Source organism: Streptomyces sp. SAI-170 (genome assembly GCF_049739565.1).
In the GTDB taxonomy this organism is placed as follows: domain Bacteria; phylum Actinomycetota; class Actinomycetes; order Streptomycetales; family Streptomycetaceae; genus Streptomyces.
On sequence record NZ_JBMGQD010000001.1, the window covers coordinates 1 to 115343 of the forward strand.

Here is a 115343-nt window from a genome sequence, read left to right on the forward strand (position 1 = left end):
CGGACGGCCAGTACCTGTATCTCCGATACCGGCACGGTGAGGGCTGCGTCGAGTGGCATCCCGGCCCTGACGATGATTCCGACACGCCGGAGTCTTGGAACGAGGGCCGCTCAGGGCTCCTGATCGAATGGGCCGACGGCACCGGCGGCGGTGTCATCACCCTTGAGGACTTCCTCGCGGCAGCGGGCTTGGAGTTGACGCCGGATGCCTCGGTGAGTTGAGGTCATGGCACGCAGTCAAGGTGCGGAGCCAGATGACGAGGGCAGCCGCGGTGACGGGGCCGAGGAACGAAGGATGTCGCCTGCGCGCCGCACCGGCACGTGCTGCAGTTTCAAAGGATGCGCGAGATCGCCGGGTCAGCGCAGGAAGTCCAGCACAGCCTTGCCGAGTCGGGCGTCTCTTCGGTTAGGCGCCGACGGCACAATGGAACTCGGATGGCGGCCGGGGACGAGGGGGCGCACGTGCGGGCGGGAGAGGTGCTGGCGAGCCGATACCGGCTTGAGGAGCTGCTTGGCCGTGGAGGCATGGGGGAGGTCTGGCGCGGGTTCGACACCGAGCTGCAGCGCGCGGTTGCCGTGAAGCTTCTGCTCGGTCTTCCTGCGGACGACCGGATCGTGGCTCGGTTCCGGCGCGAGGCGCTGATCGGCGCGCGACTGCAGCACCCCGGCATCACCGTCGTCCACGACGTCGGCTGGCATGACGACCGCCTCTTCATTGTGATGGAGTTGCTGCAGGGCCGGGACCTTGCGTCACGCATGGCGGAGTCGCCGGAAGGGATCCCGGTAGCGGAGGCGGTCCGCCTGGCCGTACAGGCTGCGGAGGCGCTGGACGCCGCGCACAGCCGCTCAGTGGTGCACCGCGACCTGAAGCCTGCCAACCTCTTCCTCCTCGTCGGCGGCCGGCTGCAGATCTGCGACTTCGGCATCGCGCGCATCATCGACGGGTCGACTGTCCTCACCGCTACCGGCGGAGTGATCGGCACGCCCGCGTACATGGCCCCGGAGCAGTGCCGAGGGGAGCCGGTCACCGCCCACTGCGATCTGTACGCGCTCGGGTGTGTGCTGTACGCCCTGCTCACCGGTACCCCGCCGTTCGGCGCCGACGGGGCGTGGCCGGCGATGATGCTGCGGCATGTGGAGGAGGCTCCGCGAAGCGTGCGCGAGGTCCGTCCGGAGGTGCCACCGGCGCTCGACGCTCTGGTGCTGCGGCTGCTGGCGAAGGACGCGCGGGAGCGGCCGGATTCAGCGGGCGAAGTGGCCCGGCTGCTGCGGTCCTTCGGCGGTCCCGGCGCGCCGGGGCAAGCCGGCACAGGCGCGGACCGTCACGTATCCGTTGGGGATGGTGAGGCCCCTTCTGGGCTGGGCCGGGTCGCTGCCGCGGACGGCAAGCTGACCCTGGAGGTCCGCCAGACGGTCGTGCGCCTGCTCGCCGAGGCCGAGCAGGAGACGCGCGCCGCCAAAGAGCGCGACGAGACCGAACCGCCACGGCCCAGGCCTGCGGAACTGGCCCGGATCGCGGCCTACGTCGACCCCGCCCAGCCCCCGCCCTCGATACGAACACGGGCACGACCCGATACGCCCCCTCACCTACAGAGCGCTTCATCCCATGCAGCCAACAACACCCTCGACAAGTCTCATCGTCGCAGGCCACGAACACCCCCCACTAATTTGACCAAGCCCGGGCCGGCACGACGCGACGCAGGCGGCGCTGCGCACGGCCATGTGGCAGGGCGGCTCCAGCGTGCTGGCGGAGCTGTTCACCTGCCAGCTGATCGCGGGCGCGTGGCTCGGCGCAGTGATCTGGGGATGAGCAGTTTTCGGACTGCCGCACGGAACGGTGTCCTCCGCACCCTGCGGGGGAACAACATGGGCTCCTGGTCACCGTGGGATACGGGGGGTTGCATGGAGACGGGTGATCTCGCCGCCGTCGCGGTGGGGGTCCTGGCGGCCGTGGCGACGGGTACAGCGACCGGAGTGGGGGAACAGACCGGGGCCGCCGTGGTCCAGGTGGTACGCGAGCGGCTCGGGACCTCGGAGCGCGGGCGGACGGCGCTGGCCCGGCTGGAGGCCGGCGAGGCCGCTCCGGGAGCGAGGGCGGAGGCCGCCACGGTCCTCGACGAGGAGCTGCGGGCCGACCCCGGGCTGAGGCACCTGCTGTCGCTCCATCTGAACGCACCGGTCACGCACACGACAGGCAGCGTGGTCATCAACGGGGGCAGGGTACGCAGCAGCCAGATCGCGCTGGGGCCGCTGACGATCAACAAGCCGAACACGCTGGGCGGACTACTCGGCCTGGTGATCGCTCTGCTGGCCGTGGTCGCCCTCGTCGTCTACGGCGGGCTGAACCTGGTCGGCGCCGCTGACTCCTCGGGCGACGACACGAAGCCCGTACGGGCCCGGGCCCTGAGCGTGGCCGAGACTCAGGAGATGATGCCGCGTCCGGACGACCTGCCGGAGGGCTGGGAGACCGGCATGGCTCCGGCCGCGGCGGCGAACGGCAGAGGGACCTGTCACCTGGGCGGCTCGGACTACCTGGCGGCTGCTGAGGAGGAAGGTATACGCCCGGCGGTGGAGTTCCGGGCGTACGCCTGCCCGGACGCCCAGGCGGCGGGCGAGGTATACAAGTGGCTGACGGAGCCCGACGAGGAGCACGAGTCCCCAGTGGTGATGCCGAAGTTCGGCGACGAGAGTACGGCGATCACCTACCTCGACCAGGACGCCGAGGCGCCGGAATACTCCCCGTTGCCGGAGCATGTCGTCGCCAGGGCGCGGGTGGGAACCGTCGCCATCGAGATGGACTACGGGCCCGTCTCCGAGGCGTCCGACCACCTGGACCGCGCGGTGGAGCTGATGCGGATGGCGTGCGACCGCGCGCGCGGGGCGCAGGCAGGCTCCTAGCCCGGCCGGCTTGCGGCATCGGGGGCCCGCAGTCACCGCCGTGACATCTCCGGGTGTCGCACCTGGGGTGTTGCTTCGTGTCTCCATCTCGAAGTATGGCGGACAGCTAGGACGGCACTCCAGGCCTCTGCGTGGGAGCTGTACTGGATGCGGTTGCCGCTGATCGCCGCCTGCACTGGGGTCGACGAGGCGGTTGAACGGGCCCGAGCCCACCCCGAAGGCAACACCTGGTACGCGGCGGAGCCCATTGCCCGCCTCCTCGCTGGTGCCGGGCGCACCGAGGAAGCCGTCACCGTGCTCCAGCAGCACGACCGCAGAAACAGCCATGACCTCGCCGGATACCTCATCGACCTCGGCCGCGTTGAGGAGGCCCTGGCCATCCTGTCGCCCCCCGCCGCCGCTCGTGCCGACGACGCACCTGTGGTCGGACGAGCCACCATTCTGAAGCTCTGACCTGCGGTTGACGACAGCCAGCACCGGTGGGCCACCCGCCTGGGGGGACATACGGGCTTCGAGGTAGGCGGTCCAGTCGGTGGCCGCGCGGCGCCGCCAGTGCTCTACGAATCCGCGCCCGCCCCGAGAAGACCCCTCGCCTCCCACGGTGAAGCACCGACCAGGGAGCTACGGGCAGCTATCACCCGGAGCCGCGGTTCGTACGCGCCCCCGCTGGCGGTCACCACCGGGGAGCTGATGACAGCTGTCCTGCTGAACCTGACTCGGCAATCACAGTGGCGGTGGTGCAGCGACATACCCGATGATCGGCTCCATGGATGTCGTCGTTCAACGAGTACGCACGTCATGGACGAAGGCGTCCCGGGGCGGGGCGGGGGCCGCCGCACGAAATGCAGCCCCCACGGTGTTCCTACTCCCACTTGGCCTGAAGTCCGGCCTGCACGAGGTCGACATGCAGGAGTCCGACGCATTCAGACCGAAGCCCTCTGAGCAGGACCTGTCGGATCCCGGCCTGGTTCTTCGCGAGACCGACGGACTGCTACGAGTCCATCCACCAGAGACATCGATCTTCAGCATGCCACGACGCAACCGCCGCCCTCCGTCGGTCCGACTCGCTCCCGGGCAGTGGCTGCAATGGCAGATCAACTACCGGTTCGTCGGCAGCACGGGCGGGCCGTGGTCATACCGACTCGATACGTACAACATCTCCTACGGCCCCGCCTCGCCCAAGGTCTTCCTGGGCACACCACCGACACGCAGCGTCGACGAGCGCGGCTTTCTACGCTGAACCGTGAGGACGCTGGGGACGTTCACAGAGGTGGTCATCAGAGGAAGGTCCCTCAGGCTCACGACAGTTGAACAGGTGAGCTCACCTGTACCAAGACCATTGACCGCATCACGCAGCGGCATCGCCGGGCCGCCCGGTTCTCCCAGCGGGTCGTCGCTGCGGGCGGGGGCGATCAGGGGAACCGTGCGCACGGCCGGGCGGCCCGGCGGCCGGTTCACACGGTGCGCAGAAAGTCGGACCACCACACCCGCCCGGCGGGGCGGGCTCTTGCGGCGTACAACCATTCCCCGACACGGCCCGTCTGACCACTCGACGAGTCGCAAGACTCCCCGCTCTCGCTGGCCCGCGGGAAAGCTCTACCACCGCGGACCTTGTTCTCACATGAGGAAACACATGCGTATACGTGCCGCTGCGGTCGCCGTGACGACCTGCGCCGCTCTGGCTCTGGGCGCTCTAACCGTCCCCGGGGCGCAGGCTGCCGAAGGACCGACGATCACGAAGGTGGTCGTCAACGGTGGCAAGAACATCGTCGTGGGCCCCAGCGCTGTCAAGAAGTTCACCGCGTCCGTGACCGGCTCGGACCCCTCCGGAGTCATCTCGACCGGCCTTTATCTGTGGTACGGCAGTGGGTCCGCTGCCGAAGCCAAGGGCCAGATCTCCCCTGCGGGCGAGCGCACCTGCACCGCGTCCAGCACCACGACGACCACCTGCACCTACCCCTTCCAGGTCATGGCCAATTCCAGGGGGTACACCAACGAGGTCTCCAACTCCCTCGCGGGCAGCTGGCATGTCTCCGCCTGGGCCTTCTCCAAGAACCGTGTGCAGACCGTGGACGATACCTTCACCACCGTCAAGGTTCAGCGGGCCTCCAGACTCACCGTCAATGCCACGCCCGAGCCGGTGAAGAAGGGCAAGACCATCACGATCACTGGTGCGCTCTCACGCGCGAACTGGAACACCCACACATATGCCGGCTACGCCGGACAAACCATCAAGCTGCAGTACCGCACCAAGTCGAGCCTGACGTACACCACGCTCAGGACCGTCACCACCAGCAGCACCGGCACCCTCCGGGCCGCTGTGACCGCCACGGCAGACGGGTACTACCGGTACTCCTTCGCAGGCAACTCGACCACCCCGGCCGTCAACGCACCCGGAGACTTCGTCGACGTGCAGTAGCACACCCTTCACGCACCAGCGACTGCAGGGCTTGGCCCTGTTCACGAGGAACGGCGCCGGGGCCCGCAAAAAAAGAGGCACCGGCTGACGAACCCGCCGACCACACGATCGGACAATCTCGTGGTGGGCTGACTGTTCGGTGTCCGTGAGCGAGACGGTCGCGGATGTCGGCGATCACCCAACGTGTGCGTGCCACGGAAATTGAGCCAGAGCCCCTAGGGCCTGTTGCGAACGTGGATCTTGACCGTGGATGATCACGCCCTGCGGGGCGTGGTGATCTGACGAACGGGCAGTGGGCCCGGCTGGCGCCGTTGTTGCCGAGGGGCATCAAGCCTGGCCGTCCGCCGGTGTGGTCGCGAAACGGCAGATGATAGACGGCATGCGGTGGCGGACCCGGACTGGTGCCCCTTGGCGGGACGTGCCCGAGCGATACGGGCCCTGGGACCGGGTCTAGGACCTCTTCCGTCGTTGGCAGCGCTATGGCACTTGGGGCCGGATCGTCACCCAGCTGCAGGCCCAGGCGGACGCGAAGGGCTTGATTACCTGGGAGGTGAATGTCGACTCCACCGTTTGCCGGGCTCACCAGCACGCCGCCGGGGCGGTGAAAAGGGGGACCTGCAAAAGGAGCCACCCAGCAGCATTGCCGTTGAGCCAGCTGACCACGGGCTCGGACGTTCCCGGGGCCGGGCTGACCACCAAGTTTCATCTCGCCGTCGAGCAGAGGCAGAAGCCTCTGTCCGTTGTGATCACTGCTGGTCAGCGGGGTGATTCTCCGCAGTTCGAGCCGGTCCTGGAGGCGATCCGGGTGCCCCGGCTGGGGCGCGGACGGCCCCGTAACAGGCCGGACCGGGTGCGGGCCGACAAGGCGTACGACTCCCGCCGCAACCGGGCCTACCTGCGAAGACGCGGAATAAAGGCGACCAGCCCGGTCCCTGCGGACCGGGCTCGCAACCGCCAGAAGCTCGGCTCCCGGGGCGGTAGGCCGCCGAAGTTTGACATGACCGACTACCGCGAGCGCCACGCCGTCGAGTGCGGGATCAATCGGCTCAAGCGCCACCGGGCCGTGGCCACGAGGTACGACAAGCTGGCCGTCCGCTACGAGGCGACCTTGCTCGTCGCAGTCCTCAACGAGTGGCTATGACCAGCGCGTTCCCAGCGGCCCTAACGCGGAGAGATGAAACGCTTGAGCAGTGCTCGTCCCATGACATGACCGTAGTGTTCGGCGACCTGCATGGGTGTTTCCCCGTCGTCGGCTGGTAGCTGAGGATCTGCGCCGTACGCGAGCAGGATGGCTGTTGCTGCCGTGTTCCACGGGTATCCCGTCTGCAGGTGGCCGTCGCCCTCCACGTCGAGCGCATGCGTGAGCAGCGTGTGGCCGAAACACCTTTCGTTCGGATCCGTTCCAGACGCTAGGAGAACGGTGAGCGCCTCGTAGTCACTGGCCTCCACGGCCTTGTGCGCGGGCGTCCAATTCGAGTCGTCAGACGTGTCAGTCATCTGACGAAGACTACGAGTCGGCTGCTTACTCCTGTCGGAGCCCTGGCACTTCCACAACAGGCCCTAGACTTGAGATTTAACGTCGCGAGTCCAGACGCGACACAGGTGAGTGTCCGGCTGGCTGATCAGGCTCGTGCACTGCGGGTGTTGCCACGGACTCCATACAGGTGCGCAGGGCCTCTTCATCCACCTGGCCGTGGTCGAGCAGATGGTGGGCCACGGTCGTGACCTGCGGCCAATACAGCCTGATCAGTGTGTCGGCCCTGGAGTAGACCTCGGCAACGTCAACATGCTCCCAGGACTCGTGCAAGGCTTCCGGCGCCCGGTTCCCAAGTGAATCGGACCGGACGCTCGGCCTTCACCGCCCTCAGGTTCGATTGGTCGCCAAGGCCCCGATCACGTCATTGAGGAAGGCGGTGGTAGGGGTGAGGAGACTTTGTTCACCCAGCCACTGATGTGCCGCACGCACGCCTGACACATGGAACGTCAAGACGTGATTGAGATCTGCGTTGAAGGGGCCGAGTGCCACATGCTCCGTCTCCACGTACATACCGGGCGGGGCTGGTTCCGGGCTCTAGTGGTTGTGCAGAGTGGCGCTGGTGACGGGCAATCCGAGCACCATGCCGACGACAGCGTGTCCGGCTTCGTGATGGGCATCGCGTGTGCGCAGCAGTTCCGCGGTGAGGCCGCCGGTAGCAGTGTCGGGGGTCAGGATTTCGTCGGTGAACGGGTTCGGGTACTGAGTGTGTATGTCCAGCCCGTTGACACTGCCCTCGAACCACATGCCGTGCATCCTCCGTAACTGGACTGTCGACGCGCGCAGTTGATCGTGAAACGTCGGCGGCCCCGCCCAGTATCCCGCATGAACTCGCGACGTTAAATCTCAAGCTAAAGGCTGTTGCAGAACGGGATCAGCGCTCGGTTTCCGCCATGATCTAGTCCGTCACACGAGGCGTTCTGTCCAGCTTCATGGCGACTGGTGACGCTCGTTGATCTCCCGTGCCAGGCGTTGCGCGATCTTGGCAGCCGTTCTGCAACAGCCTTTAGAAGTGAACGAAGCCCAATGCGACACCCGCGGCGGCGACACCGTCGCCGAGATGCTCGACCGTGACTTCGACTTCGCCCTGGATTTGTTGGTCGCGGGCATCGAAGCCATGGCCGAGCGCGGCTGACCCGTACGTCAGTTGGTGAAGTAGAGGTACTTCCAGCTGCCGTACGTCGTGGAGTTGACGGAGTCGCCGGACGTGCCGTTGACATAGACGGACCGGACGCGGGCCTTGACGCCGGCCTCACCGGGGGCGCCGAGGTCGACGGAGGACTTGCCGCTGGTACCGAGGGCGAAGTACTCGGAGGCCAGGTTGTGCCAGCCGCCGTCGTAGTAGGCCTGGAGGTCGAAGCGCTGCATGCGGCCCGGGTAGTACGTCATGGTCGTGGTGAGCAGCGGGTTGGTGCTCTTGCGGAACCAGTAGTACGACGTGGAGCCGATCGTGCCCGTCCTGTAGTGGCGGGACACGGCCGTGGAGACGCGGACCTTGGCGTACGCGGTGACCTTGACGGTGCGCGGCTTGTAGCGGGAGTCGCCCTTGAAGACGGCGTAGACGGTGGTGTCGCGGGCCATGTCGACGACGCCGGAGATGTTGCCGGACAAGTTGACGGTGCCGGACTTGACCAGCCGCTTGGGGCGGTCGGTGCCGAAGGGGTCGGCCCAGATCTCGACGGTGCGGTTCTTGTACGTGGTGCCGAGGTGCGCGGTGAAGCGCACGTCGGCGCCGTACGAGTACAGCTTGCCGTTGTTGTTCAGCGTCAGCGCGGGCGTGGCCCGGGAGACGGACACCTTGTCGTAGGCGCTGGCCGTGGTGTGCTCGGCGTCGCCCGCGTAGGACACCCGGTAGGTAACGGTGCCGCCGGAGTACGGGGTGTCGGAGAAGGCGTAGGTGCCGTCCGCCTTCAGCTTGGCCGCGGGCAGCGTCGCGCCGTCCGGGTGCTCCATGTCGGTGCGGGTCACCTTCAGCAGGGTGCCCGCCGGGAGCTTCACCGTCGCCGTGACCTTGCCGGTGACGGTGAGGGGCTTGGCGCGGGTGGCCGTGGAGGCGGCGTTCACCGTGATGGTGGGGACGCTGAGGGTGGGGCCGGCGAGGGCCTTCAGGGTGTAGGTGCCGTCGGTGCCGGCCAGGGCGAACAGCCGCGAGCCGTCGGGGGCCCATGCCACCTCACCAATGCTGGACGTCCCGGTGTCGAAGCGGCGCACCGGAGTGTTGGCGCCCTGCTTGTACACGTTGACGTGACGGTCGTACGCCTGAGCGATCAGGCCGTTGGACGCGACATCGCCGGACCAGCCGGTCTCTGTGAGCCCCTGGGTCTCCGCAAACGTGCCGTCGGCGTAGGAGAGTTTCCGGTAGCCGTTCCAGAAGAGCCGGGGTCCGCCGGGGATGAGGTCGAGGTCGCCGGTGTACCTGTCGCTGCCGCTCTTGGCGACCACCTGCGGGGCTGCTGCGGAAACGTCGAGCACGTTCAGTGCACCCGCACTGTCGCCTGTGTCCGCGACGGCCAGCAGTCCGGGCGAGGACGCGCCGGCGTCGAGGATCGCCGCGTTGTAGTACGGGGCGACCGCCTCGGGGAGCTGACCGAGAGCCACGGCCGCTGCCGCGTCGGAGGCGGCGGGGTCGATGGAGCCCAGGTTGCCGTGGAAGTAGCCGTTCTCGTCCATCGTCCGGTATGAGAACCACAGCCGCCCGCCCGCGAAGGCCGTCTCACGCGGGTCGCCGGCGCCGATGTCGTAGCGTGTCTTGACCTGCAGCGTTGTCGCGTCGAGGGCCACGATTTCGTGGCTGGTGGGCAGGGCCGCATACAGAGTGAGACCGTCCTCGGAGAGCGCGAGATCGCTGGGGCGGCCGAAGCCGACGTTCATGCCGACCAGCGTGCCGTTGTAGTCAGCGGCCAGGATCCGGCCATTGTCCTGGTCGGCTACGAAGACACGCTTGAGGACGCCGTCCGCGACAAGCCCGACAGGCTGGGTGAGAACGGCGGGCGCGGCCGATGCGGAGCCGGCCGTGGCTACGACGGTCAGGACCGCCGAGCTGAAGAGGACCGCGAGCGCTGTCGCGGTCGAGATGCTGCGCGTACGCACAGTGCTGTGTACCCCCACGAGGAAACCCGGCCGTGTTGACGGCGCCGCGCAACGCCCGGACATGCCCGCGCAAAGGCGGCGGCGTCCGGGGCGCGGCTGCTGGGGGCAGCGTATGGCATGCCTGTGCCAGACGAGAACGCAGTTTCGAGCCGGACCTTGCGAACCGGACGCAGGCTGCTGCGCGCGCATGCGGCAGCCATCGTGTCGAACTCCAGCTGCACCGCAGAGGGGGGCTTGATCGAAACCGTGCACGGAATGGTTCCAAGAGACGCCGGGCCCTCTGGCGAACCGAGCAGCGGTCAGGATCCCCTGGTATCGCTGTCGAGTGCGGCAAGGGCCGTGGTGAGATTGTCTCGGACCGCCACCGTGATCGGGTGGTTTTCGCCCAGCACCCGCACCGCATCTGTGAGCGTCTGCTCGTACAGCGGGATCGCGCGGCCCAGGTCCCCCGCCGACTTGTAGGCAAGGGCGAGGTTGTTGCGGGAGGACAGGGTGTGGGGGTGGTCTTCGCCCAGGACCCGGACCCGGTCGGCCAGCGTCTGCTCGTACAGCGGGATCGCGCGGCTCAGGTCCCCCGCCGACTTGTAGGCAAGGGCGAGGTTGTTGCGGGAGGTCAGGCTGTGGGGGTGGTCTTCGCCCAGCACCCGCACCATATCTGTGAGCGTCTGCTCGTACAGCGGGATCGCGCGGCTCAGGTCCCCCGCCGACTTGTAGGCAAGGGCGAGGTTGTTGCGGGAGGTCAGGCTGTGGGGGTGGTCTTCGCCCAGCACCCGCACCATATCTGTGAGCGTCTGCTCGTACAGCGGGATCGCGCGGCCCAGGTCCCCCGCCGACTCGTAGGCGCCGGCGAGGTTGTTGCGGGAGGTCAGGGTGCGGGGGTGGTCTTCGCCCAGGACCCGGACCCGGTCGGCCAGCGTCTGCTCGTACAGCGGGATCGCGCGGCCCAGGTCCCCCGCCGACTCGTAGGCGCCGGCGAGGTTGTTGCGGGAGGACAGGGTGTCGGGGTGGTCTTCGCCCAGCACCCGCACCATATCTGTGAGCGTCTGCTCGTACAGCGGGATCGCGCGGCCCAGGTCCCCCGCCGACTCGTAGGCGCCGGCGAGGTTGTTGCGGGAGGTCAGGGTGCGGGGGTGGTCTTCGCCCAGGACCCGTACCCGGTCGGCCAGTGTCTGTTCGTACAGCGGGATGGCGCGGCCCAGGTCCCCCGCCGACTGGTAGGCAAGGGCGAGGTTGTTGCGGGAGGTCAGGGTGCGGGGGTGGTCTTCGCCCAGCACCCGGGCGTAGTGGGCGAGTGCGCTGTGGTGGTATGTGGCGGCGCGGCCGGGCTGGCCCTGGTTGTCGAGGAACAGCCCGGCCGCATTGAGGATGCGGGCGGTTGTGGCGGTGCCGTGGACGGTGTGCTCGGTGAGGGCGTCGATGTGGGGGAGGAGGGCGCGCCAGCGGGGCCAGGTGGCGGGGATGTCGTAGGTGGGGGGGAGGGTGGAGGCGAGTGCGGTGGTGGCTTTCTCGTGTGCTGCGTCGATGAGTGCGGGGGTGCGGTGTGGGTCGTCGGGGTCGGGGGTGCGGGCCAGGGCCTGGACGAGCCGGTGGACGGCCAGGGTGCCGGTGGGCGGGTCGGGGGTGACCATGCTGTAGGCGGTCAGGAGGCCGAGTGCGGTGTTCCGGGTGGGCGGTTCGGCGGGGCCGGCGGCGTCGAGCAAGGGGGTGGGGATGTGGTCGGGGGCGTACCAGGCCAGGGTGCGCAGCAGGTCGGCGGCTTGGGGCTGGAGGTTGGTGATGCGGTCGAGGGTGATGTTCCAGATGCGGGCGATGGTTCGTTCGGCGGGGGTGTGGGCTGCGCCGTGCTGGTACATCGCTGCCGGGTAGCGGGTGAGGAGTTCCAGGTAGGTGTGGGGGGTGGTGAGCGGGTTCTGTGCGAGGTAGGCGGCGGCGTGTTCGATGGCGAGGGGGAGGTGGCCGAGTGCGGTGCACAGGTCGGCGGCGCCGTCGAGGTTCCGTCCGGGGCTTGTGGTGGTGGCGATGCGGGTGAGCAGGGCGAGGGATTCGTCTGGTTCGAGGATGTCGAGGCGGACCAGGGTGGCGGCGTCGGTCCAGGCGGTGGCGAGGCGGCTGGTGATCAGGAACCGGCCGCCTCTGGCTCGGGCGATCAGGTGGGCGATGTCGGCGGGATCGTTGACGTTGTCCAGGACGATCAGCCAGCCGGTGTGACTGGCGAGCCACTGCAGACCCCACTCGGCGAGTGCCTCGGTTGTCAGGGCCTGGGCCAGAGCGGGCTGCAGGGCGGTGGCGAGACTAGCGAGCCCCTGCCGGATGGCGGCGGGGCCGTCGGCGGTGATCCACCGGATGGGGGCGTGGCCACGGGCAGCGCGGGTCGCGGCCCACTGGGCGGCCAGAGTGCTCTTGCCGATCCCGCCCAGCCCGTGCACCGCCTGCACCAGGGCCGCGCCAGCGGCCGCGAGGGCGGCGTCGAGGCGGTCGAGTTCGCGGCCACGCCCCACGAACAGGCCCGGCCGGTACGGCAAGTCGTCCAGGCCGGCGGGGGCGTCCACCTCGGCCGGCGGGCGCAGCGCCTCGGCCGGCAGGCGCACGGTGGAGTTGTAGATGCCGGAGACGGCGATCCCCCCGGTGGCGGTGGCGTTCCCGCTGCGGAACACCTCCTGCCAGGTACCCCCAGAGCTGGGCACCGGGGGCTGCCGGTCGCCGGCGGCCGGTGCTGCGCCGTTGCTGCCCTCCCTCGCCTGCACGGACGCGGCGGCGTCCTCGGCCGGGCCGTCCTTGCGCCGCGGCCACCGGACCACGTCGTCCCCCTCTGGATGCTTTGTATCAATGCCGTGGTGCCGGGGCGCTCTAGTCGTGGACGATGCCGCTGACGGCGCTGGAGTCTGTCCCGGTGGCCTCCGCGTCCCCGGTGTGCACCGCGCGCGCCGGGCCCGGACGGGCGCCACCGGTGGTTTTGATGCCGGTGACCGCGCTGCCTCCCTCGCGGGCCACCGCCCGGCCCGTCGCGGCGGCCGTATCACCGGCCGAAGCGGCGACGAACGCCAGCAGTTCGCACAGCTCGTCGGCCACGTGCTCCCGCCCGGCATCGTCGAGTCCCTCCAGCAGCGTCTCGAACCGCCCGGCCCACACGCCTTCCTCTCGCAGCCGCTGCACGGCGAGGCCGGCCGGAGCGTCCGGGGCCAGGGCCCTTGCCGTGCGGTCCAGGCGTTCGAGCTCGGCCTGTGCCCGCGCGGCATCACCACCGCCGAAGATCTCTCCGACGCGGTGGCGCAGCCCGTTCCACGCATCGGTACCCGCAGCCTGAACCACCGCGCCACCACCCGCTGCCGCCAACGCCACCAACGCCTCCACCAGCATGCCCCGCCCCCTCGCGTATCCCCGGGCCGGCCCACTCGCCGTCGTCCCGGAGGCCCGACAACCACACAACGTCCACTCAACAACACGTCCAGCAACCAACAAGAGTTCCCGGTCCCTGACATCTGCGGCCCGCCCGGGGTCCGTAAGGCACCCGACCCCCAGAACAGCGGACCACTCGCCTCTCCGGGCTGGAAGCTGCACGGGCCGGGCGTTCCCGGGAACACACGGTGAGCGCGTTTCAAGGACCGCTTCACCACCACCCCTGACCTGCGCTCAGAAGCCATCCGCTTACCGATCAACGGGCTTGTCTGGTCGAACAAGGGTCCTGGAGGCAGGTGCACCCACGGCTCAGGTCCCTCAGAGTCCAGGTGCAGCACCGCGTTGTTCTCACGAATGCGAGTGTCGAACCGCCGTGCGTCACCTCGCTGGCGTGTGCTCTGCCTGGGGTCGTTCATGCGACGTCGGGCCCGCGGTGAGTTGGCAGGTCTCAGCCTTGCCGTGGCGGAACGGGCAGACGGATCATGCCGTCATGACGCGGCGACTTATGCGGGAAGAGGTCATGTGGACCGGGCAGCTAGGCAAGAAGTCAGCCGAACTGCGCCGGACCGGCGACCGAAGTGTCCTCACCATCGGGCACCGGCAGGCCATCATCCGTTCGGAGGCCCGGATCTGGCATCTCAGCGGCGTTCGCCCTCGGATCATCATCGAGCATGCAGATGAGCCGTCCTTCATCTACCGGTACCGGCTGAGCTGGGTCGGAATCTACGCGCTCTTCCTCGAGGCGTGCTACGACGAGTGGAGTGCCTTGGCCGACGACCCTGGCCTGGACCTTGTAGACCACCTCGGTGGTTACACCGACTGGCGGAACCCCTGGGATCCGATCCCGCCAAAGCCGCGCGCCTATCGCTCGGCGCGGCGGTGGCGTCGCCGGTATGGCAAGCCCGGGAGCAACCGTTCTCACTCATGACCAGGACACGATCCGCCCTCCAGTCAGCCACGGCAAGCACTGTTGCAGCCCTCGGTCAACAGCAGGAACACACGACCGTAGTTCGCATCGAGAGGGTCAGGCCGTGCCACAGTCGTGCCAGAACGAGTGGTCAGCCACGGTCAGTCGGGGCGCAAAAGGGGCAGAGACCTGCTGGCGCCTGGAGCACCGCCGTGGGTTTGCTGACCTGGCGCAACGGGGCAGAGAGCAGCGCCAGGCTTACAAAGCAGATGTCAGCTTTCTCTGAGACGCCATCCGCTTACCGTTCGGCAGGCTTGATCAGTCGAACAGGGTTCCTGTTCGGGTGATCTCTCGGTGGTCGGGGCATAGCGGCAGGGCCTCTTGGTAGCTCGGGGTTGCGATCCCAACCGAGCAGTACCAGGAGGCCCTGTTGTCGCAGTCTGTCGCGCTTGCGTCCGTGGAGTCCAACGGGCCGTCTCCTGCGGGTGACTGTCTCGCGCACAGGTTCGGCAACGCGGCGGACGGGCCCGTCCGCGTGCGGTGTTACGGCTCCGACCTGACGGAGGTGGAGTGGCAGGTCCTCCGGCCGCTGCTGCCGGTCCCCGCGTGGTTTCAGGGACGGGGCGGGCGGCCGGAGGGCTATTGCCACCGCGTGATGCTGGACGCAGTCCGCTATGTCGTCGACAACGGCGTCAAGTGGGTCAACCTGCCCTATGACTTCCCGCCGTACCGGCGGGTGCACGCGTTCGCCCGCCGCCGGCAGGTGACGGGCTTGCTCTCCGAGCTCCACGACCGGCTGCGCGACAAAGTGCGCCAGAAGGAGGGCCGCGACGTGGACCCGACGGCCGCCATCGTGGACTCGCAGTCAGTGCGGGCAGCAGCGAACATCCCGGGCTCCACGACCGGCTGGGACGGCGGCAAAAGGGTGGGCGGCCGCAAACGACACCTGGTGGTGGACTGCCTCGGCCTGGTCCTGGCCGTCGCAGTGAGCGCAGCGAACGTGCAGGACCGGGAGGCCGCAGTGCCTCTGCTCGAGCGGCTGTGCAGGCTCTACTTCTCCGTCCGGCTCGTCTGGGCGGACGGCGCCTATGCGGGGCGCCTGGTCGACTGGGCGGCCGAGAACCTCCACCTCACGCTCGAGATCGTCAAACGCTCTGACGACACCACGGGGTTCGTGGTGCTGCCGCGCAGGTGGGTGGTGGGAAGAACGCTGAGCTGGCTGATGCGCTCGCGTCGCCTGGTGCGCGACTACGAGACGCTGCCCGCGATGCACGAGGCCATGGTGCTGTGGTCGATGACCATGCTCATGAGCGGCCGCCTGGCCGGGCGCCGGCCCGGTGCCTTCAGCCGGCCGACGTCCCGAGCGAGGTGAACACTCCCGGCCGCGTCTGGAGCGCCCAGCCTCGTTCCACCAGGCGCTTCGCCTTCGACCGAAGTCCCTCGACCTTCGCCGGGACCGCCTGAAGCCCCAGGGCCCCAGCCAGCTGCTGGCACCGCATGCCTTCCCGGCCCGCCTGCGACTCCAGTATGGAAATGATCCGCTGGTATTCCGCAGGCAGGGCCGACGCCGTCATCCCCTCGGTCCGTCGCGGCACCACGGCCCCCGCCACCGCGCTCCCCACCGGCTCCACGACCGCACGCGGAGGCTCGGCCAGCACCTCGGCCACCGTCACACGAGCATCCGCAAGACGCTGAAGCGCGCATTCCGCCTCGCCGAGTGCGGCCTGCACCCACTCGGCCTCATCCCGCAACCGCGCGACCTCTTCCCGAACCTTCTTCTCCCGGGCCTCCAGCAGACCGAGTACGGACGGCACCAGCCACCTCCACAAGCGAGACGAACGGACGGAACCACGCCCATCTCTCCCGCCGCCAGCCGGAGTTCATGCCCACCCACCCCGAACCAAACGATCACGTTCGGAAAGCGGAAGGCGTCTCAATCCACACGGCTCTAACCTGCGGGGATGCGATGGTCCCGTCTCACCGAATTGTGTCGGTGCCGGTGCCAGCCTTCGCGCAGCCACCCGCGCACCCTTGTCCTGCCGAAGCCATCTGTCAGCTGACGAGCCGTTGACCTGGCGGTATGCCAGGTGGTCTGAGAAGTCGGCGGCTCCGGATTCTCAGACCACCTGGCTTTCGCGGAAGTCGCGCTCTCGATGAAGGCAGAACCTCCGGCATGTGCCCTGGTGTCCTATCTCTGCCCCACGGTGCAAGGTGGCTGAGGCTGATCATGGTCCCGGGCTACTGAGGTTGAACTCGTGGTGTCGTAGGGGATGACCGACTACAGGATGGTCAGGAGTACAGGATCCAACTCCGCGAGCCCCCGGTCGAGCACGTGTTCAGGCCGACACGGTGGTGGTCATCGGATCCCGCGACCAGACACGTCTTCGTCGCCTTGTTCACCAGCTGCCACCCTGCCCCGCCGCCATCATGCAGCGTCCACAGCGCCGCCTGATCCCCGGCGATACAGTCCCGCATCACCGGCACCCCGTTGCGCGCCACCAGACACAGCCGCGCCCCGGCATTCTGCCGCAGCTCCGTCTCCGTATCCGCGTACGGGGACATCAGCCACGTCTGGTACGCGCCCTCGTTGCACGTCGTCGTGTACGGCCCCCAGTCGGACCGGTAGTCCAGGCACTCACCCACGTCCGCGACGCTCTCGATGTGCACGTACTCCATCGACGTGGCCGTCGCGCTCGCCGGAGCCGTATTCAGCCCCCAGCACAGCACCCCAGCCGCCCCCATGGCGGCGATCTTCTTCAGCATGTGCCCTCCCCGTGTCGACACACGGCAACCTACCCAGGAAAGGGGAAAGGACTACACGGCACGACGGGCCGTGCGCAACGCGACAGTCCCCGCACAACGACGCCCCGCCCTCCACGGCCAGGCGGACGGGGCGTCGTGTGGCGGGGCAACGGCCGACGCCGTGACGCCCACGGCCGCGGGCAGCCCACCTGGCACGTCCCCTCGCCGATCGTGAAGGTCCTCGGACTCACCGTCGGCACCTGTCCGGTCTCGGCCCGGTGCTTGCCGCAGGTTGCGCACAACCCTCCAGACTTGCTGCCCTCGACAATGGCACCGCAGCCGGGGACCGTGCAGCCGTCCCAGCCGAGCATGGGATGCACTGCCGAAAGGGTCAGCGCCAGCGACCGCGGGTCCCGGCCCGCCTCGCGGAGAAAGTCCTGGCTGGTCGCGGCGCCTAGGCGGGACAGCGGCGATTCCGAGCTTTCGGCGTACGCGTGAATGCCGCCGAGCGGCGGTCACCGCAGTCATCGCGTCTCCTCGGCCGTCCGCGGCGAGCCCACGCGGTCCACCGCCTGACGCAACCGCTGCGGCGCGGGGTGCACGTAGACCTGAGTCGAGCTGGTGGAGGCATGACCGAGCAGGTCCTGCAGTTCGTCGACGGTCCCGCCGGCATCAAGTACGTTTCCGGCGAACCCGTGGCGCAGGGCGTGCGCACGAACCGTCTCGGCAAGCCGGCGCGTCGAGAAAGGGCGGCGAACAGGTCGTTGACCGCGTCCGGCTTCATCGTGGCGCCGACCGGCGGCCGGAAGAGGTTCACGAACACGAAGTCGCTGTCGGCGGCTTCGGCGATGCCCGCGCGCTCCAGGACGTACTGATCGTGAGCTGCGTGTGCCGCAGATAGGCATCCGCCACCCGGCACCGGCCGCAGGTCCTCGTCGACCACCGTCCAGTACCGTGCGCCCGAGGCATCCGTACCGGGAATGCTCGCATCCCAACTCCCTTGTCGATCTCGGCTGTCCAAACGACGACAGCCACATGACCGACACGGGTAGAGGACCCGTTGCGCACCGGACCAAACGCCTACCTACCGCAACAGTGGGCCACACCCCCGGGGAAGCCCGTGAAGTGCCGCTGCCCGCGGTACGACGTGTACCGCCGCACCGGGAGCACCAACTCGAACCGAACACGGGACACCGCCTCCAGCACGGACTTCCGCAGCCCGTCGTCTTCACCGTCAGCCCACTCGACATTGACCAGACCCGGATCCATCGCCACCCCCGGCTCCGCGTACCTGCCGAAACGACCGTGACAGGTACCGCGAGAACCGGACCAGGAAAGTGAGATCAAACCCCTCGCACGGGGAAAACGTCGTCGCTCAACGCGCGACGCAGTGAGAATCCGACAGTACGAACGACAAGCGGTGAGAATCCGACAGGCTCACTGCGACAGGACAACCCTGCCTGACCTGCAAACATTGAGTTCGCGCTCAATCCGCCAACTCGGCTGCTCAACCGCCAACTGTCCCGCTCAGTCACAAGAAGTGTGACTGAGCATTTCAGTTTGCCAGTTGAGCACGCCCTCGATCAGTGGTGGGACGGCCTTCCGGATGCGGGGCGGCCTGCGGTCGCCGGTCATACTGGCACCACGCAGGCGTTCGGCCTGTGAATTTGCTGCCACAGGCTGTGACGGCTGGATATGGGGGACCAGACGTGGACGACGAGGAGAAGATTGCGCGAGGAGTGGCCCGGGGCATCGCCCGGCACGAAGCCATACGAGTGGACGCGCAGGGTAGGCAGTTGCTCGGCTGTCTACTGCTGCTCGCGCTTTTCGTCGTCGGCTTCGTCCTGCTCGTCACGTACGACAGCTGAGCGGGATAGACCAGCTACTTGCGCCCAGGTGTGCAAGCTGTGGTTCGGATCCAGCCCGGAACGCTCAACCGGCCAAGGCAGCAGCTCACCCGCACGATGACCTGGACGGGATCACGCTCTTGATCCTGACGCTGAGGTTCCAGGTCAACCGCACATCGCGCGACAGACCGCGGTAGCTGGTGACGGCGAAGCCTGGTCGCAAGAGTCAAGGGCGTGTTCCCGCAATGCGTGCAAGTCCGTCGGCCATTCGGCCCAGCAAGGAGCGCGGAGTGAGGTCCTTCTCAACTTGCAGCAGGTAACTTGCAGCAGATGGGGTGAGGGCTGCCCTCCTGCGGTTTTTCAGGGTGTGCCGGAGCGAGAGAAGTCCGAAGCCTACTGCCCCCGCTCCGGCGATCACTGGGCTGTTGACCCAAAGGCCAGCACCTGTGGAAAGTGCGGCTGCGGGTAGTTCGAACTTGACGCTGGCGGCTGTGAACCCGTGATCAATATTCATTTCTCGCAGGTCCTTGCGGAGCGTATCCAGCACGTGAGTAAATTCACGCTGGACGACACCCTCAATGTACGCCTCGAAGGCGGCAGGCTCATGAACTTCGGATAGAAATTCAGTGAGGTCTCTCCCTGTGGACTCCACTGCATTGGTAAAGGCGTGGAAATCAGCAGCGTACCGTTTGCGCACCTCGACGATCTTACGGACAGGTATATCGCGCAGATTTGCCGGCGTCACGAGTTGCATCGCCAGAGCGCCAATCGTGCTAGTTACATCAGCGCGTGAGTGGCCTGGGTGTGGCTGAAGAAGTGCAGCCGCGATAGTGTCTTCGGTCCACCGCGGCTGGAAAAGATGGGTCATGGTCTGGTCGGTGGCGGGTATCAGGCGGCCCCTGCGGGCCAGAGTATCCGCGAGGGCGCATGTGTATACCCATGCAAGGTTCGGGTGAACGCCCAGCCAGGGCCTCATTTCCTGCCTGTCGATCGCAAGGTGCGTTCTGACAAGTTTACGGCGAAGCATCGTACCCACTTGGCCCATGCAGAGCCCCGTTATCGGCACGGCGGATTCACTCAGAGATCGGTGAGACCGGGGCCCCAGGTCCGGCGTGAAGGGTGTACGTGGCTCACCGATGAAAAGGAGGCCATTACGCTGACGCCAATTCGGAGAAAGCCTAAAACCTCCAACATGTGGTTCAACCCACTCCACCAGATCGGGATCGGTGCCTGCGACCATGTCGTTAAACCAAACACCGTATCGCTCCCTGAGCGAATCCTCGTGGTTCCGTATTGCGCTACGGAACATTGGATCTATTTCTGAGGCTGCGCTCTTGGGGTTGACATCTACGATGAAATCCAGCTCGCCCGCAAGAACCTTTACGGTTTCCGAATCCCGCACCGGATATTCTGTCGGCATCATTCGTGCCATTTTGGGCCAGTAAAGTGCGGCGAGTTTGAGCCACTCATCGGAGCGAAAATGCACGTACGGGTAGTACAAGCCCATGCGTAACACGGCAACCTTCCCCTATCAGCCTTTCGAATATCATGCCATCCGAGGCGTGGATCCTGTAGAGACCGTCGCGCTCCAGCGGCTGGGGGACGTTCGGGACTGAGCTGAGCATCGGAGTTGGCCAGTTGAGCGTTGGCCGGGCAGGGTACCGGCAGGGCCCTCTCGTTGATGTTGGTTTCCGCATTTCCTCGGTGTACGGCTCGCCCGCAGTGTGCTGTCGTCATGGGTGACGTACAGGCCGTTGACGTACCGGCAGTTCCGGTGTGGGCGCATGCCTGCCATCTGGACGATCTTGCGCTGCCGTACGCGCTGCCTGCTCGGGCCGCTGAGTGCCTGGATCTGGGGCCGGGATGGCCGCGTACGTGGACGGTGACGTGGAAGGTCGTGAAATCCGACGTCATCGTCCCGGTTAAGGACCTGTCGGCCGGTCCGGCGGTGGTGTCGGTTCCGGTGCGGCGGTTTGCCTGGCGGACCGGGCAGCGTCACCGGCCTGGGCTCGAGTGCCTGGTGTCGACCGGTCGGCAGCACGGCTTCGAGAGTCTGGCCGAGCGACGTGTTCGGCGAGCCGATCACGGCCGATCTCACCCTGGGCATGGACGCGTTCACGCACTCGCTGGTCGCTTTCCGGCTCACGCCGGGATCGGACGCCTCCATCGAGGTGGCCATGTTGCTGCGGGACGTGATGCTGCCGCTGCCGATGCGCCCGGACTGGACGCCGGACATGGAGTGGCACTACCCCGGCGTCCCAGCCGCGCTGGTCACCGAGTTCGCCGGCCATCCGGTCGCCGGGCGGCCGTTCTTCGCGCCGGAGACGGTGACCAGCGATCACGGCAGCGTCTACAAGAACCACCACCTGGTCCGGGTCGCCCGCACGCTGGGGATGGTGGTGCTGCCGGCGAGGGCGATGCGCCCGCAGGACAAGGCGGCCTGCGAAGCCCCCGCTACATCTCCGACGACCGCGCACGCCTCGCCGTCACGGCCTATAGCTGGACTCAAGTCACCCTCGGCGAAACCCAGTTCGCCCCACGACCGCCCGAAGCCCGAAACAACCCCGAACTCGACGCGACATGGAGCCAGGACCGGTTCACCATCGGGCACTGGCTCCGGCAGAACAAGGTGCCCTTCTACCAGCAGCTGAAGCCGCTGCTCGACGCTTACGCCGAGCAGCTCAGCCACGACATCGACACGGAACACTCAAGCGGCCAACTCTCGCGCTCACTGGCCAACTGAAGCGCTCAGTCACATGTCCTCGCGGAGGAGATCCGCAGAGGGTGGCCTACAAGTCGATCTGAATGTGCTCGATGTCGGTGAACTCCACGCCCAGGCCGTACGCCCGGGAGTTGCTTCCCCGCCCTGGTCGCCCGCACCCTGACCGATCTCACGCCCGACGAACGCCACGTCCTGTGCTCGGTAAGCCTGCTGGATGCCTTCGACGTCCCCCTCGACACCCGGGCCGCGCGGTCGCGAACAGCTCATCTCCGTGGCACTCGGGCACGGCGAGCGCACCGGGCGGCCCCGTGTCTACGCCGCCTCACCCAGCGGCGTCCGGGATCTGACCAGCGGTCGGCGTTTGGCGAAGACCGACGGCGGGACAGGCCATTCGGCACTCGCTGTCGACCCCCGCGGGGCCGGACTCGCCGTCGGAACGGGCATGATGATCAGGCTGCCAGGCGGTTCGGTCTCACGGCAGACGTGGCGCGGAGGCAGAGACAATCCCCTCGCCTTCGCTCCCCAAGGCTCGTTGCTCGCCGTGGCGACAGTCCAGGGGCGGGTCGTCCTCTGGGACGACGCGAGCCGACGCCGCCGCGGCCTGCTCCGGGGTACGGGAGGCGACGAGGGTGGTGGCCACGGCCTGCCCGACTGCTCCGGCGACCACGACACCGACCGCGGCCTCGCACAGTCCGCTCCCGCCGGGTGGCTGGTGAAGGCCAGGGAGTGCTGGACCGTGTTGAGGTGTGGGCAATGTTCCCATCGACGGCCCAGGGGTCACACGCTTCTACGATGGGCCGGTGACCGAGACACTGCCCCCCCGCGGGCATTGACTTCTTCGCCGTTGACCGGCTTGTGCTTGCCGAAGCTGCGGAGCCGCTGCTGTCGCCGCAGGACGCTGAGGCACGCGACCAGGTATGGGACGTGGCGGTCCGGGCCAATCCCGCTCTCTTCGACGGGCCCGTGGTGGCGTGTGGGGGACTGGAGTGGACCGGTCCGCGCAGCCTGCTTTTGTCCTGGGTGCGTGTGACCTACCGGCACTACGCCTTGCGTCGTGTTCCCGGCGCTCTCGCGCTGCCCTCGTTGTTCGTGAACGTCCTCCAGCCGACCGACGACGGCCGTGTGCTGGCAGCGAGGATGTCACCCGCGACGGCCGCCCCGGGCCGCTGGCAGCTGCCAGGAGGGTCTGTGGAGCCTCCCCAGTACGGGGCAGTGCTGGACGAGTTGGCACTGGCCGGGCAGGCCGCGCGGGAGCTCGCCGAGGAGCTTGGGATCGACACGGCCGCCCAGAACCTGAAGCTGTGGGTCGTCACCCGCGGCGAGAACGGCAGTGTCGGCCTGACCTACCTGGCCCCCGCCCTTCCCGAAGCGACGCTGCGCGCAGACTTCACCGCTGCCGCGGCAGCCGAGCGCGTACGGGGCCGCGAACCCGAACTCGACGACATCGCCCTGGTGCGCTCCCCGGACGAACCGGCTGGGCTGGCCGGGCCGCACGCGGACTACCTGGAGCCGATCATCCGCCGCTTCACCGGGTGCCGCTGAGGTCAGGCGCCGACGAGGAAGTCGCGTCCTCGTTCATCGAGCTCGGCCACGCACCGCAGGCCGCGGGCCCTGAATCGGGCGAGGTCGCTGCGCATGCGGGAGACCGCCTTGCGCCTCGCACCGCTGCTGCTGCAGCCCCGGCCAGGCGGGGAACTCCTCACGCCCCATGCGCTGTCCGCGCGTACGCGGTGCCGCCTTCTCGGACTTGGTCAGGCGCCGGTCCCAGTTGCCGTGTGCGGTGTAGCTGTAGGCACTGCAGCCGACCGTTCCCCATCCCCCGAAGCCGTGACGGCCATGGGCCCAACGGCCGTTGACAGAAAGTCATCGGCTGGGCTCTGCCTGAGGGTTGCCCCTGCGCCGCCGGGTGCCCGCAGGGCCGCCCGGCCGCTGGGATATGTTGACGTCCGGCCCGGCGGGGCGCGGGCTCCGGGGGTCCCGGGGTCCACGCCCGCGTCCCGCGGGTCCACAATGCCCCATTTGTCATGCACTCACCATGGGTCGCCGTACGCACTGGAGGTCGGTGTGCATCCGCACCGCAGATCCTGGCTCCTCGGGCTGGTCGTCGCCCTCACCGCCGTTCTCGCCGCGCCCACCCCGGCCGCGGCGGTCACCGTCACGCCCGGGGCGGTCTTCAACGACCCCGCGGGCACGGCCGCCGACCAGAACAGGATCCGCGACCACCTCGTCTCGCTCATCGGCGACGCCCCGGCGGGCAGCTCGGTGCGCATGTCGATGTACACCTTCACCGATGGCCCCGTCCGGGACGCGCTGATCGCGGCCAAGAACCGGGGCGTCTCCGTGCAGGTGATCCTCGACCACTCCTCCTCCGAAACCGTGACCGTGGGCGGAGAGCTGGAGGCCCTGCGCACCGCGCTGGGCACCGACCGGACCCAGCCCTCGTGGCTGCTGGACTGCGGCAGGAACCGCGGCTGCATCGGCACCCGCCCGCTGACCACGTCAGACGGCTCGCCGGACTACCCGATCAACCACAACAAGTTCGTCCTCTTCTCCCACACCGGAGGGGCGGACAACGTGGTGGTGCAGACCTCGTTCAACCTGACGACCCACCAGCGCGAACGCCTGCACAACAACGCGGTGACCCTCGTCGACAAGGGCCTCTACGACATCTACCGGGCCTACTTCGACGACCAGGTCGCCCACGCGGCCGGCGCCGGCCTGAGCCACTACTACAAGACGCCGACCAGCACCACGAACCCGGCGTACAAGGCGTACTTCTTCCCGCGCAAGGAGACGTCCGGCACCACCTACCAGACCGACGCCTCCACCGACACGGTCAAGCTGATCCTCGACAAGGTGAACTGCGCGGCAGGCTCCGAGGTGCGCATCGCGGCCAACCTCTTCTACCGGACCCACATCGCCGACAAGATGGTCTCCATGGTGGACGCTGGCTGCTCGGTGATCCTCGCCCACGACAGCGACCCCAACGGCGGCGGCGACGGTGTGAACTCCATGGGCCAGACCGTCGAGGGCATCCTCTCCGGGCAGCTCACCCAGCGCGTGGAGTGCTGGGAGACCCCGCCCGCCGGGCGCACCGGCAACATCGGTCTGCACTCCAAGTACCTTCTGGTCAACGGCACGTACGACGGTGTCGCCGGCAAGAAGATCGTCTGGACCGGCAGCCACAACTACTCCTACCAGGCGCTGCGGTCGAACGACGAGACGCTGCTGAAGATCGACGACGCCGCTGTCTTCGACCAGTACAAGGCCAACCACGTGCAGCTCATGAGCTACTGCGCGGGCAGCTGACCCGCACCGCCGCCGGCCCGTACGAACGAGGGCGGCAACGGCCGGAAGGCCGGGCCCCATGGGGAACCCGGCCCTCCAGCGCGTGCGGGCGCGGACTACTCGGCCTCGATGGCGTTCAGCATGTTCAGCTACGCCGCGCCGCGCGCCGGCCACATCGCGGCCAGGACACCCACCAGGGCGGCCAGCAGCTGGAAAATCCCAACGCGGTCCCACGGCATGACCATCCCGTACCCCGGGATGGAGTCCTTGAGGGTCTGGCCGATGGCCCAGCCCAGGAAGCTGCCCATCGCGACCCCGACCAGCGCGCCGAAGACCGGCACCGCCGATCGCGGTCCTGACCGCACTGAGAACCATCGTCCGGTCCTGGCCGGTCAGCAGCTGGGCCAGTTGGCCCTCGTCTTCCTACGGTCACGTGACGGCCACCGAGTGGGCGACGCCCGCCGCGCCTGAGGACCCACCCGTGCCGTGCTCGAACTGATCGCCGGGAAGTGGACCATGCTGGTGCTGGTGGAACTCGAGGACGGCCGGCCCATGAGGTTCGCTGAGTTGCGCCGACGGCTGGATGGCGTGACACCGAAGGTACTGACGCAGACCTTGCGTGCGCTGGAGCGCGAGGGTTTGCTGAAGCGCCGCCTGTACCCGACCGTGCCACCAGGCGTGGAGTACCGTCTGACCGAACTGGGTCAAGAGGCGGGCGAGCTGGTGCAAGGTATCACCGACTGGTCGCAGGCGAACATCGCCGCCATCAGGTCCGCACGACAGGAATTCGACGAGCGCACCGCCGCCGGCCTTCCGGGCTCCGATGGGCAGGCGCGCTCAGCGCTGACCGTGGACTGAACTCCGCTCCGCACGCTTGGCCCTGAGCCCGCCACCGGACCAGAGCAGGACGCGACGCACGGGCAGATCCGGCAAGGCACAACAAACTGCAGACCTGCGGAACGTGCGACCGGCCCGGCCCGGAAGGGCAGACGCCCGTGAACAGTTCAGGCACTCGCCGACAAGTGGCCCTCGGACGATCCGTCGGCCACCCCCATCCCGGGCCGTCACGTCCTGGATGCCCTCGGTCGGAGACCCTGTGACGACTGCAGCAGCACGTGTGGGGCCCGGCTCCCGGGCGGGGCCACGCCCTTCTCGGACCTACATCTACGGATCCCTGTATCCCAAGGCCGCAGCCCTGTTGCAGGCCCTGGCGAAGCTGCCGCGCCTGGAACACTCCAACGAACGCTTCGCCTGGCACTCGACCGAGGCGTATCTGATCCTCAACGCTCGCGAACTCGGCTACCCTCCCAAGGCAGCTCTCGCGCTCGTACGTGACGCGGCCTCGCTGGCGCTCGGCGTCGCCCGGACGCCGCCAGCTACGCGACTGGACCATCAACTGAACGTGCCGCGCGGCGCCTGTGTACGCTCCAAAGGGTGCAGGAGGACGGATCAGGACATCCCTAGGGTGCGTGCTGTGACCAGGCAGGATCGAGCGGATGCGGTGGACCGGGAGAGGGCCGGGCGCCTGCTGCCCGATGTGGCCTTAGAGAGCATCTGATCACTGTCTAGGATGCCGTGAGCAGGATGTCTGTTTCGATTCGCCAGGTTGGTATGGATTCTCCCGTCAGTTCGCGGGACATTTTGTTAGCCATCGCCCAGTGGATCATCGTGCGGGACCTTTGGGGCAGAGCTTCGTAGTCCCGCGCCAGCCGGCGGTGCTGCATCGGCCATCCGAAGGTTCGCTCGATCACCCAGCGCTTGGGAAGCGGCTCGAACCCCGTCGCCCGGCTCCGCTGCACGACCTCAACGTCGATGCCGTAGCCGGCACCGTGGTTGAAGATGCTGCTCTGGTATCCGCCATCGGCCCAGACCTTGGTGACGCTGGGATGCTCGGCCGGCAGGTCGTCGAGCAGACGCTTGCCGTCGATGGTGTCGTGGACGTTCGCGGCAGTGACCAGGACGGCCAGGACCAAGCCGAGCGTGTCGGTGATCAGATGCCGTTTGCGTCCTTTGATCTTCTTGCCGTCACCGATGCCCTGGCTGGTCTCGGCCACGTTTGCCGAGGTCTTCACGCTCTGCGCGTCAACCACCGCTGCGGTCGGCTCTATGCTGCGGCCGTGGGCTCGGCGGGCCTTGTCACGTAAGAGGTCGTGGACCTGCTGGGTGGTGCCGTCGGCTTCCCACTTCGCGTAGTAGTCGTAGACGGTCTTGTACGGCGGGAAGTCATCAGGGAGGTACTCCCACGGGATGCCGGTGCGGTTGACGTAGAGGATCGCGTTGACGATCTCTCGCAGGTCGTGCACCCGGGCCGCTGTGCCCGGCCCGGTCCGTCTTGACCGCCAGGCGGTGAAGACCGGCTCGATCAGGGCCCACCGGGCATCGGACACATCGCTGCGGTAAGGACGTGCACGCTCAGGCCCGTCCTAACGACCACCCACACCCGCCATCACAAAATCATCCCGAACTACCAACTACGTAGATCAGATGCTCTTTTACTCGGAGGGCGCTCCTTCCCCGACTCGGTGACATCGGCCGGATACCTACCCCCTCCTCCGGGGGGTGACTGCTGGTATCCGCGTGGTCGCTGTGTTTGGATCTTCGTGACCAGTCGCGGACATGCCACACGAGGTTGGTCTGCGCTGTTATGACCAAACTGGGGGTTACAACTTGAGATCGCGAACGCTGTTATGCGTGGGGGCCGTGACGCTGGGACTGCTGGGCAGTCACCTCGGCATGGCGCAGGCGGCCAGCGGACCGGAGACAGCTGCGGGAACCTCACTGACCAGGGGTATCACCGCTGCTGACACGCCTGCTGACGAACCGTCGCCTGGCTCGGAGCTCACCGAGGACGACCCGGAGACCGCGCCTGCGGCGGAGGACATCGCCCTGGGTGCGCAAAGCACGGTTGAAGAACCAGTGCCAGGACCGGCAACCGCCGAAGACGGAGAGTCTCTCGGACTGACGGCCGGCCACCAGATCGAATGCGACAGGCAGAGGGAGGCTGCTGCCCTGCAGCCCGACGCTCAGTACGCAGCCTGCACCTCGGCGCTGGAGCCAGCAGTTGAACTCGATGCCGCGGAGCGGACCGCTCTGTCGCAGCTTGACGCTCCTGTCGACACCGCTGCGTCTGAGTCGGCCATCCTGGCCGCCGCGGCGGCTGCGGAGCCGTTTGAGTCGCAAGCGGTGCCGGACGGTGCCGCGGAAGAGACAGTCGCAGCGGATTCACCGAGCGACGAATCGGCGGCCGCGGCAGCCAGGCGTTCACCATGGCGAGAGCCGAAGTGGTGCATCGACGCGGGAGTGGACTCAACGTGGTACGTCGAGCGCATGCGCGGCTGCGGCATATTCCGCTCTGACCTCACCGTCGTCGACGTGCGTACAGGCCGAGTCGTCGGTGGCATCAAGTACCTCATCGTCGGCTACTCCTTCACGGCCCGGAACGACAAGAGGTGGGCCTACCAGGTCAGGCTGATGGAGACCAAGCGGTGGGGGTCAGGAGTAAGTGGCACCCGGGCGTACGGGAGCGCCGCCTGCACGGGCAAGTGCAAGGTTGCGAAGAAGGACTTCCCGTCCCAGGCCATCACCGCGAGCGCCGAGCCGTACGGGCAGTTCTTCATGGACACCACCATCAATACAGCGGTCCGCATGCAGCGGGGAACCGGCCGGTCCATCGCGGTCTGGCGGTTCACCAACCCTGCATGGCCCGGGCCCTCGAACGCGACGAAACTGTCCAGCGTCGAAGTCCGCTGTGACACCGCTATGCCAGGAACGACCCGCCAGGTCGGCTGTGTGAACCTCCGCGCCGTGCCGGTGCTCAGCTACAGCCTGAACGGGCCGTGGCCAGAACTGGCTGACCACATCAGGGACGCCCAGGCCACCGGGCTGCCGGGCAAGTACGGTACGACGCACTACCTCACGCGGCTCACGGACCGCGAGAAGAATGAAGAAAACCGGGAAGAGGCGTGCCCGCGAAGCCTGCAGCGCCCGCCCGGCAAGTCATGCGACGAGTATCCCTTCGCCTCAACATGGCAGGGTGCGAAGTACAGCGGTGGTCCATTCAGCCGCCGTATGATCAACGACACCCAGAACACCGAGGGAGGCCGGGCTCTCAAGGGCTTCTACGTCTACAGCCGCGTCCTGGAGGGCGACCGGTTCCTGGTATGGATCAGATAGGCCCAGGCATCGACCCGGAAGAGAAACGCAGTGAACCAGCCAGACCGCGCGCATACAGCGCTGGTATTCGCCCAGTACCACCTCTTCCAGATCACAGACCCGGAAGGGGCGCTGAGCGAAGACGTCGATCCGAACCACAACGGGCTCGTATCCGCCGTCGGCGGCAACATCGAGGTGCTGACGGGGATCCACACCGGCAACGTCGAGGTCACCGTCGAACTGCACGCCCAGCGACCCGATCCGGGGGCCGACTGGGAAGAAATCGCCGAGATCTCCTGCCATTCCCCGTCGGGGGACATGCTGGTGACGCCCCTCATGGACGACCCGGCAGACCTGCCCTCCCTCGCGTTCCAGGGCCCCGGCAGCTACCGGCTGCGTCTCCACGCCACCGGGAGAGACCGGGCGGTCGACGGGACGTCGAAAGACGGAGTCGTGGAGGCCTACCTGATCCAGAGCTGGCCGGCAGCACACCAGGATGCCCTCCTGGTGAAGGCAACCGACGGCTACGGGAGCCAGGTACGAGCCCGGCCGGCCAACGACACCATCGTCATCGACCGCGAGGACTCCCTCGACACCCAGGCCGGCCGGGAACGCGACATCCTGCGCCGCTCCTACCGAGATGACTACTCCTGATCCACGCAGGTCGACGTCACGGCAGCCCCACAGCATCTGACCGATCACCGCAAGCCGGGCCCCTTCCGTTCGGAGGGGGCCCGGCTCGTACTGTCTCCGGCGCCGTCAACACGCCCACACCTACGTACCGCTCCCCCACCCGAACGCGAAGGGCACACGCACAGGTCACCGATTTCCTTCCAGCGAATGAGACACCTCTCCCTCCCGGCATCCGCCGGAGGCTTCGTGCCTTCTGAAGGACCGAAGTGCCGACCTCCGGGTCCTCGGTGCCGCCTGCGTCGATCAGCTCCTGGTTGATCGCGATCTCCGCGTCCAGGTCCGGGATGCTGTTGGTGAGGCGATGGCGGGCGTTGTGCGAGGCAGCCAGGTTGGTCCGCAGGGACGGCAGCAACGGGTGCCCGGGCGGGGCCTCGTCGACCGCCTCGCGGCACACGGCCACCGAGGTGTCGAGGTCGCTACGGCTTTCCGCGCGCTCTCCTCTCTCGCGCAAGGCCGAGCCCAGGTGCCCCAGGGCGTTCAGGCGCAGCGTCCCGTCCCGCGCGGGAGCCTTCGCGGCCTGCCGGAACCGGACCACGGCGCCGTCCAGGTCCGCGGGCTGCTCCAGGCGGTGCGCCCGCAGCTGAAGGGTGCGGCCGAGCAGCAGGGCGACCTCGGCGGTGTCGAGGGAGTCAGCGGGCAGCCCACGCGCGAAGGACTCCAGTAACTGCACCGCCGCGTCGAGGTCTTCGCGTCGGTCGGTCTGCTCGAACCGCGCCGTCAGGTTGGCGACGAGGCTCTCGAGCACATGCACGCGCGCGGGCACAGCGATCTCCTCGGCGTCGACGAGCAGGCGGAGCATCGCGATGGCCCGGTCGAGGTCGGTGAGCCGCCGGGTCCGCTGATGGAGTTCGAGCAGCAGGCCGACAAGCGCGGACATTTCGTCGAAACGCAGGGTGCCGGGGTGGTCGGCCGGGGCGCGGCGGACGAGGTCGTCGTAGGCGTCCACGGCCTCCTGGAGGTCGGTGAGCGAGCCAGTGACCTTGAACCGGCCCTCCAGCGCGGCGGCGAGGTCGAACAGCCGCTCCCGTCGATCCGCCGCGACACCGGCGGCCGTGAGCGCCCGGCGTGCGGCATCGACGGCCTCGTCCAGCTCCGCGGGCTGCGCCGAGCGCTGGAGGCGCAAGCGCTCCGTGTTGCGCCACAGGTGCGCCATCTCCGAAGCGCGGACGTGGCCCGGGGGGACGATCTCCAGCGCGGCACGACAGGCGTCGCGACACGCCTGAAGGTCCGCCTCCGCGTCCGCGTAGGTGAAGCGGACGAAGTGCATGTGCGCCAGTACCTCCAGGCGCGTTGCGCGATCGGGGTGCCCCACGGGGGTACAGGCGACGATGCCCCGGGCCAGGTCGATGAGACAGTCGACCTGGCTCGGCGCGAAGGAGCCGGAGAACGGCAAGAGCGAGTCCACGATCTCGTCGCGCCGCCCCGCGGACGCCTCGCGCAGACTGCGCTGCCACTGCACCATCAGCGCGTGGGGCGGAACGCCCTCAGGGTGGGAGAGAATCTCCACGATCATGGAGGTCGTCGCGCGCAGGGCCCTGCCCGCCAACGACGGCACGAGCGGCTCGGGCACGCCCGGCACTTCGGCGAGATAGCAGGGCAGCAGGAGGTTCTCGGCCCGCTCGGTCTCCTGCGGAGCCATGTGCGGGGGCACGATGCCGCTGCGGTACCAGTGGAACAGCCCCAGCGCGAAGTGGCAGGCGCGGTCGTGGTCGTCCGCGAGCGCCTCAGCGACGCCCTGGGCGTCGTTCCTGGCCTCCGGGCCCAGCAGAATGCCAGGAGTTCCCTCGTCCCGGAACCGCCTGAGGCGTACCTCCATGGAGAACAGCCGGTCGCGTCGCATCACCACTCGCCCCCCGGGTGGTCCAACGAACCCTCTACAGAAGAATATTGACAGGCCGAAGGGGTCCTCGTCTGTGCGGCGCACGGCTCCGGGACTCGGCTGCGAGAGTTCGCCGGAGAGTGTGATTCCGAAGGGCTGCGGCGCTACCCTGCGCGGGAGAAGCGAGGTGCCGGGGATTCCATGTATCGCGCGCTCATCGAAAATCCGATACGCCGCCACCACGGCCCTGCGTCCCCAATGGGGCATGAAACCACGACGCACCCCTGCCAGCACCGCCCCGCCGCACGCGCAGGATTATGTTCCTCGGCATGGGCGGTCCCCGGCATAGCGAGCCCCCTGTTCGACGTGCGGGGGGCCACTGACGATGCCCCGCCCACCGCACGTCGCGGCGGGCACGGAAGAGGCCACAGGTGCGCACGCGCCGGACACGCGGGTGGTGCCGGCAACGGCCGAACTCGAGCCGCCAGTGACCACCCTCGATCCAACGACGGCTTCGGGACCCCTTACCCCACCCGGAGCCCCGTCACATGTGCCCCTCGGCTCGATGCCTCCCCGGCCCGTTCCACAAGGCGTACGCGCGAGCCGAGTTCTGCTCCCCCGCGCCGGACTCGCCCCGTCCTAGGTCGCCCGAGCCCTGGAAAGCGCCGACCACCACCACGGCAGGCGCCCGCAGTTCCTGTTCGTCGACATCAGCGCCACATACGTGCCGCACAGCCCCACCTGGACTCCGGTAAAGGCGCCGCAGTCTCGCAGGCTGCCGCCCTCGCCCAGGGCCGACGCTGGACCCTCCTCGCCGCCGTGCAGACGACCACCGAGACGCAGGAGCGCCGAACCCGGCACCGCACGGGCCGCCGGACCGACGCAACAAACCGGTTGACCGGCCGAACATCGCCTGCGCCGCTGGAGGCGCCGCTCTTCGCAGGCATTGGGGCCTCCGCGAGCCTGCTCCTGGGAGAAAGACCGTGAGAGCACGGGATTCCGGGCGCTCGTGAAGGTTGTGGGGCAGCGGGCCGCCGGTGAGGGCGGCCCGCCCGGCTCTTGGGGTCGGCCGACGGGTCACACCGGGTCGATTACCCAGCGGGACGCCGTGCTGATGGTGGGCTGGAAGACGACCGTGGCCCCCACCGATCCGTTCGCATCCAGGTACTTGCCGCTCCAGTTGTGCCGGATGGACTTCGGGCTGCCGGACGTAGTCGTCCACTTCTGGTACGCGCCGCCGTTGCAGGGGAACGTGTAGACGTCCGCGCCGTTCCCGTCGAGGCAGTGGCCCGACGCCGGGTTCCTGAAGACGCCGCCGCTGATCTGCCACACCTGCTTCGCGCTGCGGTCGCATGTGCCGAGGACCAGGTCGCCCTTGCCGCCCGAGATGTTGACCTGGAGGCAGGAGTTGCTGCTGTTGCCGTTGATCACCTGGTAGTTCACGGCCGCCGCCTGGGCCGAGGCCGCGCCGCCGACCAGCAGCGCCGAACCGCATGCGAGCGCCGCACCCGCGCCGGCGAGTCGGATGAGGCTTGCCTTGAGTTCCATGGTTGATCCCCTCGTCGAGTTCAGGTCGTTGGCGTGCCATCTGCGCCGCCGTCCACGTTGCCGGGTGGCGCCGCTCGGGCGCGTGGTCCCGGAGAAGCCCGGATCCGCTGCGCTTCCCGCTGAACACGCAGCGTCCGCGGGCTCCGGAGTCCGGACGGTTCCGGAGAGCGGAGCGAGGGAAAGCCGCGTACATGAGGGGACCTGGCTCACCACAAAGCTGGTTCGTCAACCGGTTGCAACGGTTGCGCACGTCCGCCGGCTCACCGACCCAGGCGCTGTTGCTGGCCTACGACGAGCACAAGGTCCTCACCCGGTCGTCCCTGTCAGACCTGCTGGCGGGCAAGTTCAGCAGACCGCCATCCTGGGAGCGGGTCGCGGCCTATGTGACCGCATGCGTCCGCGCCGCGCACGCCGGTCGGATCGACCTGTCCTGCGAGGAGGAACTCGCGCGGCTGCGAAGCGACCACGCCACGCTCACCGACCTGCTCGAGACCGCCGGCGGCACGGTCCGCGCGCCGACGGCCCGTCTTCCGGGCACGCGGCACCGCCCGGCGACCTACCGGCTGCCGCCACGCAACACTCACTTCACCGGCCGCGACGCCACCTTGCGCGAGTTACGGCAGCGCCTGGCCTCGGGCGGCGAGGGCGCGACGCAGGTCGTGCACGGGCTGGGCGGCGTCGGCAAGACACAGCTAGCGGTCGAGTACGCCTACCGCTACCGGTCGACCTACCGGTTCGTGGCGTTCGTCGACGCCGAGGACCCCGATCTGGTGCCCTCGCAGTTCGCTTCGCTGGCGCAGGAGCTGGGACTGGCGGAGGTCAACTCCGAACACATCATCCCCCGGGTCTACCGAGAACTGCGGGACCACCGGCCCTGGCTCATCATCTTCGACAACGGCGAAAAGCCCGGCACGCTCCTGAACGCGCTGCCGTCGGGTGAACTGGGCAGCGGCGGCCACCTCATCATCACGACCAGGCTGCGCGGCTGGTCGGGCAGAGCCGGCGTCGTCGACCTGGACGTCTTCTCCAGACGTGAGGCGGTGGAGCTGCTGACCCGGCGGGTGTACGGCATGACCGCAGCGGTGGCGGACCGGATCGCCGAGCACCTGGGGGACCTGCCGCTGGCACTGGAGCAGGCGGCCGGATACATGGACTACCACCACACCGAGCCCGCGGAGTACCTGGCCCTGCTGGCATCGCGGCTGGAGGACATGATCGCGCTGGGCGAACTGACCGACCGGCCCGCGGTGGTGGTCGCGACCCTGTGGCAGCTCAGCGTGCGCAAGCTGCAGAGCCAGCGGCCGCAGGCCATGCGGCTGCTGGAGCTGTGTGCGCTGCTGGCACCGGAGCCCATCCCACTGGACCTGTTCGGTAACGGCAAGGAACCGCTGATCGCGGCGGCTGCCGATCCGGTGGCGTGGGACACGACGGTCGGCGCTCTGGCCGGCCTGGGGCTAGCCCGGCGCGGCGCGTCCTCCCTGGTGCTGCACCGCCTGGTACAGGCCGCCATCCGCGCCGCGATGCCGGACGACATGCGCACCGACGCGCGCACGCGGCTGTGCCGGGCGCTGCTCGCGGCCGTGCCGCACGACATCCACGGTGACCCGCAGGCGCCGTCGCGATGGCGAGAACTGCTCCCGCACGTGCTCGCGGTGACCAAGGACAAGCCGTCGGCCGAGTGCGCCGCCCAGACGGCGACGCTGCTGAGACTGGCGTCCGCCTTCCTCCTCTCGATCGGGGAGCACTCGGTGGCACTGCCCTTGTGCGATCGAGCTCTCGCGATCAACGAAGCGCTCGGACAGCGGGACGCGGAGATCGGCTTCGACCTGATCACCCTGGCGCAGATCCACCGGGACCGCGGCGCTCCGGAGCGGGCGCGTCCGCTAGCGGAACGTGCGCTGTGCCTGCACGAGTCCTGTCTGCCAGCGGACAGCCCCGCCATCGCGACGGACCTAGCCACCCTGGCCCGGATCTGCCACCTCCTCGGTGATCACAAGGCAGCGGTACCCCTGGCCGAGCGGGCACTGGGGATCGACGAGGCGGCATACGGGCCGGACGACCCGTACGTGAGCTTCGACCTGATAGCCCTAGCAAGTGTCCACCTTGACCTGGACGACCACGCCGCGGCCATGCCGCTGATCTCCCGGGCGTTACGGATCCGCGAGACCAGTTACGCGCCGGACCACCTGTACATCGGGTACGCCCTGCTGCTCAAGGCCCGGGCCGTCCACGCGCTGGGCGACCCGACCGCGGCGGCCCTCGCGCGCAGGGGCGCACTGATCCTGAACACCCGACTGGGCACCTCCCACCCCAAGACGCAGGACGCCTTCGCTCTAGCCAAGCGCTTGCTGGGAGGCGGCAGTTGCCGCGACCACGGGGAACCCTCCGCAGCGGCCCAGGCTCACGAGACGGACGCCGCCGCACCGGTCCCGGGCTCGCGTCCGTCACGGGCGCCGTGACGTGAGGTCGTGTCGGCAGCCCGGAAGGCCGAAGGAGGCCGGGTCCGCCTGGGCTGTGCGAACTTCGACGGGGCGGTACTGCCCGTGGCGGCTCTGCAGCGGGCCCTCCTAGAGGGCGTTTACGCAGGTCAGGGCCATTATGCGGCTCTCATCCCTGCCCTCGTCTGGGTGCTTTCATCCCGCACGATGGTGCCGCGCGGGCCGGCATCGGCGGCCTCTGGTTTGCCGCCGTTTGGTGACCAGGTGTCCGGCCAGCCGGTCCCCGGGCTGTCGCCACGCAGATGCATCAGGAGATGCCCGCTCCGGTTGGCGATCAGGGCCAAGTGCCGTAGCCGTACGGCGGTTGGCGTGGCGATCTTGGACAGCGACCTCTCGTAGGGGAAGGGGTGCAAGTTCTCCGAAAGACCACAGCTTCCGGCCCTCCCCCGCAACAGCTGCCCGAGCCTCAAGAGCCCTTGACGCGTCCCAGAGAGCTCAAGCTCTCTGGTTGCCCCGCTGTACAGAACCTGCAACATCGCATCCCCCTCCGGCCCGCCGATCCTACCGATCACCGAGACTGGATCGCCCCGCCAGTACTTCAAACTGAGCTGGGCCCTCCGGCTCCACGGCAGATCTCAAAGGCGGTCTGAGGTCCGTTGCTGCCAGTCAGCGCAAGTAGGTCTGTTGCCATTCGATCGAGGTCATGCTGAGCGCGGCGTCGGCAAGGGATTGTGCGGCTGCGGTCTTGAGCTTTGCGATGCTGCTGTCGATCCAGGGTTGGACATTGGTACAGCCCTGTTCGCGGTATTCGACTGCTTGCAGGAGGCATTCGAGCTTGTCCGCGTCGTGAGCACAGATCACTTCGAGGGAGTCCCCGTGCTCGTACTCTTCCACGATCCGCTGAGCGCCAGCCTTGACCGCCGGGTGCGCGGCGGATACCTGATCGGCGGTGACCTTCTCGTTGCTGGCGGCTTCGAGGTAGCGGCGGCTGATGTGCGGGATGTCGCTGACGCGGGTCTCCTGGGTGTCGTGCCACAGGCCGAGGAGAGCGGTTTTCGCAGGGTCGGCGCCTTCCATCATGGCGAGTACAGAGCCGATAAGGGCGACTCTGAAACTGTGCTCGGCGATGGTCTCGGGGTCCTTGACCCCGGCGATCCACCATCCGGACCGCTTGGCGCGCTTGAGCATCCCCATCTCCAGCAGGAAGCCAGCCGTGCCCTTTGCCTGCTCCTGCTCTCGGTCCGCCATAAGGTGTGTCCTCCGATGTGTCATGTGCGGTTCTCGCGCAAAACGTAATGCACCGAGCTGAGTTCCCGCCGTGCTCGCGGGGAGATTGCGTTGTGGTCGAGCAGTTGGGTGGTGTGTACGGCGAGGCGGTGGGTCAGGTCCTGATCCGCCAGGGGCAGCCACCGGTGGGCTGTCAGGAGAGCGCAGATCGAGTGCACGTAGAGGTCTACGTACGCGGGGGCCTGCTGAAGTCCTGTAGCGAGTCCTCTGAACAGGCCTACGGGCTCCCAGTTATTGGTTCCTTGTGTCATGAAGGCGTCGTTCCGCTGGGGCTCTTGGATCGACCCGAGCCAGTATGCCCAGTAGTTCAGATTCGCTGATTCGGCGGCGTCATCGTCCGCCATCGCCCTGTCGATGAAATCGAGCAGGGGCTGACTGTCACCGAGGCGGACAAGGGCGGCGGCCGTTGACCGGGCGGTCGGCCAGTGCGGCGTCCAGCCGCGTGTGGCGATGAGGTCGCGGCGTGCGTGCAGCGCCTGACCCACCCACGCGATCGCTTCTGGCGCCTGGTCGTAGGAGCACAGGTAGAGCGCCTGCCGGTGCAGGAGCAGTCCGTCTTCTCCCGACCTTAGGGCCCTTTCCGCCGTCTCGCGGAGCTGGGAGAAGAATGCGCTGCGTTCGGCTGCGGGCAGCAGGGGCGCCCTGGCGGCAGGTCCTCGGCGGCCGGTTGTGGCTCTGCGCGCGAGAAGGGGTGGGGCTGTTCCGTCCAGCGCCCAGGCGAGCATGTGAGCCGTATCGCGGGTGTGCACCCAGCCGGCAAGGGGATGGCGTGCGGTGTCCTGCGGGTGGATCGTGGCGGAGATGACGCGGTCTGCGTCCATTGCCGGATCGAAGAGGTGGAGCACCTGGGGATCTGCTCCCAGGGCAAGTAAGCACCGTCGCAGGTTCAGGAAAGTTCCGGCCTTCATGTTGGCCAGGGGCCTTCGCCCGGTCTCCCAGGCCTGCCAAGTCGCGAGGTCCACACCCATCATCTCGGCCATACCAGCCTGCGTGCTGCTCGCGCTCTCGCGGGCGACGCGGAGCACGAACCCAGCAATCGTGCCGGTTGCCGCCCGTACCCGTGCAGGACCTGCTGCGGCCATGCCGCCCCCTGGGCTCTCGTTCATCCAACCCGTACCCACAGTCAGTCCTACTTCATCCACGGTGACCGTAGCTTCTGGTTCGACGCAGCCACAGCCACAAAGGAGGCAAATGCGATGACCACCGCAGTCCTCACCGCCTTACGTCCCTGGGGTGCCAGCCGGCTCGCTCCGTACCCGAGCGTCACCCGCCGCCCTTACCGTTCGGTCGGCCTCGATCCCGACACCCAACTCGGCGTCTACGCCGACCACGCCGGGCGAGTGATCGAGATGGGTAAGCACGGCACGGGGAAGGGCACCGAGACCAGCACCACCACGAACCTGGACTCCGCCCCGGACCAGGGGCACGACCAGGACTCCGAGCAGGACTGACCAGTGGCCGCAGCCGAGAAGAAGGCGGTCCTCGTGGCCACCGAAGCAGACGACGTCACCGCCGACATGGTGATCATTGAGCTGAACCGGCGCAGCGTGCCGGTAGTCCGGTTCAACCCCGCGGACATAGGCGCCGACCTGGCCATATCCGCGCGGTTCGGGACCGGACCTGCCCCCGTGACGGGGCAGGTCCGCACCCCGTCACGCACAGCCGATTTGACGGCGTTCCGCTCGGTGTACTGGCGCCGCCCGGTGTGGCCCGCATTCGACCGCTTCGGTGCGGACGACGCTCGCTTCGCGGCGGCGCAGGTGCGTTACGGGCTCGGCGGCATCCTCTATGCCCTGCACGAGCCGCTGTGGGTCAACCACCCGCTCCGCAATGCTGCTGCGGACTACAAGCCTGCCCAGCTCGCCGTCGCCCAGCGACTCGGGATGGCCGTCCCGCCGACGCTGGTGACGAACGATCCGGCCGAGGCCAGGCATTTCATCGCGGGCCACGATCGAGTGATCTTCAAGACTCTCCGGTGGACGCCCTACCAGCGGGACGGTGTTCCTGTCACGGGGTGGGCCGATCTGGTGACGGCGGGCGAGATCGACGAAGGCGTGCGAGTCGTTCCGCACCTGTTCCAAGCGGTCGTGGACAAAGTGGCCGACGTGCGCGTACTCGTGGTCGGCCGACGGGTTTTCGCCGTGCGGATCGAGTCCGGGATGCTGGACTGGCGCAGGGACTACTCGGCCCTGGCCTACAGCGTGGTGGACCTGCCCCGCCATGTGGAGAAGGGACTTCTGGCATTCCTCGACCACTTCGGACTGGTCTCGGGCAGCTTCGACCTGGCGGTCGACAAGGCGGACGGATTGTGGTGGCTGGAGCTGAACCCAAACGGGCAGTGGGGGTGGCTGGAAGAGGCCACCGGCCTTTCTATGTCCGCCGCATTCGCTCAACTGCTGACGCACGGAGATGCCGCATGACCGACACCATCCCTCAGCGACGGGCCCTTGCCGCCCGCCTGACGCAGCTCGGCGTCCTCGTCAGCCCCCCGTGGCGGGCTGCGGTGGAGGCGGTGCCTCGGGAACTGTTCCTGCACCCCGGCGTGTTCCTACCCATGGAGGGCGGGCAGTGGCGTCCTGTCACAGCCACCAGAACCGACCCAGCCGAGTGGGTGCAGATCGCCTACCGCGTGGAGTCCCTGACCACCCAACTCGACGGGCGCCTCACCGCCGAACAGGCCAGCGGCCCAGTGCAAGGCTCTCCGACCTCCTCGTCCACGACCCCAGTCACTGTCATCGACATGATCGAGAAGCTGGCGGTGGAGGACGGGCAGCACGTGCTGGAGATCGGTACCGGAACTGGCTACTCCACCGCACTGATGTGCCACCGCCTCGGCGAGGACAACGTGACCACGATCGAGGTGGACCCAGACGTTGCGGCACGTGCGGACGCCGCACTGGAGACAGCTGGCTTCTCGACGTGGACCCTCACCGGAGACGGACTCCTCGGGCATCCACCCCGTGCACCGTACGACCGCATCATCGCCACCTGCGCCGTCCGCCGCATCCCCTACACATGGCTGCGCCAGACCAAGTCGGGCGGCATCATCCTCGCTACCGTCGGCGGCACATGGCACTACGGCACCGGGCTCGCCAAAGTCACGGTCTCCGACGACGGCACCGCCGAGGGCCGGATCCTTAGCCGCAGCTCGTTCATGCAGGCACGCTCCCAGGCCGAGGAGCCGATCACCGGTGACTTCTCCGCCCGTACCGCCTACGCCGACAGCGAACGCAAGACCACACTGTCGCCGCTGCTCCTGGAGGACTGGATGCCGGCCTTCCTCGCACAGCTCACCGCACCCGGTGCGCGTTTCACCCGGGCCACCTCACAGGAGGGCGCCCGCCTGCTGTACCTGTTCGACCCGGACCGAGAATCGTTCGCCGCGTTCACCCCGTACAAAGACACCTGGACCGTCCGCCAGGGCGGCCCGCTCGCCCTGTGGGACACGATCGAGCAGACCCTCACCACCTGGCAGGACGCCGGACGCCCCGACATCACCAACGTACGGCTGCACATCACACGAGAGACCCACACCTACTGGATCGACGGCCACCCGGCGCTGCGTTGGGTGCAGCACTTTGCTTGATCCGGCACGGCACGATCACCAGCCGGGCCACTACGCTGCCCAGGCCAGCTCGGTCACCGCGCAACACTGGGAATCCTGATGGACGACGAACCCCTGTCGCTCTGGGCAAAACGCCGCGACGCGAAGATCGGACGCCTGCGCGCCGTGCCGCTCGTCTCCGGCGCCGGCCCTCAAGGCTCGCACCTCCACCCCGACGCGCCCCGCGCCATCCAACGGTGGAATGGCTACGCCTGGGAGCCTTACGGATTCGCCGCAAGCTTCGCCGAGGCCCAACGCCTCCTGTATCCCCGCGCCGAAGAACCGGAGGCCGCCCCGGCAGCACAGCCCCAGCCGCTCCGGGCCGGACGAGGCAGACACCGCAAACCGCCCTCTGGCGAATGACACAACCGACACGGGAAGCCAAGCGTGATCAGACCGCGGTCACGTCGCCACGCAATCAGCGCGGGCGGCCGGGGAAGGAGGCCGCCGGTCATGCTCTGGAACGCAGCCGCGCTGGCGACGGGTGTCTGCTCAGCGTCGCCTTGGTGGAGCCAGCAAGGGCTCGACGACCCCGGAGTCCTGCGCCGTGACGCCGAGCGAGCCAAGAACCTCGGCTTTTACGGCAAAGGCTGCGTCCACCCCCGCCGCACGTCAGTGATCAACGACGTCTTCACACCCACCGCCGAGGAGATCAACCGGGCCCCGCGCCGCCGACGCCACGACGGAGCGGTGACCGCTGTGAATGCGTAGATGCGGAGTACGCCCTTCTTCAAAGCCGCCCGCAAACTCGTCGCGGAAGCGGACCGTACGTCATGAGCGCACATCTGCCCTACGGCAACCGCCAGACCTCGTGGCCGGCATAGACGGTCTACCGAAGGTTCGCCCAGTGGAACCGCGGACCGGGTCTGGGCGAGGCTCCACCGCGTGATCCTCGACGAACTCGGAGTGCGAGGCGAGCTGGACTGGTCGCGGTGCGCGATCGATTCCGTGAGCCTGCGGGCCACAAAGGGGGGCCACTGACGGGACCGAATCCGACCGATCGCGGCAAGTTGGGATCGAAGATCCACCTAATCACGGACAGGAACGGGCTGCCGCTGTCCCTGGGTGTCTCCGGCGCGAACATGCACGACAGCCAGGGCCTGGAGCCTCTCGTGCGCGGCATCCCGCCCGTCCGGTCCCGCCGTGGGCCCCGGCGCCGCCGGCCCAAGAGACTGCACGCCGACAAGGAATGGCGGAGGTGAGCGGGATGATCTCGACATTCTTTCCGGTGCGCGGGGCGTGGACGACTGGTCGAGCGCGCTCTGGGCGTCGACGCCCACGACCCGGTCCTCGCCGTCGGCGGCGCGATTGTTGAACCAGACGAGGATCATGCCGCCGTAGGTGTTGACCATGGCGGCGATCAACTTCAACAAGCCGGAGAGTACTCGCGCCTGAACTCCAGCGTCTGACTCTCGACCTGATCCGGGCGCGCGGTCAGCGCCCGTACCGCTCAATCGTGAAATCCGCCATCGCAGCGGCGACCAGTGGGGTGACCGTCACGACATCATCCCCGCCTTCCCTTTCTCCACCTCCTGGCATCGGTGGTCGCGGTCGAGACGGACAAGACCTGCCCGGACGCCGCCGAGAAGGGCTGCTGCGCACCGGCCGCACACACCACAGCACCCACCTCAACCGCCGTCGACCCCGTAGACGGCTGCGGACGCCGGGCTGCTGCTCGTGAACATCTCGTTGCAGCCTCCCACAAGCACGGTCCGGTCGGCCGATACTGACCCAGCAGCAGAGATGAGGCGGGAGCAGCGGTGGAGTGGACGATCTGGGCTGGCTTCGCGGCTGGCCTGGTGATCTCAACGGTGACCGCGCCAGTCGGCGTCTCGGGCGCGGTCTTCCTCCTCCCCGTCCAACTAAGTGTCCTCGGCGTGCCGAGCCCCGCCGTCACGCCGACGAACCTGCTCTTCAACGTCGTGGCCGGGCCAGGAGCCCTCTGGCGCTACCGCCGCGACGGAGCCCCGCGCGGCAGTCTCGCCCGCCAACTCGTCGCCTGGACACTCCCCGGCGTTCTCGCAGGTGCCGCCATCCGAGTCTTCGCCCTCCCCGGCCCCGTCGTCTTCCGCCTCCTGGTCGCCGCCTTCCTCCTACCACTCGGCATCTGGCTGTGCCCGCGCACCCTGCGCCCGGCCCGCCGATCCGGCCCACAGGTCGGCGAGCCCTCGGCGCCCGCGCTCGCCGCGCTGGCCCTGACCGTCGGCGTGGTGGGCGGGATCTACGGGATCGGCGGCGGCTCGCTGCTCGGCCCCGTCCTCGCCGCCCGCGGCATCCCGATGAACCGTCTCGCACCCGCCACCCTCGCCGCGACCTTCACCACTTCCATCGCCGGAGCCGCCGCCTACGCCGCCCTGGCCACGGTCAGCCCCGGCCCTGTCGCGCCCGACTGGTGGCTGGTCTGACCTGCGGCCTGGGCGGACTCATCGGCGGTTACCTCGGCGCGCGCCTTCAACCGCACCTCCCCGAAACCGCCCTGCGACTACTGCTGGGTGCCCTTGCAGCTGCCCTCGGCACGGTCTATGCCGTCCAAGCCCTCTTCTGAAGGTGGCACAAGGGAATGGGCTTCCGGCCTGACTCCGCCAATGACGCCATCTATCGTGCTCGGTCACACCTGGTTCCAGTTGTGCGCGATAGTTGGCCTTTGAGGACGCTGGTTGGCCCGTGTGCGCGTTAGGTGGCCAGCAGGCCCGACGGGGCGTCCTGGCTGGTAGGCCGCGTAAGCCGCCAAAGGAACCCGTCTACCCTGATCGCATGATTGATGAGGGGGACTTCCGGGTCGGTGACGTGCTGTCCGTTGCCTGCCCCTTCACGGTTACCCGTGTCGTGCAGGGTGTCACGTGGGATCACGTGTCGGTGCGATGGCCGTGGTGGGAAATCGACACCGAGAACGAGTTCGCGCGCTGGAACGGGGTCGTCGCCCTCGGCGTGAACAGCGGTGGGAGCTTCTCGCCTGAGGTGGAGGCCGAGCTCTTTCGAACGGACCCCCCGCCCGAGCATCTGAAGGCGGGAGACGTCTGCCGTGTTGGCGTGCCGCCCACGGTCGTGCACGTGACGGACGTGGAACACCACGACCCCCCGCTGGAGACGGCCTGGCTGCCACATCCCACCCAGACCGTGACCGTGCTGCCCCGAGGTCTGTCCTATCGCGAGTTCCCGGACGAGAGCCATCTTGACGGCTCGGGGTACACCATCCACCCTGGCGATGGGATTCCCTTCACCTTCGAACTGTTGATGCGCCCATACGCATCCCTCCAAGTGGGCGACGAGGTCGCCGATGCCGTCGGCCGGGCATGGCGGTTCGGCGGCCCCTGGGACTGGACCGCCTTCGACGGGGAGCCGGCCGGCGCGGGCCCTGGGTGGCCACTCGTCCTGCTCACCCGAGCAGGAATGCCGTGCTCCGTCGAGGACGCCGAGGCGGTGGCTGCGAGTACGGCGAAAGGATCGCACCAGAAGACGATCCGAGACTGGATGGCACTCACCGAGGCCTCGCCCACACCCTGACCCATTCGGACGCCTGCGGCATCTCTGCCGTGGCTGAGCGAGGACCTGGCCCTACGGGCCAACTATCGTGCACGGTCACAGTGGCTGAGTGGGACGGGTGACTGTGAGAGCGGCTGGGGGGTCCGCAGGCCGCCGTCGTGCGGGGCTGTCGGGACCGGCATGATCAAGTCGCTGGGGATTCGGTGGTGAGAGGTGTTGTTGTTAGGGACTGGGCCTTGTTCGCGGGAGGCGAGTTCGACGTGCGGGCGGTGGTGGCCGGCATCCTGTCCGGCAGCCGGCGCGTGCTGCCCCTCGACGCTGTCCCGTGGGGGAACTTCTCCCACAGGGACCGCGCCCGGCAGGCCGTTCACCTGCTGCGCACCGACGACGGTCGCGCTCCCCGCGCGAGGGACGTGCTGCGGGGCCTGTGTGCCAACGACAATCGGGCTGCCGCCGCCCTCGCCGTACCGTTCCTGATCCCCATCGCCACCGATGCCCACCACCCGCAGCGTGGCGCGGCGCTCGGCGTACTCTAAGATCCGGCACGCGCCAGGTACTTCGGCGTTGCCTCCCGCGAGGAATTCCTTCTTCACCGCACCGAGCCTCGGCGCCACTCCCCCGACTGCGACGACTACGGTTTCGAAGTGAGCGGTTACCCGGCCGGCTGGTCGGTGGCCGCCGCCCGGGCCGCGATCACTGCCGACACATCTGCACTCCTGGCGCTCCTCGACGACAACGAGCGCACCATCCGCATCGACGCCGCCTATGTTCTGGCGACGGCCGCCGACCCCGAGCACAGCGTCCGATCCGCTCTGGCCGGCAGGTTCGCCGCGGAGGGTGACGCCATGGTCCGCGCTGCCCTGCTCCTAGGCGATGTTTCTCGGATCATGTTCTGAGCCAGACCATGAGGGCCGCGAAGGTGACAGTTCCGAGATAGGTGTAGGCGCGTTTCTCGTAGCGTGTGGCCACGGCGCGGAAGCTCTTCAACCGGTTGATGGCGCGCTCGACGGTGTTGCGCTTCTTGTAGAGCTCGCTGTCGAACTCGGTGGGCCGCCCGCCGCGGGAACCTCGGTTCTGCCGATGTCTTTGCTGGTCGAGACGTTCCGGGATGGTGTGTGGGATTCCGCGTCGTCGCAGGTAGCGGCGGTTGCCGCGGGAGGTGTAGGCCTTGTCCGCCAGGACGCGGTCGGGCCGTTTGCGAGGTCGCCCGACCCCGACACGCGGCACGGAGACCTCCTCAAGCACCCGCGCGAGCTGGGGGCCGTCACCGTAGTATCCAGGCGTCAGGACGAAGGCCAGAGGCCTGCACCGTCCGTCGGCGACGAGATGGATTTTGGTGGTGAAGCCGCCCCGGGAACGTCCCAGACACTCGCCGACCTGACCACCTCCTCCAGCCGGACCGTCAGTTTCCGCAACACCGGATCAACCTGGTTCGTCCCTCGCTCGGCCCCCTTTTGAGAGAACGCGGCCGCCGGTGTCTTCCTCGCGCCGGCGGCATGCTGGTGGGCACGAACGGCGGTCGAGTCCACCGACACCTCCCAGTCGATCTGCCCCGCGGCATCCTGGGCAGCCTGGATCCGCGACAGCAGCATCTTCCACGTGCCGTCCGCTGACCAACGGCGATGCCGCTTGTAGACCGTTTCCCAAGGCCCGAACCGCTCCGGCAGATCCCGCCACTGCACCCCCGTCCGCACCCGGTAGAGAACACCGTTGATCACCCGACGGTGATCACTCCACCGGCCCCCACGCGCACCACCAGGAGGTAAGAACGACTTCAGCCGATCCCACTCCGCATTCGTCAGATCACCACGACCCATACAGCCAGCGTGACCCAACTCCCCACTCACGTTAGGAGATCCGAGAAACATCGCCTAGCTCTGCGCAGCCGGCCGCGGTTGTGTATCGAGGTGTTCAGCGGAGCCCCGGCCTTCGAGGTTGTCCCGTAATTGGTGTGGACGGTTGGTGCGTTGGCTGGGCATGGGGTGATCTCTGCGGATGATGCGAAGTGGATCGAGCCGTTCTCCGGGTTGTCCAGGGTGCAGTTCGCGAGACTGGTGACGCTGCGGCCGGTGTGCCACCGGACGTTGAGGGTCCGGGGCCCCGGACACGGCTGGGGCCTGTCCGTGTCCGGGGCCCGTGTCTCAGTCGAGCAGGGTGGTGCCGATTTCGGAGCCGGAGGCGACGCCGTACTGCGTGGGGCCGAAGAGGGTGACGCCGCTGGTGCTGAGGCCGCTGCTGGTTCCGCGCAGTTGCCAGACCGCGCCGCTTCCCTCGTCTTCGTAGGGGGCGGTGACGGCGAGGTCGGCCTTGCCGTCGCGGTTGAAGTCGGCGAGGCGGACCTGGGAGCCGAAGACGTCAGCGTTCTCGGAGGTGCCGGGGACGCCGGGGGTGTCCTGTGTGTAGTGCGCTGCGCCGGTGGTGGTGAGCCCGCCGGATCCGCCCCGCAGGACCACGACGTCACCCGCCCTCACACTCTGGGCGAGGGACTCGTAGGGGATGCCGACGGCGAGGTCGGCGCGGTGGTCGCCGTTGATGTCGCCGATGGCCAATGCCGCGCCGAAGTTGTCTCCGCGCTCGTTGCCGCCGGGGACGCCTGCGGTGTTCTGGTGGTAGATGCGTCGTGCCGGGTCGAGGCCGTTCGCGGTGCCGTAGTGGACGGTGACGTAGCCGGAGGCGCCGCTGGGGTCGGGGCGGCCGTTGGGGTAGAGACGGGGGTCGGACAGGCCGATGGCGAGGTCGTCACGGCCGTCGCCGTTGAGGTCTCCGGCCGCGACGGCGTTCCCGCCGGCGAGGCGGGCCTGTTCGCTGAAGGAGGCAAGGTCGGTCGTGCCGGGCGTCTGGCCGTAGACGATCGTGGCATCGCGCAGGACGACGGCCAGTTCGTCCTTGCCCTCGCCGTTGAAGTCGCCGGCCGTGATGTGCCAGCCGCCGCCGTCTGCGGCGGGAACCTCGTATCCGGATGGTGCCGTGGTACGGGTGAAGGTGCCGGAGTACAGCTTCAGCGACGTCGCCGTGCTGACCGCGACATCGGGGGCGGAGTCCCCGGTGAAGTCACCGACGGCGATGTCGGCCCCGAACATCCGGGATGGGTAAGACGGCCCCGACGGCAGGAGGAGACCGCTGCGCAGGGGCGACGGACCGCCCCACAGCACCGTCACGGCACCGCTCAGCGACGCCCCGGGAACGCCTTCCCCCTCGCTGCCGACCAGCAGGTCCGCGTACCCGTCACGGTTCACGTCCCCACTCGCGAGGCTGCTGGCGAAGTGGTCATCGGCCTCGGCCGCGCCAGGCACACCGGTGGAGTTCTGCGAGACGGTGACGTGCTGGGACGTCAGGCCCCGGGCGGAGCCGAACGTCACCAGGACGGCGCCGGCGCCTCGCTTGCCGTTGACCATCTTGGCCGGCATCCCGACGGCAAGGTCACGGAATCCGTCGCCGTTGAAGTCGTCCGCCAGCCTCGACGGCGCCGCGACGGCATTCCCGGCCGAGACAGCCAGCACACTGCCGGTGAGCGAAGCCGCTACGGCCACCGCCACGGCAAGACGGACCGGGTGACGCATGAAAACCCCCTCCAACCGCGGACCCCAGCGGCGCCCGCGAACCACAGAACCTGGATCGTGCCCGTTGCCGGCCGCCGGCCACAAGTGATCACGGCGTGCGGCGGATGTGAGACTCCCGGGCAGCGAGGAAGGTTGTACTGCCTCTCCATCTCACCCGCATCCGTCCCCACCCGCCTGCCCCGCCCGTGTGCCGGCCGGCAGGAGTTCGCAGTGCAGCGCTCCGCGGCACGGCCAGACTTCACGGTGCACCGTCAGCGGACGTCGACGTAGTCGGCGGTGGAGCCGGCGCCTGCTGTGGTGGCAGTGCCGCCGACGGACCAGCGCCAGTAGCCGTCCACGGAGGCCGTGACCGCAGCGCGCAGGTCACCGGTGGCGTTGGCGGTCACCGTCCTGACGACGGTGTAGGTGTTCGTGCCGGCCTTGCGGAACTGCAGCGTCGCCTGCTTGCCCGCGTAGTTGGTGTACTTGTTCAGCGCCCAGTCGGCGCGGATGATCTTGCCGATGACGGTGATGGGCCTGCCCTTGATGACGGGCTCGGGCGAGGCGTTGACAGTGACGCGAGCGTCACGCTTGAGGCGGATGTAGCCCAGTCCTGTCAGGAACTCCTCCTTCTTGAGCTCGCTGCCCTCCCAGAGTTTGGCTATCACGGCGAACTTCCAGGTCGTGGCGTCCCCGTTGGAGTCCAGGAAGGATCGGTCGAGGTAGAAGTCGCCCTTGCAGTCATAACCGCCCGAGGGAGCGTAGCCGCAGTTCACACCGCTCCAGGGGATCTCGGCGGATCTCTCGTAGGCCCGGGCGGGCGTGGTGTCGTAGCGGTGAACGACGGGGTGTACGTCGACGTCGTCGAAGGAGACTCCCCTCGGCAAGGTCACGTGGAAGGAGAACTTCGGGCGTTGCGTCACGGTGGGCCCCACGATGATGGTTCTGCCCCCGTTCACGACCATGTTCGTCACCTCGATCCCGGTGTCCGCGGCCTGGGCGGGCGGAGCGCAGAGCACGCCGAGGGAGAGGGCTCCCGCGAGCACGGCTACGGTGCCGGAGCTGCCTGTTCGCATGCACGACCTCTTCACTGTCTTGTTATGGGCAGCCGCAGATTAACAGCGAAGGCACACAAGGCCGTTCGAAATTTTGGGTACCTGGTCCCGTCGAAAACACCCTCATCGCCTACCCCGGCACGCTGGCCGACCCCCTGCAGATCAGCGAGCTCGCCGGGCTGGAGATCCTGGAGCTCGGCCCCGGAGGAGTGGCGCGTCCTGCTGGACGCCGGAGCCGTACCGTCCAGCCTGTCGGCCGCAGCCATCGTGGTGCACAGCGATCGGGACCCCCTGCCCATCGTGGCTCTCGCCAACGAGATCCTGGCCCTGTGGGAACCGGCCTCAGATCATCCAGACGGTCCTCGAAGGGAACATCGGACCCGTGGTGTAGCGGGTGTTGGCGTACGCGAGAGTGAGTGTGTGCTCAGCAGGTACGGACGAACGTGGTCGGCGAGATGGCAGGCTGTTCGCTCGGCTCGAGCGGATTCGTGGCAGGATCAGTTTGTGGAGAGTCCGGGCCTTTCACCGCGTCGTCGCATGCTGATGGAAGCGCTCGTCGTGGTCGCATCCCCTGCTTCGACTCAGGTGGCTTGGCTGGACAAGTACGACGTGCCGCCGGACGAGATCGCCCTGGGCTTCGACGATGCCTTCCGCCTTGTGGGGCGACTGGTCGATGAGGGTCAGCTCAGTCGTGATGCGCTGCCCTTGCTGCAGGCGATCGATGAAGTGTTCAGCGAGATGTCCCAGGACGCGAACGTGGATCGGTGGACCAGGGAGGCTTTGTCCACCGACGCAGGGTGGGGACGTGCCCGGCATTTGGCGCGAGAAGTCCTCGCCGCAGCAGATGAAGAGACCTCTCCGCTGCCAGGCATTTGCATCATTCGATGAGCCGCCACTCGCTGCGGTTCAGGTGACCCGCGGGTAGGTGCCGGTGAAGCCGTACTCAACCACCAGCCGCTCGTGAACCACTGCCCCCTTGATCAGAGTCTCGGACCACAGCATCCCATCGATCAGCGGCGCGACCTCATCCACCTTCCGTGATGGCCGCTGGCCTCCCGCCGTCTCAGAGCAGTGGTTGTCAGAGGCTGGGTGCACAATCCACCGCATGGCAGTTGACTGGACAGAGTTTGAGCATGCGTACGGCACGGCGGAAGACATACCTGTGCTCTTCGACCGGCTAGGTGGTGACGAAGATGACGTCATCTGGGAAGACCTCGTGTCGAGCCTGTACCACCAAGGGTCCGTGTACTCAGCGAGCTTCGTCGCCCTGCCCCTACTTGCCGATGTCGCCATGGGGCGCCGGCCAGGCGACGGCATGTACGCCCTCTGCCTGGCTGGAAGCATCGTCGCGGCCGAGGAGCAGGAACATCCGCGTGGATACGTGCTGTCGAAGTATCCACAGGTGATCGCTGAGCTGCGGCCCCTTACGGAGCGTGCGATTGGCGGCGATTGCTTGGGCGCCCACGGTCTGGACTATCTCGAGCAGTTGCAGCTGCTGCTGGCCTTCGAAGGAGTGCCGGTCTGGGGTGCCGAACTCTCCCGCATGACCTACGAGGTGGTTTGCCCTGCATGTTCCAGCCCCTTGGAAATCGACGTGAGCCCACCCGAATGTGGGGTGCGCCGCAGGGATAGTGACCTCGTCTCGTTCAACAGCCCCAGACCGACGGATGGGCAGGGGCGACCAGTTCCGCCGGACGAGCTGAACGAGCTGGCTGCGCGCCTGCACGGCTTGGCCGTCGGGGCTGGTGAAGACGCAGCCGCCGAGGCCCTCACGCTGATCTTTGGCCATGCACCGTGTCCCAACTGCGGAACCGTGTTCTCGATTCCCCAGCAGATCGAGGCGGGCACTCCTTGAAGGACATCACTCTGTACCAGTCACTGGCTTGAGCCCATCCGCATCCCGTGCGGCCGTACTGGCCCTGACAAAGCCTCTGGACATGTCGGTGGATGATCAGACAGACGACGAGCCCGAGGAAGGCTTGGTGAATGACGTCACGTCTCTCCCAACGACTCCCTAGGCGGCGGAAGCCGTGCAGCCAGGGCATCGTCCGCTCGACGACCCTGCGGAAGGTGCCCAGGCCGGTGCCGTGTGGCTGGCCGCGCTTGGCGACCGCGGGCCGTATCCCGCACTGATGAGGGTCTGTGAAATCGGCTCTGACCGGAGTTCCGTGAATGCTCCTGTAGGTTCTTCCGGACTCGCGTGGGCGGGTCGCGGCGGAGGCGAGAGGGGCTGACCGTGACTGACGATCGGCTTGATGCCGAGTGGCTTCGCGGCTGGTGCGAGCAGGCGGATGCGGCGCTCGCGAAGCTGATGGCGTCGTTCCAGGCGCGGTTTGGCTTCGAGCCGGGCAGCAACAAGGTCGTGCTCGCTTCGGAGGAGAGCCATCAGGCCACCGACGCGCTCGTGGAGCTGACACCGATTCCCTCGGATCTGACCACGATGTACTGGGTGATCGACGAGATCTCCTTGCCCGATGTGGAGAACGGCTACTTCGTCCACCCGGCCGCGCTGGTCGCGGACCACTTCCGCGAGTACGGGGCCGTCCAGATCGACGGGGAAGAGCCTGCCCTGGTATTCGCCAGCGACGGGGGCGGCCATCTGTTCGCACTGGCCGGCTCCGGGCGGATCTGGAGGTCGACCACCGCCTCATGGCTCGATCAGTTCGACCTTGCTGCATCCGGTCTTCAGGAGTTCTTCGAGGGGCTCTCTCGGCAGATCAGCTGCCAGCCCTGACGGCTGGTCGAAGGGCGAGCCCGCTCAGATCCGGGTAAGGATGCGAATCCTCAGGAGCCGGAACGAGGCCCGGCCATACATGGTTCGTTTGATGGTTTTGATCCGATTTACGTTGCCCTCGACCTTGCCTGAGCTCCATTCGAGAGTGAGGCCGGCGGTGACGGCGTCGAGGTCCTGACGCAGGAAGTCGGCGAACGAGCGGACCGGGGCGGGAGCATCCTGCTCGGCCTGCCGGATCCAGTCCGGCAGCATGCCGCCGCGGCGGTTGATTAACAAGTCGCGGAAGCATCGGGCCAGGTCATGGGCCCGGGCGATGTCCAGGCAGGCGATCCTGACGTCGAGCAGCTTCTCGACCTCCTGGTCCGTGAGAGTCTTGCGTGGGCGCATGATCCATGAGGTGACACGGCGCGGGCTGGGGATGTCGGCGCGGACCGGCTCGGCCGTCCCCTCGCGGAGCTTGGCGAGGTGGCAGCGCACGACCTGGATGCTGCCGGTGTAGCCGCGCTCGCAGATCTCGTGGAACAGTCGGGTGCCGCTGGTGTATCCGGCGGTGAACCGGCTGTTCAGGTAGGGCTTGAACGGTTCCAGGAGCCTGGCCTTGTGGATGCCGAAGTCCTTCGCGGAGGCGAGGAGTTCATCCAGCATCGTGGTCTTGAAGCGGCGTACGGTCTTGCGGTCCAGGCCGAGGTGGCGGGCGATGGCGCTGATCGTCCACTTCCGCTCCAGCAGCCGGTGGACGTCCGCGTAGCGGGCGCGGGTGCGCTCGACGAGGGGTGTGCGGGGCAGCTCCGGTACGGGCAGGTCGATTACCGGAGGTTCGGGCGACGGCTCCTCCTGTCCGACGTGTTTGCGCAGGCAGGAGCGGTGCTGATGGCAGGTCTTCTCGACTGCGGCCAAGAGGTTTGGAGCAGGTGCCACCTGTCGGGCCACCTCAATCGCGTCGGGTGCGGCTTCCTTGATTGCCCGGGCGTAGGCGGTGGCGCGGTCACGGCAAATGATCTCCGCGCCAGGGTGTTCGCGCAGCCAGGTGGCGAAGGTCTCCGAGGTGCGGTCCGGGAGCACGTCCACAACGCGGCCGGTCTCGACGTCGACGAGGACGGTCCCGTAGGTGCGGCCCCTGCGGAACGCGAACCCGTCGACGCCCAGGACCGCGGTGCCCGCTCGGGCACCTCGGGCGCCTCCAGCAGCCGAGGAGGCGGGTCCGGCCGGCATCGATGCTGAGCTTGCGGCAGAGGCGTTCGCCGGCCCGGCCGCCCAGTTCGGTGGCCACCCGAAGCCACTGCCTCAGTCCGACGCTGGACCGTACGTAGCGCTCGCTCAGCCCGGGGACCTGCTCGACGAACGTCGTCCGCCGGCACCGGGCGCGGTCACAGAAGAATCGGCGAACGCGAAGGCGTATCGCTAGTTTCCTTCCAGAAAGCGGTCGTTCGGCCAGCGTCCGCCAGTAGGCGGAGTGCCTCCGTCTCCCTGGGCTTCCACAGCCTGGGCAACAGGCCTACGGGCCGCACGCGGCCACTTCCACCAGCACGACCTCTGGGCTGGCAGCCAGCCGCTCCAGTTCAACATCGACTCCGGGGAACAGCACATCTTCGATCGAGCGGAGGACCACATATGGGTCACCCCGCAAGGAAACGATCCTGCATGCGTGCCGCGGACCTGGGGTTTCACCGAACTGCGGTCAGAGTCAAATTCAACGAGCCTCATCAGCGCTGCCGCAGCAGCCGGCGGTACTTGTCGTGGTCGTAGGCGCGGTCGGCGAAGAGCATGTCGGGCCGCCTGCGCCGTCGGCCGACGAGTCCCGCGACGGATGGGAGCTTGTCCAGGGGCAGCAGATGGGTGACGTCGTTGTGCTTCCCGCCGGTCAGTAACACGACGAGCGGGATGACCTGGCCGTCGGTGACGATGTGGTGTTTGCTGCCCGGCCGTGCGCGATCGACCGGGCTGGGCCCGCCTACGGGCCCCGGCGTGCGACCCGGACATGGGAGGAGTCGATCATCCCCCGACCAGTCCGGCTTGTTCTTCGGGCGCAGCTTGGTCAGCAGCAGCTGGTGCAACTGGTCCCAGCCGCCGGCCTTGTTCCAGGCCGCCAGGCGCCGCCACCCAGATCATGCCCGATCCGAAGCCGAGTACCTGCCCCAGGAACACCAGCCCGCTGCGGTTCAGGTGACCCGCTGATAGGTGCCGGTGAAGCCGTACTCAGCCATCAGCCGCTCGTGAACCACTGCTCCCTTGGTCAGAATCTCGGACCGCAGCATCGCATCGATCAATGGCGCGACCTCATCCGCCTTCCGCCGACGGCCATGTCCGGGCGCCGTCCGACGAGGCGGGGCAACCGGGCCTTGGGAGCACGGGTACTTGCGGACCGTTCGGCGGTTGGGTCCTTCGCGATCTCCGGCAGAATCATCGCCCGGACTCGAACAGCACTCCATCTCTCGGGCATCTTCCTCTGGTTTGCAAGCTGACTCGAACCCGCACTGGGGGCAGAATGATCGCGTGCTTCCTCCTCGACTGCTGTGGTGCGATCCTCGGCCCATCCCCCGGTTCAACCGTCAAGAACCGGTGACACTGATCGTCCGGGATCCTGGTTTCTACGAGCCGACGGACGAGGACGACTGCACGGCGTTCTCGTACTTCTGCCAGGCGCATGACCGCTTCTACCAACGCGAGGCTTGCGGGGAGGGACCGCATCTCGTGGCTCTGCACTGTGAAGAGCACGGGCCGGAAAGCATGTGGCCGCAGCCTCTCACACTCATGTTCCCCGAAGGTTTTGAGCCTGCGCTCAGCAAGGCGCAACTCAGCGGGCTGCAAGCAGCGTGGGATGCCGCCTAAGCATGATCCGAAAGAGACGGCCTAACTGGCTCTAACAAAAGCGGTTTGATCATGTGACTGTCGGGTTGATCGCTCGTTGGTGAGGCATGGGGAAGCGTCAGTCGCGGCCGTGGATCGTGTCGGACGAACTGTGGTCGCTGATCGAGCCGTTGCTGCCCGCACCACCGCCCAAGCAGGTCGAGGGACGGCCGCGAGTGCCCGACCGGCAGGCCTTGTGCGGGATTCTGTTCGTGCTGTACACCGGCATCCAGTGGGAGTACCTGCCCCAGGAGCTCGGCTTCGGCTCGGGCATGACGTGCTGGCGCCGCCTGGCTGCGTGGAACGAAGCCGGCGTCTGGGACCATCTGCACCAGCTGCTGCTGAACAAGCTGCGCTCGAAGAACCAGCTGGACTGGTCGCGGGCGGTGATCGACTCCTCCCACGTCAGGGCCGCACGACGGGGCCCAAAAGCGGCCCCAGCCCGGTCGACCGCGCATGACCAGGCAGCAAGCACCACATCATCACCGACGGCCAGGGCATCCCGCTCGCGGTGTCGCTGACCGGCGGAAACCGCAACGACGTCACCCAACTCCTGCCCCTGCTCGACAAGATCCCGGCCGTGGCCGGAGTCGTCGGCCGGCCCCGCCGACGGCCCGACATGCTCTTCGCCGACCGCGGCTACGACCACGACAAGTACCGACGGCTCCTTCGTGAACGGGGCATCCGCCGAGTGATCGCCGAACGCGGCCAGCCCCACGGCACCGGCCTGGGAACTTTCCGCTGGGTCGTCGAGCGGACGATCTCTTGGCTGCACGGCTTCCGCCGCCTGCGCATCCGCTGGGAACGGCGCGACGACATCCACGAGGCATTCCTCGGACTCGCCGTCTGCCTGATCACCCATCGCCACGTCCAGAGACTTTGTTAGGGCCAGTAAGCCCTGTCCCGCAATGATCTTTGAGCGTCGCCCTTGGGCTCTTTCGAGGCTGTGCGGTTCGGGACCTGCGACTCCCTTTCAGAGGTCCGGGAACGGTGGCGCCTCGTCCATCGTCAACAGCAGTTTCCGTGCTGGTTCGGCCTCTTCCGGTCGTATGGATGAGGCGAGGCCCTCGATGACCGGTCGGCCTGCACGCACGGCTTCCCTGGCGGCCGCCTCCCAGGCAGGCTGCTCCCGGAAGTTCGTGCGGTTCGGGCCGCCAGCCGCCGCGGCCGAAGAGTGCCAGTTGTCGGTCTGGTAGATGCTCTGCAGGAGATCGAGCAGCTCGGCCTTGCAGGGCACATAGGGGGCCTCAGCGAGTTCCAGAAGGAATGGGACCGTAAAGGCGGTCGCCTCGCCGACCACGAAACCCAACGCGCAGACGCGGCCCCCCAGTTCATCGATCGCAAGGCGGGCAGCGTCCTCGCTTCCATACGCGATCCGGGAGAGCAGCGGCGGGATGTCCCCGGCGGTGAGCTGTCGCGCGTCGCGCAGCTGTCCCCAGCGGACGCCGGAGATGCCTTTCAACAGACTTCCCACGCACTGTCACCTTTCACAAGTCGCCCGGGCGACGGCGGAGACGACCATGGAGGCACCCGCGCACGTATAGCGCCCGAAGCCATCCACTGAAGCTGTCGCCTTGAGCCTTCTCAGCTGTCGATGGCGACTGGCTTCGACGTTGCGTAGCGGAGCCGTTCCCCGCCGCCGGCTCGCCTCAGATCGTCGCGACCCGGTCCGTTTCAGATCAGTCGAGCAGTCTCTACCACACAGAAACAGCCGTGTATCCGAGAACAACTGCTACGACCAGCAGGACAACGACCAGGGCTACGGCAACGGCAGCGAGGAGCCCGGTAACACCGGCGATCGCTGCCCAGCCCCACCGCGTCGCTCGCGCAGCCTGCTGGAGTGCGGCCCTGCAGCTGCTGTCGTCGTACCAACCTTGATCGCTCATGACGCCCCCTTCCGACAAGCAAAACAGCGCGCACCAGCGCACCACTTCAACACGAACACCACCACCGCCCCTGGCCGCCCGGCCGGGGGCTTCGTGCTTTCTGGAGGAGTTCGCCGTGCCCACGTACGAAGCCCTGCCCCACTTCACAGCCGAAAAGGACCGCCTCGCCCCCGAACTGCGCCGCCGCTTCCGCCAGGCCGTTCAACGCCTTTGTCGACGATCTGCGCACAGGGGCGCGGGTGCTTCCGCGCGGGGCCCCGTGTGAAAGGCGTCCGCAGCGCGCCCAGCGTCTTCGAGATGACGTGGGACGGCAACGGGCGGGCGACCTGGCAGTACGGGCCCGAGATAGTCCAGGGCGTACAGCACGTCATCTGGCGCCGCATCGGCACCCACGACGTCCTCACCGGCCCGTGACGCCCGTCGTACCGCATCGGGAGCGGAGGGGGAGAGGCGGTCACCCACTGGCCGGCTCGGTGCCCGCGCCGAAAAGCGGGACGTCAGCGACCGTGACGTCCAGCCGTAACCGGGCGAAGCGCACCGGGTGTCTCCACGATCCGCGCTCCATCGCTGTGTCCACCGTGATCTCGGCGACAAGAACCGGTTCGACCAGCACAACGTCGAGCGGCGTGCGCGACCCCCACGAGGTCGTGAACCGTACGCCCTCCCATGGGCGTCCGGGCCTTGCCGGTGTCAGCCGCTCGGTCAGGTCGCGCGCCGTATCCGGCCGCAGCGGCGTACTGCGGCCGACCGGCTGGAGGGTCCCTGCCGCACCGAGGCGGCCCAGCACGAGCGTCTGCGGCCGACGCACGGTGCCGGTGATCCCACCGATCACCGCTTCAGTGGAGTCCCGTCGGCGCACCTTGTAGAGCGCGCGGGCTCCCCGCAGATACTGCTGCCCCCTCCCCCGGATCATCGTTGCACGGCGTGATCTCGCCTCGGTCTGCTTCGGCGGCCGCCGCGCCAAGGAAGCCTTCGCCGTGCTGCAGGAGGACTTCCCCTACCAGGACAACCGGCTGGTCCTTGAAAGGCCAAGATCCACTGTGGCTGGCCCAGAGGCCGTCAGCGCCGTCGGGTGCTGGAGGACACCGTCGCCGTTCGTCAACGGCGTTGGGCTGGGCGCACCCGGCAACCCTCACGGGCCAGGCCCACCTCGCTCTCCTGCACTGGCCACAAGGCGATGGCCGCCATCAGAATGCTGGAGCGTTCCCTCACCGGCCACCGGGCGGCATTCGGCCCCCACCACCCGCGACCCGTCCCCGCCGGCCGGTGCAGCGGGGGCGGACGGCGACGTGATGCGGTGACGCGGCAGGACCGGCATCGCGGTAAGAAGGCGCGGGCCGGGGGTCATGGCTGGGTGGGGCTTTTGCGCGGCGGGTGGCACTCCGGGCATCGTTTGCCGGTGCCACCGCGGCGAGAGCGCTGATCGGGCGTGGCGTCCCAGCGTCCCAGACAGCCGGGCTTCGAGCAGGCCCACCGGCACAGTTTGGTGGAGCTCGGCCTCAGCTCCTTCGCGGTCAGGTTCGGTTCGTCGATCACTTCGACAAGCTCGTCGGCGAGGGCAGGGTGCACGTCCTGCAGAGATTTGCCGGGCCTGGGACGCACCCTAGCGGCGACGCTGCGTCGGCGAGCGCATCGGGGGCATCCGCTCGACTGGCCCGTGCGGCGCTTTGGAGGGGCGGGGTACTCGAAGCGGCAGTGCGGTTCGGGGCACCGCCACTGACATGTCTTGTTCGACGTGGGGAGCAGGTCGAACGCGGTCCAGCCGGGGTGGCCGACCACCTCGATGAGTTCCTCAGCTATCGTCGGATTGACCTCGGCGAGTGATCCACCAGGACCGGGCCTGCTGTTGGCCGCGCCCACACGTGCGTAACCGCACCGGCGGCAGCCACGACCCGTAAGTGCCCGGCTGTTCAGTACGGCCTTCCATTCGTAGCCGCAGTCCGGCTTCCGGCACCGCCACAGACACACGTCGTTGCAGCCGGGCGGCATCCGGTCAGGGGCCTTGCCGGGGTTGGTGAGGTTCACTACGAACTCCTCCTCCAGGTGCGGCGCCACGTCCACAGCCGACACCGCGGGGGCCGGCCACGGCCCTCTCCCACAGCTGCGCGCCCTTGGTGAGCGCTGCGGTGACCGCGGCCGGTGTGAGCTGTCGCCAGGAAAGGCCGCGGCGTCGCAGTACGGCACCCACCGCTTCCGCCCAGTCTTCGGGGTTCACCCCCGGCCCGGCCTCATTGTGGGCCAGACCGGGCACCGGGAGGGGCGGCAGCCCGCGGCTTCGGATGCGTTCCACGTCGAGTCCGGTGGCGAGTGCTGCCGCGGTTTTGGCGGTGTCACGTTCCAGGCTTCCTGGCCTGTTGTGGGTCTATTCCGGGTCCAGGTCGATGAGCAGGCCCGGGGCTGGCTCGGGCAGGTACAGGTCGAAGCGGTCCTGACGGCGCCCGGGCAGGCGGAGGCGGTGGTCCAGTTCCACGCTGAGCCTGGAGGCGGCCTGGACGAGCATGGCGACGTTGCATTCGAACGGGGAGCGGCCATGCCCGTTGCAGTCCGGGCAGCCGCGTCCATTGGTGCGGTTGGCGAGTGTCGCCGGCCAGAAGTGCCCTTGAGCGCACTCCCACTCGCACAGGTCATGGGACTGCGGGCGCAGGGTGTCCGGGCCACGGTCGGGACGGCTGAGGTTGCGGCGGAACTGCCGTGCCAGCGCAGGATTCAGCTCGGCGAGCGATTCTCCCGGGTCGGGAGACCGATTGCGGCGCTTCCAGCACTCAGGGCACCCCGAGGGTTTGACGCTACGGGTGCGAAACTGCAACCGGGCGGGCCACTGGTGACCGCAGCCTTCCGCCGAGCATCTCCACTGGCACCGGTCCGTGGAGGACAGCGGCATGGCCTCCAGCGCCATACCAGGGCTGGACAGGTTGGAAACGAACTCGGCCTTCAGCCGAGCCCCAACTGCAGCCACCTCGGTAGCACTTCGCCGCTTACCCATGACGGCAGATCCTGACAGCCGCCACTGACAACGGCCGTCCACGGGCCGCGCTTGTGCTGCCCGGCACCGCACACGGCCCGGGAGTGCCGAGTCTCGTGCCAGGAAAGCAGGTTCGTGTCCGTGTGATTCCGCGTAATGGGCGGACTGCAGGCACCTGCCGTGTTAAAGATGCTTGTGTGCTGCGCAGGTCGAGGTGACCCTGACCGATTTCGATCCCGATGTACAGCAGTTGCTCGATGGGATCCTGGAACCTCTGGAGGACGCTGGGCGCGCGAGTGAGGATCCTGATGCGTCCGCGGATGCACCACCGTCAGCCGGTCGGCGGCCAGAGTCGCATCCGCCACCGCGGTGCGTGACTGGGCGTCTGGAGTGACCGCGTCGACCGGATCAACCTCAGTGGCTGAGTCGGCGTCATCCGCTGACTCGGCCGAGCCCATCAGCGCCCATACCAGGGGGGATGGGACCGTGTCATCCACAACTGACCTGCTGTCGCCCCTTCATCTCATCTCTCATCAAGGAATTTCATGAGCAGCCTCTACACCCCGCCGTCCTCGAAGAAGCCCGTGTACAAACGGAAGGGCTTCTGGATCGGCGTGGGTGTCCTCGTCGTCATCGGTGGGGTCGCGAACGCGGGCAAGGACAGCAGCACGGTAACGGACGCCAAGCCCCAGGCGACCGTGACCGTGACCGCCCCGGCCGCGCCAGTTGAGAGCAAGGCTCCGACGCCGGTTGAGAGCAAGGCTCCGGCGGCGGCCGAGAGCACCCCCAAGGTCGTCGAGGCGACGGCCGAGGAGGCCGAGCCGGAGGTCCCGGACGTGCCCGACGTCGTCGGCATGAACCACGCCGACGCACAGAGCCTTCTGCGCAGCCAGGGCTTCATGGTCAACGAGGAGGACGCCTCGCCCGAGGGACGCATGATCCTCCTCAACAGCAACTGGAAGGTCTGCAGCCAGGACCCGGCGCCCGGCACGTCCGGCGAAAGCGTCCTGCGGGTCGCGATCTACTCCGTGAAGCTCGAGGAGACCTGCTGAACAACCCACCCGGCGGCCGCGTCCACCCCATCAGCGCGGCCGCCACATCGCCTCAAGGACCAGTTCCTGGCGATCGGCCCGGAAGCGGCCGCACCGGACGAAAGCGCGCTCTCGCTCGGCACCAACCGGGCCGTGGCCGCCTCGTCATCAACGCCGCTCGCGAGGCCATATGGGCCTGCTACTTCAACGACGGCACGTACGCACCGGAAGACATCAGCCTGCCCGAGGACCTGCGGACCGCGCCCGTGCCGGGCAGCCCCGAGCACGGCCCGTCCGGCGGTGCCGGAGCTCCTCGAACTGGAGATCACCGGCAAGTGTCAGCTCGCCTGCCCGTCCCTCTGCTACGCCAAGGCCGGCCCCACCGTAGGGCACGGCAGCATGACCACCGACGACTGGAAGCGCCTCATCAGCGAGGCCGCCTACATCGGCGTCAAGAAAGTGCAGTTCATCGGCGGTGAGCCGACCATGCACCCGGACTGAGAAGACCTGGTCCACCGCGCCCTGGCCCTCGGGCTCGCCGTGCAGGTCTACAGCAACCTGTACCGGGTGAAGCTGGAGCACTGGCAGTTGTCCAAGCATCCGAAGGTGTCCCTGGCGACGTCGTACTACAGCGACGTGGCGGAGGAACACGAGCAGGTCACCGGCCGGAAGGGCTCGCACGCTGCGACCCGAGCGAACATCATCCAGGCCGTCCAGCGCGGCATCCCGCTCCAGGTCGGCATCGTCGAGGTGTTCGGAGGCCAGCGGACCGCGGAGGCCCGCGAGGACCTGCTCACGCTCGGCGTCCGCACGGTGAACGTCGACCGTGTCCGCAGCGTCGGCCGCGGCAAAGTACACGTCCCCAGTACCAAGGACCTGTGCGGGCGCTGCGCGGACGGCCGGGCCACGGTGATGACCGACGGCACCGTCACGCCGTGCGTCCTGGGCCGCTTCCTCGGCACGGGCAACGCGAGGACCGAAGGACTCGGCGCAGTGAGCTTCTTCAGCGTTGGCGCTCCAGCGTGAGGATGGCCTGCAACGTCCTGAACGGAGCGCGGTCGAGCGGGACGAGTCCGAGATCGCCCGCTGGATCGCGCACGAGTGGCCGCGCATCAAAAGGGGGCCGCGAACACATGTGCCTGGATCGTCTTCCTCGACGAATCAGGCGTCTCCCTGCTGCCTCAGATCCGCCGCACCTACGCGCCCCGAGGGCGGACTCCGCTCCTGCGGCACCGTTTGAACTGGAAGCGGGCGTCGATGGCCGGGGCTGGGCTACCACTCCACCGACCCCGATCGTGGGGCCCGTCTGTGCTTCCACCTCAAGCCCGGCAACTACGAGACCGCCGGGCTCATCGAGGTCCTGGAGCAGGTGAAGGTGTTCTACCCCGGTGAGCGAGTGGTGCTGGTCTGGGACGGCCTGTCCGCCCACTGGAGCCGGGCGATGCGCGCCTGGGTCGCCGAGCAGGACTGGCTCACCCTGGAGCGATGACCCGCCTACGCTCCCGAGCTGAACCCGGTGGAACTGTTGTGGTCCTCGCTCAAGAAGCGTGAACTCGCCACCCGCCGGCGACCACCTCGCCGATGTCGCCGATGCCACCGAACAAGGCATCCACCGCATCAACCACAACCCACAACCCACAACCCACAACTGCCATGGTCATTCCTCGCCCACACCGGCCTGACCATCCACCCAGCACACCCACCGAACTTACGAAAAGATCAGTAGGTTCTGTCGTCAAATGTCAGGCCCACACCAGGAGTGATCCGAGGGCGACGGCTGCTTCGTAGGACTCGGCGGTCTTGTCTTGTCGTAGCGGGTGGTGATCTCACACCACGTCGGCACAGATCAGGTGCCACCCAAGCCTTCAGGAGTTCCCGCGCCTGCGACGACGGAGCGTCCGCCTGGCCAGCGTCTTGCTGCCGTTGAAGAAGTCGTTGAACCGGTCGATCCCCCAGACGGCTCGGAGGACGAGCGGCTGCAGCAGCAGCGACATCGACGGCGAGTACTTCGAGGCGTCCGACCAGATGCCGGCGAGGTCATCCGGCATCTCCCCGTCGACGATGTAGTCGGCGAGCTGATGGGCCACGTACGGCACCTGACAGAGGCCGTGGCCGTTGCAGGCCATCGAGTAGAAGACGTTGTCACCCACCTGCCCGGCAATTGACAGCCAGTCCGGGCTGATGCCGATCCAACCGCCCCAGGCCCGCTCGATGGCCACGTCGGACAGCGACGGGAACCGATTGGCCAGGTCCTTCCCCATGTCCTGCACGACAATGGGGTCCGGGACCCGGTCCGGAAGGGGGAAGGTCGGGCCTCGCTGCGCTTGGCGGACCCCGCAGACGATGGTGTTGCGCTCGGTGAGCCGGTAGTGGGTCATCAACTGGTGCTGGGTGATGATGCCGGACCGGCTGGTCCAGCCCAGTGCGGCGAGCCGTTCGGGCGCGATGGGTTCCGACTCGATCTCGATGACGTACAGCGGCGTCGCGAGGTTCTTGGGCCAGATGTCCCACTCGCCGCCGTAGACGTTGGTCGCGAGCACCACCTTGTTGGCCCGGACGGTGCCATGCGGTGTCGTGAGCTCGACGGTGCTGCCTGTCCGGCGGACATCGCTCACCCGCGACTGCTCGAAGACCTTGGCCGAGGAGGCGAGCAGCGCGCGACGCACACCACGAGCGAGCTTGCCCGGGTTCAGCATCCCGCCGATGGATTCCCGCATACCGCCCACGAAGCCGGCAGGGAGGCCGAGTTCCTCTCTGCTGCCGACAGTCCCCTGCCCACCGAAGGCGCGCAGAACCGCCGCCTGGGTGCGCACCCTGAGCATCATGAGGGGTGAGACCGCACCCCACACCAGGCCGTTCGCCACATAGTCGCAGTCGATGCCGTGCGTCTTGATGAGGTCTTCCACGTAGTGGCCCGCGTGCTCCGCCAGTTTGACCATGGCCGGCACCTTCTTCGGGGACTGGAGGCTGAGCATCCGCAGGTCACCACCCGGCGCCCCGGCGATCTGACCGCCGTTGCGCGAGGCCGAGCCGTATCCGCAGAACTCGGCCTCCAGCAGGACCACGTCCTGGTCGCGCTCCGCGAGGCGCAGCGCAGCCGCCATGCCACCCATGCCGCCGCCGATGACGGCGATGTCACAGGTGAGATCGCCGTCCAGCGCGGGCTGCACGTCGTCCGGCCGGTCGATCCAGCCGGTGAAGCTGCTGTATTTCGTGTCGTCGGTCCTCATGCTGTTCCTTAGGTGGGGGTCTGTCCTACTGCATGCTTCACGTCAAAACCTGCTCGGCACACGCCGCAAGCCCTCGTTCCCGTCCAGCAGATCAACCGTGGCGGGCGTCTCTTCGGCGAGACGTGTGAAGACGGCGAGCAGGAGGCTTTCCGTCTTCTGTGCCTCCGTCTCAGTTCTGGGAAGTGGTGGTTCCGAGCGGGGCCTGGGATGCTCGGCGTTCTCCCTTGGCCGCGACCGAGCGAGCCGGGAGGTCTGCCATCGACAGGAGGCCGGGTCGTGCCTCGACGACCGCGGCGGCGGCGTTGACCGCCGCTGCGATCGTGCTGAGGAAGGAATCGAAGCCCGCGGAGGAACGAAGGTCGATGACCTGCTCCTCTCCGACGATCCGGTAGTCGTCGCCCGTGGTTACCTCGTCGGTCGGCTCGAAGAACCCGAACGTGATCTCCAGGTCGATCACCGCTTCGCCGTTGAGCACGCCGCGGGCGGCATGAGTGACGGCCGAGATCTGTCCTGGTTCGATACGCAGGTGGTCCCCGACGCGGGGTGAGGTCGTCACGACGGCGGGTTCGACCTCTCCCACGTCCACCGAGTCGAGATCCCATCCGAGCCCCGCCGCGAGCGCTCCGATGGCCTGCTCGAAGCCGTAGTGGCCAACGACCTCGCCCCGGCTGCGAGCCTTCTCGAACTCCTCTGTGGTCAAACCGAGGCCGAACTTCGACAGGATCGCGCCGTAGCGTGACATGTTCGTCCGTCGGCGGATGCGCACGCTCTCCACACGCTGGGTCAGTGCGGTCAGCAGGAGAGGAAGGGTGTCCATCAGGATGCCCGGGTTCGCCCCGCTGCCCAGGACAGTCACTCCATGAGCCTTCGCCGTGTCGTCGAGCCGTCGGGCCAGGTCGGGATGGCTCTGCCATGGATAGGCCAGCTCTTCGCAGATGCTCAGGACGTTGTACGAACGCTCCAGCAGCGGCAGCAGGACACCGGCCACCCTGTGCAGATCCGAGACGGTCGCCACGATCGCGAGGTCGGCGGCGGGCAGGTCGGCCGGGTCGCTCACGATGACGACACCGTTCGCGGCGCCACCGAGGAGCACTCCGAGGTCTCGACCCACCACGCGGGGGTCCTGGTCCACTGCTCCGACGATCTCCACGTCCGCGCGTTGCAGCAAGGACGAAGCGATGGCCCGGCCAGTGGCACCGAGACCCGCAATGACAGCCTTATTGCTCAACGTCACTCCCTTGGGTGCCCCGGTCGGCGCGCCCACGACCCGGTGCCCGGCGAAACCGAACCTTGCCTGTGGCGGTTGCCTCGTCCCTCACTGTCGCCTGCCACGGCCGCGGGGAGAACGGCGCTGAGCACCTGCTTCCGCTGAGGGCGGTGCACGATGCACAGGCCGGTCGTGTCCTTGCGCTCATATCGAAGGCCGGCTGGCGGCCCCCTCGGCTGCCGCGCCGGGCACGGTTACGGACCTGGTCGGCCCGCTCGGGAATCGTGTGCGGGATACCGCGACGGCGGAGCCAGGTGCGGATCGCTTTCGAGCTGTAGCCCTTGTCGCCCAGGACGCGATCGGGCCGGACACGGGGCCGCCCCGGCCCGATCCGCGGCACCCAGATCGCTTCCACGGAGGTGAAACCGGGTGCAGTCGTTGGTGTTGCCGCGGGTGACGACGAAAGCGAGGGGACGGCCCCGGCCGTCGCACGCCAGGTGGATCTTGCTGGTCAGCCCGCCTCTGGACCGGCCGAGAGCCGGGTCGCGAAGCCCCCTTTCGGTATCCCCGGTGCCGAAGTAGTGGATCCCGGCGATCGCGTCCTGGGCCCGCCGTCGGTGCCGGAATCCATAGGAGACCGGCTTGAAGTCGGCCTCGAAAATCGGTTCCAGCACCAGCTTCAGCGCTGCCTGAACGACCCGGTCCGCGATCGTCGGAATCCCGAGCCTGCGGACCTTTCCCGAGTCTCCTGGGAATGCTGCGTTCCCGCACCGGCAGAGGACGAAACGAGCCGTCTTCGAGGGCGGACCGCAGGAAGGTCGCTGGCGACGGCAGTCCGACTGCTGGGCCCCGTCCGGGGCGCATGTGAGGTCCTGCCCACCCCTGCCCTGCCCGCCCTTCCGGGCTCTTCCCAGGGTCAGCGAGCTTGAGCGCCGAGACTGCGTGGTGTGAGCTCAGCTCGGAACGATCGCCGCGATGTCAGGCGCGAGGTCCAGGAGCAGGAGCGCCGCCGCCACGTGGGTCGGGTTGTCCTCCACCTTCACGGCCGAGAGCTCGTTGGCGCGGGAGACCCGCCGTTCGACGGTGTTGCGGTGCGCGTAGAGGTTGGCGGCCGCGCGGGTGGTGTTGAAGCCGCACTGCACATAGGTGAGGAGTGCCTGACGTAGTGCCCTGTCGGCGTCGGCCAACGGCCCGAGAGTATTGATGACGAACCGGCGCGCACCGGCCCGGTCCTTCGTGAGCGCATCGATGAGTTCGACGTCGGCGTAGGCGGTGAGGCGCCGGTCGGAACCGAGCCGGATGACCAGCGCCTGTGCAGCGAGGGCGTCCTGGTGGCTGGACCGGAATCCTCCGAGTCCGCGTCCCGGCCTTCCCGCTGCTGCGCGAACGTCGTCACTCGCCGCGAGGGCCTTCTCCACGTGGTGAAGGTCCGGGACGGCCTCTCCCGAGAGCCAGATCCACTGCGACGTGGCGCTGGCACGCGCCACCAGGGCGCTCCGGCCGCCCGCGGTGGAACGCACGGCAGAGATCGCCTCGTTCAGGGCATCGGCCTGCTGAGGATCATCGATCCACAGGACGAGGCCCACGTGCCACCGCGCCATCCGGTAGCGCAGGCGCCCCTCGGCGAGGTCTTCCGGCATCGGTGCCCCGCTGGCGATCATCTGGATCAGTGCGACTCCCTCAGCATCCGTACGGCCCATCGCCGCGGCGAGGCCGGCTTGGCGCAGGGCCGCGACCGAGTCGAGGGCGTACTGCACCAGTGACTGCGCCGTCACGTCGAGGACCCCGACGAGAAGATCGGGGTCGGCGCAGTCCGCTACGCACTCCTCCAGCCATCGCCGCCAGCCGATCCCCAGTGCCACGCGCCAGGCAACGGCGAAGTCGGGCGCAATGCCTCGGGAGACGAGATCATTGATGTACGCCGTGGTCCTCGGGCCGACGTAGGGCTCTACTCTCCGCCCCGGTTGCTGAACGTTTGCGGTGAGCCATTGGACCAGGTCAGATCGGTTGAGTGCGAGATCCTCCTCGACCAGCGATGCGTCCGCGAGGAGCGCAGGATCGTTCTGGGCGACGAGAGAGGGCCTTGCGAAGGCGTCGACCAGGGAGTCCGTTTCGACAAGCAGGCGCTGACACAGTGACCTGATCACTTCAGCGACCTCGCGGGAGGGCGCGGGCCACAGCTCTTCCATGTCTTCAGTGTCCCCCTGATCCTTGGAGGCGGACGCTCCTGACATGCCGTGCCACAGGCGGTCGCAGGACCCCTTGATGGCATGGCCGACGGCCAAGGCGATGGTCGTCGGCCCGCCTGCTGAAGCGAGAGGCGTCCGGTCGCCGCCACCGTGCCGCAGCGGCTGCCGCCCCCGAGATCTCCGTGCGCTCGACGGGCCGGAGACGCCGAATCCGGTCATCGTCCGCCTTGCACTCGTGGTGGGTCGACGCCGAGGTAACCCATGGCGCGCTTGACCCGCACGTACTCCGCAAGGCCGTACACCGCGGTGTCCTCTCTGTGCCCCGGGTTACGGAAGCTGCTGTGCGGCATGCCCGAAGCATGCGGAACGCGCATGCCGACCCGGACGCAGCCGAAGGACAGTTCGCGAGAGGCGCGCATCGCGCGACGACGATCATGGGTGCACACGCTCTCGTCCCAGCCGTACCGGATCCCCCGCGTCCGGAGACGAAAGGCATCGGCACCTCCCTGCCTCCTCGGACGGGAGGAACCTCCGAGTGACAGACGCTCGCCGCTGGTGATGCGAACCCTGACTTCGCCCGTCCACGGATCGGCAAGGTCGGCACCACGACCTCGACGGGCGTGGCAGGGCCTCGGGAGACAACGGCATGCATGGAGCTCCAAGAGTGTGGTGTTTAGTGTGACTAAACCGGCGGCAGGTCTACCACGCCGCCGGAGGCGCTGCAAGAGGTCCGGCAGCGAAGCCCCCTGGAGGATCATCAGCCACCTGTGACGCGCATGCCTTAGCCTCGTGTCACGGAGGGGGCCCGCCTGAGTCGGCCTGTCACCCGATGGGCACACGACCTCGACCATTGCACGGGCGGTGAGCACACCATGTCCATCGAACGCGACGGCAGAGCAGCCAAGAAGTCCTCCGCCCTCGAAGCATCCGCAGGGGCGCAACTGAGGGCGATCAGGCTCAGCCGCGGGTTGTCGTTGACGGAAGTCGCGCATCAGGCAGATGTCACCAAGGGCTTCCTGAGTCAGCTGGAGCGTGGTCTCACCAACGTGTCCGTCCCGACGTTGTTGCGCGTCTGCGATGTGCTGCAGATCGGGGTCGGCGAACTGTTCGCCTACCCGGATGAGCAGGTCGTGGAGGGCGGAAGCCGGATCGACATGGGCGGTGACGGCGTAGCCGAGTACCTGCTCACGTCGGCCGATACCACCGCGTTCCAGGTCTTCCGCTCGGTGATCGAACCAGGCGGGGGGACGGGTGGCCCCTATCGGCTCGACACCACCACCATCTTCGCGATGGGACTGAGCGGCTCGACCCGTCTCATCGTCGGAGGCGAGACTCGGATACTGTCGGTCGGCGTGTCCACTTCATTCTCCGGTCAGACGCTTCACCAGTTCGACAATCCGGGTACGACGGTGAGCGAGGTCCTGTGGGTCCTGTCGCCGCCACTCCTGCGCGTCGCGCGAGGACCGGCCCAGGCTGGGTGACTGCATCTCCCGCTCGGTAGCCGCGTCCGTGCGGGAGCTCCGCCTCCGCCTGCCCGCCATCGGTGCTCTTCGCCGCCTCGAACCCTTGTTCTTGAGGCGCCGGCGAGGCCTCGGCCAAGGCGGCGCTCGACTGTCGAGAACCGCATGGGATCGACGGCGCGGACCGCCAGGTGCAACGTGCACCGGCTCCGAGCGAAGCAGGTGCCCACTGTCCTTCTCACCGCGGTCGTCGTCGAGGGTGCTGCCGCAGGTAGAAAATCTCATTGCCGACGTCGGCATCGGTGGGGAGGGGTCGGGCTCGCTGGAGCGGTCCCGCAGGCCCTTGAGGCCCTCGTCCCGTCGGCGGCGCAGCCCTTGCAGAAGCAGGCGCGGCTGATCCGGCAGTAGCGTCAGGTCAGCGCGACATGCCCGATGCCTTCCTCGCCGCGGCACAGGACTGCCAGGCGATGCTGTGCCTGGCGGTCCTGCTGCTGTTACAGCGAAGGGCACCATATCTCTGCTGTGGCCGAAGAATCGGAGTGTCACAACGTCCAGTAGTCGTCTACCTAGAGCCGCTCGTAGACGGCGGGTCGGCGCGCCCGCAGGACGAGGGCCTGCACCGCGCCGGCCACGGCGGAGAGGGCGACGAACCCGCCGATCACCCAGGCGCCCTCGGTGGTGCCGACAAGGAGCGGGAAGTTGGCGACCATCAGGCAGACCACACAGGCCAGGGCGAGGAACGCCACGGCCGGGGCCACGACCGTGCGCCACACCGGCTGACGTTCGTCGACGCGCCGGAAGAAGCCGATCACCGCGAGGCTGGTGGCCGCCATCAGCAGGACGATGCCGAGGGTGGCGGCGCCTGAGAACCAGGCGTAGAGGTCCCCGATCGGGTCGAGGTCGAGCGCGGCGACGACGAGCGTGGTGACGAACGCGACCGTTGAGGACACGGCCGAGGACGCCGACGGCGCGCGGTGCCGCGGGTGGACGACGCCCAGCGGCCCCGGAAGCACTCCGGCCCGGGACAGCGCGAACTGATAGCGCGTCACGACGTTGTGAAAGGCCAGTACGCAGGCGAACTGACTAGTGATCAGGAGCACCTGCATCACGTCGGCCCAGACGGATCCGACGTAGCTCTGCGTCAGTGAGAGGACCAGACCCTCGGGGTCGGCCTGCGCGGCTCCGATCACCGCGTCGACGCCGGCACCCACCACGATCGCCCACACGGTGAACGAGTAGAAGACCCCGATCACCAGGATCGCGACGTACGTCGCCCGCGGGACCGTGGCGTCAGGGTCCTTCGCCTCGTTACGGAACACGGCCGTCGCCTCGAAGCCGATGAACCCGAAGATGGCGAACATGGCACCCAGGCCCGGGGAGCCGGTTCCCACGATCGAGGGCGACAACGACTCGGCCGTCAGGCCATGGGCGCCGCCGTGGCCTACGATGCCGAAATCCATGACCAGGAGCAGCAGGGATTCCAGTACCAGCACGGCACCGAGCACCTTGGCGCTCAGCTCGATGTCGCGATAACCGAGGAAGGCGACGATGCCCAGCGAGAGGAGTGCCCACAACCACCACGGGGAGCCGGCGTCGGTGTACCGCTCGATGACGTTGCTCGTCGCGACGCCGACGTAGGCGTTCACCCCGACGAGTAGCAGCGTGTAGGAGAAGAGCGCGAGGGTCGCGGCGGAGAGACCAGGTATGCGGCCCAACCCGGCCTGAACGTAGGCGTAGAAGGCGCCCGCGTTGCGTACGCGTCCGGCCATCAGCGTGAAGCCGACCGCAAAAATCAGCAGCAGAACGGTGGACAGCGCGAAGTACAGCGGCATCCCCGGGCTGCCGCTCACGGCGAAGGCGAGCGGCACCCCGCCGGCCACCAGCCCGAGCGGTGCCGCCGCGGCGACGACCATGAACACGATCTGCGACACACCGAGTCCACGGTCGAGCGGGTTACCCGATCCCGCTTGACCGCCGGGTGCTTCGACGTGCCCTGTCTTGGAGAGGTCGGCCATCTCGACCACCTTTCGGCTCGCGAGCCGATGTCGGCTCGTCATGGGTGGATGAAGGAGTGCGTGAGGCGCTACACCCACGCGAAGCGAGCTGGAGCGGCTCCCGAGCAGCGGGGCGAGGAGATCCGGCTTCTGCCTCTCCGGCTCAGCCCTGAGAAGACGTGGGCCCGAGCGAGACCCGGGTTGCTCGTCGCTTCCTCACGTCGACCGCGTGAGTGACAGCCGCGATCTGCCCGGCTCGATACGGATGTGGGTCCCGACGCGCGGCGGGTCGTGACGACAGCGGGTTCGACCTCAGCGCACGACCGCGACGAGGTGTTTAGTGCCACTAAACAGCAGGAGGCAAACCTCTATCACGCCGACTTCACCGCCGCAATGGCTGCGGAAGGGCAGGCCGCCGCGCGGACGCCGCCCAGGCGCCCTGCTCCTCGAAAGCCGAGCGAGGCTTCGAACGAGGTCGCCTCGGATGCTGTCGACCACCGTATGGACGCAGCGGTGCGACCGGCTTGTGCATCGTGCACCGGGCCCGGGCGAAGCAGGTGCCCGCTGTCGTTCTCGCCGGCGGTCGTGGCTGGCGACAGTGAGGCAACCGCCACAGGAACAGCGAGGAAACGCCATGACAGCTGAGGTGTTGGACGCCGTCGAGGAGTTCGACGTGGTGATCGTCGGAGCAGGGATCTCCGGGATCGGCGCGGCCACCTATTTCAGCCGAGAGCTGCCCGACAAGTCGCTCGTCGTGCTGGAAGCGCGCGACAACATCGGGGGCACTTGGGACCTGTTCCGCTATCCCGGCATCCGCTCGGACTCCGACCTCCACACATTCGGTTACGAGTTCAAACCGTGGCGCCACGAAGCCGCGATCGCCGACGCTCCCCTCATCAAGGAGTACCTCCAGGAGACGGTCGGGGAGAACGGCCTGGAGCGCCTCATCAGGCTCCGCCACCGGGTCGTCCGGTCGGAATGGTCCTCAGCGGACTCGAGGTGGACCCTCACCGTCCAGACGACGGACCCCGCCACGGGAGAGACCCGAACCAAGACGATCCGCACGGGATGGGTCTTCGCCGCCACCGGCTACTACCGGTACGACGAGGGGTTCTCCCCGGAGTTCCCAGGGCGGGACGACTTCGAGGGCCAAATCGTTCATCCGCAGCACTGGCCGGAGGATCTCGACTACAGCGGGAAGAAGGTCGTCATCATCGGCAGCGGCGCGACCGCGATCACGCTGGTGCCGGCCATGGCCTCCGGGGCGGGCGCCGCACGGCACGTGACGATGCTGCAGCGCACCCCCACTTACATCATGGCGCTCCCCCGTGTCGACAAGATCGCCCTGGCGCTCACCAGGCTGCTCGGGGAAGAGCGCGGATACGCCGTGACGCGGTTCAAGAACATCTGGACCGAGCATGCCGTCGTGAAGGGGCTGCGGACCTTCCCCAAGGCCGGGCGAGCGCTGATCCGGCGCGAGAACATCAAGCGCCTCCCCAAGGGATTCGACGTCGACAAGCACTTCAACCCGCCGTACGACCCGTGGGACCAACGGCTGTGCCTGGCGCCGGACGGCGACTTCTTCGACGTGATCAAGGAGGGCAAGGCCTCCGTCGTCACCGACGCCGTCGCGAGGTTCAGCAAGCGCGGGATCGTCCTGGCGTCGGGCGAGGAGCTGGAAGCCGACGTCATCGTCACCGCGACGGGGCTGAACCTGCAGCTCTTCGACGGCATGCCCATCGTGGTCGACGGGCGCCGGGTCGACATCGCGGACGCCCTCTGTTACCGCGGCATGCTGCTGAGCGGGATCCCGAACTGGGCGATGGCGATCGGTTACACCACCTCGTCGTGGACGCTCAAGGTGAGCCTGATGTGTCGCTACTTCATCGACCTGGTCCGGCACATGGACGCCCGCGGATACGACACGGTGGTTCCGGTCGCGCCGTCGGGGACGCAGCGCAGGCCCGTCATGGACCTTCAGGCCGGGTACGCCAAGCGCGGCGAGAAGCTCCTGCCCAGGCAGGGCCCCGAGAAGCCCTGGCGGATGGCGATGTCCTACCCCGAGGACGCCAAGGCCCTCCGCGGCCCGGTGGCCGACGAGAACCTCGAGTTCGGCACCGGTCGGGCGGCCTCGTGGCGGCCCGGTGGGAGGCGAGCGACCCATGCCTGAGGCGAGCGGCGCCGAGAGCGTCGACCGGTACGCGACCCTGCCGTCCGGGATGAGGATCTGCTTCCGGGACTTCGGCGACAAGGCCGACCCGGCGATGCTGCTCATCGCCGGACTGGGCGAGGACCTCACCTTCTGGTCCGACTCGTTCGTCGGCTCACTCGTCACCCGCGGCTTCCGGGTCGTCGCGATCGACAACCGCGACTCCGGGCAGTCGACGTTCGTCGCCGCTCCCCCTCCCGGGCTGTGGCGTCAGCTCACCGGGCGTCCGCGCGGCGACGCCTACGCGTTGGCCGACATGGCCCAGGACGCCCTCGGCGTACTCGACCATCTCGGGATCTCGCGGGTCCACCTGGTGGGGCGTTCGATGGGCGGGATGATCGCGCAGACGATCGCGTCCACGGCGCCCGAGCGCGTTCTGTCGCTGACCTCCGTCTACTCGACCACCGGGTCGAAGAAGGTGGGGCAGCCGGCGCTTTCGACGATCCGGCTCCTCGCCGCCCCGCCGGCGCGGACCAGAACCGCGGCGGTCCGGGCCCACCTGCGGCTCACCCGGCACATCGCGGGCACGGGATATCCCATCGACGACGCGGCCGAGGCGGCCCTCGCAGCGCGCGGCTGGGACCGCAGCGCCGGCGATCCGGCCGCCGGCGTGGCGCGCCAGATCCAGGCGATCCAGCGCTCCGGCGACCGGACGGCCCAGCTGAACAGGATCACCGCCCCGACGCTGGTCATCAACGGCGACCGGGACCTGCTGGTCGACCCGAGCGGCGGCGAAGCGACCTTGAAGGCGATCCGCTCGGCCCAGCACGTGGTCATTCCGGGCATGGGCCATCACCTTCCCGAGGCCCTTGTCGACCCCGTCACGCAGTACATCTCGCAGCACGCGAACCGCGTAGGTGAAGGAGGAAGCCATGTCCGGATCTCATGAGCCCCGCTCCAGGAGCACCACGGTCGACGTCGTGGTCGTCGGTGCCGGCTTCGCCGGCCTGAGCGCTGCCGAACGACTGGTGAACACGGGGCGGTCCGTCCTGGTCGTGGAAGGCCGCGACCGGGTCGGAGGGCGCTCGCTCTCCGGCGAGGTGGCAGGCGTGAAGGTCGACCTCGGAGCGACGTGGGTGGCACGACGCCACACCGCCGTCCGGGACCTTGCGAGCCGAGTGGGGTGTACCACGACCGCCCAGTACAACCAGGGCCGCAACGTGCTGTGGATGGCAGGCCGGCGCCGCACCTACCGCGGCACCATCCCCAAAGTCTCACCCGCGGCCCTGGTGGACATGGCCCGCATGCAGACGGCGGTGAACAAGCTGGTCGCGACCATCGACGTGGACGCCGCGTGGGAGACGCCCGGGGCCGGCCGGCTCGACGCCATCTCGTTCGGCGAGTGGCTCGACCGGAAGAACGCGCTGCCCGGCACCCGTGCGCTGATGACCGTCATCAGCAAGGTGCAGTGGGGCTGCACCCCGGGAGACGTCTCCCTGCTGCACGCACTGCGCTACATCCGTTCGGCGGGCGGACTCGACCACATGCTGGACGTCGAGGGCGGCCAGCAGCAGGACCGGTTCGTCGAGACCACCCAGGAGATCGCCAAGCGGGTGGCGGAGCGGCTCGGCGACCGCGTGCGCCTGGAGACACCGGTGCGCCGCATCACGCAGGACGACACCGGCGTCACCGTCCACACCGACTCCGGCGAGATCCGCGCCCGGTACGCGATCGTCACGGCCTCGCCGGCGCATCGCGCCGCCATCACCTTCGAGCCCGCTATGTCCGAGCAGGGCGAAGGGCTCACGCGGACCTGGCGCATGGGCGTGCTGAGCAAGGCATTCGTGGCCTACGACAAGCCGTTCTGGCGGACCGACGGCTTCTCCGGTGAAGCGGTGACCGACACCGGAACCGTGTTCATCACCTTCGACGTGTCCCCCGCCCCCGGCGGACCGGGCGTCCTCATGGCCTTCTGCGACCCGCGCGTCTTCGACGGCTTCAGCCCCGAGACCCGACGCGACCGGGTCGTCCAGCAGCTCGCCGACCTCTACGGTCCCCAGGCCCGCTCCCCGATCGACTATGTGGACCACTGCTGGGGAGCGGAGCCGTTCGCCCCGGGCGGCCCCAACCCCGCCGTCGCCCCCTACGCGACGACGAGCCACGGCAAGGCGCTGTCCACACCCCACGGGCGCGTGCACTGGGCCGGTACCGAAACCGCCGGTGAATGGGCCGGCACCATGAACGGCGCGGTTCTGACGGGCCAGCGGACCGCCGAACGCGTCGCCGCCCTCCTGTCCCGTGACGTCCGCGAGGGGGCGTCGCGATGAGAGAAGCGCTGTTCCTGCTGGCCGACCTGTGGATGATCTTCGCCGGCTACTTCTACGGCTGGAAGTTCATCCGCCGGTACGGCAACTACCTCCTGGGCCTGGAGTGGATGGTCGTCGCGACGTCGGGCAGCAACTTCCTGCTCTGGTCGCTGTCCGGAGCCAAGAGCGACAGCGTCCTTTACGACCTGGCGTACTTCTTCGACGCGTTCTCCAGGTCGGTCGGCATCACGCTCATCCTGGTCATGGGCCTGATGAAGGTCACTCATCGCTACAAGCCGAGCGTCGGCGTCGATGTCGGCGTGTTCGGAGTCGCGATCGTGGCCGGCCTGTTCCTCCGGCAGTTCCACGGTGCGGATCTCCACACCGGAGGCATCGCGTTCTGGGTCGCCGCCTTCTACATCGTCGTCAATCTCCTCACGGCGGTCTTCCTCGGATACTTCGCCAAGCGGCTCTGGGACGCGGGCGCGAAGGGGCCTGCGATCTGGACGGGACTGGTCACGGCCGCCGCGACCACCATCGCGATCACGTACGACTTCTTCCCCCTGCCGTTCGACGACGCGAACCGCACGATCTTCTACACCGCCGCGCTGGCGACCTGGGGCACCCAGGGATTCGTCTACTTCCGCGCCTACCGCGCGCTGCACGACCACAACGCGGCCTCGGACGCGAACCCGGCCCGGGCAACCGGGGCCCCCGCATGAACCCGGAACACCGACAAGGAGTCAGTATGGCGAAGAAGCACGTGTATGCGGTGGTGGATCCCGCCAGCGGCAAGCTGGTCAAGGAGTACCCCACGGCGACGGACGAGGTCGTCGACGCGGCGCTCGACGCGGCGGCCGACGCCTACGCGCGCTGGTCGAGGCAGACTTCCGTGGAACAGCGCGCCCAGCTGTTGAACACCGTCGCCACCCTGCACAGCGAGCGCAGCGGGCACCTTGCCGAGATCATCCACCGGGAGATGGGCAAGCCGGTGGACGAGGCTGTCGCGGAGGTCGAGTTCAGCGCCTCGATCTACCGGTACTACGCCGAGAACGCGAAGACGTTCCTCACCGACGAACCGATCGAGCTTCTGGAGGGAGAGGGCTCCGCTTTCATCCGTCGCCAGCCGGTCGGCGTGCTGCTGGGGATCATGCCCTGGAACTACCCGTACTACCAGGTGGCTCGATTCGCCGCACCCAACCTCGCACTGGGCAACACCATTGTGCTCAAGCACGCGTCGCAGTGCCCGGAGTCGTCCGCGGCTCTCCAGCAGCTGTTCACGGACGCGGGCTATCCCCAGGGCTGCTACGTCAACGTCCACGCCACCAGCGAGCAGATCGCTCGCGCCATCGCGGACCCCCGCGTGCAGGGCGTCTCCTTCACCGGTTCGGAGCGGGCCGGCGCGGAGGTCGCCGAGAAGGCCGGGCGCAGCCTCAAGAAGGTGGTCCTCGAACTGGGCGGCTCGGACCCCTTCATCGTGCTGTCGACCGACGACCTCGACGCCACAGTCCAGGCGGCGGTCGAGGCTCGATTCGAGAACGCCGGTCAGGCGTGCAACGCCGGGAAGCGCTTCATCGTCGCCGAGGACATCTACGACGCCTTTCTCGACAAGTTCACCGAGAAGGTGCTCACCCTGACCGACGGCCTGGCGCCGCTCTCCTCGGTCGCCGCCGCCGAGTACGTCGAGGAACAGGTCGAGCGAGCCGTCGACGACGGGGCGACCTTCGTCGCCGCACGGCAGCGCGAAGGGGCGTACTTCCCGCCCGGCGTGCTGACGGGCCTCTCGCCGACGTCGCCGTCGGCCGCCGAGGAGCTCTTCGGTCCCGTCGCGACCGTCTACCGGGTCGGATCCGAGGACGAGGCCGTCGAGCTGGCGAACGGAACCCCGTACGGGCTGGGCTCCTACGTGTTCACGACGGACGCCGAGCAGGCGCTGCGCGTCGCCGACAGGATCGAGGCGGGCATGGTCTTCATCAACGGCGTCGGCCTCGAAGGCGCGGAACTGCCCTTCGGTGGGGTCAAGTTGTCCGGTTTCGGCCGTGAGCTGGGCCAGGCGGGAATCGACGAGTTCGCCAACAAGAAGCTCATCCGCACCGCTCGGACGTGATCGCCCCGGAGCACGGAAGGAAACCTTGCATGACCATCGAATTCGACGCCGCCGTCTTCAGGACGCCGAACGAACCGCTGACCATCGAGAGAGTGACGATCCCCTCGACGCCTCCGCCCGGCGAGGTGCTCGTGCGGCTCCAGGCGAGCGGAGTGTGCCACAGCGACCTCCACGTCCTCGTGGGCGAGTGGGAGGTTCCCTCACCGATGATCCTCGGCCATGAGGGAGCCGGGATCGTCGAGAGCGTCGGCGAAGGTGTCACGACACTGAAGAAGGGCGATCACGTCGTGCTGTCCTGGACGCCTTCCTGTCGCCGCTGCCGCTACTGCATCAGCGGCAGGCCCGTCCTCTGCGACATGGTCAGCCAGCACTCGGCGAACCACCTGTCGTTCGACGGCCGGTCCCGGATCACGTCCGCCGACGGGGGCGACGTGCTCAGCTTCGCGGGCCTCGGGACGTTCGGCCAGTACACCCTCGTGCCCGAATCAGGCGCCATCGCCATCCGGGACGACGCCCCGTTCCCGCAGTCGGCTCTGGTCGGATGCGCCGTGACGACCGGCGTCGGCGCGGCCGTCAACACCGCCAAGGTGCGGCCGAGCGACACCGTGCTGGTCCTCGGCTGCGGCGGCGTCGGCCTGAACGCGATCCAGGGTGCCCGGCTCGCCGGCGCGCGGAAGATCATCGCCGCGGACATCTCCGACGAGAAGCTGGAGCAGGCGCGCCTCTTCGGTGCGACCGACCTGATCAACAACGGCCGCGAGGACTTCGCGGACCGGGTGCGACAGCTCACCGACGGACGCGGTGTGGAGATCGCCATCGAAGCCATCGGGCTGCCCCGCACCATCGAGTCGGCCTACGAGGCCCTGGCCCGCGGTGGCACGGCGGTGGTCGCCGGGCAGGTGGCGGACGGCATGCGGATATCCATCGATCCCTTCGTCATGTCCGATCAGGAGCTCTCGCTCATCGGCTCGAACTACGGCTCCAGTAAGCCGGCCGCCGACTTCCCGCTGCTGATCGACCACTACATGAACGACCGCATCGATCTCGACTCCCTGGTGACGAGCGTGATCGATCTGAAGGACGTCAACGAGGCGTTCGACCAGATGAAGCGCGGCATCGGCATCCGCTCGGTGATCACGTACTGAAAGGCAGGGGCGATCTCATGGCCCTGGAATCATCACGCTCGGCCTTCGAGCGAGCCCGCCGCAGCGTCGGCGGGGGTGTGGGGTCGGGCCTGCGCGCCGCGATGCCTCCCCATCCGCTCTTCGTGCGCGAGGCGCGGGGCGCGCACGTCTGGGACCTGGACGGCGACCGGTATATCGACTACGTGATGGCCTGGGGCCCCCTCGTCCTCGGTCACGGCGACCCACGCGTGCTGTCCGCGGTGTCCGAGGTCGCGCAGAAGATGCAGGTCGTCGGCACCGGTCACGCGCTGGAGTATCTCGCGGCGGAAGCGGTCCTCGATGCCGTGCCGCACGGCGAGCGACTGCTGTGGAGCAACACGGGGACCGAAGCGGTGCAGGTGGCGCTGCGCCTCGCGCGCGCCGCCACGGGGCGGCGCCGCGTCCTCAAGTTCGCCAAGAGCTACCACGGCTGGCATGACACCGTGTACGCCGGGATGTCCGAGGACGACTGCGACCGCCCCGCCACCCCGGGCGGGCCGGGGCAGTCGGCCAGCGTCCTGGACGACCTGGTCGTGGCGCGTTTCAACGACGTACAGCTGGTCGAGCGCCTGCTGGGCGAGGCCGTCGAGCGCGACATTGCGGCCGTGCTCGTCGACCCCGTGATGAGCAACGCCGGCGTCGAAGCACCCTCACCGCGGTTCCTGTCGACGCTGCGGACCCTCTGCGACCGGCACGGCGTCGTCCTCGTCTTCGACGAGGTGATCGCCGGATTCCGGATCGCACGGGGAGGTGCGGCCGAGAAGTACGGCGTGCTGCCCGACCTGTCCGTCTTCGGGAAGGCGATGGCCGGCGGCTTCACCCAGAGCGCAGTCGTCGGCCGGGCCGAGCTGGTCGACCAGGTGACGTCCGGTGTCGTCCACGCCGGAACCTTCAACGCCAACCCGATCGCACTGGCGGCCGTCGCGGCGACGATGCGCGTCCTGGCCGACCCCGCGGTCTACGAGCAACTCGAACGGACTTCGTCCGAGTTCGAAGCCCTCGTCGGCGCCGTTCTCGGTTCATCGCCCGACTTCGGCAGCTTCAACCGGGTCGGCTCGCTCCTCCAGTACGTCCCCGCCGGGGGCGCCACAGGGCTTCACGGAACGAGCGGGCTCTGGGCGGTGATCCTCGAAGGGATGCTGCGTCAGGGCTTCCTGTTCATGCCGTCCGGAAAGGTCTTCCTCAGCACGGCCCACACCACCGCCGACATCGAGGCGACGGCCGAAGCCCTCGACCGGCTCCTGCGGAAGTTGTGACACCCGCATCGAGCCACGCGTTACCCCCACCCGCTCCGAGCCAGGCCGCGTGTTCTGTTCCTCCGCGGCCTGGCCCGGTCCACCTTTCCGGAAATGGCACCATGCTGAACCTCTCGGTCCTGCTCGAGGACTCCGCCCGCACGCACCCGGACCGGGACGCGGTCGTCCTCGGCACGACGCGTCTCACCTACGCCCAGATCGACGCCGCCGCCAACCGGGTCGCCAACCTCCTGGTCGACCGAGGCGTCTGGCCCGGCGACAAGGTCGCGCTCAGTTGTCCGAACGTGCCCTGGTTCCCGATCGTCTACTACGGGATCCTCAAGGCCGGCGCCGTCGTCGTCCCGCTCAACGTCCTGCTCAAGGGCCGGGAGGTCGCCTACCACCTCGCCGACTCGGAGGCGAAGGCGTACTTCTGCTTCGAGGGCGGCGAGGGCCTGCCGATGGGTGCGGAGGGCCACGCCGGGTTCACCGAGACCCCGGGCTGCGAGCACTTCTTCCTCATCACCGCCGACCCCGCGGCGGAAAGCCCGATCGAGGGCGTCGAGACCATGAGCGCCGCGCTGCGGGGCACCGCGACGACGTTCGACAGCATAGGGACGTCGGGTGACGACCCGGCCGTGCTCCTCTACACGAGTGGTACGACAGGGCAGGCGAAGGGTGCCGAACTCAGCCACGCCAACCTGGTGCTCAACGCCCTCGCGTGCAACCGGCTGTTGGAGAACCGGCCGGCCCTGGACACCCATCTGGTCGTGCTGCCGCTGTTCCACTCCTTCGGCGCGACCGTGCAGATGAACGCCGGCTTCTCGACGGCAAGCACACTCGTGCTGCTGCCACGGTTCGACGCCCGGCAGGCGGTGTCCCTGATGCAGCAGCAGGACATCACCTTCTTCGCGGGCGTCCCCACCATGTGGTGGGGCCTGTTGCAGGCGCTCACCGACGACGTCGACGTCGCGAGGATCGCGAGGAACCTGCGCGTCGGCGTCTCCGGCGGCGCCTCGCTCCCCGCAGAGCTCATCAAGCAGGTCAGGGAGCGGCTGGGCGTCCAGGTCCTGGAGGGCTACGGCCTCTCCGAGACCTCGCCGGTGGTGACCTTCAGCGATCCGGCGCGCGAGCCCCGGCCCGGGTCGATCGGCGTGCCGATCTGGGGCGTCGAGGTCAAGCTCGTCGACTCGGACTGGTCGGAGGTCGAGGACGACGGCACGGGCAGCGCCATCGGGGAGATCGCGGTCAAGGGCCACAACGTCATGAAGGGGTACCACGGCCGCCCCGAGGCCACCGCGGAAGCCATCAGGGACGGTTGGTTCCGCACCGGCGACCTGGCCCGCAGGGACAAGGACGGCTTCTACTACATCGTCGACCGGGCGAAGGACCTGATCATCCGCGGTGGCTTCAACGTGTACCCGCGCGAGATCGAGGAGGTCCTGATGACGCACCCGGCGGTCAGCCTGGCCGCGGTCGTCGGCGTGCCGCACGAGAGCCACGGCGAGGAGATCAAGGCGTTCGTCATCCTCGACCGCGGCGCCGAGGCCCGTCCCGACGAGCTGATCGCCTGGGGCAAGGAGCAGATGGCCGCCTACAAGTACCCGCGCATCGTGGAGGTCGTGCAGACCCTGCCGATGACGTCCACCGGAAAGATCCTCAAGCGCGAACTCACGTGACCGGCATGCCGAGCGCACGGACATGGGTGGGAAGGACGGCAGATGACAGTGAATGAAGGTCGGCGGCGGGATGCGTTCCTCGACGGGTCCGGTGCGGGGCCGGACGCGGTTCCCGACTCGCTCGTGGCGGCCTGGAAGGCACGCGTGGCGAAGAACCCGGAGGGCATGGCGCTCCGCTTCTTCGACGGTGCTCTGTCCGCACGGGAGGTGGACGCGGCGTCGGACGCCCTGGCCGCCGCGTTCGAGGCCCGCGGAACCGGCCGGGGTGATCGCGTCGGGGTGTACCTGCAGAACGTTCCGCAGTACGCGCTGGTGCTGCTGGCTCTCTGGAAGCTGGGGGCCACGGCACTGGGACTCAACCCGATGTACCGGCGCCACGAACTCCGCCGGATCCTCGACGACTCCGGGGCGGTCGGGGTCGTCTGCGCGGACGCGGACGTCCACGAGACGCTCGGCACGCTGGCGGGGAGCACGGTGCGATGGCTGATCAGCACATCGGCGCTGGACTACCAGTCGAGGAACGATCCGCGGGTCTTCGCGACGACGCAACGTCTGGCCCCCGCGCCGGACGGCGACCTAGTGGCGCTGATCGGTGAGTTCGAGGGCCGCAGCCCCTCACCCGTGGAGCCGACCCGCGACGACGTCGCGTTCCTGACGTACACCTCGGGGACGACGGGCCCGCCGAAGGGCGCCATGAACACCCACGGCAACGTCCTGAGCGTGGTGGGGACCTGCGCGTCGTGGATGGGTGTGGGTGACGGGGACGTCGTCTTCGCCATGGCCCCGCTGTTCCACATCACCGGCGCGGTGGTCAACGCGACGATCTCCCTGCTCACCGACACCACGCTCGTCCTGGCGGGCCGGTTCCACCCCGAGGTCACCCTGGAGGCCTTCGCCGAGCACGGGGTGACCTACACGATCGGCTCCATCACCGCGTACAACGCGATCTTCCAGCTGCCGCAGGCCGGACCGGAGCACTTCGCGACGGCGAAGGCGCTGTACTCCGGGGGCGCGCCGATCCCGCCGACGACCGTCGAGCGGTTCCGGGAACGGTTCGGCGTCTACCTCCACAACGGCTACGGGATGACCGAGACGACGTCCGCCGTCATCGCCGTGCCGCCGGGTGAGCGGGCACCGGTGCACCTGCCGAGCGGGACGCTGTCCGTCGGCAAGCCGCTGCCGCATCTCACCGCCCGCGTCGTCGACCCGCACGGTGATCCCTTGCCGAGCGGGGAGCAGGGCGAACTCGAACTGAGCGGGCCGCAGGTGGTGCCCGGGTACTGGGGCAAGCCCGAGGCCACCCGCCGGACGATGCCGGAGGGCCGGCTGCGTACCGGCGACGTCGCGGTGATCGACAAGGAGGGCTGGGTCTACCTGGTGGACCGGCTCAAGGACCAGATCAACGTGTCCGGGTACAAGGTCTGGCCGCGCGAGGTCGAGGACGCGCTGTACGAGCATCCGTCGGTCCTGGAGGCCGCGGTCGTCGGGCAGCCGGACGCGTACCGCGGCGAGACCGTCGTCGCGTACGTCTCGCTCAAGGCGGGTCTGAACGCCACGGCGGAAGAACTGATCGCCTTCTCCCGCGACCGGCTGGCCGCCTACAAGTGCCCCCGCACGATCCATTTCCTCGCCGACCTGCCCAAGACCCAGAGCGGCAAGATCCGGCGCGCCGAGCTCCGCGGCCTCGACAGCCCGAAGCCGGTTTCCCCCTCGAAGGACTGATCCATGAGCGAGAACCACACCGGCCACGGCCGTTTCCCAGGCCGTGTTGCCGTCGTGACAGGAGCGAGCCGGGGCATCGGCCTCGCGATCGCCGAGCGGCTCGTCGCCGAAGGGGCGCGCGTGTGCATCACGGCGCGCAAGGCCGGACCTCTTGAAGAGGCCGCCGCCTCTCTCCCCCAGGGCAGCGTCATCACCGTCGCAGGCAAGGCGGACGACCCCGAGCACCGGCGCGAGGTCTTCGACACCGTTGCACGCGAGTTCGGCGGGCTGGACGTCCTGGTCAACAACGCGGGCATCAACCCGGCGTACGGTCCCGTCGTCGGCCTGGACCTCGACCTCGCCCGCAAGGTCCTTGAGGTCAACGTCCTCGCCACCCTCGCCTGGGTGCAGGACGCCGTGGCCCACCCGAAGCTCGGTTTCACCGAACGCCGCGGCACCGTCGTGAACCTCTCCTCCGTCACCGGCGACACCCCCGCGCCCGGCATCGGCCTGTACGGAGTGAGCAAGGCGGCGGTGTCCCACCTGACCAGGACCCTGGCCGTCGAGCTCGGCCCGGAGATCCGCGTCAACGCCGTAGCCCCGGCCGTGGTGAAGACACGGTTCGCCGAGGCCCTGTACGAGGGCAGGGAAGCCGAGGTGGCCGACGGCTACCCCTTGCGACGCCTGGGCGTGCCGTCCGACATCGCCTCCGCCGTCGCGTTCCTGGCCTCGGAGGACTCCTCCTGGGTCACCGGCCGCGTGCTCACCGTCGACGGCGGCCTCACGGTCGCCGGCGGCACCGCGTAACGACCTCGCCCACCTCACGAAGGACAGCCATGACCATCCCTCACCTTCCGCCGGAGATCGCGGAGCTGCGTGAGCGCACCCGCCGGTTCATCCGCGAGGTCGTCGTCGACGCGGAGCCCGTACCGGGCGGACGTCTCGACCAGGCCACTCGCGACCGGCTGCAGGCCGCGGCGAAGGAGGCCGGCGTCTTCGCGCCGCTCGTGCCGAAGGAGCACGGCGGGCAGGGTCTGCACATCGAGCACTGGTCGCCGGTCCTCCAGGAGGCCGGCTACTCGCCGATCGGTCCCGCCGCACTCAACTGCATGGCCCCCGACGAGGGGAACATGCACATGCTCAACCTCATCGCCACCGAGGAGCAGAAGAAGCGGTATCTCGCGCCTCTGGCGGCGGGGAACGTACGGTCCTGCTTCGGCATGACCGAGCCCCACCCCGGGGCGGGATCAGACCCCGCCGCTCTGCGGACCACCGCCGTACGCGCCGACGGCGGCTGGATCATCGACGGCCACAAGCGCTTCACCAGCGGCGCCGTCGGCGCCGCGTTCTGCATCGTCATGGCGCGGACCCCGGCCGTGGACGGCGCGCCCGAGGGGGCCACCATGTTCCTGGTCGACATGGACAACCCCGGCATCCGGGTCGGCGAGCCGATCCACACCGTCGACCGCGCCATCGACGGCGGCCACCCCCACCTGTACGTCGAGGGCTGCTTCGTCCCCGACGAGGCAGTGCTCGGTGAGGTCGGGCTCGGTTTCCGGTACGCCCAGGTGCGGCTCGGTCCCGCACGCCTCACCCACTGCATGCGGTGGCTGGGGCTCGCACGGCGGTCGCTCGACATCGCGCTCGACCGGGCCGGGCGGCGGGAGCTGTTCGGCGGTCCGCTCGACTCGCTCGGCCTGGCCCAGCACCTGATCGCCGAGTCCGTGATCGACATCGAGACGTCCGACGCGATCATCACCAAGACCGCGGCTCTGCTGCACACCGACCCCAAGGCGGGGTCCGCGATGTCGTCGATCGCGAAGGTCCACTGCTCCGAGGCGATCCACCGGGTGATCGACCGTGCCATCCAGATCTGCGGCGGCGACGGCGTCTCCGACGGACTCCCGCTGGCCCAGTACCTGAACGAGGTCCGCCCGTTCCGCATCTACGACGGCTCCAACGAGACCCACCGGTGGGCCATCGCCCGCCGGGCCTCGGCCGGCCGCCGCACAGCGGTCCAGGCCGGTGAGCGATACCTGGGCGACGCCGTCGTCGGCCGGGACGGGGCCGCGTGATGCACACCGACCCCGATGGCGTGGAAGTCGTGGCGAGTTGGGAGAGGGCCCGCCACCTCGAAAACCCTCCGCTCCTGGTCCTCGACGCGGTCACCGACTTCCTCGACGCACATGGCATCGGCAACGGACCGGTCGCGTGGCAACGCATCGGTGATGGCCACTCCAACGTCACCTACCTGATCGAACGCGGCGGTGAGTCCGTCGTCCTGCGTCGCGGCCCGCGCCCACCGCTGCCGAAGTCGACGCACGACATGGTGCGGGAGGCCCGCATCCAGAGGATCCTCGGCGAGCACGGCGTACCCGTACCGGAGATCATCGCCGTCTGCGAGGACGAAGCCCTCCTCGGCGTGCCGTTCTACCTCATGGGCCGGCTCGACGGGACGGTCGTCACCGACACGATCCCGCCCCACCTCTTCCCCTCCGACCAGCGCCGGGCCACCAGCGAGGCGGTCGTCGACGCCCTCGTCGCCCTGCACGGCATCGACGTGACCGGAGGGGAACTCGCCTCCCTGGGCCACCCCGAGGGGTATCTGCGGCGTCAGGTCGACCGGTTCCGTGGCCTGTGGGAGGTCAACACCACCCGCAACCTGCCCTCGGTGGAGCGCATCGGGGCCTGGCTCGCCCGCAACCTGCCGACGAGCCAGGCCGCCTCGGTGGTGCACGGCGACTACCGCATGGGCAACCTCATGTTCGCGCCCCAGGCACCCGCCCGGGTCCTCGCGATCCTGGACTGGGAGATGGCCACGCTCGGCGACCCGCTCGCAGACCTGGGGTACCTCACCGCCACCTGGTCCGAGGCAGGCCGCCCCACCAGCCCGCTCGAACTCACCAAGGTGACCCGGTCGCCCGGCTACCTCACCCAGCGCCAGCTGGCAGAGCGCTACCAGCGCCGCACGGGCCTCGATCTGACCCCGCTCCCTTGGTACCAGACCCTCGCCCTGTGGAAGGCGGCGATCTTCTGCGAGGCCATCTACACCCGCTGGCAGCGTGGTGAGCGTCCCCACGACACGGCCTTCGGCCCATCGCTCGAAACGGGAGTCCCCCGTCTGCTTGAGCAGGCAGGGCGATTCGCCGGCCTGACAGCGGTCACGCGCCGCTGACCCGACGCCTCCCGGTACTGGGCTCCTCACCAACCTCGCTGCGGCCCGGGCCGGGAGGCCGCGCCACCGCCGAGCCCCCACGGTCGCAGCATGCACTTCCGACCGGTACGGAGCACGGCCGCCCGACTGCCATCGCTCGTCCTCAACGGCTGCGACCGTCCCCCGCGACCCCTCGCGCCGTGTCCGTCTTCCTTTTCCTCAGAGAGAGGTTCCGTGCCTCCCGCTTCCTCCCAGCATTCCTCCCGTGACACACGGGTGCTGGTCACTGTCAACGCGCTGCCGCTCGCCGTCGGTGTCCTGCTCTCCTGCTCCACGACCCTAGGAGAGGTCTCCGTGTACGGACGTCTCACCCTCGGCATGGCGTGGGCGCTCACGCAGCTCGTCGTCCTCGTCGGCGGAACGTGGTGGTACGAGAACCGGGCCGCGTCCTCGTGCGAACCGGCCTCGGCGACGACCACTGCCTCTCGATCGAACGGGGGCACGTGGTGACGTTCTCCCTCCTGAGCGTCGGCTCGCCCGACCTCATCGGCTCCACCGCGCGGGGCGCGGTCATCACCACGTTCCTCGTCTTCATCGGCCTGTGCCTCCTGTGGGTCTTCACTCTCGCCACTCAGGACGACGACCCGGAACGCCTCTACGTCGCCGACCGGTCTCTCCCGCCCGTCTTCAACGGCGTCGCGATGGCGGGAGAACAGATCACGGTCGTCCTTCTGGTCTCACTGCCGGGAGCGATCGCCCTCTTCGGCTACGACGGAGTCTCAACCGCCGTCGACAGTGCCCTCGCGCTCGGCGTCTTCCTGCTCCTCGCCTCCAGGATTCGCGCGACCCGCCGCTACACCTTGGGCGAGCTGTTCTCTCTGCGTGCCGAGGGGCCGGGAACGCGGATCGCCGGTGCGGTGGTGACGCTGTGCATCGCCGTACCCCTGCTCATGGTTCAACTGCGTGCCGGCGGCATCACCGCCGCTCTTCTGATCGGCATGCCGACCGAGGCGGCGCAGGTGGTGTGCACGGTGCTGATGGGGTTCCTCATCACGTGCTTCGCAGGAGTGGCCGATCTGCGCGGCACCAGTTTCGTGCAGGTCGCCAAGGTGCCCGTAGCCCTGGCGACGCTCGCCGCAGTGACGCTGATGGCGCTCCGCCTGTTCGACTGGAGCCCTGAAGCTCTGCTGTCGGCCGCCATGGACAAGAGCATGTCGCCGGATGACTACCTCAGCCCCGGGCTGTGGGCGCACACCGCCGATCTCGGTCCGCTCGGGACGATCAGCGACCACATCGTGGTCATCCTCGGCACCGCGATGATGCCCCACCTGCTCCTGCGCGTCAGCGCCAGCCGGGATGTGCCCGCCGCTCGGCGCTCACTGAGCGTCGCCGTAGGGCTGACCGGCCTCTTCTACCTGCTCCTGATCACGACCGGCTTCGCCGCGGCCGCGGTGGTGGGCAGCGAACAGATCGGGGCGGTCGATGCGAAGGGACAGGGAGCCCCGATCCTCCTGGCATCGGAGGTCCTCCCCCACCACTCCGCCGGCCGGGTCGTGCTCATCACCCTTGTGGCCTGCGTCGCCTTCCTGGCCGTCCTCACAGCCGTGGCGAGCGTGACCTTCGCCGCCGCCGTCTCCGTGACCCGCGACCTGCTCGGGCGGAAGGGCCGTACCCGCATCGGGATCGGAGAGCCGGCAGTCCTGCGGCTGTCCGTCGTCGCGCTCTGCGCCGTGAGCCTTCTCCTCACCACCGCCGTACACCGCTACCCCATCGAGTTCCTCCTCGCCTTCTCGCTGAGCCTCGCGGCCACATGCGTGTTCCCCGCGCTCGTCTACTCCTTCCTCTGGACCGGCTTCGACCGCCAAGGGCTGCTGTGGCTCGTCTACGGAGGGCTGTCCCTTTGTACCCTCTTGACCCTCGCCTCCCCCGCCGTGTCCGGAACGGGATACGCGCTGCTGCCGGAGCAGGACTTCAACCTGTTCCCGCTCCACACCCCCGGGCTGGTCTCCGTCCCGGCGGCCTTCCTCCTCGGATGGCTCGGCAGCGCGCGTCCGTGGGAGAGAACCACACACCACCGGCACACGGCGACGGGACCCACTCCTGCCCGTAGCGCCCCTGGAGCTCGCATCGACTCCGGCAAGGACGCCGTGAGCGGATAGCTCCGCCGTGCCCGCGACCGGACTGTGCATCGTGCACCGGGCCCGGGCGAAGCAGGTGCCCGCTGTCGTTCTCGCCGGCGGTCCTGGCTGGCGACAGTGAGACAACCACCACAAGAACAACGAGGAAACGCCATGTCCACCGAACCACCCACCTGACCGTCGCGAGGACGACGCGCTGGAGACCCCAGGGGACGGAACGCCCGCGGCTGATCGAGGGGTCGATCAACCGCGATTCAGATCGAGGAAGAGGACGCACATGACGACACAGAACAAGGCCCAGGCCCTGACGGCCGTGGCGAACGACACGCCGGCGGAGGAGATCCTCAAGACAGTGACCCGTGACGGTGGCGTCATCATCAAGGGCTTCCTGACGCAGGAACAGATCGTCCGCTTCAACGCCGAGATCGAGCAGCCGCTGCGGGCGATCGCCCCGGGGTCCACCCATGAGGACGAAATCGTGGCCGCGTTCCACGGCAGCAACACCAAGCGCCTCACGAACCTGGTGACGCACAGCGCCACCTTCCGCAGCGAGGTCATCGACCATCCCTTGGTCCACGAGATCAGCGACCTGGTCTTTCTCCAGGAGTCGGGCACGTACTGGATGACCACCGCACAGGTGATCGAGATCGGCCCCGGCAACAAGGCGCAGATGCTCCACCGTGACCTGGAGAACTGGTTCCCGTTCATCGGCATGGGCCCCGGCGGACCGGAAGTCACCATCAACTTCCTGGTCGCCCTGACCGACTTCACGGAGGAGAACGGCGCCACCCGCGTCATCCCCGGAAGCAACCACTGGAGCGACTTCGAGGACCGCGGGACCCCCGAGCAGACCATCCCCGCCGTCATGAACGCCGGAGACGCCCTTCTCATCAGCGGCAAGACCGCGCACGGCGGCGGAGCGAACCAGACCGGCGACGAGTACCGGCGGGGCCTCGCCTTCACGTTCAACGCGGGCTTCCTCACCGGCGAGGAGGCGTACCCCTTCCTGGTCGACAGGGAGCTCGCCAAGACGCTCTCGCCGCGAGTCCAGCGCATGCTCGGCTTCCGTTCCCAGTACCCCACGGGCTCTCCCGGCCTGTGGCAGGTCGACTACGCCGATCTGGGCGACTACCTCGGCCTCTGAGACCCGGGCCGATCAGAAGCTGCCGCAGCTGTCCGAGGAGCGCGCGTCATAGCCTTCCCGTACATACGCAGTATGGCAACCGGCGTCGATGCGTTCCTCGGTCAGCTGGCCCGCCCTATCGTCCGCCGCATCGATCTCGGTGAGGTGCAGCTCAGGGTCCTACTACTACGGTGCACCGCGGTCACCCAGGCGAACGGGACGCGGGCGTCGATCGCGCGCTGCAACAACATCCATTTGAAGTCCTCGTTCTTCGTCGCGAACGGCGCCTTGTCCCCGATGCCGGCGGTTCGGCAGCGTTCCCGGTCATCGGTCCAGGGCACGGGCAGACAGAGCTCGCGGTCGATCAACGCGGGCCCCTTGGAGGAGGCGTAGGACAAGAACGTGCCGATCTGGCAGTTCTCGGTGCGGCCGGCGGTACCGCTGTATTGGCGTTCGACACCGGCCGACTGGCGGGCGGGGTGGGGGCCGTCGGCGTCGTGGTTCTTCTTGACGGGCGGGGGCTGCACGATGGAGTGGTACGTCTCGCGGGAGAGCGCGACCAGCTCGGCGGCCGGGTACTGCTCGGGATCCAGCAGTGTCGTGCCCAGATAGGCGACCTTGTCGTCCTTGGCGAAGGTGATAACCCTGTAGATCACGTGCTTGGGCAGCGTTCGGCCCTCTCGCGCCGCTGGGAGCCGGACATCCTTTCCCGGTCGCGCCATCGATAAGTATGAGCCGTCCCGAAGTTCTTCCTGGGCGGTGCCGAGGTGGTGGGACTGGAGCCTGACCAGCAAATCCGCGCCCGCCGCGGTGAAGGCGTGAGCGAACTCGACCGACCAGAAGCCGCGGTCGGCGATGACCAGGTCTCCGGTGCCGGTGGAGCCGGCCAGCGGGTAGGCGAGGCTGCGTTCGCCGTTGCGGTAGCCGCCCATGCGGGCGTTGAGGACTCCGTGCGTTCCGATCTCGGCCAGCCTACCGACCTGACCTGGGGGAGGACGCCGCCGCTGGTGGAGGGGCCGTCAAAGGTGTCGCCGTTGCTCGTCGAATCTGGAAGATCGAACTGGGTGTCGTCCAGGGCGAGGAGCCGCAGCCCTCGCCATCACGCGCCCGGTGTGTCCGGAGTGGCGAGCGGACCGGCCACCTGCCGGAACACGGTCTCCAGCACGTCCTCCCCGAGCCGGGTGCGAGCCCGACACAGCGACGACCGGTTCACCCGAGAGAGGGACCGACTGCCCGGGATGCCGCTGGTCAGCACCCGCAGCACCTCCTCGTACGACTCCCGCACGAACAGACACAGGGCCAGGACGAAGTACACGACCAGCCGAGCCGGCAGGAGGCGACGGCGCCGCTCGGCTCGGTCATGCTTGGCTATCGCTGCGTCGACCAGCTCGGCGGTGAACACCTTCGTCAGGATCCCGATCCGCACCCGCTGGCCCGCGTCCCACCCCGTCACACGCGGGGCAACGATCTCGCCGGCTCAAAGGCAACTGCATTGGCCGGCGAAGGCTCCCGGCAGCCACGGTGCGGCGCTTCCCTTTACGCGGAGCATGGTCCCGGCGCGCGTGCTGGGCCCGTGGGGCTCAGCTCCAGAGCATGTGCACGGAGAGCTCGCCCGCGTAGTAGGAACGGACTGTGTTAACCACATCGTCGGCGGTGAGCACACCGTCGCCATCGGTGTCGAACCGGCCGAAGAGATCCATCGCGTCGTTCTTGGCGAAGTCGATGGCCGGCCAGTAGGAGAACTCCATGAAGGTCAGCTGGCTTCCGTTGCCCGCCCAGTCCACGGCCTGGGTGACGACCTCAAGAATTGCCTTGGCCGCCTTGTCGAAGCCCTTGTCGTCGCCGTTGAGGACGTAGTCATCGACGACGCGGTAAAAGGCGTCAAAGCTCAGCTGGCCGGTGTGCTCGTCGATCCCCGCCTTGCCGGCGAGGAAGCTCCAGATTCCTAGGTAAGCGGTGGTGAGGTCGCGCTCGTACGGCGAACCGGGCTCCGCGGCGAACGTCCGCACGAGACGCTTGGACTTGGCCTCCCAGTCGTCCCGGGTGACTCGGCCGTCGCCGTCCATGTCCCAGAGCTCAAAGTCGTTTGCGACCCGGTCCGCATGCGGCTGCCTGTACTCGGTCATTGCGGAGATCTCCGTTCGTCCGGCTGACGGGGCCGCCGCCAGTTTCTGACGGGAGGCGCCACTTGCCGTCGGCGTCCGGGCGACGTCGACTTCTACCTCCACCACCAGCTCCGGCTGGAGAAGCGCGACGTGCACCTTCTCCCCTGAGCCCCAGCCGACGGAACAAAGGAGGTCGATGTTTCGGTGCCACTCGGTACAGCCTGTCGGCTGCCAGCTGAGGCGGCCGGATACGACTCAAGGTACGGGTGCGGCGTCAACGTGGCGTCATCCCGCCGGCATCGAGAGGTGTGGGGCGCAGCACGACCGTACGGACATGGTCGGCACCGTCCTCGTAGCATCACGTCGATTGTGAAGCCGCCCGTGAGCGACCGGAGCACGCACGGCCCCGGGTGTTACTGGCCCTAACAGAGCCTCTGGACGTGTCGGTGGGCGATCAGGCAGACGGCGAGGCCGAGGAACGCTTCGGGGATGTCGTCGCGTCGTTCCCACCGGATGCGCAGGCGGCGGAAGCCGTGCAGCCATGCGATCGTCCGCTCGACGACCCACCGGAAGGTGCCCAGCCCGGTGCCGTGCGCTTGTCCTCTCCCTCGGCGATCACCGGCCGGACCGCGCTGTCGCAGGAGCCTGCGGTACTTGTCGTGGTCGTATCCGCGGTCCGCGAAGAGCATGTCGGGCCGTCTGCGTGGCCGGCCGACTACTCCGGCCACGGCCGGGATCTTGTCCAGCAGGGGCAGCAGTTGGGTGACGTCGCCCGCGGTTCCCGCCGGCCAGCGACACCACGAGCGGGATGCCCTGGCCGTCGGTGATGACGTGGTCTTTGCTGCCCGGGCGTGCACGATAGACCGGGCCAGGACCGCTTTTGGGCCCCGTCGTGCGGCCCGGACGTAGAGGAATCGATCACCGCCCGCGACCACTCCAGCTGGTTCTTCGACCGCAGCTTGCTCAGCAGCAGCTGGTGCAGCTTCTCCCGGACACCGGCCTCGTTCCAGGCCGCCAGGCGTCTCCAGCAGGTCATGCCCGACCCGAAACCGAGCTCCTGGGGCAGGTACTCCCACTGGATGCCGGTGTGCAGGACAAACAGGATCCCGCACAAGGCCTGCCGGTCCGCCACCCGCGGGCGTCCGTCCACCTACTTCGGCGGCGGCTCGGGCAGCAACGGCTCGATCAGCGACCACAGTTCGTCCGAGACGATCCATGGCCGCGACTGACGCTTCCCCATGACCCCATCAACGAGCGGATTGGCGGGCCTTCGGTGCACCGTTCGGCGACGAACAGGGCTTAGGGGTGAAGCCTGCAAAGACTATGCGTCTGCTGGATCCATAGGCGGTTCCGGCCGGGGTGGGACGCGGAGGCGTCTCACCCCGGCCGGGTGTCATCGGATGTGCTTCGCCGGCTTGGTGGCGGCGTTGAGCAGGTACTCGAGGGGGCCGCGGCGGAAGAAGCGGGACCAGATCGTGGCGAACACGATCGCCCCGAGGACGTACATGATCAGCGGCAACCATGACTGCTGGGTGCTGGTCCCGGCGGGCGTGGACAGCACGGACTGTGCGACGAAGTGGCCGACGTAGGCGGTCAGGGACATGGTGCCCACGGCGATGACCGGCTTCGCCAGACGGCGCAGTCGCGGCAGGCGGTCCATCAGCACCGTCGCGCCCACGATCACGAGGATCGCGACTCCGACGCTGCCGATGATGTCGAACGTGGTGCCGCTGTGCGGCCCGGCCGAAAGAAGCGACGACGCCGGCATATCGGGGAACGACCCGCCGTCGAGGGGCACCGACCCGCTGCCGGGGGGCATCGAACCGGAGCCGCCGGACGACGACCCGTCTTCCGCCGTGCTCCTCAGCGCGTTCTTGCCGGCGAGCAGCAAGGACATGCCGTACGCGGCCACGGTGAGGGAGGCACCGACTGCGGCCAGGCGCCGCCGGACAGTGCTGGAGGACAGGTCGAGGCGGCCCAGCGCCATACCTGCGATCACGAACGACATCCAGGTGAGCGCCGGGTAGAAGCCGGTGAGCAGCAGATCGAGCACTCCCACCTCGCTGAGGCGGCGGAGCGGGTCGTAGGCGTTGATGCTCTCCTGGACCGACGGAGTCAGCAGCGAGGTCAGGACGAACGCCAGCTGCGGTGTGACGAGGGCGAACGCGGCCGCGATGATCGCGAGCGTCTTGGCGCTCAGTCGCACCAGGGGCAGGGCCAGCAGGAAGTAGACACCGTAGAAGCCGAGGATGATCACTCCCCCGTACTCCATCGCCATCACGGTGCCCAGCGCCAGCAGGACCACGGCGCGGATCGCGATCCGAGCCTTCGCCTGCCGGCCCGCCAGGCCGGTCTTCGGCTCCCGGCGGCCGGCGAGCAGCATGAGTGAGAACCCGGCGAGGGTGGCGAACAGGACCGACGAGTGACCGTCCGCCACGTACTGGATCCAGCTGCCGACACCGGTCGTGGCGGACAGCGGGGGTCCGATGTGCACGATGTACATGCCGAACACCGCCAGCGCGCGGGCCAGATCCACTCCGACGAGGCGTCCCATGGAGGGACCGGGCGAGGCCGGCACGGCGGACTCGGGGGAGGTTCGGGGCGGCGGAGGCGAGTTCTCCTGCGGAGCTGACGTCTCCTGCGGCGGCTGTGTCTGTGTCATACGGAGAACCTCGCGCGGACGCCAGGGGGCGGACCATCCGGCAGTCTTCGGTAACGCCCCCGCCGATCGGCGGGGAGCGCCCTGCCGACCGGTGGAACCTCGGTGCCCGGCCGGTCCGGTGCGACCGGACGGCGGTCCTTCTTCAGCCACTCGGCGGGGGTGGCCCCGACAGTTGCCGGATGGGAGCGGGGTGGGCGGGCTTCCAGGCTGGAGGCATGACACAGCGTGTGCGACACGACGAGCGCGAGGGCTTTTGCGGAACATCGGCCGACGTACCGGGCCGTGACGCCGTCCCTGGCAGGGGCGAATTTCTGGAGTTCCTCGGTATGGCGCTGGCGGCGGGCGCCTTCGCCCTGTGCGTCGTCCGCCCGGAGGCGACCGAAGCGTTGGTGCGCCACCTCGCCCTGCGCACCGCCGGACTCGGCCACTGACCCGGCACATGCTCACGCCCCGGCACACTGAAGAAGGGAATTTCGTGAACACCGCATCCGCCCCGACGACGGATGAGACGTCCCCGTCCGCCCGAGAGACGCTCAAGGCACTGGGCTCGTACGTCCGGCCGCACCGGTGGGCCGTCGCCCTCGGTCTGCTGTGCGCCTTGGTCGGGGCCGCCGGGGGACTGCTGCAGCCGCTGGCCACGAAGGCACTGGTGGACCGGCTCGCCGCCGGAGAGACCATCGCCGGGATCCTGATCGCGCTCACCGTGCTGGTGCTAGTGGGTACGGCGGTCGAGGCGTTCGGCGCGTATGTGCTGGAGCGGACGGCGGAGTCGGTGGTCCTGGCCGCGCGGCGCACCCTCGTGGGGCGGCTGCTGCGGCTGCGGATCGCGGAGTGGGAGCGGACCCCGCCGGGCGATCTGATGTCCCGGGTCACCTCGGACACCACGCTGCTGCGGGCGGTCAGCACCCAGGCGGTCGTCTCCGCCGCCACCGGCGTGGTGGCCTTCATGGCGGCCATCGTGATGATGGCGTACCTGGACGTCGTACTGCTGAGTGTGACACTCGGGGTGGTCGTGCTGGTCGGCGGGGCCGTCGCCCTGGTCATGCCCAGGATCGCGCAGGCCACCCAGCGCTCCCAGGAGGCGGTCGGCGAGATCTCCACCGTGCTGGAGCGGGCCTTCGGGGCGTTCCGTACGGTGAAGGCGTCCGGCGCCGAGGAGCGGGAGACCGCCCGGGTGGAGGCGGCGGCACGGCGGGCGTGGCGGCACGGCGTGAAGAGCGCGAAGTGGGAGGCCGTGGCGGGCTCGGCGGACGAACTCGCCGTCCAGCTGGCCTTCCTCGCGGTGCTCGCGGTCGGCGGGGCGCGGGTGGCGTCCGGGGAGATCCCCGTGTCCACCCTCATCGCCTTCCTCCTGTACCTCTTCTACCTGATCGAGCCGGTGTCCAGGCTGGTCGACGCCGGGCCCTCGTATCAGGAGGGGGCGGCCGCGCTGTCCCGGATCGCGCAGGTGGAACGCCTGGCGACGGAGTCGGCCGACCGTCGGACGGGCGCCCTGCCCAGGCAGGGGGCACCGGTCCCGGGTCCGGCGTCGGTCCGCTTCGAGGACGTGTCCTTCCGCTACCGCCCGGGCCAGCCGTACGTCCATCAGCAGGTGAGTTTCGACGTACCGGGCACCGGGATGACGGCCTTCGTGGGCCCCTCCGGTGCGGGCAAGTCGACGGTGTTCGCACTCCTCGAGCGGTTCCACGAGGCCACCGGCGGCCGGGTCCTGGTCGACGGCAAGGACGTACGGGACTGGTCCCTGTCCGAGCTACGGTCCGCCATCGGGTACGTGGAGCAGGACGCCCCGGTGCTGGCCGGCACGCTCCGCGAGAACCTCGTCTTCGCGGCGCCCGGCGCGACGGACGACGACATCCTCGACGTCCTGGCCCGCACGAAGCTCGACACCCTCGTCGAGCGCCTGCCCCACGGCCTGGACACCCCGGTCGGACACCGCGGCTCGAAGCTGTCAGGCGGTGAGCGGCAGCGCGTCGCCATCGCCCGCGCCCTGTTGCGCAGGCCACGCCTGCTGTTGTTGGACGAGGCGACCTCGCAGCTCGACGCCGTCAACGAGCTGGCGCTGCGGGACGTCGTCGCGGAGGTGGCCCGCGAGACCACCGTGCTGGTGGTGGCCCACCGCCTGTCGACGGTGACGGGCGCCGACCGGATCGTCGTCATGGACGCCGGCCGCGTCCGGTCGGTGGGCACCCACGCCGAACTGGTGGCCCAGGACCAGCTGTACGCGCAACTGGCGGCCACCCAGTTCCTGGCTCCCGCGCGATGACGCACCACACACAGGGTTGTCCGGTGGTCCACTGCCGCGTTCCCGGCGTGTACGGGCTCCTGGTGTCGAGTTCGGCCGTCGCCGCGCTCACGCAGTTCGGCGAGACGACTCGAGCGGCACGCATGGACGACGCCCTATGGGTCCTGTTCACCGCCTTCGCCTCGGACTTGGCCCATGGCTACGCCCACCAGATCGCCCACCGCGACGCGCAGGGCCATCCCGGCGTACGGGGTGTGGTGCGTGCCGTGCTCGCCGAATGGCCGCTGGTAGTGGCGGCGTTGCCCACGACGCTGGTGCTGTGGGGGGCGGGCCGCGGGCCGGACATGGGGACGAGCCGTCAGGATCGGCTGTATCGACACGCTTCTGGGAATGGCCGTCGCCGTGGTCAGCACCCTGCTGAAGTGACGCGGCGATGTCGCGGATGCCGCTGAGGGGGGCCGGGGCGTCGGCGGGCGTACGAGATCCACGCCGATCAGCCGACGGACCGAGGACTCAACACCGTTCTGAAGGGGCCGCCTGGTCGGTCAGTCCGCGCTGAGGGGAATGCGCAGCCGCACCTGGTAGCCGCCCTCCGCGGTCGGGCCCGCCTCCAGAGTGCCGTGCAGCATGTCGGCCCGTTCCCGCAGACCGACCAAGCCCTGCTGCGAACCGGGCAGGGACAGCGAAGGCCGGGTGGGCGGGGTGTTGGTGACGGTCACTCCGATGCCGTCGCCGGCCTGCCACAGCTCGACGCGCGCTCTGGCGCCGGGGGCGTGCTTGCGGACGTTGGTCAGCGCTTCCTGGACCGTACGGTAGAGGGCCCGTTGCGCGGGTGTGCCCACGGTGGGCGGCAGCTCACCCGACAACTCCACGTGAGGGCCGCCTGATTCCACCAGTTTGCGCAGGTCGGCCAGGGTGGGCTGAGGCGTCAGCTCGGTGGCGTTGCCGCCGGAGGCGCGCAGCAGCGTGACCATGGTGCGCAGTTCGTCGAGTGTGGTGACGCTCAGGGAACGGATCGTGCGGGCGGCTTCCTTGGCATCCGCGTCCTTGGTGGCGACCTGAAGCGCCCCGGCCCGTACGGCGATCAGGCTGACCTGGTGGGAGACGACGTCGTGCATCTCGCGGGCCAGTTGGGCGCGTTCGCGGGCGAGCACTGCCTGGGCATGCAGGGCCCGCTCGTGCTCCCTGGCCTCCTCGATCTCGGCCAGCCGCCGCGCCAGGTCCCGTTGCGCCTGGAGAAGCTGGCCGAAGAGGACCGGGGCCGCGGCGGTCGCCAGGCCGTACACGAAGAAGACCAGTGTCATGGTCCGGTCGACCTCGGCCAGGGGCCACGGAGTACTGCTCGCGACGGCGGCCAGGGCGACGCACACGGCGAGGACACGGCGGTTGCGGGAGCGTTCGGCCAGGGTGAACAGCGCCGCGAGCACAGCGACGGCGACATCCTGCATCAGCGCGACGGGCAGGGTCAGCAGGAACACGCCGAGCGGGAAGCGGCGCCTGAAGGCCAGCGCGGTGCAGCCGACAGCGGCCAGCGCGAGCTCGAGGGGCGTGTGCTCCCACATGTTGAGCCATACATCCACGGCCGCCACCGCCACCAGGGCGAGGTCGGTGACCGGCGTGGGAAGCCGCTGCCACATGGCGCGTGCACGGCTCATCGGCCTGCCTCGTGTGCGTGCCCGTCGAGCAATCCGGCCCGCTGGGCCAGCAGTGCGGCCTGCACCCGGCTCGACACCCGGAGCTTGGTGAGGATGGCGCTGACGTGGTCCTTGACCGTTCCGGCACCCAGGTGGATGCGCGCCCCGATGTCCGCGTTCGACAGGCCCTCCGCCACCAGGACGAGGACATCGCGTTCACGTGCGGTGAGCAGTCGGACCCGGGCCGCGTCCTCGTCGACGGCCGCCCCGGTGCCCGGGTGGCTGTGCAGCAGCGTCCGCGACGCCTTGGGGGACAGCACCACCCCGCCCGCGGCCAGGGTGCGCACCAGGTGGGCGAGCTGCTCCGGCTCGGTGTCCTTGAGCAGGAAACCGGCCGCGCCGGAATGCAGCGCGGCCAGGATGTACTCGTCGGCGTCGAACGTCGTCAGCATCGCCACCACCGGAGCGTCCGGCGTCGTGCGCAGCTCGCGCAGGACGGTGAGCCCGTCGACGTCCGGCATCCGGATGTCCAGCAGCACCACGTCCGGCCGCTCCCGGCGGACCGTCTCCACGGCTTCGCCGCCGCTCGCGGTCGCGACGACCTCGATGTCGTCGGACGCGCCCAGGATGAGTTCGAAGCCCGAGCGGACCAGTGCCTCGTCGTCGACCACCACTACCCGGATCACGTGCTCCGCCTCACCTTCATTCATGCCGTCCGGCCCATGCCGACTCGACCCTAAAGCCCCGATCGGTCCCGGTGGCCCGTCGAGCGGCAGCTCCAGCCACACGGCGGGGTAGCACCCACCAGTCGGCAGGGACACGGCAGCCTTCTGCCGGATAGTCCATGATCGGCCCGGTCTCCAGCCTGAGGGTCATGACCCATCACCCGGACTCCGCGCTGCTCCCGGCCTACGCCGCGTCCCCTGACCGTGAGCGTGGTGAGCCCTCGACCGGTGCGCCCGGGGTGGGCCGGCTGATCGGGCTGGACCTGGCCCGCGGCCCTGGCCGTCTTCGGCATGTACGCGGTCCATGTCGGCTTCGCGCCGGATCAGGGCGGTGTCATCGGCTTCCTGATGGATCTGGCGCAAGGCCGCTCGTCCGCCCTGTTCGCCGTCCTGGCCGGCTTTGCGGTCGCCCTCATCACCGGGCGCCGCACACCGAAGACCGGCTCGGCCGGCCGCCAGGCCGTAGCCAAGGTCGTCATCCGAGCCGTGATCCTGCTGGCCCTCGGCACCGCCCTGGCCCTGACCGGCACCCCGGTCGTGCCGATCCTCGCCTTCTACGGACTGTTCTTCCTGCTCGTGCTGCCGCTGCACCGGCTGACCGTCAAACCGCTGGCGCTGATCGCCGCGGCTTGGGCTCTGGTGGGCCCGCAGCTGCTGTACCTGCTGAAGCCGGTGGTCGGCGGCCGCGTATTTCCCACCGTCGGCGAGGCCGACGGCGTCGTCTCGCTGTTCTTCACCGGCAGCTATCCGGCCCTGACCTGGGTCCCCGTTCGTCATCGCCGGTATGGCCCCCGCCTGCGTCGACCTGGCCGCCACGGCTGTCCGGACACGTCTCGCCCTCACCGGCGTCGCCCTCGCCCTCACGGGCTATGGCGGCTCCTGGCTGGCGCTGCGTCTCGTGCCCGGTGCGGCCGCAGCCGTCCGGGAAATCACAGGGGCACCGGGTATGTCGTCCATGTCGTCCGCCTCGCCCGGCAGCGAGGGCATATTCGGCGACACCCCCGCCGGGATGCTGGTCGCCACCCCGCACAGCGAGGCGACCCTGTCCATCGTGGGCAACACCGGTGTGGCGATCCTGGTGATCACCACCTGCCTGGCCGCCATGGACGCCTTCCCCCGGCTGCGCCGCCTGACCAAGCCCGTCATCGCGGTCGGCTCGATGTCCCTGACGGCGTACGTCTACCACATCGTCGCCATCTGGCTCCTGGACACCGAGGAAGCGACCGTCCCGCCCCTGTACATCCTGCTCGGCTTCATCGCGTCCATCACCGTTCTCGCCACCCTCTGGTCCCGCTTCTTCCAGCGCGGGCCGCTGGAACGGCTGATGGGCAAGGCGACCGGACTGGCCCGACACATCCCGTAAGACACGTTCTTCTGGTCGTGGTGAGCCTGCTGACCCGCGGCATCCCGGCGACCAGCTCGACGACCACAGTCCTTCGTGCATGGCCAAGATCGACCCCCGCCAACCGGAGGGGGTCGGTCGGCCGACCGGCGGGACACCTCATGAAGTTCGGCGAATGGTCGACCGCCCGCGCCTCGGCGAGGTCGTCCCGGTGACCGACATCGAATGCGCCAAGAAGGCGCCTGCCCAGCCCTTACCCTCACCCGAGTCCGCCACGGCGACGGAACGCCCTTCGTCGACGGCGCGGCTGGCCGGAGTGGACCTCGCCCGTGCACTGGCGGTGTTCGGCATGTTCGCCGTGCACACCGGCCCCTTCAACCCCTTCCCCACGTCCGGCGACGGCGTTGGCACCTGGTTCGTCTGGCTGGCGAGCGGCCGGGCCTCGGCGCTGTTCGCCACCCTCGCCGGGTTCTCCCTGGTGCTGATCGCCGGCCGCCTGGAGCCGAAGACCGGACTGGCCGGCCGACAGGCGAAGGTCAGGATCGTGATCCGGGCCGTGATCCTGCTGGTGGTGGGCAGCGCGCTGGCGATGACCGACTTCGGCGGGGCCGTAATCATCAACTTCTACGCGGTGTTCTTCCTGCTGGCCCTGCCCCTGGTGCGGCTGAGAGCCAGGACACTCGCGACCATCGCGGTCGCGCTCGCGGTCGTCACGCCGCAGTTGGCGTACTGCCTGCGGGCGCTGCTCAGCCAGTCGATCGTGAACACCATCGACTCGTACGACCCGATCGCGCGAATCTCCGGCGTGGGCGTGCTCGACTTCCTGCTCACCGGCTTCTTCCCGGCGATCACCTGGATGACGTTCGTGGTCACCGGCATGGCGCTGGGGCGGCCGGACCTGGCCTCCGGCGTGGTGCAGCGGCGGCTGGCCGTGGTCGGTCCCGCGCTGATCGTGTTCGGATACGGCGACTCGTGGCTGGCCCTCCGGTTGACCGGTGGCGCGGAGAAGATCATGGGCGGGATACCTGAGATGAAGGACTTCGACCCCTGCCCACAGTGATCTCGTGCCTCGATTCCACCTTGCGGGCGATCGGCGGGGCACCGACCTGTGTGCTCACCGACAACGAGAAGACGATGACCATCGACCGGGTCGCCGGGATCGCGGTCCGTCATCCTCAAGTCGTCGCCGCGGGCCGCCACTACGGTCTGCAAGTACACACCTGTGTCCCCTTCGATCCCGAGTCCACGGGCGGCTCGGAGGCCACCGTCCGCACCGAGTTCGGTCGGCCTTCGGGGTGCTGGCCGGTTGGCATCCCCTCACCGGTCCGGGCCGCTCCCCTGCCCTGGTCGGGCTGCGCCGTGCGGTGCTGCTGCTCACTGCCCGCGTCGGCGGCCGGAGGCTGCTGACCTGCGGGGGTGCCTGGCGGCCTGATAATGCCGGTTCTGTCTCAGGCGGCGTTCCCGGTCAGGTGGCCGGCAGCGCCGTGCGCAGGGCGGTGACGAAGGCGTCGGGATGCTCCAGGTCGGGGTCAGCGCCGCAGTCGTCGATGATGTGCAGGGGCCAGCCGTGCCGGGCGGCGGCCCGCTCGCCGTACCTCAGCCGCGTCTCGGGGTCATCGCGACCCCAGACGAGGGTGGTGGGGACCGTGATGCGGTCGAGGTCGGCGTCGGGGATGGCGGGGAGCGCGAACTCCTTCATGAGGGTGCGGCCCGCCGCCTTCACGGCGGGCGTGCGGGCGCGGTCGAGTGCGTAGTCGGCGATCCAGTCCCAGCGGTCCCCCAGGTCGTGGTGGACGGTGTCGAGGTCCACCATGCACCGGCCGAGCATGCGGTCCCGGGTGCGTTCGCTGGCGTGCAGCTGGAAGGCGGCGGTGGCGAGCGCGAACCTCGGTGCCGGGCGGAAGGGCCCCAGCCCGAATGCGTCGGCGAGAACCAGCCCGGAGACGAGGCCGCCGTGGTCGGCTGCGAACCGGGCGGCGATCGCCCCGCCGAGGTTGTGCCCGACGAGAACGGGCGGGGTGGGGCAGGTGGTCTGGATCAGGGCCGCGAGCCACTCCAGGACCCGGTCGGCACTGGGCGGACGGCCGTCATGGAGCTCGGAGGCGCCCTGTCCCGGCAGGTCGGGAACGATCAGCGTGCAGGTGGTCATCAGCTTCGGGATCACCCTGATCCACACGGTGGAGGACTGCCCGATGCCGTGCAGAAGCACCACGGGCGGGCCGCTGCCTCCCTGCAGGAAGGCGGTCGAGACACCGGCCAGGTCCTGTCGGTGCTCGGTGAGCGGGATGTCTTCCAGAAGGTGCCGCCGTGCCTCCTGCCCGACGGTGTGCCCGGGTGTGCGCGGCTGCGGCGTGCGTGCCGCAGCGTGTGTCCTGTTCATCGCTGCCTCCTCTGTGTGGCCGCGAGGGCGTCATGAGGAGAGCCTCGGCGAAGCGCGGGGTATGGCGCATCGGGCGAACAACTCATGTCTGTGCGTGCGCCGCGTGTGGGTCGAATCACCCACATGCGGGTGGTCCTCAGGCGAGGCCGTGCTCGTAGGCGTATGCGGTGGCCGCGGACCGGGTGGAGACCCCCAGCTTGACGAACATGTTGTCGAGATGGCGGGCGACAGTCTTCTCGCTGATCACGAGCGTGGCGGCGATCTCCCGGTTTGTTGCACCGCCCGCGACGAGCCGCAGCACCTGCACTTCGCGCGGGGTGAGCCCGCCGGGCCGGTGCGGCCCGGTCGCCCGGCCCACCGCCCGGGACAGCCGGTCCACGCGCGCCAGCTGAGGGGCGGCGCCGAGGCGCTCGAAGACCGTGCGGGCGGCGTCCAGTTCCATCTCCGCCGTGTCACGGTCTCCCAGCAGCGCACAGACCTCGGCCAACTGGACACGGACCCGCGCCGCCTCGTACGGAACCTGAAGCTTCTGCCAGGCAGCCCCTGCGGCGCGCAGGGCCTCCCCGGCGGCCGCGGCGTCCCGATCGGCGAGCAGCACGGCCCCGCAGCAACCGTCCGCCACCGCGTGCAGATACGGCGATGCCAGGTCGTCGGCGGGCCTTGCCGAGCTCGCCGGAGGCATCCTGGGCGGCCTCGGTGTCGCCCACGGCGAGGGCGATCTCGACATACCCGGCGAGGACCCGGCAGCGCTGAACCCGGTCGCCCTCGGCCTGCGCCGCGACCCTGCGGATGGCCGCCTCGGCATCGTCGCCCCGGCCCTGGGCGAGCCGCAGCAGGGCCAGACCGGGCTGCGGCGGGTGGCCCAGCCGGTCGGCCTGGCGGTACGCCTCCTCCGCACGTGTGTAGGCACCGCGTAGCCGAAGTATCTCGGCCAGCTGGTAATGGGCCATGCCCAGAGCGGGATCGGCCCGGCCCGCCATATGAGCACAGGCCCGCTGAATTTCGGCCAGGGCGTCGGACCAGTCGCCGCGCAACTGCATGATCTCCGAGCGGTGGACCAGACACTGCCCGCGGTAGGGCTTGAGGTCCGGCTGCGCGGCGCACCAGCGGCTGAGAGCCTCGGTCCACTCGGCGGCGCGGTCCACATCGAAGATCTGCCGGCAGGCGATGATCACGGCGCAGTAGACGATCCCCGCGACGATCGGCGAGACCTCGCCGGCCGTGACGGCGACCATCGCCTCGTCCAGCAGGACCGTGCCCCGGACGGCGTCGCCGCCGCCGACCAGCGCCTGTCCCTGGCCGAGCCTGCCGAGCGCGATCAGGTCGGGGTCGCCGAACCGCTCGGCGATCCGCTCCGCATCCGTGAACGCGGCGCCGGCGGCCTCGAAGTCGCCGGTCCCCATGGCCCGAAGGCCGCCGGGGATCAGGAGGTAGCCGCGTTCCACGCAGTCCTCGGCCGTCTCCTCCAGGAGACGGCCGGCGCGGGCGAACCAGCCTCCCGCCTGCGCGTGGTTCCCCTGCAGTGCAAGGGTCAGGCCGAGCCAGAACGCACATCTGACCGCCCGGCCGATCTCACCGTCCCGGCAGAAGGCGAGGTGGGCCCGCTCCCAAGCCTGGACAGCCCGGTCCTCGCGTCCGTTCAGGTACGCGGCCAGGGCGAGACGTTCCACGTCCGGTGCCGTGAGGGGTACCCATGCATCGGAGGCCGACAACCGGTCGTACGCCTCCGACCAGGCCCGTCGCCGGAACGCCTCGCGGCCCACCGCGAGGGAGTCGGAGGCCGGCTTCGTCTGCTCCGCCATCGCATTTCCTTGCGCCGGAGGGGAGTCCACTGGTCCTCGCCTCCACTGTAGGAGGCCGGTCGGCATACGCCAGAAATGTGCCGTAGAAGTACCGCCGCCGGAGGCGGGCGGGCGTCCGCCTCCGGCGATGGCCGCGGACCTGAGTGAGCAGGCACCACAGAGGTTGGCGACCCAGGCGACCTGCCCCGCGAGGTCGTCGTCGAAGTCCACGTCCACGGCCGCGACAGCGCAACCGAAGACGTGCGCGGCACCTCCGAACCGCGCCGCCGCTTCCGCCGGGCCGTCGCCGCCTTCGTCGACGACTGCGCGCACCGGAGCCTTCCGCGCCGGCCTCCGGGTGAAAGGCGTACGCCGCGCGCCCGGCGTCTTCGAACTCACCTGGGACGGGAACGGCCGCGCGACGTGGGAGTAAGGCCCGGAACAGGTACCGGGCGTCTGCCACGTCGTGTGGCGTCGGATCGGCATCCACGACATCCTCACCGGTCCGTGACGCTTCGGTCCCGCGCCGGACGCGGTCGCACCGGCGGGTGCTCCGCTGGACAGAGGGGCGGTCATCCGCCGGCAGGCTCAGCGCCGGCTCCGAAGGGCGGGCCTCGGTGACCGCGACGTCCAGCCGTAGCCGGACGAGACGCACTGAGTGCCACCACGATCCGCGCTCCAGAGCGGTGCCCACCATGATCTCGGCGACCAGCCTCGGTTCGACCACAACGACATCCAGCAGGGTGCGCGACCCCCACGAGGTCGTGAACCGCACAGCCTCCCACGGGCGTCCGGGCCTTGCCGGTGTCAGCCGCTCGGCCAGGTCACGCGCCGCGTCCGGCCGCAGCGGCGTACTGCGACCCTGGTCACCATCGCCTGCCTACGCGTCTGGCTCACCTGACATTGCGGACACGCCCTGTGCTGCGGAAAACGTTCACCGGCCCGGGGGTCGGGGCATCCACCGGATTGTGTGCCACGGAGGGTTTGCTCGTTCCGTTAGGGTGCGCTGAATGGACGACAGCACTTCCTGGCAGCGCTCAACGGCGACTCAGACCCTGTACTTCCATCCTGACTATCTCGATGCAGTACGCACCGAACAGAAGACGACCACGGTACGTTTCCGTGACCCGGTGGAGACGGGCCCGGTGAGCCTGGTGTTCGAGTTGGACGACGAGGTGGCACTACCGGGAGTCGTCACGCAGGTCACTGCTAAGACGGTTGCCCAGCTGAGCGAGTCGGACGCCCTAGCGGACGGCTTCGGCAATCTCGCCGACCTTCACGACAGACTGCGGTTTCACTACCCCCAGATCGAGCCGACCGACACCATCGCCATCGTGCACTTCCGGTTGATGAAATGAGATGAGCGACAGTCGGGTACCTGCAGAGAGCGGAGTCATCGACCCATTCGGCCTGGCAGAGTTGTACGCCGCGCTCCGTCGCTCCGGGCGCTGCAGCCGTCGGTTCTGCTCTGACCGGGGCTGCGGCTGGCGCACGCACGCCGCGGCGAACGGCGCGTCGGCTCGCAGGCCGGCTGGGCCGGGGCACCAGACGTACACGCCGGCTCGGGGTTACACGGCGTAAGCACCGCCAGCGCGTCGGCCCGGCTACGGGCCAGGCAGCGTCGGAGCCTCGAATACACTGCCGGCCCAAGGATCAGTCGGCGCCTGCTGTCTCGTGACCTCGCCAAGCATGTGCATCCTGACCACCGCCCTGGGCGTGAAGTGGCCGTTTGCCTGGTCCCGCAGCTGATTAACCGGTGCATCGGCAGGGTTGATCACTGCGCCTCGGACCGCGGCCTCCAAGCGGCGCAGTACGCAGGCAGTTCGCGTCGAACAGCTCATAGCCTGCGTGCGCCGCTGCTGCAAAGGCGCTCTCGGCAGCGGTGCTGAGCGCCTCGGACTCGTCATCGAAGTCGCTGACCGGTGCCACTCGCCCTGCCTCTACGTCTTCCAGGACAGGGACGAAGCACGTAAGCCATGAGCGACAGCACACGCCAAGGTTGTTGACGACGTCTGTCCTTCTCGCCGTTGCGTCCTCAAGCCTGTGCCCGCAGTCTGCGCGTTCCTTGCGGCGCTGCACGGCCAGAGGGCCGATCGTCGCAGCCAACGCTGCGATCAGGGCAGCTGAAACTGCCCCCCCCCCCCGCCAAACCGATCTCTGCGGCATCCGTGAAGTCACGGAAACCAAGACGTCTGGCGGGCCTCGTGGGCGTCACCCGCCCCCCTCACACCCCACCGACCGCCCTGGTCCTGCCCGTCCCTGCGGACGGCCACCACCTGCTCGACGCACTCACGGTGCCGCGCCTGGCGCCCACCCTTACGGTGGCACCATGAGCGACCCGGAAAAGAACAAGGCCACGGCCAAAGCGTTCTACGACCTGATGTTCAACGAGTGTCGCCCTGCCGAGGCCATCGACCGGTTCGTCGGTGACACCTACATCCAGCACAACCCGCACGTCGGCGACGGCAAGCGGGCGTTCATCGACTACTTCGAGCGCATGGCCGCCGAATACCCCGGAAAGCGCGTCGAGTACAAGCGCGCCCTTGCCGACGGCGACCACGTCGTCCTGCACTGTCACCAGATCTGGCCCGACGAGGAGTACGCGGGCATCGACATCTTCCGCTTCGACGCCGACGGCAAGATCGTCGAACACTGGGACGTCCTCCAGGTCGTCCCGCCCACTTCCAAGAACGACAACACGATGTTCTAGGCCAGGCTTCGGACTCACCTGGCCGGTCGGCCGCCGGCCTTCGAGCCGCTCCGGGCGTTGCAACACATCCGTCAGCGCTGCGTGACTCTCGCGGCGGGCGTCGACGCGGCGGCGCCGAGCCCGCAGTCACGGCGCAGCTCGGCGAGTGGGCGCCGGTGGACGGATATGGCAGCGCAGACATCGCCGTGCTGAAGCTCGCCGAGCAGCTCTTGGGCGCGGTCCGCCGCGCTGACGGGAACGGCCGAACTATGGTGCCGACTGCTGAGCTTCCCCACCCGGTTATGACTTCGGTGTCTGGGTGACGAGCATGCCGCGGGCTGCTGGAGGCCGATCCGTCCGCGTCCAGAGGGCGACGTATCGCACCGGATTTCAGGGGGGCACCCGTCTGAGCCGAGGCCCCGGGCGGCGTCGTCGGCATGACCGTGCCCACGGACCGCGCCGAACGAGTCACCTCTACTGCGTCGCGGTTCCGGTTCGAGGCGCCGTTCGAAGTCCCCGGCGTGTTCGCGGGACCGGGCCCGGCAGGGCCCTGCAGGGAGGGATACGGCAGCCGCGGAACCGGCCGCTTCTCGCCTGGCGTGCCGGCTCGCCTCCGCCCGAGACCAACGCGACCTCGCCACCGCGCTCAGCAGTCTCCGGCGCGCCCCTGGACGTGTGACTGGCGGCATGTCACGTCGTGGACGTCATACCGTGTGTCCGCCCACCCGGTCTGCCGCATGTGTGCCGTGTCACGCAGCGCAGGGCTGTGAGAGTTGCCCAGATCACAGCTAAATGCCCGTTTAGCACCCATGCTCGAAGCGGACGCAGAAGCACTAAGTGGGGCATATCTCCTTCGATTTCGGCACGCCCTGCCGGAAGTGCTCCATGTCACAGCGTCCATGACGATCCACCTCGCTCAACCGCTGAAAGGTGCTCAGCATGGCCGCGTACTTGTGCCCGCCTGCCGTGATACACGGCGAACACACCGTGAAAACCAGCCAGATCGTGGCGGACGTCCGCGGCCGGCACCCACACGCCGTGTGGGCGCCGCGAATTGACGGCATAGCAGCCAGTACGGGCATCGAGAACCGCGGGTGGATGCTGCCGCTGGAGAGTGCCGTCGCGCCCGGCCACGGGAACGGCCTGCCGGCCGCCGGCATCGGGCCGACCCGCGAGGCGCTGGCCGGCGACGGGTTCACGGAGCAGGACATAGATCGTGTGATCGCCGCCCTCGAGGCGATACCCGCGCCTCAGACCGTCCAGGAACGCACCGCTCCGGCCTGGGCGGCCGTACAGGCCTACGGGGAGCGTGCGGCGCGGGGGGCCCTTCAGATCGCCGGGCTCGACGCGGCGGACGTGGACTGCTTGATCACCAGCCACTCCACCACCCCGGCGCTGCCGGGGCTGGATGTCGCCCTGACCAACAAGCTCTCGCTCCGCAACGACGTGATGCTGCTGCCGGCCACCCAGTGGGCCTGCATCGCCGGGACCCGCTCCCTGGCACTGGCGGCAGACCTCGTGGCCGCGGATCCCGACCGGGTGGTCCTGGTCGTGATCGCGGAGGCGCTGAGCACGACCTACCAGCCCGCGGACGACACCCTGGAATCCTTGATCGTCCGACTGCTGTTCGCGGACACCGCGGTCGCAGCCGTGGTCACGGGCCGCCCGAGGCCCGAGTCGGTGCTGCGCCTGGACGCCGCCTGGAACCATACGCTGCCCGGTACCCAGGACCTGCACCGCCTGGAGACACGGGCGGACGGCACCCACTTCGTCATGGACCGGCGCGGGCCGCGCGCGGTGCAGGAGACGGTCACCGCCATGTGGGGCTGGCTGCAGGCCCGTTACCAGCACGAACCCCACTCCTGGCATCCCGACGTTCTGCTCGCGCACCCCGGCGGCACGCGCGTGCTGGAGTACATGGAGCAGACGATGCCCGAGGCCTGGCCGTCGGGGCTGCTGGACTACAGCCGGGACAGTTACACCAGCGGCAACCGAGGAGGCGCCGCCGTGTTCGACATCCTGCGCAGGGCGCACGACGCCGGGCAGAAGCCGGGCAGTCGTGCCGTCCTGTACGCGGCGGCCCCGGGCCTCACGGCCACCGCGTTGGAAGGCGAATGGGTGTAGGGCGCCCTTGCCGGGGGCAGCCGTGCCGCCAGACGCCCATCTGCCGCGCGCCCCGGCCCCGGCCGCGTCACGTCGCGACCGACGCCCAGACCACCTTGCCGGTGTCGGTCCACCGCACCCCCCACCGGGTGGTGAGTCCATGTACGACGTGCAAGCCACGACCACTGTCTGCGAGGAGGCCCTTGCGGCCCAGCCGCGGCCTGCCGTTGCCGGTGTCGCCCACCTCGCACAACAGCCCCTGACCGGACCTGATCAGCCGTACCGTGAGGGGGCCCTCGGCGAAGCGGACCGCGTTGGCGACCAGTTCGCTCACCACGAGCAGCACGCTGTCCCGGGTGGCATCCCTGGCGTCCCATTGCCCCAGCAGCGCGGATACCAGCGTCCGGGCCCGGGCGGCCGCGTCGCCGCGGGCCGGCAGGCGCCAGGTCGCGGTGTCCCCCTTGCGGTAGCCGATCATGCGGGCGAGCAGCAGGGTCACGTCGTCGCGCTGCGGCACGGGCGCCAGCATGGACACCACGCGCCGCGCGGCCTGCGGCAGGGCGTCCCAGGGGTGAACCGTGGACACGGCGTCCGCCAGCCTGCCGATGCCCTCGTCGATCGCCAGGGCGGGATCCTCCACCAGGCCGTCCGTGTAGAGGGCGAGCAGCGATCCGGGGGGTGCGTCGAACGCGTGCACGTCGAACGGCTCCCGCAGCGCGAATTCGGCGCCCAGCCCGGGGTGGGGGCGTACCGCCACCGGGCCACCGGGCCCGCCGGGGGGCACCAGGACCGGGGGAAGATGGCCGGCACTGGACAGCGTCACCTGGTGACTGACCGGGTCGTAGACCGCGATGCAACAGGTCGACCCAAGGGCGCTGTAGCCGGCCGCCAGCCCGGAATCCGCGTCGTCCAGCAGTGACACGGTCTCGTCCAGGTGCTCCAGCACCTCGTCGGGCGCCAGCCCCGCAGACAGCAGCGCACGGGCCTCCATGCTCAGCTGTCCCATGGTCGCCGCGGCTCCGAGGCCGTGCCCGACGACGTCACCGACCACCAGCGCCGTACGGCCGTCAGGCAGCGGAAAGCTGTTCACCCAGTCACCGCCGACACCCGCGCTGTCAGGGGCGGCGGGCTGGTAGATGCTGGCGGTTTCGACGGTGTCGCCGCCGGAGCGTGGCAGCAGTCGGCGCTGCAGTGCCAGCACCTGGGTGTGCTCGCGCTGGTGCTGGCGGGCCAGGTCCACGTGATGAGCGGTCCTGCCCACCAGTTCCTGCAGGTCGAGCAGCTCGCTGTCGTCGAAGGGGCGGCCCTCCCGCCGCCAGACCTCCGCCACCCCCAGGACGACGGGCGGCGCGCCGTCCAGAACCAGCGGGATGCACGCCACACCGGCTGCCTGGTCACCGGGCACCAGGGCCCGTACCAGCCGCGCACTGCCCAGGGCCCGCTCGATCGCCGCCCGGTCGGGTATGACGACGGGCTGCGCGGCATCGTGGCGCTGTATCGCCTGCGCCAGCAGGCGGCTCGCGTCACTGGGAAGATCATCGCCCGGGGTCACGTAGCCGTCGGGCCACGCCCGGTCCGGGACCAGGGCCGCCCGCCGCAGCCGGATGCGCCCTTGCTGCTGCCCGGTGACCGCCTCGCCCGTCCACACGGCGAAGTCGAGGTCGATCGCGGCCACGTCTCCCCAGGCCAGCAGAGAATCCGCCAGTGACTGTGCGGTCTCGCCGATGTCCAACGAGGTGCCGATCGCGGTCTCCGCGGCGTACAGGTGCAGCCTCTTGGCCATCGCGATCAGCGAGACGGTCAGGCCCTCACCGTGTGCCGCGGCCAGGATGCTCATGGAGACCACCAGTTCCGACCCGTCGCTGCGCCGCAGTCGCTGGACCCGGGCTACGTGCGGCTCACCGGTCTCCAGGACCTGCCGCAACCGGCGGGTGACCGTCGGTACGTCCCAGGGCGGCAGAAGCTCGATGAAAGAGCTGCCGGTCACGGCCTCCACCCCCGCGAAAACGGGAGGGTCCAGATTGCAGCGGGTGATGCGCAGATCTCGGTCCAGGTTGACCGCACCGAGGATCTGCTCCTGACGGCCCGGGGTCGGATCGGCTTGTTCGCGTGGGCGGGCAGCGGCATCCCCCGGCTGGTCGGCAGAACCGGCGGCCGATGCCGCGGGGCCGCGTGGGATATACCGCCCCAAAGCGCTGCTGACCATGTTGAACGGCGAGGCAGGCGACGGGGACGGGGTGGGGTCGGAGTCCATGCGACTCTCTCAGCTCGCTCGCCAACCCCGGCAGAGCACCGGGGTCGTACCAGAACCCGGACGACAGGGCCCCGAGATCCCTGACCGCACAGCTCATTCAATAACACCCGGCTCTGTTTCGCCTACGCCGGCGGATCGCCCAGTGACCACGGACAGTGATGAAGGCTGCGTTCGGAGACAGTGCGGACCGGCAGCGCTACGGCCACTGGGACGCCGGCAGCGCCAACCGGTTCGTCGGACGAGGAGGGCGATCGTCCGCGCGACTCCCCCGTGAGTCGCCCCCGGAAGCGCCAGTCCTGCGTACGCTGCTTGGCCCGGCCACGGCCCTTGCCCCGTCCGCCCTGCCGCCGCACCCGAAGAAGCTCTCCCGGATCGATCATTTTGAGCGTGGGCTGCCGTGATTCAGGCATCGAGGAGAGTGAACCGGCCGAATGAGGCTGCGGGGAGAGCAATGCTCTCCTCAGCCCGGTGACGATGGGTTCGACACGAGACCCGTCGACGGGACCGGGAGGGCCTATGGGTAAGCAAGTCAAGTGCGGGTCGACCAACACCAAGACCGGCAAACGGTGCCAGAACCCGGCGATGATCGGCTACTCCCGCTGCCAGCTGCACCGAGGCGAATGGACTCCCGTGCAGCAGAGGAAGACCAAGAAGCGCTGACCCCGCGGCCCGCCGCCCGGACGGACCGTCCTGTCGTCCCGTCTCAAGTCGGCAGCGCCTTCGGGTTCGGCCGCTGCGACACCGCCGGTGGACGGCGACCCGACGCACACTCCGGGGTAATTTATGGTGGATCAAGGAGTATGCCCCCACCGGAGGTGCAATGATGCGCGCCACGGCAGCGATCGTCTCTCTGGCTGTCGGCGGGGCGCTCCTGGTCGCTGCCTGCGACAAGGGCGGGTCGGAGTCGTCGAACGCCCGCTACGGCGACTGTCAGGTCTCTGGACATCACGGGGAGTTCCACCTGTCACCCGTGACGGCGGGCGCCCTCACGGTGAAGACGACCCTGCCCGCGCCCGGCTGGTGGAACGGCGACACCCCGGCGTCGGTGAAAAGCGGCTACGAGTACTGCATGGCCGCCAACATCGCCTACCGGGCCGGACTCGACCGGGTGAAGGTGGAGAACGCTCCCTTCCCCGACGTCGTGTCCGGCCGGGCGACGAACTTCGACCTGGCCCTGGCGCAGATCACGATCACCCCGGAACGGAGCAAGGTCGCCGAGTTCTCCCCGCCCTACCTCTCCTCGACCCTGGGAGTGTTGATCAGGGACGGTGAGAAGTTCGACCAGGACGACATCCGTGACGTCCGTATCGGAGTGGCCGAAGGCACCACGGGCGAGGAGTTCGTCGACGACCGGCTGAAGCCCACCAAGCCTGTCACCGCCTACCCCAACGATCCCGAGATGATCTCGGCGCTGGAGCAGCGGCGGATCGACGCGGTCGTGCACGACACGACCATTCTGCTGGCGTCTCCCCAGAAGCAGACGGGCAGCGTGCGCGTCGTGGGCCAGTACAGGACCGACCAGGGCTACGGCGCCCTGTACCCCAAAGGGTCGCCCGACAAGGACGTGCTGGACCGGATCATCAGGCAGCTGATCGACGACGGGACGCTGGCGAAACTGTCGGCCGTCTATCTCGGCTCCGCCTTCGGCCAGGACCCGGCGACGATCCCGTACTTCACGCTCGAGGACGCCTCCTGATCGCCGTCCCGCCTCACCAGTCGGCCATCGGGAACCCGCTGAGGCTCCCGGCGGCTCCGTCGTCGAGCGCCTGCTCGGCCCAGATGATCTTGCCGCGGTCGGTGTACCGGGTGCCCCAGCGGCGGGACAGCTGCGCGACGAGGAACAGGCCACGGCCCCCCTCGTCGGTGAGCGTCGCACGGCGCAGGTGCGGCGAGGTGCTGGTGCCGTCACCGACTTCGCAGATCAGGCTGTCGTGGTCACGCAGCAGCCGCAGAGCGATGGGGCTCGCTCCGTACCGGATGGCGTTGGTCACCAGTTCGCTGAGGATCAGCTCAGTGGTGAAGACGGCCTCGCCGAGCCCCCAGGCTTCCAGCCGGCGGGTGGCCTCGGCGCGGATCCTCGGGACGGCCGCGGGGTCGTCGGGCACCTCCCACTCCGCGACCTGCTCCGGGTCGAGCAGCCGGGTGCGCGCGACGAGCAGGGCGACGTCGTCGTGCGATCCGGCGGCCAGCATCGCGTCGAGCACCGCATCGCAGGTGTCGTCCAGGGAGGCGCCGTCCGTGCGTGCGAGCGCCTCCCTCAGCATGCCGAGACCGACGTCGATGTCACGGCCCCGGGCCTCGACGAGGCCGTCGGTGTAGAGGACGAGCCGGCTGCCGGCGGGCAGCATGAGCTCGGCCGTCTCGACCGGCAGACCTCCTCCGACGCCCAGCGGCGGGGCGACGGGGATGTCGGGGAAGGTCACCGAGCCGTCGGGCGACACCAGGGCCGGCCCGGGATGACCCGCCCGGGCGAAAACGCACCGACCGGAGACCGGGTCATAGACCGCGTACAGACAGGTGGCTCCGGTGACGGCCTCGGTGTTGCCCTGGGCTGCCGCGTCCTGGTCGATCCGGGTGATCAGGTCGTCCAGGTGCAGCAGAAGCTCGTCCGGAGGCAGGTCCAGGGCGGCGAAGTTGTGCACCGCGGTCCGCAGGCGACCCATCGTCGCGGCTGCATGCAGCCCGTGTCCGACGACGTCGCCGACCACCAGGGCCACGCGGGCCCCCGGCAGCGCAATGACGTCGTACCAGTCCCCGCCCACCCCCGCCTGGGCCGGCAGGTACCGGTGCCCGACCTCCAGGGCGGACAGCTCGGGGAGTGAGCCGGGCAGCAGGCTGCGCTGGAGGGTGACGGCCGTGGTGTGCTCCCGGGTGTAGCGGCGCGCGTTGTCGATGCACACGGCCGCCCGAGTGGCGAGCTCCTCCGCGGGGGACAGGTCGTCCGGCTCGAAGGGGTCCTGCTGCGAACGCCAGAACTCCACGACCCCGAGCACCTGGCCTCGGGCCTGGAGCGGCACCGAGATCATGGAGTGGATGCCGTAGTCGACGACCTTCCCGGTCCGCTCCGGGTCCTGCCCCCGCCATCCGTCGTCCAGGGCGAGCTGAGGCACCAGGACAGGCCGGCCGGTGGTCAGGGCGATGGTCACGGGATTGTCGGGTACGTAACGCATCAGCGTTCCGACGGAGTGAAGGGGAGCGTCGTCCCGGATTCCGGCGGCCGCGATACGGCGCATCTCCCTGCTCGCCCCCGTCGGCTCCTCACCGCGCAGCACGGGCTCCACCAACTCGACGGTGGCGAAGTCGGCGAAGCGCGGCACCGCCACCTCGGTCAACTCCTCGGCGGTGCGCTTCATATCGAGCGTGGTGCCGATCCGCGTGCCGGCCTCGTAGAGCAGTTGCAAACGCCCTCTCGCCACGTCCGCCCGCCCCGCGAGGGCGCGCAGCTCCGTGGTGTCCCGCAACGTGGCGACGCTGCCCTCCTTCGGGCCCACCGGCCGTACGTTGACCGCCAGCAGGGTGTCCCCGGCCAGGAAGACCTTGTCCGTCGCGGCCCGGCCCGACCCCAGCAGTCCTGCCAGGGCCGGGCTCAGTCCGAGTGCGGTGACCGGCTTGCCCTCAGCCTCCGGCGGCAGCGCGAGCAGCCGACGCGCCTCGTCGTTGACCAGGAGCAGGCTTCCGAAGCCGTCCAGGATGATCACGCCTTCACGCACCGCATGCAGCACCGCGTCGTGATGCTCGTACATGCGGGTCATCTCCACCGGGCCCAGACCCCGGGTCTGGCGCCGCAGGCGCCCGCTGACCAGTGCCGATCCCCCCGCGGCCAGCAGCAGCGCGGCACCGCCGCAGGCGAAGATCACCGGCAGCTGGTGCTGGACCACGCCGGTCACCTTGTCCACGGTCACTCCCACGGTGACGAGGCCGACCGCGGTCCCCTTGTCGTCGAAGACGGCCACCGTCGAGTCGACCGCCTTGCCCAGACTGCTGTCGAACGTCATCTGGTGGGGCTCGCCCTCGAGCGCCTTGTCGTAAGAAGTGGAGACGTGCTTCCCGATCTGGTCCGGGTCCGGGTGGGTCCACCGGAAGCCGTAGGGGCTGAGGGCCACGACGTAGTCGACACCGGTCTTCCTGCGCACCTCCTCGGCATGCGGCTGGAGCGCCGCGGTCGGGTCGTCGCTCTGCATCGCTTCCGCCGTGCCCGGAGCGTTCGCGAAGGATTCGGCCGCCACCAGCGACCGGTCTCCCGCCTCCTGGATCGCGCGGTTGCGGTCCTGGATCACGAGCACCACCACGGCCGTGGCGATGAGCAGCAGGACGACCACCAGCTGCAACAGGAAGACCTGTCCGGCGACGCTGCGCGGCTTCAGCAACGACGGCACTCGCCGTCCGGCCGAACGGGTAGGGGTCTGCGGGCCGGCGTCCGGCGGCACTCGCTCGCCCCGCCGATCCTCTGGGGCATATTGCCGGGATGTGCCCATTTACTCAGTATCAGTGAGCGACCCCGCGGGCGCGGCCCAGGACGGGCTCGCGGGGCCGGCGGCGCTGTCACTCTCGCACCAGCATGGGGAGGCGTCCGTTCACGTCCCGGCGTCAGGGACGGGACCGCGGAGGACTGCCGTACGATCCGACACCCGCAGGCACTCCTCGACGAACGCGAGCGCCCTGAGGTGGTAC

The 115343-nt window shown here is 68.8% G+C and carries 90 protein-coding genes and 23 pseudogenes (1 of these 113 running past the window's edge); 66 read left to right on the forward strand and 47 right to left on the reverse strand.

All coding sequences use genetic code 11. The features are described 5' to 3' along the window. From RKD23_RS00005 to RKD23_RS00035, 7 genes and pseudogenes are all read left to right on the forward strand, one after another. A pseudogene (locus RKD23_RS00005) lies at window positions 1-221 on the forward strand (hypothetical protein); the annotation flags it as partial. Window positions 222-434: 213 nt separating this feature from the next. After that, window positions 435-1229 (forward strand): annotated as a pseudogene (locus RKD23_RS00010) (serine/threonine-protein kinase); the annotation flags it as partial. A gap of 451 nt (window positions 1230-1680) precedes the next feature. Further along, window positions 1681-1809, forward strand: a pseudogene (locus tag RKD23_RS00015) (DUF456 domain-containing protein); the annotation flags it as partial. A gap of 1235 nt (window positions 1810-3044) precedes the next feature. Continuing rightward, a complete protein-coding gene (locus RKD23_RS00020) occupies window positions 3045-3350 on the forward strand; it encodes a hypothetical protein (protein ID WP_424851631.1) in 306 nt (101 codons plus the stop codon). Window positions 3351-3663: 313 nt separating this feature from the next. After that, a complete protein-coding gene (locus RKD23_RS00025) occupies window positions 3664-4137 on the forward strand; it encodes a hypothetical protein (protein WP_424851632.1) in 474 nt (157 codons plus the stop codon). A gap of 393 nt (window positions 4138-4530) precedes the next feature. Then, a complete protein-coding gene (locus RKD23_RS00030) occupies window positions 4531-5316 on the forward strand; it encodes a DUF5707 domain-containing protein (RefSeq protein WP_424851633.1) in 786 nt (261 codons plus the stop codon). A 278-nt stretch (window positions 5317-5594) separates the two neighbouring features. After that, a pseudogene (locus RKD23_RS00035) lies at window positions 5595-6457 on the forward strand (IS5 family transposase). A 20-nt stretch (window positions 6458-6477) separates the two neighbouring features. Here RKD23_RS00035 and RKD23_RS00040 read toward each other — a convergent pair. After that, complete coding sequence (locus RKD23_RS00040) at window positions 6478-6813, reverse strand: ankyrin repeat domain-containing protein (protein ID WP_424851634.1); 336 nt, start codon at window positions 6811-6813, stop codon at window positions 6478-6480. A gap of 574 nt (window positions 6814-7387) precedes the next feature. Beyond that, window positions 7388-7597 carry a hypothetical protein gene (locus RKD23_RS00045; RefSeq protein ID WP_424851635.1) on the reverse strand — a complete coding sequence of 70 codons (210 nt, stop codon included), beginning with the start codon at window positions 7595-7597 and terminating at the stop codon, window positions 7388-7390. A 289-nt stretch (window positions 7598-7886) separates the two neighbouring features. Here RKD23_RS00045 and RKD23_RS00050 point away from each other — a divergent pair. Beyond that, window positions 7887-7985 (forward strand): annotated as a pseudogene (locus RKD23_RS00050) (TetR/AcrR family transcriptional regulator); the annotation flags it as partial. Between the two features lie 8 nt (window positions 7986-7993). Here RKD23_RS00050 and RKD23_RS00055 read toward each other — a convergent pair. From RKD23_RS00055 to RKD23_RS00065, 3 genes are all read right to left on the reverse strand, one after another. Further along, the gene (locus RKD23_RS00055; RefSeq protein ID WP_424851636.1) at window positions 7994-9940 is read right to left on the reverse strand and encodes a YncE family protein; all 1947 of its coding nucleotides are present in this window, start codon (window positions 9938-9940) and stop codon (window positions 7994-7996) included. A gap of 299 nt (window positions 9941-10239) precedes the next feature. Continuing rightward, on the reverse strand, window positions 10240-12738 hold the full coding sequence (gene fxsT, locus RKD23_RS00060) for an FxSxx-COOH system tetratricopeptide repeat protein (protein ID WP_424851637.1): 2499 nt from the start codon (window positions 12736-12738) through the stop codon (window positions 10240-10242). 49 nt (window positions 12739-12787) lie between these two features. After that, on the reverse strand, window positions 12788-13297 hold the full coding sequence (locus RKD23_RS00065) for a hypothetical protein (protein WP_424851638.1): 510 nt from the start codon (window positions 13295-13297) through the stop codon (window positions 12788-12790). 529 nt (window positions 13298-13826) lie between these two features. Here RKD23_RS00065 and RKD23_RS00070 point away from each other — a divergent pair. Beyond that, the gene (locus tag RKD23_RS00070; RefSeq protein WP_424851639.1) at window positions 13827-14264 is read left to right on the forward strand and encodes a hypothetical protein; all 438 of its coding nucleotides are present in this window, start codon (window positions 13827-13829) and stop codon (window positions 14262-14264) included. 514 nt (window positions 14265-14778) lie between these two features. Further along, window positions 14779-15615, forward strand: coding sequence for an IS5 family transposase (locus RKD23_RS00075; protein ID WP_424858126.1), 837 nt, complete (start codon window positions 14779-14781; stop codon window positions 15613-15615). On the opposite strand, the gene RKD23_RS00080 is transcribed toward RKD23_RS00075, so the two are convergent. The 3 genes from RKD23_RS00080 to RKD23_RS00090 all read right to left on the reverse strand — a co-directional run bounded on the left by RKD23_RS00080 (window position 15587) and on the right by RKD23_RS00090 (window position 17689). Continuing rightward, entirely contained in the window at window positions 15587-16057 is a 471-nt protein-coding gene (locus RKD23_RS00080; RefSeq protein WP_424851640.1) for a hypothetical protein, read from the reverse strand. The two genes, RKD23_RS00075 and RKD23_RS00080, sit on opposite strands and share 29 nt — an antisense overlap. Window positions 16058-16532: 475 nt before the next feature. Continuing rightward, complete coding sequence (locus tag RKD23_RS00085) at window positions 16533-17006, reverse strand: RICIN domain-containing protein (RefSeq protein WP_424851641.1); 474 nt, start codon at window positions 17004-17006, stop codon at window positions 16533-16535. A gap of 503 nt (window positions 17007-17509) precedes the next feature. Beyond that, a complete protein-coding gene (locus tag RKD23_RS00090) occupies window positions 17510-17689 on the reverse strand; it encodes a tyrosine-type recombinase/integrase (RefSeq protein WP_402547282.1) in 180 nt (59 codons plus the stop codon). Between RKD23_RS00090 and RKD23_RS00095 the strand changes: the two genes are divergently transcribed. Together RKD23_RS00095 and RKD23_RS00100 are read left to right on the forward strand one after the other, a co-directional pair. Further along, entirely contained in the window at window positions 17615-17860 is a 246-nt protein-coding gene (locus tag RKD23_RS00095) for a hypothetical protein (RefSeq protein ID WP_424858443.1), read from the forward strand. The genes RKD23_RS00090 and RKD23_RS00095 overlap by 75 nt on opposite strands. Before the next feature lie 834 nt (window positions 17861-18694). Continuing rightward, window positions 18695-18853 (forward strand): hypothetical protein, encoded by a 159-nt coding sequence (locus tag RKD23_RS00100; RefSeq protein ID WP_424851642.1) that lies wholly within the window; start codon window positions 18695-18697, stop codon window positions 18851-18853. A gap of 205 nt (window positions 18854-19058) precedes the next feature. Here the strand turns inward: RKD23_RS00100 and RKD23_RS00105 are convergent, their stop codons facing one another. Then, window positions 19059-20339, reverse strand: coding sequence for a DUF6236 family protein (locus RKD23_RS00105; RefSeq protein WP_424851643.1), 1281 nt, complete (start codon window positions 20337-20339; stop codon window positions 19059-19061). A gap of 559 nt (window positions 20340-20898) precedes the next feature. Here RKD23_RS00105 and RKD23_RS00110 point away from each other — a divergent pair. The 3 genes from RKD23_RS00110 to RKD23_RS00120 all read left to right on the forward strand — a co-directional run bounded on the left by RKD23_RS00110 (window position 20899) and on the right by RKD23_RS00120 (window position 24863). Continuing rightward, window positions 20899-21483 carry a hypothetical protein gene (locus RKD23_RS00110; protein ID WP_424851644.1) on the forward strand — a complete coding sequence of 195 codons (585 nt, stop codon included), beginning with the start codon at window positions 20899-20901 and terminating at the stop codon, window positions 21481-21483. 926 nt (window positions 21484-22409) lie between these two features. Continuing rightward, the gene (locus RKD23_RS00115) at window positions 22410-23096 is read left to right on the forward strand and encodes an NUDIX domain-containing protein (RefSeq protein ID WP_424851645.1); all 687 of its coding nucleotides are present in this window, start codon (window positions 22410-22412) and stop codon (window positions 23094-23096) included. A gap of 477 nt (window positions 23097-23573) precedes the next feature. Next, window positions 23574-24863 carry a phospholipase D-like domain-containing protein gene (locus tag RKD23_RS00120; protein ID WP_424851646.1) on the forward strand — a complete coding sequence of 430 codons (1290 nt, stop codon included), beginning with the start codon at window positions 23574-23576 and terminating at the stop codon, window positions 24861-24863. 128 nt (window positions 24864-24991) lie between these two features. Here RKD23_RS00120 and RKD23_RS00125 read toward each other — a convergent pair. After that, a pseudogene (locus RKD23_RS00125) lies at window positions 24992-25183 on the reverse strand (hypothetical protein); the annotation flags it as partial. Window positions 25184-25328: 145 nt separating this feature from the next. Between RKD23_RS00125 and RKD23_RS00130 the strand changes: the two are divergent. Beyond that, a complete protein-coding gene (locus RKD23_RS00130) occupies window positions 25329-25700 on the forward strand; it encodes a winged helix-turn-helix transcriptional regulator (RefSeq protein ID WP_424851647.1) in 372 nt (123 codons plus the stop codon). A 220-nt stretch (window positions 25701-25920) separates the two neighbouring features. Further along, window positions 25921-26242 (forward strand): annotated as a pseudogene (locus RKD23_RS00135) (fic family toxin-antitoxin system, toxin component); the annotation flags it as partial. 165 nt (window positions 26243-26407) lie between these two features. Here the strand turns inward: RKD23_RS00135 and RKD23_RS00140 are convergent. Beyond that, a complete protein-coding gene (locus RKD23_RS00140; RefSeq protein ID WP_424851648.1) occupies window positions 26408-27229 on the reverse strand; it encodes an IS5 family transposase in 822 nt (273 codons plus the stop codon). Between the two features lie 304 nt (window positions 27230-27533). Between RKD23_RS00140 and RKD23_RS00145 the strand changes: the two genes are divergently transcribed. Continuing rightward, window positions 27534-29015 (forward strand): NucA/NucB deoxyribonuclease domain-containing protein, encoded by a 1482-nt coding sequence (locus RKD23_RS00145; RefSeq protein WP_424851649.1) that lies wholly within the window; start codon window positions 27534-27536, stop codon window positions 29013-29015. A 30-nt stretch (window positions 29016-29045) separates the two neighbouring features. Beyond that, window positions 29046-29648, forward strand: coding sequence for a hypothetical protein (locus RKD23_RS00150; protein ID WP_424851650.1), 603 nt, complete (start codon window positions 29046-29048; stop codon window positions 29646-29648). A 16-nt stretch (window positions 29649-29664) separates the two neighbouring features. Here the strand turns inward: RKD23_RS00150 and RKD23_RS00155 are convergent, their stop codons facing one another. Together RKD23_RS00155 and RKD23_RS00160 are read right to left on the reverse strand one after the other, a co-directional pair. Beyond that, a complete protein-coding gene (locus tag RKD23_RS00155; RefSeq protein WP_424851651.1) occupies window positions 29665-31527 on the reverse strand; it encodes a tetratricopeptide repeat protein in 1863 nt (620 codons plus the stop codon). Window positions 31528-32583: 1056 nt separating this feature from the next. Continuing rightward, complete coding sequence (locus tag RKD23_RS00160; protein ID WP_424851652.1) at window positions 32584-33054, reverse strand: RICIN domain-containing protein; 471 nt, start codon at window positions 33052-33054, stop codon at window positions 32584-32586. 191 nt (window positions 33055-33245) lie between these two features. Here RKD23_RS00160 and fxsT (RKD23_RS00165) point away from each other — a divergent pair, with 191 nt between their 5' ends. Beyond that, window positions 33246-35513 (forward strand): FxSxx-COOH system tetratricopeptide repeat protein, encoded by a 2268-nt coding sequence (fxsT, locus tag RKD23_RS00165; protein WP_424851653.1) that lies wholly within the window; start codon window positions 33246-33248, stop codon window positions 35511-35513. Window positions 35514-36158: 645 nt separating this feature from the next. On the opposite strand, the gene RKD23_RS00170 is transcribed toward fxsT (RKD23_RS00165), so the two are convergent. Beyond that, window positions 36159-36740 (reverse strand): HD domain-containing protein, encoded by a 582-nt coding sequence (locus tag RKD23_RS00170; protein ID WP_424851654.1) that lies wholly within the window; start codon window positions 36738-36740, stop codon window positions 36159-36161. Between the two features lie 20 nt (window positions 36741-36760). Further along, window positions 36761-37861: an XRE family transcriptional regulator gene (locus RKD23_RS00175; protein WP_424851655.1), complete on the reverse strand. Its 1101-nt coding sequence runs from the start codon at window positions 37859-37861 to the stop codon at window positions 36761-36763. Window positions 37862-37975: 114 nt separating this feature from the next. On the opposite strand from RKD23_RS00175, the gene tgmA reads away from it, so the two are divergent. The 10 genes and pseudogenes from tgmA to RKD23_RS00225 all read left to right on the forward strand — a co-directional run bounded on the left by tgmA (window position 37976) and on the right by RKD23_RS00225 (window position 44762). Beyond that, window positions 37976-38230: a putative ATP-grasp-modified RiPP gene (gene tgmA, locus RKD23_RS00180; RefSeq protein ID WP_424851656.1), complete on the forward strand. Its 255-nt coding sequence runs from the start codon at window positions 37976-37978 to the stop codon at window positions 38228-38230. Window positions 38231-38233: 3 nt separating this feature from the next. Then, window positions 38234-39199 (forward strand): ATP-grasp ribosomal peptide maturase, encoded by a 966-nt coding sequence (tgmB, locus tag RKD23_RS00185; RefSeq protein ID WP_424851657.1) that lies wholly within the window; start codon window positions 38234-38236, stop codon window positions 39197-39199. Further along, complete coding sequence (tgmC, locus tag RKD23_RS00190) at window positions 39196-40365, forward strand: ATP-grasp peptide maturase system methyltransferase (RefSeq protein WP_424851658.1); 1170 nt, start codon at window positions 39196-39198, stop codon at window positions 40363-40365. The genes tgmB and tgmC overlap by 4 nt, the downstream gene beginning before the upstream one ends. 78 nt (window positions 40366-40443) lie before the next feature. Further along, on the forward strand, window positions 40444-40746 hold the full coding sequence (locus RKD23_RS00195; protein ID WP_424851659.1) for a DUF6087 family protein: 303 nt from the start codon (window positions 40444-40446) through the stop codon (window positions 40744-40746). A gap of 90 nt (window positions 40747-40836) precedes the next feature. Beyond that, entirely contained in the window at window positions 40837-41094 is a 258-nt protein-coding gene (locus tag RKD23_RS00200; protein ID WP_424851660.1) for a hypothetical protein, read from the forward strand. Window positions 41095-41207: 113 nt separating this feature from the next. Then, window positions 41208-41570 (forward strand): annotated as a pseudogene (locus RKD23_RS00205) (transposase); the annotation flags it as partial. A 573-nt stretch (window positions 41571-42143) separates the two neighbouring features. Next, window positions 42144-42928, forward strand: a pseudogene (locus RKD23_RS00210) (sulfite exporter TauE/SafE family protein). Window positions 42929-43170: 242 nt separating this feature from the next. Next, on the forward strand, window positions 43171-43887 hold the full coding sequence (locus RKD23_RS00215; RefSeq protein ID WP_424851661.1) for a hypothetical protein: 717 nt from the start codon (window positions 43171-43173) through the stop codon (window positions 43885-43887). 215 nt (window positions 43888-44102) lie between these two features. Beyond that, entirely contained in the window at window positions 44103-44402 is a 300-nt protein-coding gene (locus RKD23_RS00220; protein WP_424851662.1) for a hypothetical protein, read from the forward strand. Between the two features lie 108 nt (window positions 44403-44510). Further along, window positions 44511-44762 (forward strand): hypothetical protein, encoded by a 252-nt coding sequence (locus RKD23_RS00225; RefSeq protein ID WP_424851663.1) that lies wholly within the window; start codon window positions 44511-44513, stop codon window positions 44760-44762. Here RKD23_RS00225 and RKD23_RS00230 read toward each other — a convergent pair. From RKD23_RS00230 to RKD23_RS00240, 3 genes and pseudogenes are all read right to left on the reverse strand, one after another. After that, window positions 44752-45683: pseudogene (locus RKD23_RS00230) on the reverse strand (IS5 family transposase). The gene RKD23_RS00225 and the pseudogene RKD23_RS00230 sit on opposite strands and share 11 nt — an antisense overlap. A gap of 324 nt (window positions 45684-46007) precedes the next feature. Further along, window positions 46008-47426 carry an FG-GAP-like repeat-containing protein gene (locus RKD23_RS00235; protein WP_424851664.1) on the reverse strand — a complete coding sequence of 473 codons (1419 nt, stop codon included), beginning with the start codon at window positions 47424-47426 and terminating at the stop codon, window positions 46008-46010. 251 nt (window positions 47427-47677) lie between these two features. Next, the gene (locus RKD23_RS00240; RefSeq protein ID WP_424851665.1) at window positions 47678-48481 is read right to left on the reverse strand and encodes a hypothetical protein; all 804 of its coding nucleotides are present in this window, start codon (window positions 48479-48481) and stop codon (window positions 47678-47680) included. A gap of 86 nt (window positions 48482-48567) precedes the next feature. Between RKD23_RS00240 and RKD23_RS00245 the strand changes: the two are divergent. Beyond that, window positions 48568-48851, forward strand: a pseudogene (locus RKD23_RS00245) (SMI1/KNR4 family protein); the annotation flags it as partial. Between the two features lie 146 nt (window positions 48852-48997). Continuing rightward, the gene (locus tag RKD23_RS00250) at window positions 48998-49348 is read left to right on the forward strand and encodes a hypothetical protein (RefSeq protein WP_424851666.1); all 351 of its coding nucleotides are present in this window, start codon (window positions 48998-49000) and stop codon (window positions 49346-49348) included. An 18-nt stretch (window positions 49349-49366) separates the two neighbouring features. Here the strand turns inward: RKD23_RS00250 and RKD23_RS00255 are convergent, their stop codons facing one another. Continuing rightward, window positions 49367-49492 (reverse strand): hypothetical protein, encoded by a 126-nt coding sequence (locus RKD23_RS00255; protein ID WP_424851667.1) that lies wholly within the window; start codon window positions 49490-49492, stop codon window positions 49367-49369. Window positions 49493-49565: 73 nt separating this feature from the next. Between RKD23_RS00255 and RKD23_RS00260 the strand changes: the two genes are divergently transcribed. Then, complete coding sequence (locus RKD23_RS00260; protein ID WP_424851668.1) at window positions 49566-50315, forward strand: hypothetical protein; 750 nt, start codon at window positions 49566-49568, stop codon at window positions 50313-50315. Between the two features lie 70 nt (window positions 50316-50385). On the opposite strand, the pseudogene RKD23_RS00265 reads toward RKD23_RS00260, so the two are convergent. After that, a pseudogene (locus RKD23_RS00265) lies at window positions 50386-50586 on the reverse strand (IS5/IS1182 family transposase); the annotation flags it as partial. Window positions 50587-50696: 110 nt separating this feature from the next. On the opposite strand from RKD23_RS00265, the gene RKD23_RS00270 reads away from it, so the two are divergent. After that, window positions 50697-51194 (forward strand): hypothetical protein, encoded by a 498-nt coding sequence (locus tag RKD23_RS00270; protein WP_424851669.1) that lies wholly within the window; start codon window positions 50697-50699, stop codon window positions 51192-51194. A gap of 24 nt (window positions 51195-51218) precedes the next feature. On the opposite strand, the gene RKD23_RS00275 is transcribed toward RKD23_RS00270, so the two are convergent. From RKD23_RS00275 to RKD23_RS00285, 3 genes and pseudogenes are all read right to left on the reverse strand, one after another. Further along, window positions 51219-52406, reverse strand: coding sequence for an ISL3 family transposase (locus RKD23_RS00275; protein ID WP_424851670.1), 1188 nt, complete (start codon window positions 52404-52406; stop codon window positions 51219-51221). Between the two features lie 166 nt (window positions 52407-52572). Further along, window positions 52573-52674 (reverse strand): annotated as a pseudogene (locus RKD23_RS00280) (hypothetical protein); the annotation flags it as partial. Window positions 52675-52900: 226 nt separating this feature from the next. Continuing rightward, window positions 52901-53149, reverse strand: a pseudogene (locus RKD23_RS00285) (transposase); the annotation flags it as partial. A gap of 604 nt (window positions 53150-53753) precedes the next feature. On the opposite strand from RKD23_RS00285, the gene RKD23_RS00290 reads away from it, so the two are divergent. Further along, window positions 53754-54023 carry a hypothetical protein gene (locus RKD23_RS00290; protein WP_424851671.1) on the forward strand — a complete coding sequence of 90 codons (270 nt, stop codon included), beginning with the start codon at window positions 53754-53756 and terminating at the stop codon, window positions 54021-54023. An 86-nt stretch (window positions 54024-54109) separates the two neighbouring features. Continuing rightward, window positions 54110-54927: pseudogene (locus tag RKD23_RS00295) on the forward strand (IS5 family transposase). A gap of 87 nt (window positions 54928-55014) precedes the next feature. On the opposite strand, the gene RKD23_RS00300 reads toward RKD23_RS00295, so the two are convergent. The 5 genes and pseudogenes from RKD23_RS00300 to RKD23_RS00320 all read right to left on the reverse strand — a co-directional run. After that, on the reverse strand, window positions 55015-55515 hold the full coding sequence (locus RKD23_RS00300; RefSeq protein WP_424851672.1) for a hypothetical protein: 501 nt from the start codon (window positions 55513-55515) through the stop codon (window positions 55015-55017). An 866-nt stretch (window positions 55516-56381) separates the two neighbouring features. Beyond that, window positions 56382-56840, reverse strand: a complete 459-nt coding sequence (locus tag RKD23_RS00305) for a hypothetical protein (RefSeq protein ID WP_424851673.1) — start codon at window positions 56838-56840, stop codon at window positions 56382-56384. A gap of 431 nt (window positions 56841-57271) precedes the next feature. Beyond that, window positions 57272-58111: a zinc-ribbon domain-containing protein gene (locus RKD23_RS00310; protein ID WP_424851674.1), complete on the reverse strand. Its 840-nt coding sequence runs from the start codon at window positions 58109-58111 to the stop codon at window positions 57272-57274. 178 nt (window positions 58112-58289) lie between these two features. Continuing rightward, entirely contained in the window at window positions 58290-58427 is a 138-nt protein-coding gene (locus RKD23_RS00315; RefSeq protein ID WP_424858444.1) for a hypothetical protein, read from the reverse strand. 42 nt (window positions 58428-58469) lie between these two features. Further along, window positions 58470-58910, reverse strand: a pseudogene (locus RKD23_RS00320) (zinc-ribbon domain-containing protein); the annotation flags it as partial. Between the two features lie 524 nt (window positions 58911-59434). Here RKD23_RS00320 and RKD23_RS00325 point away from each other — a divergent pair. The 3 genes from RKD23_RS00325 to RKD23_RS00335 all read left to right on the forward strand — a co-directional run bounded on the left by RKD23_RS00325 (window position 59435) and on the right by RKD23_RS00335 (window position 60946). After that, complete coding sequence (locus RKD23_RS00325) at window positions 59435-59941, forward strand: PASTA domain-containing protein (RefSeq protein WP_424851675.1); 507 nt, start codon at window positions 59435-59437, stop codon at window positions 59939-59941. 279 nt (window positions 59942-60220) lie between these two features. Next, the gene (locus tag RKD23_RS00330) at window positions 60221-60421 is read left to right on the forward strand and encodes a radical SAM protein (protein WP_424851676.1); all 201 of its coding nucleotides are present in this window, start codon (window positions 60221-60223) and stop codon (window positions 60419-60421) included. A 39-nt stretch (window positions 60422-60460) separates the two neighbouring features. Further along, window positions 60461-60946 (forward strand): hypothetical protein, encoded by a 486-nt coding sequence (locus RKD23_RS00335; RefSeq protein ID WP_424851677.1) that lies wholly within the window; start codon window positions 60461-60463, stop codon window positions 60944-60946. Between the two features lie 839 nt (window positions 60947-61785). Here RKD23_RS00335 and RKD23_RS00340 read toward each other — a convergent pair. The 5 genes and pseudogenes from RKD23_RS00340 to RKD23_RS00360 form a co-directional block, all read right to left on the reverse strand. Next, complete coding sequence (locus RKD23_RS00340; protein WP_424851678.1) at window positions 61786-63150, reverse strand: NAD(P)/FAD-dependent oxidoreductase; 1365 nt, start codon at window positions 63148-63150, stop codon at window positions 61786-61788. Between the two features lie 169 nt (window positions 63151-63319). Beyond that, window positions 63320-64414 (reverse strand): dihydrodipicolinate reductase, encoded by a 1095-nt coding sequence (locus RKD23_RS00345; RefSeq protein WP_424851679.1) that lies wholly within the window; start codon window positions 64412-64414, stop codon window positions 63320-63322. 151 nt (window positions 64415-64565) lie between these two features. Then, a pseudogene (locus RKD23_RS00350) lies at window positions 64566-64899 on the reverse strand (transposase); the annotation flags it as partial. Between the two features lie 27 nt (window positions 64900-64926). Beyond that, window positions 64927-65170 (reverse strand): annotated as a pseudogene (locus RKD23_RS00355) (group II intron reverse transcriptase/maturase); the annotation flags it as partial. A 140-nt stretch (window positions 65171-65310) separates the two neighbouring features. Next, on the reverse strand, window positions 65311-66546 hold the full coding sequence (locus RKD23_RS00360; protein ID WP_424851680.1) for a helix-turn-helix domain-containing protein: 1236 nt from the start codon (window positions 66544-66546) through the stop codon (window positions 65311-65313). Between the two features lie 872 nt (window positions 66547-67418). On the opposite strand from RKD23_RS00360, the gene RKD23_RS00365 reads away from it, so the two are divergent. Beyond that, complete coding sequence (locus RKD23_RS00365; protein ID WP_424851681.1) at window positions 67419-68027, forward strand: helix-turn-helix domain-containing protein; 609 nt, start codon at window positions 67419-67421, stop codon at window positions 68025-68027. 545 nt (window positions 68028-68572) lie between these two features. On the opposite strand, the gene RKD23_RS00370 is transcribed toward RKD23_RS00365, so the two are convergent. Beyond that, the gene (locus tag RKD23_RS00370; protein ID WP_424851682.1) at window positions 68573-69937 is read right to left on the reverse strand and encodes an APC family permease; all 1365 of its coding nucleotides are present in this window, start codon (window positions 69935-69937) and stop codon (window positions 68573-68575) included. Window positions 69938-70634: 697 nt separating this feature from the next. Here RKD23_RS00370 and RKD23_RS00375 point away from each other — a divergent pair. From RKD23_RS00375 to RKD23_RS00445, 15 genes are all read left to right on the forward strand, one after another. Continuing rightward, entirely contained in the window at window positions 70635-72170 is a 1536-nt protein-coding gene (locus RKD23_RS00375) for a flavin-containing monooxygenase (RefSeq protein WP_424851683.1), read from the forward strand. Beyond that, a complete protein-coding gene (locus RKD23_RS00380) occupies window positions 72163-73098 on the forward strand; it encodes an alpha/beta fold hydrolase (RefSeq protein WP_424851684.1) in 936 nt (311 codons plus the stop codon). Before RKD23_RS00375 ends, RKD23_RS00380 begins: the two co-directional genes overlap by 8 nt. Continuing rightward, the gene (locus RKD23_RS00385) at window positions 73082-74476 is read left to right on the forward strand and encodes a flavin monoamine oxidase family protein (protein WP_424851685.1); all 1395 of its coding nucleotides are present in this window, start codon (window positions 73082-73084) and stop codon (window positions 74474-74476) included. Before RKD23_RS00380 ends, RKD23_RS00385 begins: the two co-directional genes overlap by 17 nt. After that, window positions 74473-75177: a transporter gene (locus tag RKD23_RS00390; protein WP_424851686.1), complete on the forward strand. Its 705-nt coding sequence runs from the start codon at window positions 74473-74475 to the stop codon at window positions 75175-75177. Before RKD23_RS00385 ends, RKD23_RS00390 begins: the two co-directional genes overlap by 4 nt. Before the next feature lie 26 nt (window positions 75178-75203). Then, the gene (locus tag RKD23_RS00395; RefSeq protein ID WP_424851687.1) at window positions 75204-76562 is read left to right on the forward strand and encodes an NAD-dependent succinate-semialdehyde dehydrogenase; all 1359 of its coding nucleotides are present in this window, start codon (window positions 75204-75206) and stop codon (window positions 76560-76562) included. 29 nt (window positions 76563-76591) lie between these two features. Next, the gene (locus RKD23_RS00400) at window positions 76592-77707 is read left to right on the forward strand and encodes a Zn-dependent alcohol dehydrogenase (protein ID WP_424851688.1); all 1116 of its coding nucleotides are present in this window, start codon (window positions 76592-76594) and stop codon (window positions 77705-77707) included. A gap of 17 nt (window positions 77708-77724) precedes the next feature. Then, complete coding sequence (locus RKD23_RS00405; RefSeq protein WP_424851689.1) at window positions 77725-78981, forward strand: aspartate aminotransferase family protein; 1257 nt, start codon at window positions 77725-77727, stop codon at window positions 78979-78981. Window positions 78982-79082: 101 nt separating this feature from the next. Continuing rightward, window positions 79083-80639 (forward strand): long-chain-fatty-acid--CoA ligase, encoded by a 1557-nt coding sequence (locus RKD23_RS00410; protein WP_424851690.1) that lies wholly within the window; start codon window positions 79083-79085, stop codon window positions 80637-80639. A gap of 42 nt (window positions 80640-80681) precedes the next feature. After that, window positions 80682-82361 carry a class I adenylate-forming enzyme family protein gene (locus RKD23_RS00415; protein WP_424851691.1) on the forward strand — a complete coding sequence of 560 codons (1680 nt, stop codon included), beginning with the start codon at window positions 80682-80684 and terminating at the stop codon, window positions 82359-82361. 3 nt (window positions 82362-82364) lie between these two features. Then, a complete protein-coding gene (locus tag RKD23_RS00420; RefSeq protein WP_424851692.1) occupies window positions 82365-83147 on the forward strand; it encodes an SDR family oxidoreductase in 783 nt (260 codons plus the stop codon). Between the two features lie 29 nt (window positions 83148-83176). Continuing rightward, window positions 83177-84415, forward strand: coding sequence for an acyl-CoA dehydrogenase family protein (locus tag RKD23_RS00425; RefSeq protein WP_424851693.1), 1239 nt, complete (start codon window positions 83177-83179; stop codon window positions 84413-84415). After that, window positions 84415-85515 carry a phosphotransferase family protein gene (locus RKD23_RS00430; protein ID WP_424851694.1) on the forward strand — a complete coding sequence of 367 codons (1101 nt, stop codon included), beginning with the start codon at window positions 84415-84417 and terminating at the stop codon, window positions 85513-85515. The genes RKD23_RS00425 and RKD23_RS00430 overlap by 1 nt, the downstream gene beginning before the upstream one ends. Before the next feature lie 255 nt (window positions 85516-85770). Next, complete coding sequence (locus RKD23_RS00435; RefSeq protein ID WP_424851695.1) at window positions 85771-86004, forward strand: hypothetical protein; 234 nt, start codon at window positions 85771-85773, stop codon at window positions 86002-86004. Continuing rightward, on the forward strand, window positions 86001-87653 hold the full coding sequence (locus RKD23_RS00440) for a sodium:solute symporter family transporter (RefSeq protein ID WP_424851696.1): 1653 nt from the start codon (window positions 86001-86003) through the stop codon (window positions 87651-87653). The genes RKD23_RS00435 and RKD23_RS00440 overlap by 4 nt, the downstream gene beginning before the upstream one ends. Window positions 87654-87909: 256 nt before the next feature. After that, window positions 87910-88776, forward strand: coding sequence for a phytanoyl-CoA dioxygenase family protein (locus RKD23_RS00445; protein ID WP_424851698.1), 867 nt, complete (start codon window positions 87910-87912; stop codon window positions 88774-88776). A 176-nt stretch (window positions 88777-88952) separates the two neighbouring features. Here RKD23_RS00445 and RKD23_RS00450 read toward each other — a convergent pair. The 5 genes and pseudogenes from RKD23_RS00450 to RKD23_RS00470 all read right to left on the reverse strand — a co-directional run. Beyond that, window positions 88953-89228, reverse strand: a pseudogene (locus tag RKD23_RS00450) (transposase); the annotation flags it as partial. 626 nt (window positions 89229-89854) lie between these two features. After that, on the reverse strand, window positions 89855-90208 hold the full coding sequence (locus RKD23_RS00455; protein WP_424851699.1) for a transposase domain-containing protein: 354 nt from the start codon (window positions 90206-90208) through the stop codon (window positions 89855-89857). Window positions 90209-90335: 127 nt separating this feature from the next. Continuing rightward, window positions 90336-91016 (reverse strand): EF-hand domain-containing protein, encoded by a 681-nt coding sequence (locus RKD23_RS00460; RefSeq protein ID WP_424851700.1) that lies wholly within the window; start codon window positions 91014-91016, stop codon window positions 90336-90338. Between the two features lie 266 nt (window positions 91017-91282). Next, window positions 91283-92100, reverse strand: a pseudogene (locus RKD23_RS00465) (IS5 family transposase). A gap of 153 nt (window positions 92101-92253) precedes the next feature. After that, the gene (locus RKD23_RS00470; protein WP_424851701.1) at window positions 92254-93522 is read right to left on the reverse strand and encodes a DUF418 domain-containing protein; all 1269 of its coding nucleotides are present in this window, start codon (window positions 93520-93522) and stop codon (window positions 92254-92256) included. Window positions 93523-93737: 215 nt separating this feature from the next. Here RKD23_RS00470 and RKD23_RS00475 point away from each other — a divergent pair, with 215 nt between their 5' ends. The 3 genes from RKD23_RS00475 to RKD23_RS00485 are packed head-to-tail and all read left to right on the forward strand — an operon-like array spanning window position 93738 to window position 96216. After that, the gene (locus tag RKD23_RS00475; protein WP_424851702.1) at window positions 93738-93953 is read left to right on the forward strand and encodes a hypothetical protein; all 216 of its coding nucleotides are present in this window, start codon (window positions 93738-93740) and stop codon (window positions 93951-93953) included. 44 nt (window positions 93954-93997) lie between these two features. After that, window positions 93998-95785: an ABC transporter ATP-binding protein gene (locus RKD23_RS00480; RefSeq protein WP_424851703.1), complete on the forward strand. Its 1788-nt coding sequence runs from the start codon at window positions 93998-94000 to the stop codon at window positions 95783-95785. Window positions 95786-95832: 47 nt separating this feature from the next. Continuing rightward, the gene (locus RKD23_RS00485; RefSeq protein ID WP_424851704.1) at window positions 95833-96216 is read left to right on the forward strand and encodes a hypothetical protein; all 384 of its coding nucleotides are present in this window, start codon (window positions 95833-95835) and stop codon (window positions 96214-96216) included. 93 nt (window positions 96217-96309) lie between these two features. Here the strand turns inward: RKD23_RS00485 and RKD23_RS00490 are convergent, their stop codons facing one another. Together RKD23_RS00490 and RKD23_RS00495 are read right to left on the reverse strand one after the other, a co-directional pair. Then, a complete protein-coding gene (locus RKD23_RS00490) occupies window positions 96310-97419 on the reverse strand; it encodes a sensor histidine kinase (RefSeq protein WP_424851705.1) in 1110 nt (369 codons plus the stop codon). After that, window positions 97416-98108 (reverse strand): response regulator, encoded by a 693-nt coding sequence (locus RKD23_RS00495; protein ID WP_424851706.1) that lies wholly within the window; start codon window positions 98106-98108, stop codon window positions 97416-97418. Before RKD23_RS00495 ends, RKD23_RS00490 begins: the two co-directional genes overlap by 4 nt. Before the next feature lie 164 nt (window positions 98109-98272). Here RKD23_RS00495 and RKD23_RS00500 point away from each other — a divergent pair. The 3 pseudogenes from RKD23_RS00500 to RKD23_RS00510 form a co-directional block, all read left to right on the forward strand. Then, window positions 98273-99486, forward strand: a pseudogene (locus RKD23_RS00500) (DUF418 domain-containing protein). Between the two features lie 190 nt (window positions 99487-99676). Next, a pseudogene (locus RKD23_RS00505) lies at window positions 99677-100507 on the forward strand (heparan-alpha-glucosaminide N-acetyltransferase domain-containing protein); the annotation flags it as partial. Beyond that, window positions 100507-100737: pseudogene (locus RKD23_RS00510) on the forward strand (IS21 family transposase); the annotation flags it as partial. The pseudogenes RKD23_RS00505 and RKD23_RS00510, both read left to right, overlap by 1 nt. Window positions 100738-100930: 193 nt before the next feature. Here the strand turns inward: RKD23_RS00510 and RKD23_RS00515 are convergent. The 3 genes from RKD23_RS00515 to RKD23_RS00525 all read right to left on the reverse strand — a co-directional run bounded on the left by RKD23_RS00515 (window position 100931) and on the right by RKD23_RS00525 (window position 103647). Then, window positions 100931-101845: an alpha/beta fold hydrolase gene (locus RKD23_RS00515; RefSeq protein WP_424851708.1), complete on the reverse strand. Its 915-nt coding sequence runs from the start codon at window positions 101843-101845 to the stop codon at window positions 100931-100933. 136 nt (window positions 101846-101981) lie between these two features. Further along, the gene (locus RKD23_RS00520; RefSeq protein WP_424851709.1) at window positions 101982-102287 is read right to left on the reverse strand and encodes a response regulator transcription factor; all 306 of its coding nucleotides are present in this window, start codon (window positions 102285-102287) and stop codon (window positions 101982-101984) included. A 10-nt stretch (window positions 102288-102297) separates the two neighbouring features. Further along, entirely contained in the window at window positions 102298-103647 is a 1350-nt protein-coding gene (locus RKD23_RS00525; protein WP_424851710.1) for a tetratricopeptide repeat protein, read from the reverse strand. 989 nt (window positions 103648-104636) lie between these two features. Here RKD23_RS00525 and RKD23_RS00530 point away from each other — a divergent pair. The 3 genes from RKD23_RS00530 to RKD23_RS00540 all read left to right on the forward strand — a co-directional run bounded on the left by RKD23_RS00530 (window position 104637) and on the right by RKD23_RS00540 (window position 108439). Further along, window positions 104637-104984, forward strand: a complete 348-nt coding sequence (locus RKD23_RS00530) for an ASCH domain-containing protein (protein ID WP_424851711.1) — start codon at window positions 104637-104639, stop codon at window positions 104982-104984. A gap of 971 nt (window positions 104985-105955) precedes the next feature. Further along, window positions 105956-106336 (forward strand): nuclear transport factor 2 family protein, encoded by a 381-nt coding sequence (locus RKD23_RS00535; protein ID WP_424851712.1) that lies wholly within the window; start codon window positions 105956-105958, stop codon window positions 106334-106336. A 918-nt stretch (window positions 106337-107254) separates the two neighbouring features. Further along, window positions 107255-108439, forward strand: coding sequence for a type III polyketide synthase (locus RKD23_RS00540; protein WP_424851713.1), 1185 nt, complete (start codon window positions 107255-107257; stop codon window positions 108437-108439). Between the two features lie 67 nt (window positions 108440-108506). On the opposite strand, the gene RKD23_RS00545 is transcribed toward RKD23_RS00540, so the two are convergent. Continuing rightward, window positions 108507-110624: a SpoIIE family protein phosphatase gene (locus tag RKD23_RS00545; RefSeq protein ID WP_424858127.1), complete on the reverse strand. Its 2118-nt coding sequence runs from the start codon at window positions 110622-110624 to the stop codon at window positions 108507-108509. Window positions 110625-111188: 564 nt separating this feature from the next. Here RKD23_RS00545 and RKD23_RS00550 point away from each other — a divergent pair. Together RKD23_RS00550 and RKD23_RS00555 are read left to right on the forward strand one after the other, a co-directional pair. Continuing rightward, on the forward strand, window positions 111189-111332 hold the full coding sequence (locus RKD23_RS00550; RefSeq protein ID WP_424851714.1) for a hypothetical protein: 144 nt from the start codon (window positions 111189-111191) through the stop codon (window positions 111330-111332). 163 nt (window positions 111333-111495) lie between these two features. Continuing rightward, complete coding sequence (locus RKD23_RS00555) at window positions 111496-112368, forward strand: ABC transporter substrate-binding protein (protein ID WP_424851715.1); 873 nt, start codon at window positions 111496-111498, stop codon at window positions 112366-112368. A 13-nt stretch (window positions 112369-112381) separates the two neighbouring features. Here RKD23_RS00555 and RKD23_RS00560 read toward each other — a convergent pair whose 3' ends face one another. Together RKD23_RS00560 and RKD23_RS00565 are read right to left on the reverse strand one after the other, a co-directional pair. Next, complete coding sequence (locus RKD23_RS00560) at window positions 112382-115048, reverse strand: SpoIIE family protein phosphatase (RefSeq protein WP_424851716.1); 2667 nt, start codon at window positions 115046-115048, stop codon at window positions 112382-112384. Window positions 115049-115246: 198 nt separating this feature from the next. Beyond that, a protein-coding gene (locus tag RKD23_RS00565; RefSeq protein WP_424858128.1) for an alpha/beta hydrolase crosses the window boundary here: on the reverse strand, window positions 115247-115343 show its final stretch. The gene runs 779 nt beyond the window's last position; 97 of the gene's 876 nt are visible here — the last part of the coding sequence; its start codon lies beyond the right edge, outside the window — the gene reads right to left on this strand; it ends in the stop codon at window positions 115247-115249.

What these genes read in the sequence shown, in the direction of transcription:
- RKD23_RS00380 (WP_424851684.1), top strand. Translation starts at nt 72,163, where the DNA reads ATGCCTGAGGCGAGCGGCGCCGAGAGCGTCGACCGGTACGCGACCCTG.
- RKD23_RS00555 (WP_424851715.1), top strand. Translation starts at nt 111,496, where the DNA reads ATGCGCGCCACGGCAGCGATCGTCTCTCTGGCTGTCGGCGGGGCGCTC.
- RKD23_RS00445 (WP_424851698.1), top strand. Translation starts at nt 87,910, where the DNA reads ATGACGACACAGAACAAGGCCCAGGCCCTGACGGCCGTGGCGAACGAC.
- RKD23_RS00540 (WP_424851713.1), top strand. Translation starts at nt 107,255, where the DNA reads ATGGCCGCGTACTTGTGCCCGCCTGCCGTGATACACGGCGAACACACC.
- RKD23_RS00405 (WP_424851689.1), top strand. Translation starts at nt 77,725, where the DNA reads ATGGCCCTGGAATCATCACGCTCGGCCTTCGAGCGAGCCCGCCGCAGC.
- RKD23_RS00200 (WP_424851660.1), top strand. Translation starts at nt 40,837, where the DNA reads ATGCTCTGGAACGCAGCCGCGCTGGCGACGGGTGTCTGCTCAGCGTCG.
- RKD23_RS00490 (WP_424851705.1), bottom strand. Translation starts at nt 97,419, where the DNA reads ATGAGCCGTGCACGCGCCATGTGGCAGCGGCTTCCCACGCCGGTCACC.
- RKD23_RS00400 (WP_424851688.1), top strand. Translation starts at nt 76,592, where the DNA reads ATGACCATCGAATTCGACGCCGCCGTCTTCAGGACGCCGAACGAACCG.
- RKD23_RS00175 (WP_424851655.1), bottom strand. Translation starts at nt 37,861, where the DNA reads ATGGCCGCAGCAGGTCCTGCACGGGTACGGGCGGCAACCGGCACGATT.
- RKD23_RS00315 (WP_424858444.1), bottom strand. Translation starts at nt 58,427, where the DNA reads ATGCTCGTCCAGGCCGCCTCCAGGCTCAGCGTGGAACTGGACCACCGC.
- RKD23_RS00470 (WP_424851701.1), bottom strand. Translation starts at nt 93,522, where the DNA reads ATGACACAGACACAGCCGCCGCAGGAGACGTCAGCTCCGCAGGAGAAC.
- RKD23_RS00390 (WP_424851686.1), top strand. Translation starts at nt 74,473, where the DNA reads ATGAGAGAAGCGCTGTTCCTGCTGGCCGACCTGTGGATGATCTTCGCC.
- RKD23_RS00095 (WP_424858443.1), top strand. Translation starts at nt 17,615, where the DNA reads ATGACCGAGCAGGTCCTGCAGTTCGTCGACGGTCCCGCCGGCATCAAG.
- RKD23_RS00530 (WP_424851711.1), top strand. Translation starts at nt 104,637, where the DNA reads ATGGACGACAGCACTTCCTGGCAGCGCTCAACGGCGACTCAGACCCTG.
- RKD23_RS00415 (WP_424851691.1), top strand. Translation starts at nt 80,682, where the DNA reads ATGACAGTGAATGAAGGTCGGCGGCGGGATGCGTTCCTCGACGGGTCC.
- RKD23_RS00305 (WP_424851673.1), bottom strand. Translation starts at nt 56,840, where the DNA reads ATGATCCGGGGGAGGGGGCAGCAGTATCTGCGGGGAGCCCGCGCGCTC.
- RKD23_RS00365 (WP_424851681.1), top strand. Translation starts at nt 67,419, where the DNA reads ATGTCCATCGAACGCGACGGCAGAGCAGCCAAGAAGTCCTCCGCCCTC.
- RKD23_RS00420 (WP_424851692.1), top strand. Translation starts at nt 82,365, where the DNA reads ATGAGCGAGAACCACACCGGCCACGGCCGTTTCCCAGGCCGTGTTGCC.
- RKD23_RS00410 (WP_424851690.1), top strand. Translation starts at nt 79,083, where the DNA reads ATGCTGAACCTCTCGGTCCTGCTCGAGGACTCCGCCCGCACGCACCCG.
- RKD23_RS00535 (WP_424851712.1), top strand. Translation starts at nt 105,956, where the DNA reads ATGAGCGACCCGGAAAAGAACAAGGCCACGGCCAAAGCGTTCTACGAC.
- RKD23_RS00360 (WP_424851680.1), bottom strand. Translation starts at nt 66,546, where the DNA reads ATGGAAGAGCTGTGGCCCGCGCCCTCCCGCGAGGTCGCTGAAGTGATC.
- RKD23_RS00045 (WP_424851635.1), bottom strand. Translation starts at nt 7,597, where the DNA reads ATGTGGTTCGAGGGCAGTGTCAACGGGCTGGACATACACACTCAGTAC.
- RKD23_RS00085 (WP_424851641.1), bottom strand. Translation starts at nt 17,006, where the DNA reads ATGCTGAAGAAGATCGCCGCCATGGGGGCGGCTGGGGTGCTGTGCTGG.
- RKD23_RS00020 (WP_424851631.1), top strand. Translation starts at nt 3,045, where the DNA reads ATGCGGTTGCCGCTGATCGCCGCCTGCACTGGGGTCGACGAGGCGGTT.
- tgmA (WP_424851656.1), top strand. Translation starts at nt 37,976, where the DNA reads ATGACCACCGCAGTCCTCACCGCCTTACGTCCCTGGGGTGCCAGCCGG.
- RKD23_RS00515 (WP_424851708.1), bottom strand. Translation starts at nt 101,845, where the DNA reads ATGAACAGGACACACGCTGCGGCACGCACGCCGCAGCCGCGCACACCC.
- RKD23_RS00235 (WP_424851664.1), bottom strand. Translation starts at nt 47,426, where the DNA reads ATGCGTCACCCGGTCCGTCTTGCCGTGGCGGTGGCCGTAGCGGCTTCG.
- RKD23_RS00070 (WP_424851639.1), top strand. Translation starts at nt 13,827, where the DNA reads ATGACGCGGCGACTTATGCGGGAAGAGGTCATGTGGACCGGGCAGCTA.
- RKD23_RS00260 (WP_424851668.1), top strand. Translation starts at nt 49,566, where the DNA reads ATGGCAGTTGACTGGACAGAGTTTGAGCATGCGTACGGCACGGCGGAA.
- RKD23_RS00240 (WP_424851665.1), bottom strand. Translation starts at nt 48,481, where the DNA reads ATGCGAACAGGCAGCTCCGGCACCGTAGCCGTGCTCGCGGGAGCCCTC.
- RKD23_RS00160 (WP_424851652.1), bottom strand. Translation starts at nt 33,054, where the DNA reads ATGGAACTCAAGGCAAGCCTCATCCGACTCGCCGGCGCGGGTGCGGCG.
- RKD23_RS00430 (WP_424851694.1), top strand. Translation starts at nt 84,415, where the DNA reads ATGCACACCGACCCCGATGGCGTGGAAGTCGTGGCGAGTTGGGAGAGG.
- RKD23_RS00025 (WP_424851632.1), top strand. Translation starts at nt 3,664, where the DNA reads ATGGATGTCGTCGTTCAACGAGTACGCACGTCATGGACGAAGGCGTCC.
- RKD23_RS00525 (WP_424851710.1), bottom strand. Translation starts at nt 103,647, where the DNA reads ATGGCGGAGCAGACGAAGCCGGCCTCCGACTCCCTCGCGGTGGGCCGC.
- RKD23_RS00340 (WP_424851678.1), bottom strand. Translation starts at nt 63,150, where the DNA reads ATGAGGACCGACGACACGAAATACAGCAGCTTCACCGGCTGGATCGAC.
- RKD23_RS00065 (WP_424851638.1), bottom strand. Translation starts at nt 13,297, where the DNA reads ATGCTGGTGGAGGCGTTGGTGGCGTTGGCGGCAGCGGGTGGTGGCGCG.
- RKD23_RS00375 (WP_424851683.1), top strand. Translation starts at nt 70,635, where the DNA reads ATGACAGCTGAGGTGTTGGACGCCGTCGAGGAGTTCGACGTGGTGATC.
- RKD23_RS00545 (WP_424858127.1), bottom strand. Translation starts at nt 110,624, where the DNA reads ATGGTCAGCAGCGCTTTGGGGCGGTATATCCCACGCGGCCCCGCGGCA.
- RKD23_RS00040 (WP_424851634.1), bottom strand. Translation starts at nt 6,813, where the DNA reads ATGACTGACACGTCTGACGACTCGAATTGGACGCCCGCGCACAAGGCC.
- RKD23_RS00385 (WP_424851685.1), top strand. Translation starts at nt 73,082, where the DNA reads ATGTCCGGATCTCATGAGCCCCGCTCCAGGAGCACCACGGTCGACGTC.
- RKD23_RS00475 (WP_424851702.1), top strand. Translation starts at nt 93,738, where the DNA reads ATGACACAGCGTGTGCGACACGACGAGCGCGAGGGCTTTTGCGGAACA.
- RKD23_RS00325 (WP_424851675.1), top strand. Translation starts at nt 59,435, where the DNA reads ATGAGCAGCCTCTACACCCCGCCGTCCTCGAAGAAGCCCGTGTACAAA.
- fxsT (WP_424851653.1), top strand. Translation starts at nt 33,246, where the DNA reads ATGAGGGGACCTGGCTCACCACAAAGCTGGTTCGTCAACCGGTTGCAA.
- RKD23_RS00105 (WP_424851643.1), bottom strand. Translation starts at nt 20,339, where the DNA reads ATGGGCTTGTACTACCCGTACGTGCATTTTCGCTCCGATGAGTGGCTC.
- tgmC (WP_424851658.1), top strand. Translation starts at nt 39,196, where the DNA reads ATGACCGACACCATCCCTCAGCGACGGGCCCTTGCCGCCCGCCTGACG.
- RKD23_RS00495 (WP_424851706.1), bottom strand. Translation starts at nt 98,108, where the DNA reads ATGAATGAAGGTGAGGCGGAGCACGTGATCCGGGTAGTGGTGGTCGAC.
- RKD23_RS00030 (WP_424851633.1), top strand. Translation starts at nt 4,531, where the DNA reads ATGCGTATACGTGCCGCTGCGGTCGCCGTGACGACCTGCGCCGCTCTG.
- RKD23_RS00170 (WP_424851654.1), bottom strand. Translation starts at nt 36,740, where the DNA reads ATGGCGGACCGAGAGCAGGAGCAGGCAAAGGGCACGGCTGGCTTCCTG.
- RKD23_RS00520 (WP_424851709.1), bottom strand. Translation starts at nt 102,287, where the DNA reads ATGGAACTGGACGCCGCCCGCACGGTCTTCGAGCGCCTCGGCGCCGCC.
- RKD23_RS00155 (WP_424851651.1), bottom strand. Translation starts at nt 31,527, where the DNA reads ATGCGACGCGACCGGCTGTTCTCCATGGAGGTACGCCTCAGGCGGTTC.
- RKD23_RS00550 (WP_424851714.1), top strand. Translation starts at nt 111,189, where the DNA reads ATGGGTAAGCAAGTCAAGTGCGGGTCGACCAACACCAAGACCGGCAAA.
- RKD23_RS00275 (WP_424851670.1), bottom strand. Translation starts at nt 52,406, where the DNA reads ATGCCGGCCGGACCCGCCTCCTCGGCTGCTGGAGGCGCCCGAGGTGCC.
- RKD23_RS00425 (WP_424851693.1), top strand. Translation starts at nt 83,177, where the DNA reads ATGACCATCCCTCACCTTCCGCCGGAGATCGCGGAGCTGCGTGAGCGC.
- RKD23_RS00195 (WP_424851659.1), top strand. Translation starts at nt 40,444, where the DNA reads ATGGACGACGAACCCCTGTCGCTCTGGGCAAAACGCCGCGACGCGAAG.
- RKD23_RS00250 (WP_424851666.1), top strand. Translation starts at nt 48,998, where the DNA reads ATGCTGATGGAAGCGCTCGTCGTGGTCGCATCCCCTGCTTCGACTCAG.
- RKD23_RS00395 (WP_424851687.1), top strand. Translation starts at nt 75,204, where the DNA reads ATGGCGAAGAAGCACGTGTATGCGGTGGTGGATCCCGCCAGCGGCAAG.